This window comes from Ruegeria sp. HKCCD4315 (assembly GCF_013112245.1).
Classification (GTDB): domain Bacteria; phylum Pseudomonadota; class Alphaproteobacteria; order Rhodobacterales; family Rhodobacteraceae; genus Ruegeria.
In genome coordinates this window covers 165,001-280,343 of the sequence record NZ_WVRN01000001.1, presented here as the reverse complement: position 1 = coordinate 280,343, position 115,343 = coordinate 165,001, and the positions used below count along the sequence as shown (strand labels likewise).

General features: G+C 55.5%; 95 protein-coding genes, 2 tRNA genes, 2 rRNA genes and 2 pseudogenes (1 of these 101 running past the window's edge). 36 read left to right on the top strand and 65 right to left on the bottom strand.

Going from position 1 to position 115,343, the window contains the following annotated elements; translation table 11 throughout:
• The 4 genes in view from GS646_RS01290 to GS646_RS01275 are tightly spaced (each overlapping or abutting the next) and all read right to left on the bottom strand, a layout consistent with a single transcriptional unit that may run on beyond the window.
• Window positions 1–235, bottom strand: partial view of a mandelate racemase/muconate lactonizing enzyme family protein gene (locus tag GS646_RS01290; RefSeq protein ID WP_171183791.1) — the 5' end (the start) only. It extends 872 nt beyond the left edge of the window; 235 of the gene's 1,107 nt are visible here — the first part of the coding sequence; it begins with the start codon at window positions 233–235; the stop codon falls past the left edge of the window.
• Window positions 232–1,338: a mandelate racemase/muconate lactonizing enzyme family protein gene (locus tag GS646_RS01285; protein ID WP_171647433.1), complete on the bottom strand. Its 1,107-nt coding sequence runs from the start codon at window positions 1,336–1,338 to the stop codon at window positions 232–234. The genes GS646_RS01290 and GS646_RS01285 overlap by 4 nt, the downstream gene beginning before the upstream one ends.
• Entirely contained in the window at window positions 1,335–1,913 is a 579-nt protein-coding gene (locus GS646_RS01280) for a dimethylsulfonioproprionate lyase family protein (protein WP_171183788.1), read from the bottom strand. The genes GS646_RS01285 and GS646_RS01280 overlap by 4 nt, the downstream gene beginning before the upstream one ends.
• Window positions 1,910–2,992, bottom strand: coding sequence for an alcohol dehydrogenase family protein (locus tag GS646_RS01275; RefSeq protein ID WP_253746501.1), 1,083 nt, complete (start codon window positions 2,990–2,992; stop codon window positions 1,910–1,912). The genes GS646_RS01280 and GS646_RS01275 overlap by 4 nt, the downstream gene beginning before the upstream one ends.
• 292 nt (window positions 2,993–3,284) lie before the next feature.
• On the opposite strand from GS646_RS01275, the gene GS646_RS01270 reads away from it, so the two are divergent.
• The 3 genes from GS646_RS01270 (at window position 3,285) to GS646_RS01260 (ending at window position 5,804) form a co-directional block, all read left to right on the top strand.
• On the top strand, window positions 3,285–4,181 hold the full coding sequence (locus GS646_RS01270; protein ID WP_171183787.1) for a MurR/RpiR family transcriptional regulator: 897 nt from the start codon (window positions 3,285–3,287) through the stop codon (window positions 4,179–4,181).
• 254 nt (window positions 4,182–4,435) lie between these two features.
• Window positions 4,436–4,525: transfer RNA gene (locus GS646_RS01265), tRNA-Ser, on the top strand.
• A 577-nt stretch (window positions 4,526–5,102) separates the two neighbouring features.
• Window positions 5,103–5,804, top strand: coding sequence for a hypothetical protein (locus GS646_RS01260; protein WP_171183781.1), 702 nt, complete (start codon window positions 5,103–5,105; stop codon window positions 5,802–5,804).
• Window positions 5,805–5,883: 79 nt separating this feature from the next.
• Here GS646_RS01260 and GS646_RS01255 read toward each other — a convergent pair whose 3' ends face one another.
• Both GS646_RS01255 and GS646_RS01250 read right to left on the bottom strand, forming a co-directional pair.
• Window positions 5,884–7,164: a serine hydrolase gene (locus GS646_RS01255; protein WP_171183780.1), complete on the bottom strand. Its 1,281-nt coding sequence runs from the start codon at window positions 7,162–7,164 to the stop codon at window positions 5,884–5,886.
• Between the two features lie 486 nt (window positions 7,165–7,650).
• On the bottom strand, window positions 7,651–8,589 hold the full coding sequence (locus GS646_RS01250; protein ID WP_253758642.1) for a LysR family transcriptional regulator: 939 nt from the start codon (window positions 8,587–8,589) through the stop codon (window positions 7,651–7,653).
• A 137-nt stretch (window positions 8,590–8,726) separates the two neighbouring features.
• Here GS646_RS01250 and GS646_RS01245 point away from each other — a divergent pair, with 137 nt between their 5' ends.
• The 7 genes from GS646_RS01245 to GS646_RS01215 all read left to right on the top strand — a co-directional run bounded on the left by GS646_RS01245 (window position 8,727) and on the right by GS646_RS01215 (window position 16,232).
• Window positions 8,727–9,734, top strand: a complete 1,008-nt coding sequence (locus GS646_RS01245) for a TAXI family TRAP transporter solute-binding subunit (RefSeq protein WP_170377124.1) — start codon at window positions 8,727–8,729, stop codon at window positions 9,732–9,734.
• 80 nt (window positions 9,735–9,814) lie between these two features.
• Window positions 9,815–12,028, top strand: a complete 2,214-nt coding sequence (locus tag GS646_RS01240; RefSeq protein ID WP_171183779.1) for a TRAP transporter fused permease subunit — start codon at window positions 9,815–9,817, stop codon at window positions 12,026–12,028.
• A gap of 4 nt (window positions 12,029–12,032) precedes the next feature.
• Complete coding sequence (locus GS646_RS01235; protein WP_171183777.1) at window positions 12,033–13,271, top strand: FAD-binding oxidoreductase; 1,239 nt, start codon at window positions 12,033–12,035, stop codon at window positions 13,269–13,271.
• Between the two features lie 28 nt (window positions 13,272–13,299).
• Window positions 13,300–14,040 carry an aspartate/glutamate racemase family protein gene (locus GS646_RS01230; protein WP_171183775.1) on the top strand — a complete coding sequence of 247 codons (741 nt, stop codon included), beginning with the start codon at window positions 13,300–13,302 and terminating at the stop codon, window positions 14,038–14,040.
• A gap of 37 nt (window positions 14,041–14,077) precedes the next feature.
• On the top strand, window positions 14,078–14,806 hold the full coding sequence (locus GS646_RS01225) for a TSUP family transporter (RefSeq protein ID WP_171183773.1): 729 nt from the start codon (window positions 14,078–14,080) through the stop codon (window positions 14,804–14,806).
• 16 nt (window positions 14,807–14,822) lie between these two features.
• Window positions 14,823–15,839, top strand: a complete 1,017-nt coding sequence (locus tag GS646_RS01220; protein WP_171183771.1) for a D-cysteine desulfhydrase family protein — start codon at window positions 14,823–14,825, stop codon at window positions 15,837–15,839.
• A 48-nt stretch (window positions 15,840–15,887) separates the two neighbouring features.
• Window positions 15,888–16,232, top strand: coding sequence for a RidA family protein (locus tag GS646_RS01215; protein ID WP_171183770.1), 345 nt, complete (start codon window positions 15,888–15,890; stop codon window positions 16,230–16,232).
• 650 nt (window positions 16,233–16,882) lie between these two features.
• On the opposite strand, the gene GS646_RS01210 is transcribed toward GS646_RS01215, so the two are convergent.
• A complete protein-coding gene (locus GS646_RS01210) occupies window positions 16,883–17,338 on the bottom strand; it encodes a hypothetical protein (protein WP_216600426.1) in 456 nt (151 codons plus the stop codon).
• Window positions 17,339–18,162: 824 nt separating this feature from the next.
• Between GS646_RS01210 and GS646_RS23175 the strand changes: the two are divergent.
• The 4 genes and pseudogenes from GS646_RS23175 to GS646_RS01190 form a co-directional block, all read left to right on the top strand.
• Window positions 18,163–19,560: pseudogene (locus GS646_RS23175) on the top strand (adenylate/guanylate cyclase domain-containing protein); the annotation flags it as partial.
• A 153-nt stretch (window positions 19,561–19,713) separates the two neighbouring features.
• A complete protein-coding gene (locus GS646_RS22860; protein ID WP_253746509.1) occupies window positions 19,714–21,762 on the top strand; it encodes a hypothetical protein in 2,049 nt (682 codons plus the stop codon).
• 27 nt (window positions 21,763–21,789) lie between these two features.
• Window positions 21,790–22,047, top strand: coding sequence for a DUF4242 domain-containing protein (locus GS646_RS01195; protein ID WP_171092613.1), 258 nt, complete (start codon window positions 21,790–21,792; stop codon window positions 22,045–22,047).
• 115 nt (window positions 22,048–22,162) lie between these two features.
• Entirely contained in the window at window positions 22,163–23,578 is a 1,416-nt protein-coding gene (locus GS646_RS01190) for an FAD-binding oxidoreductase (protein ID WP_171647437.1), read from the top strand.
• Between the two features lie 303 nt (window positions 23,579–23,881).
• On the opposite strand, the gene GS646_RS01185 is transcribed toward GS646_RS01190, so the two are convergent.
• Window positions 23,882–24,775 (bottom strand): AraC family transcriptional regulator, encoded by an 894-nt coding sequence (locus GS646_RS01185; RefSeq protein ID WP_171183764.1) that lies wholly within the window; start codon window positions 24,773–24,775, stop codon window positions 23,882–23,884.
• A 168-nt stretch (window positions 24,776–24,943) separates the two neighbouring features.
• Here GS646_RS01185 and GS646_RS01180 point away from each other — a divergent pair, with 168 nt between their 5' ends.
• Window positions 24,944–25,897, top strand: a complete 954-nt coding sequence (locus GS646_RS01180; RefSeq protein ID WP_171183762.1) for an SDR family oxidoreductase — start codon at window positions 24,944–24,946, stop codon at window positions 25,895–25,897.
• Between the two features lie 107 nt (window positions 25,898–26,004).
• Here the strand turns inward: GS646_RS01180 and GS646_RS01175 are convergent, their stop codons facing one another.
• The 11 genes from GS646_RS01175 to GS646_RS01125 all read right to left on the bottom strand — a co-directional run bounded on the left by GS646_RS01175 (window position 26,005) and on the right by GS646_RS01125 (window position 36,280).
• The gene (locus GS646_RS01175; protein ID WP_171647439.1) at window positions 26,005–27,549 is read right to left on the bottom strand and encodes an amidohydrolase family protein; all 1,545 of its coding nucleotides are present in this window, start codon (window positions 27,547–27,549) and stop codon (window positions 26,005–26,007) included.
• 344 nt (window positions 27,550–27,893) lie between these two features.
• Window positions 27,894–28,307 carry a methylglyoxal synthase gene (locus GS646_RS01170; RefSeq protein WP_171183759.1) on the bottom strand — a complete coding sequence of 138 codons (414 nt, stop codon included), beginning with the start codon at window positions 28,305–28,307 and terminating at the stop codon, window positions 27,894–27,896.
• Window positions 28,285–28,812, bottom strand: a complete 528-nt coding sequence (locus GS646_RS01165) for a 2,4'-dihydroxyacetophenone dioxygenase family protein (RefSeq protein WP_171183758.1) — start codon at window positions 28,810–28,812, stop codon at window positions 28,285–28,287. The genes GS646_RS01170 and GS646_RS01165 overlap by 23 nt, the downstream gene beginning before the upstream one ends.
• Window positions 28,813–28,826: 14 nt before the next feature.
• Window positions 28,827–29,531: an SDR family NAD(P)-dependent oxidoreductase gene (locus GS646_RS01160; RefSeq protein ID WP_171183755.1), complete on the bottom strand. Its 705-nt coding sequence runs from the start codon at window positions 29,529–29,531 to the stop codon at window positions 28,827–28,829.
• A gap of 3 nt (window positions 29,532–29,534) precedes the next feature.
• Window positions 29,535–30,452: a sugar kinase gene (locus tag GS646_RS01155; RefSeq protein ID WP_171183753.1), complete on the bottom strand. Its 918-nt coding sequence runs from the start codon at window positions 30,450–30,452 to the stop codon at window positions 29,535–29,537.
• 61 nt (window positions 30,453–30,513) lie between these two features.
• Window positions 30,514–31,704, bottom strand: a complete 1,191-nt coding sequence (locus tag GS646_RS01150; RefSeq protein ID WP_171647441.1) for an L-dopachrome tautomerase-related protein — start codon at window positions 31,702–31,704, stop codon at window positions 30,514–30,516.
• Window positions 31,705–31,769: 65 nt separating this feature from the next.
• Window positions 31,770–32,420: an RraA family protein gene (locus GS646_RS01145; RefSeq protein ID WP_171183750.1), complete on the bottom strand. Its 651-nt coding sequence runs from the start codon at window positions 32,418–32,420 to the stop codon at window positions 31,770–31,772.
• A 43-nt stretch (window positions 32,421–32,463) separates the two neighbouring features.
• On the bottom strand, window positions 32,464–33,432 hold the full coding sequence (locus tag GS646_RS01140) for a C-terminal binding protein (RefSeq protein WP_171183748.1): 969 nt from the start codon (window positions 33,430–33,432) through the stop codon (window positions 32,464–32,466).
• A gap of 21 nt (window positions 33,433–33,453) precedes the next feature.
• Window positions 33,454–34,464 carry a DctP family TRAP transporter solute-binding subunit gene (locus tag GS646_RS01135; protein WP_216600427.1) on the bottom strand — a complete coding sequence of 337 codons (1,011 nt, stop codon included), beginning with the start codon at window positions 34,462–34,464 and terminating at the stop codon, window positions 33,454–33,456.
• A 19-nt stretch (window positions 34,465–34,483) separates the two neighbouring features.
• Window positions 34,484–35,770: a TRAP transporter large permease gene (locus GS646_RS01130; RefSeq protein WP_171183745.1), complete on the bottom strand. Its 1,287-nt coding sequence runs from the start codon at window positions 35,768–35,770 to the stop codon at window positions 34,484–34,486.
• A gap of 9 nt (window positions 35,771–35,779) precedes the next feature.
• The gene (locus GS646_RS01125; RefSeq protein WP_171647443.1) at window positions 35,780–36,280 is read right to left on the bottom strand and encodes a TRAP transporter small permease; all 501 of its coding nucleotides are present in this window, start codon (window positions 36,278–36,280) and stop codon (window positions 35,780–35,782) included.
• A gap of 124 nt (window positions 36,281–36,404) precedes the next feature.
• On the opposite strand from GS646_RS01125, the gene GS646_RS01120 reads away from it, so the two are divergent.
• From GS646_RS01120 to GS646_RS01090, 7 genes are all read left to right on the top strand, one after another.
• Window positions 36,405–37,085: a GntR family transcriptional regulator gene (locus tag GS646_RS01120; protein ID WP_171183741.1), complete on the top strand. Its 681-nt coding sequence runs from the start codon at window positions 36,405–36,407 to the stop codon at window positions 37,083–37,085.
• A gap of 729 nt (window positions 37,086–37,814) precedes the next feature.
• Window positions 37,815–38,615, top strand: a complete 801-nt coding sequence (locus GS646_RS01115; RefSeq protein WP_171183738.1) for a hypothetical protein — start codon at window positions 37,815–37,817, stop codon at window positions 38,613–38,615.
• Window positions 38,616–39,277: 662 nt separating this feature from the next.
• Window positions 39,278–40,852 (top strand): ABC transporter substrate-binding protein, encoded by a 1,575-nt coding sequence (locus GS646_RS01110; RefSeq protein ID WP_171183736.1) that lies wholly within the window; start codon window positions 39,278–39,280, stop codon window positions 40,850–40,852.
• Between the two features lie 55 nt (window positions 40,853–40,907).
• Window positions 40,908–42,461 (top strand): ABC transporter substrate-binding protein, encoded by a 1,554-nt coding sequence (locus GS646_RS01105; RefSeq protein ID WP_171183735.1) that lies wholly within the window; start codon window positions 40,908–40,910, stop codon window positions 42,459–42,461.
• Window positions 42,462–43,430, top strand: coding sequence for an ABC transporter permease (locus GS646_RS01100; RefSeq protein WP_171096722.1), 969 nt, complete (start codon window positions 42,462–42,464; stop codon window positions 43,428–43,430).
• Window positions 43,427–44,341 (top strand): ABC transporter permease, encoded by a 915-nt coding sequence (locus GS646_RS01095; protein WP_171096721.1) that lies wholly within the window; start codon window positions 43,427–43,429, stop codon window positions 44,339–44,341. The genes GS646_RS01100 and GS646_RS01095 overlap by 4 nt, the downstream gene beginning before the upstream one ends.
• Window positions 44,338–46,026 carry an ABC transporter ATP-binding protein gene (locus GS646_RS01090; RefSeq protein ID WP_171183733.1) on the top strand — a complete coding sequence of 563 codons (1,689 nt, stop codon included), beginning with the start codon at window positions 44,338–44,340 and terminating at the stop codon, window positions 46,024–46,026. The genes GS646_RS01095 and GS646_RS01090 overlap by 4 nt, the downstream gene beginning before the upstream one ends.
• Window positions 46,027–46,462: 436 nt before the next feature.
• On the opposite strand, the gene GS646_RS01085 is transcribed toward GS646_RS01090, so the two are convergent.
• Window positions 46,463–47,341: a LysR substrate-binding domain-containing protein gene (locus GS646_RS01085; protein WP_171183731.1), complete on the bottom strand. Its 879-nt coding sequence runs from the start codon at window positions 47,339–47,341 to the stop codon at window positions 46,463–46,465.
• Window positions 47,342–47,453: 112 nt separating this feature from the next.
• Here GS646_RS01085 and GS646_RS01080 point away from each other — a divergent pair, with 112 nt between their 5' ends.
• The gene (locus tag GS646_RS01080) at window positions 47,454–48,203 is read left to right on the top strand and encodes an SDR family oxidoreductase (protein ID WP_171647445.1); all 750 of its coding nucleotides are present in this window, start codon (window positions 47,454–47,456) and stop codon (window positions 48,201–48,203) included.
• A 15-nt stretch (window positions 48,204–48,218) separates the two neighbouring features.
• Window positions 48,219–48,614: an ectoine synthase gene (locus GS646_RS01075; protein WP_171183728.1), complete on the top strand. Its 396-nt coding sequence runs from the start codon at window positions 48,219–48,221 to the stop codon at window positions 48,612–48,614.
• 357 nt (window positions 48,615–48,971) lie between these two features.
• Here GS646_RS01075 and GS646_RS01070 read toward each other — a convergent pair whose 3' ends face one another.
• The 4 genes from GS646_RS01070 to GS646_RS01055 all read right to left on the bottom strand — a co-directional run bounded on the left by GS646_RS01070 (window position 48,972) and on the right by GS646_RS01055 (window position 53,092).
• A complete protein-coding gene (locus GS646_RS01070; RefSeq protein ID WP_171183727.1) occupies window positions 48,972–49,751 on the bottom strand; it encodes an IclR family transcriptional regulator in 780 nt (259 codons plus the stop codon).
• 11 nt (window positions 49,752–49,762) lie between these two features.
• A complete protein-coding gene (locus GS646_RS01065) occupies window positions 49,763–51,121 on the bottom strand; it encodes a TRAP transporter large permease (protein ID WP_171096759.1) in 1,359 nt (452 codons plus the stop codon).
• Complete coding sequence (locus GS646_RS01060) at window positions 51,121–51,786, bottom strand: TRAP transporter small permease (RefSeq protein WP_171183725.1); 666 nt, start codon at window positions 51,784–51,786, stop codon at window positions 51,121–51,123. Before GS646_RS01060 ends, GS646_RS01065 begins: the two co-directional genes overlap by 1 nt.
• Window positions 51,787–51,853: 67 nt before the next feature.
• On the bottom strand, window positions 51,854–53,092 hold the full coding sequence (locus tag GS646_RS01055; RefSeq protein WP_171647447.1) for a TRAP transporter substrate-binding protein: 1,239 nt from the start codon (window positions 53,090–53,092) through the stop codon (window positions 51,854–51,856).
• 109 nt (window positions 53,093–53,201) lie between these two features.
• On the opposite strand from GS646_RS01055, the gene GS646_RS01050 reads away from it, so the two are divergent.
• Window positions 53,202–54,797, top strand: a complete 1,596-nt coding sequence (locus GS646_RS01050; protein WP_171183721.1) for a GMC family oxidoreductase — start codon at window positions 53,202–53,204, stop codon at window positions 54,795–54,797.
• Between the two features lie 485 nt (window positions 54,798–55,282).
• On the opposite strand, the gene GS646_RS01045 is transcribed toward GS646_RS01050, so the two are convergent.
• Window positions 55,283–55,690, bottom strand: a complete 408-nt coding sequence (locus tag GS646_RS01045) for a universal stress protein (protein WP_171183719.1) — start codon at window positions 55,688–55,690, stop codon at window positions 55,283–55,285.
• A 57-nt stretch (window positions 55,691–55,747) separates the two neighbouring features.
• On the bottom strand, window positions 55,748–56,197 hold the full coding sequence (locus GS646_RS01040) for a phasin family protein (protein ID WP_171183717.1): 450 nt from the start codon (window positions 56,195–56,197) through the stop codon (window positions 55,748–55,750).
• Window positions 56,198–56,397: 200 nt separating this feature from the next.
• Between GS646_RS01040 and GS646_RS01035 the strand changes: the two genes are divergently transcribed.
• Window positions 56,398–57,570: a cation:proton antiporter gene (locus tag GS646_RS01035; protein WP_171183715.1), complete on the top strand. Its 1,173-nt coding sequence runs from the start codon at window positions 56,398–56,400 to the stop codon at window positions 57,568–57,570.
• On the opposite strand, the gene GS646_RS01030 is transcribed toward GS646_RS01035, so the two are convergent.
• Together GS646_RS01030 and GS646_RS01025 are read right to left on the bottom strand one after the other, a co-directional pair.
• The gene (locus GS646_RS01030) at window positions 57,571–57,978 is read right to left on the bottom strand and encodes a c-type cytochrome (protein WP_171183713.1); all 408 of its coding nucleotides are present in this window, start codon (window positions 57,976–57,978) and stop codon (window positions 57,571–57,573) included. It lies immediately after the preceding gene.
• Between the two features lie 160 nt (window positions 57,979–58,138).
• Complete coding sequence (locus GS646_RS01025) at window positions 58,139–59,743, bottom strand: Na/Pi cotransporter family protein (RefSeq protein ID WP_171183710.1); 1,605 nt, start codon at window positions 59,741–59,743, stop codon at window positions 58,139–58,141.
• Window positions 59,744–60,182: 439 nt separating this feature from the next.
• On the opposite strand from GS646_RS01025, the gene GS646_RS01020 reads away from it, so the two are divergent.
• Both GS646_RS01020 and GS646_RS01015 read left to right on the top strand, forming a co-directional pair.
• Window positions 60,183–61,403 carry an APC family permease gene (locus GS646_RS01020; protein WP_171183708.1) on the top strand — a complete coding sequence of 407 codons (1,221 nt, stop codon included), beginning with the start codon at window positions 60,183–60,185 and terminating at the stop codon, window positions 61,401–61,403.
• 283 nt (window positions 61,404–61,686) lie between these two features.
• The gene (locus tag GS646_RS01015) at window positions 61,687–63,063 is read left to right on the top strand and encodes a hypothetical protein (protein WP_371732005.1); all 1,377 of its coding nucleotides are present in this window, start codon (window positions 61,687–61,689) and stop codon (window positions 63,061–63,063) included.
• Here GS646_RS01015 and GS646_RS01010 read toward each other — a convergent pair whose 3' ends face one another.
• Together GS646_RS01010 and GS646_RS01005 are read right to left on the bottom strand one after the other, a co-directional pair.
• Window positions 63,064–64,632 carry a trypsin-like peptidase domain-containing protein gene (locus tag GS646_RS01010; protein WP_171183704.1) on the bottom strand — a complete coding sequence of 523 codons (1,569 nt, stop codon included), beginning with the start codon at window positions 64,630–64,632 and terminating at the stop codon, window positions 63,064–63,066. It abuts the gene before it with no gap.
• 243 nt (window positions 64,633–64,875) lie between these two features.
• Window positions 64,876–65,295, bottom strand: a complete 420-nt coding sequence (locus tag GS646_RS01005; protein ID WP_170697089.1) for an Hsp20/alpha crystallin family protein — start codon at window positions 65,293–65,295, stop codon at window positions 64,876–64,878.
• 364 nt (window positions 65,296–65,659) lie between these two features.
• Here GS646_RS01005 and GS646_RS01000 point away from each other — a divergent pair, with 364 nt between their 5' ends.
• Together GS646_RS01000 and GS646_RS00995 are read left to right on the top strand one after the other, a co-directional pair.
• Window positions 65,660–66,964 carry a ferric reductase-like transmembrane domain-containing protein gene (locus GS646_RS01000; RefSeq protein WP_171679253.1) on the top strand — a complete coding sequence of 435 codons (1,305 nt, stop codon included), beginning with the start codon at window positions 65,660–65,662 and terminating at the stop codon, window positions 66,962–66,964.
• A 327-nt stretch (window positions 66,965–67,291) separates the two neighbouring features.
• Window positions 67,292–67,855: a flavodoxin domain-containing protein gene (locus GS646_RS00995; RefSeq protein WP_171183699.1), complete on the top strand. Its 564-nt coding sequence runs from the start codon at window positions 67,292–67,294 to the stop codon at window positions 67,853–67,855.
• A 78-nt stretch (window positions 67,856–67,933) separates the two neighbouring features.
• On the opposite strand, the gene GS646_RS00990 is transcribed toward GS646_RS00995, so the two are convergent.
• The 5 genes from GS646_RS00990 to GS646_RS00970 form a co-directional block, all read right to left on the bottom strand.
• Window positions 67,934–68,779 carry a universal stress protein gene (locus GS646_RS00990; RefSeq protein ID WP_171647451.1) on the bottom strand — a complete coding sequence of 282 codons (846 nt, stop codon included), beginning with the start codon at window positions 68,777–68,779 and terminating at the stop codon, window positions 67,934–67,936.
• An 88-nt stretch (window positions 68,780–68,867) separates the two neighbouring features.
• A complete protein-coding gene (locus GS646_RS00985; RefSeq protein ID WP_171183693.1) occupies window positions 68,868–69,245 on the bottom strand; it encodes a nuclear transport factor 2 family protein in 378 nt (125 codons plus the stop codon).
• A gap of 789 nt (window positions 69,246–70,034) precedes the next feature.
• Window positions 70,035–70,916: a hypothetical protein gene (locus tag GS646_RS00980; RefSeq protein WP_171183692.1), complete on the bottom strand. Its 882-nt coding sequence runs from the start codon at window positions 70,914–70,916 to the stop codon at window positions 70,035–70,037.
• A gap of 7 nt (window positions 70,917–70,923) precedes the next feature.
• Window positions 70,924–71,406 carry an adenylate/guanylate cyclase domain-containing protein gene (locus GS646_RS00975; protein ID WP_256368429.1) on the bottom strand — a complete coding sequence of 161 codons (483 nt, stop codon included), beginning with the start codon at window positions 71,404–71,406 and terminating at the stop codon, window positions 70,924–70,926.
• 325 nt (window positions 71,407–71,731) lie between these two features.
• The gene (locus GS646_RS00970; RefSeq protein WP_171647453.1) at window positions 71,732–72,607 is read right to left on the bottom strand and encodes a LysR family transcriptional regulator; all 876 of its coding nucleotides are present in this window, start codon (window positions 72,605–72,607) and stop codon (window positions 71,732–71,734) included.
• A 94-nt stretch (window positions 72,608–72,701) separates the two neighbouring features.
• On the opposite strand from GS646_RS00970, the gene GS646_RS00965 reads away from it, so the two are divergent.
• Complete coding sequence (locus GS646_RS00965; RefSeq protein ID WP_171183687.1) at window positions 72,702–73,550, top strand: alpha/beta fold hydrolase; 849 nt, start codon at window positions 72,702–72,704, stop codon at window positions 73,548–73,550.
• A gap of 225 nt (window positions 73,551–73,775) precedes the next feature.
• Here the strand turns inward: GS646_RS00965 and GS646_RS00960 are convergent, their stop codons facing one another.
• From GS646_RS00960 to GS646_RS00910, 11 genes are all read right to left on the bottom strand, one after another.
• Complete coding sequence (locus GS646_RS00960; protein WP_171183685.1) at window positions 73,776–75,242, bottom strand: M81 family metallopeptidase; 1,467 nt, start codon at window positions 75,240–75,242, stop codon at window positions 73,776–73,778.
• A gap of 16 nt (window positions 75,243–75,258) precedes the next feature.
• Window positions 75,259–76,113: an alpha/beta fold hydrolase gene (locus GS646_RS00955; protein WP_171183683.1), complete on the bottom strand. Its 855-nt coding sequence runs from the start codon at window positions 76,111–76,113 to the stop codon at window positions 75,259–75,261.
• A gap of 29 nt (window positions 76,114–76,142) precedes the next feature.
• Window positions 76,143–78,161 (bottom strand): CocE/NonD family hydrolase, encoded by a 2,019-nt coding sequence (locus GS646_RS00950; RefSeq protein ID WP_171647455.1) that lies wholly within the window; start codon window positions 78,159–78,161, stop codon window positions 76,143–76,145.
• Window positions 78,158–79,159 (bottom strand): ABC transporter ATP-binding protein, encoded by a 1,002-nt coding sequence (locus tag GS646_RS00945; protein WP_171183680.1) that lies wholly within the window; start codon window positions 79,157–79,159, stop codon window positions 78,158–78,160. The genes GS646_RS00950 and GS646_RS00945 overlap by 4 nt, the downstream gene beginning before the upstream one ends.
• Window positions 79,156–80,142: an ABC transporter ATP-binding protein gene (locus GS646_RS00940; RefSeq protein WP_171647457.1), complete on the bottom strand. Its 987-nt coding sequence runs from the start codon at window positions 80,140–80,142 to the stop codon at window positions 79,156–79,158. The genes GS646_RS00945 and GS646_RS00940 overlap by 4 nt, the downstream gene beginning before the upstream one ends.
• A complete protein-coding gene (locus tag GS646_RS00935; protein ID WP_371732004.1) occupies window positions 80,142–81,020 on the bottom strand; it encodes an ABC transporter permease in 879 nt (292 codons plus the stop codon). Before GS646_RS00935 ends, GS646_RS00940 begins: the two co-directional genes overlap by 1 nt.
• Window positions 81,001–81,945, bottom strand: coding sequence for an ABC transporter permease (locus GS646_RS00930; RefSeq protein ID WP_171183674.1), 945 nt, complete (start codon window positions 81,943–81,945; stop codon window positions 81,001–81,003). Before GS646_RS00930 ends, GS646_RS00935 begins: the two co-directional genes overlap by 20 nt.
• A gap of 54 nt (window positions 81,946–81,999) precedes the next feature.
• Complete coding sequence (locus tag GS646_RS00925) at window positions 82,000–83,559, bottom strand: ABC transporter substrate-binding protein (protein ID WP_171183672.1); 1,560 nt, start codon at window positions 83,557–83,559, stop codon at window positions 82,000–82,002.
• Between the two features lie 93 nt (window positions 83,560–83,652).
• Window positions 83,653–84,345 (bottom strand): XRE family transcriptional regulator, encoded by a 693-nt coding sequence (locus GS646_RS23170; RefSeq protein ID WP_171183670.1) that lies wholly within the window; start codon window positions 84,343–84,345, stop codon window positions 83,653–83,655.
• A 108-nt stretch (window positions 84,346–84,453) separates the two neighbouring features.
• Window positions 84,454–86,493, bottom strand: coding sequence for an NADH:flavin oxidoreductase (locus GS646_RS00915; RefSeq protein WP_171647462.1), 2,040 nt, complete (start codon window positions 86,491–86,493; stop codon window positions 84,454–84,456).
• Window positions 86,490–87,152 carry a helix-turn-helix domain-containing protein gene (locus GS646_RS00910; RefSeq protein ID WP_171183666.1) on the bottom strand — a complete coding sequence of 221 codons (663 nt, stop codon included), beginning with the start codon at window positions 87,150–87,152 and terminating at the stop codon, window positions 86,490–86,492. Before GS646_RS00910 ends, GS646_RS00915 begins: the two co-directional genes overlap by 4 nt.
• 164 nt (window positions 87,153–87,316) lie before the next feature.
• On the opposite strand from GS646_RS00910, the gene GS646_RS00905 reads away from it, so the two are divergent.
• The 5 genes from GS646_RS00905 to GS646_RS00885 all read left to right on the top strand — a co-directional run bounded on the left by GS646_RS00905 (window position 87,317) and on the right by GS646_RS00885 (window position 93,810).
• The gene (locus tag GS646_RS00905; RefSeq protein ID WP_171647464.1) at window positions 87,317–89,278 is read left to right on the top strand and encodes a CocE/NonD family hydrolase; all 1,962 of its coding nucleotides are present in this window, start codon (window positions 87,317–87,319) and stop codon (window positions 89,276–89,278) included.
• An 809-nt stretch (window positions 89,279–90,087) separates the two neighbouring features.
• Complete coding sequence (locus GS646_RS00900) at window positions 90,088–91,362, top strand: adenylate/guanylate cyclase domain-containing protein (RefSeq protein WP_171183662.1); 1,275 nt, start codon at window positions 90,088–90,090, stop codon at window positions 91,360–91,362.
• Between the two features lie 251 nt (window positions 91,363–91,613).
• Window positions 91,614–92,285 (top strand): cupin domain-containing protein, encoded by a 672-nt coding sequence (locus GS646_RS00895; RefSeq protein WP_171189206.1) that lies wholly within the window; start codon window positions 91,614–91,616, stop codon window positions 92,283–92,285.
• Complete coding sequence (locus tag GS646_RS00890) at window positions 92,282–93,277, top strand: FAD-dependent oxidoreductase (protein ID WP_171647466.1); 996 nt, start codon at window positions 92,282–92,284, stop codon at window positions 93,275–93,277. The genes GS646_RS00895 and GS646_RS00890 overlap by 4 nt, the downstream gene beginning before the upstream one ends.
• Window positions 93,274–93,810, top strand: a complete 537-nt coding sequence (locus GS646_RS00885) for a TetR/AcrR family transcriptional regulator (protein ID WP_171647468.1) — start codon at window positions 93,274–93,276, stop codon at window positions 93,808–93,810. Before GS646_RS00890 ends, GS646_RS00885 begins: the two co-directional genes overlap by 4 nt.
• A gap of 329 nt (window positions 93,811–94,139) precedes the next feature.
• Here the strand turns inward: GS646_RS00885 and GS646_RS00880 are convergent.
• From GS646_RS00880 to GS646_RS00790, 19 genes and pseudogenes are all read right to left on the bottom strand, one after another.
• Window positions 94,140–94,847 (bottom strand): annotated as a pseudogene (locus GS646_RS00880) (IS6 family transposase).
• An 85-nt stretch (window positions 94,848–94,932) separates the two neighbouring features.
• Window positions 94,933–95,940 (bottom strand): LacI family DNA-binding transcriptional regulator, encoded by a 1,008-nt coding sequence (locus GS646_RS00875; protein WP_171647470.1) that lies wholly within the window; start codon window positions 95,938–95,940, stop codon window positions 94,933–94,935.
• Window positions 95,941–95,945: 5 nt separating this feature from the next.
• Complete coding sequence (locus GS646_RS00870; protein WP_171189139.1) at window positions 95,946–97,115, bottom strand: dihydrodipicolinate synthase family protein; 1,170 nt, start codon at window positions 97,113–97,115, stop codon at window positions 95,946–95,948.
• Between the two features lie 4 nt (window positions 97,116–97,119).
• The gene (locus GS646_RS00865; protein WP_171189140.1) at window positions 97,120–97,428 is read right to left on the bottom strand and encodes a Dabb family protein; all 309 of its coding nucleotides are present in this window, start codon (window positions 97,426–97,428) and stop codon (window positions 97,120–97,122) included.
• Between the two features lie 2 nt (window positions 97,429–97,430).
• On the bottom strand, window positions 97,431–99,017 hold the full coding sequence (locus GS646_RS00860) for a GMC family oxidoreductase (RefSeq protein ID WP_171647472.1): 1,587 nt from the start codon (window positions 99,015–99,017) through the stop codon (window positions 97,431–97,433).
• Window positions 99,018–99,033: 16 nt separating this feature from the next.
• Complete coding sequence (locus tag GS646_RS00855) at window positions 99,034–99,792, bottom strand: 3-ketoacyl-ACP reductase (RefSeq protein WP_171647474.1); 759 nt, start codon at window positions 99,790–99,792, stop codon at window positions 99,034–99,036.
• The gene (locus GS646_RS00850) at window positions 99,789–101,279 is read right to left on the bottom strand and encodes a GMC oxidoreductase (RefSeq protein WP_171189146.1); all 1,491 of its coding nucleotides are present in this window, start codon (window positions 101,277–101,279) and stop codon (window positions 99,789–99,791) included. The genes GS646_RS00855 and GS646_RS00850 overlap by 4 nt, the downstream gene beginning before the upstream one ends.
• Entirely contained in the window at window positions 101,276–102,388 is a 1,113-nt protein-coding gene (locus GS646_RS00845) for an ABC transporter ATP-binding protein (protein ID WP_171189148.1), read from the bottom strand. Before GS646_RS00845 ends, GS646_RS00850 begins: the two co-directional genes overlap by 4 nt.
• Window positions 102,389–102,394: 6 nt before the next feature.
• On the bottom strand, window positions 102,395–103,276 hold the full coding sequence (locus tag GS646_RS00840; protein WP_171189151.1) for a carbohydrate ABC transporter permease: 882 nt from the start codon (window positions 103,274–103,276) through the stop codon (window positions 102,395–102,397).
• Window positions 103,276–104,169: a carbohydrate ABC transporter permease gene (locus GS646_RS00835; RefSeq protein ID WP_170376146.1), complete on the bottom strand. Its 894-nt coding sequence runs from the start codon at window positions 104,167–104,169 to the stop codon at window positions 103,276–103,278. Before GS646_RS00835 ends, GS646_RS00840 begins: the two co-directional genes overlap by 1 nt.
• Window positions 104,170–104,270: 101 nt before the next feature.
• The gene (locus GS646_RS00830; protein WP_171189153.1) at window positions 104,271–105,521 is read right to left on the bottom strand and encodes an ABC transporter substrate-binding protein; all 1,251 of its coding nucleotides are present in this window, start codon (window positions 105,519–105,521) and stop codon (window positions 104,271–104,273) included.
• Window positions 105,522–105,577: 56 nt separating this feature from the next.
• The gene (locus GS646_RS00825) at window positions 105,578–107,101 is read right to left on the bottom strand and encodes an aldehyde dehydrogenase family protein (protein ID WP_171189155.1); all 1,524 of its coding nucleotides are present in this window, start codon (window positions 107,099–107,101) and stop codon (window positions 105,578–105,580) included.
• Window positions 107,102–107,105: 4 nt separating this feature from the next.
• On the bottom strand, window positions 107,106–107,873 hold the full coding sequence (locus tag GS646_RS00820; protein ID WP_171647476.1) for an enoyl-CoA hydratase/isomerase family protein: 768 nt from the start codon (window positions 107,871–107,873) through the stop codon (window positions 107,106–107,108).
• Window positions 107,870–109,441, bottom strand: coding sequence for an acyl CoA:acetate/3-ketoacid CoA transferase (locus tag GS646_RS00815; RefSeq protein WP_171189159.1), 1,572 nt, complete (start codon window positions 109,439–109,441; stop codon window positions 107,870–107,872). The genes GS646_RS00820 and GS646_RS00815 overlap by 4 nt, the downstream gene beginning before the upstream one ends.
• The gene (locus GS646_RS00810) at window positions 109,441–110,442 is read right to left on the bottom strand and encodes a Gfo/Idh/MocA family protein (RefSeq protein ID WP_171189161.1); all 1,002 of its coding nucleotides are present in this window, start codon (window positions 110,440–110,442) and stop codon (window positions 109,441–109,443) included. The genes GS646_RS00815 and GS646_RS00810 overlap by 1 nt, the downstream gene beginning before the upstream one ends.
• A gap of 212 nt (window positions 110,443–110,654) precedes the next feature.
• Window positions 110,655–111,125, bottom strand: a complete 471-nt coding sequence (locus GS646_RS00805; RefSeq protein WP_171189163.1) for a TauD/TfdA family dioxygenase — start codon at window positions 111,123–111,125, stop codon at window positions 110,655–110,657.
• Between the two features lie 527 nt (window positions 111,126–111,652).
• Window positions 111,653–111,729 (bottom strand) — tRNA-Met (locus GS646_RS00800).
• Between the two features lie 53 nt (window positions 111,730–111,782).
• A 5S ribosomal RNA gene (gene rrf, locus GS646_RS00795) occupies window positions 111,783–111,897 on the bottom strand.
• Between the two features lie 190 nt (window positions 111,898–112,087).
• A 23S ribosomal RNA gene (locus tag GS646_RS00790) occupies window positions 112,088–114,953 on the bottom strand.
• Window positions 114,954–115,343 lie beyond the last annotated feature (390 nt).

The following is a 115,343-nucleotide window of genomic DNA, read 5'->3' as shown; positions in this document are numbered from 1 at the left end:
GACCCAGAATGAACGGGGCCATCGTCTGGATACCGGCGCGAATGCCTGGTCCGTGGGCAGGAACATAGGTGTGCCCCCATGGGGTACCCTCACCCCAGCCTACCAGTCCGGCGTCGGTTTCGATTTTCACAATCGTCGCGTCGAGGGTTTCGAACTTCAACCGACCGCCAGACAGCCAATAGGGATGCTCTAACGGCAGGTCCACCTGATAAACGGTAATGGACTTGATCTTCATAGTGTGTACTCCGCTACAGGCGTGCCGAGGCTTTCAAAATCAGGGGCAACGCCCAGTCCGGGCGTGTCCGATGCAAAGAGCTTGCCATCCTTAGCCGTTGGTCCGCCGATGCCGGTTGATCTGGTGTTGTAGTTCATCAGATCCGTTGTGTTCTGCAGGTATTCAGGTGGTGTCGAGGCCGCAAAATGCGCTACCACTGACGTCGTGATCTCGCCGCCCCAGGTATCTTCGCTGACCACCGGGATACGGTTGTCGACCAGATAGTCCCGCACGCGCCGCGCTTTGCTGATGCCACCGAGGTTCGAAATCTTCAGACAGCAGATCTCGGCCCCACGATCCGCAACGATCCGCTGCGCCATGTGGATGCCTGTTACACATTCATCCAGTTTCATCGGTTGCTCGGCCACGCGGCGCACCTGTTGGCATTCCTCGTAGGTGCGGCAGGGTTGTTCGAGGATGAAATCCAGATCGCGTGTCGCCCGCGCCACTCGGATCGCATTGTCAACGCGCCATCCTTGATTGGCATCGGCCATCGCCTTCTCACCCGATTGCAACAGAGGGACCGTAGTGCGGATCCGATCAATATCGGTAGCCCAGTCGCCTCCGACCTTGACCTGAAACTGGCGGTATCCCTGATCGCGATAGACATTCATTTCTGCCACAGTCTCATCCACCGCCTTTTGCGGCGCGACCCGGTACATCGGCGCACCGTCCGTCAGCTTGCCGCCCAGCAGCATCCAGACCGGCTGATCAGACGCCTTACCCAGAATATCCCAGCACGCCGCATCGAATGGGGCTTTGGCATAGCCGTGGCCTTGCACAAGATGATCCATCAACTGTTCGATCCGCGCCACCTGTCGGGGGTCCTCACCCAGCAGCTTCGGCCCAATAAGCCGCGCCAATGCCGGGACGCCTTCGGAATGGGCGATCATGTAGTTTTCCCCGCAAGGAGAGAACTCGCCACACCCTTGCAAGCCCGCGTCAGTATCGATGACCACAACCGATGCAATGGCCGTTTCGATAGCGTTCCCTGCCCCCCAAACATAGGCACCACCGACGTACGGCAACCCGGTTTGAAAAACCCGAATTCGTGTGATTTTCATTTGGCGTCCATTCTTGGTAAGTCGCCCATCCCGTCACCACGCCACAGCACAAAGGTCAGGATCGGTTGATCGGTTGTGATCATGGCATGGCTTTGCCGACTGGAATGCAGCCGTGTCTGGTTGGGGCCAACAAAAGTCTCATCCCCTTCGACCTTGAACAGGGCACCACCCGCCAGCGTCAAATAGATTTCTTCTGCCTGATGGCTGTGCCAGTCATAGTTCAGGCCAGCCCCCCAATACCCGATGTAGCCGCGCAATTGCGCCGAGTGGAAATGTCCGGTCGGACCAAACAGCTCATAATAGCCGTAACGGTTGAGAAAATCCGCCCCGACCTCTTCCTCGGTGTAGGTCTGTTTCCAATGGGCCAGATGGGTGGTTGCCTTGACGGCGTCGATGAGCGGTTGCGTCAGTTCACTCCCCCGCAGACCGAAACCCTGCACCAGATCTGCGGCTGGGACGTGAACTGGTTCTGTCACTGCGGCCGACAGATCAGATGGCCAAGCGCCAAAGGCGGACAGCTCAGGGTGTGCCTGATGTAGCTGCCGCGCCGCCTCCAAAACGTCGTCAAGCGTCATGGTATCACCACGATATTTCCGGTGTGCTGTTTGGCAATGAACGCGGCTTGCGCCTCACGCAATTCCTCCAAAGGATATGTGGCGGCCAAGGCGGGCTTGATTTCCCCTGCTTCAATGTAGTCGACAAGGTTTCGCATCACCTGTGGGTCAATCACGGTCGAGCCCGTAAAAGTTAGATCCCGCAGATAGAAAGTGCGCAGATCAAACTCGACCATTGGTCCGGCGATCGCGCCAGAACAGGTATAGCGACCGCCGCGTTCCAGAATGTCGATCAGGTTCGGCCAGTACGACCCACCAACCACATCCGCGACCACTGTAATCTTTTCGTCACCCAATGCATCACGCAGATCCTTTGGCCCGCGCGGTAAAATGACATCTGGGCCAAGCCTGGCAACATCTGCGTGTTTAGCCTCGGATGCCATCGCGATGACACGCGCGCCACGCCGTTTTGCCAACTGGACAAGGGCACCGCCAACGCCGCCCGATGCTCCGGGCACAAGAACCGTGTCCCGGCCCGTTACGTTGGCGCGGGTCAGCATGCCTTCGGCCGTGGAATAGGAACATGAAAAAGTGGCCAGTTCAGCGTCCGACAGGTCTGACGTGATCGGCACGGCATTGACCGCAAGCGTCGTCGCGTATTCCGCGAACCCGCCATCTCGTTCTGACCCATAATAGCCGGTCTTATCCATATTTTCGGGATCGTTTGGATCGCGTAGCCAGCCATCGGTTATGACACGCTCACCTATGCGCCGGGGGTCGACACCTTCACCCACAGCCACGATGTGTCCACAAATGTCAGCCCCCTGAATCCGTGGGAAGGTGATCGGATTCCCGCCCCAGGTAGGGTCGTCTTCTCCAACCTCTTCAAACGCACCACCGGTCGTTGCGTCGGTCACGGTCTTTGAATACCAGCCTGAGCGCGTGTTGACGTCGGTATTGTTCAGCCCACAGGCCGCGACCTTAATCAACACTTCCCCAATCTGTGGTTCGGGGCGCGGCCAGTTGCCATGTAGAACCATCTGTTCCAGGCCACCGTGGCCCATTGTCACCATAGCTTTCATTGTTTCAGGCAAGCTCATTGAGCGGTCTCCACTGTTGCGTCAGTGCGGGGCGTATTTGTCGGTGCAATGCCCCCAATCAGAAACGTCCTGCCAGCGCGCGCAATGCGCTGTTCGTCGGCTGGCGCGGTGGTCTTTTCGCAAGCACAGTTGCACCTGTGCGCAATACGCTTCACGTTCATGGCAAATTAGTCATAGTCAGCGATCACCGCATGCAAGAGTGATGGCAATTCATTCGCGGACATGATCGTTCCTTATCGCGAGTCGCGTTTCTGCTCGACACGCTAATTTCACATTTGTACCATCGTCAACCATGAATGACACAAACGTATCCCAAGCTGTCCTGAACCGCCTGACTGACGAGTGGGACGCCCTCACACCCGAAGCGCAAAAAGCCGCACGGTATGTTTTGGAAAACCCAACGGATGTTGGGGTTTCGACCGTGCGCGAAATTGCCGAGGCTGCAAAGGTTAAGCCCAACACCTTTGTACGCATGGCACGGCAAGTTGGCTTTGACGGGTATGACGATTTCCGCGAACCGTTTCGCGACGCGATCCGCAAGGGTCAAATCTCGTTCCCGGACCGCGCCCGTTGGCTGCAAGACATCGGTAAGTCCGGAGAGCTGGGTACACTTTACGCCGACATGATCGGTGCAGCGATACGGAACATCGAAGAAACCTTTGCCGGTATTGACGCTGAGCGCTTGAAATCGGCTGCAGAAGACATCTGGAATTGTCGGCAGATTTTCACTTTGGGCGTGGGCGTCAACAACTCAAACGCGCGCAATTTCACCTACCTGGCCTCCACAGGAATGAAGCAGTTCCATGCCATTCCACGCCCCGGATCCACGCCGGTCGATGATCTGGCATGGGCTGACGAACAAGATGTGTTGATCGCAATCACATGTCACCCTTACCGCACTGAAGTGATCGAGGCGATCAAACTGGCACGCCAACAGGGCCTGACAGTTGTGGGGATATCGGACAGCCCGGCCAGCCCTGTCATCCTGAACGCCCATCACGGATTCGTTGTATCTGCAGATACGCCCCAATTTTTCCCATCGTCCGTTTCAACCATAGCATTGCTTGAAACCCTGCTGTCCTTTGTGATCGCCGTTTCCAGCGACGAGATCGTCGAACGGGTCGAGCGGTTCCACCGCCGCCGCCATCAACTTGGCATCTACGCGGCTGAACCCGAATGGCCCCGTTGAACCGGTTCAGTTGACACCGGTTGTGATCGGCAGATTTCACGAGACTCAGGTTACGCGCCCTTTGCTTTCGGCTCGAGTTTTGAAACGCCTCGGCGATGCGCAGATTGAAAAACAGTGTGCGAATTGCGTCGCAATTCACCATTCGCCACGTGAATCCAAGCAATTTCAAGGATTTCCGGAAAATTCAATAAAACTGTCAAACCGTCGACAAATGGCCTTGTATTTCCAGTGTTTGCAAGGATATACCCGTCGGCGGAGACGTGGCCGAGTGGTCGAAGGCGCTCCCCTGCTAAGGGAGTAGGCGGGAAACCGTCTCGAGGGTTCGAATCCCTTCGTCTCCGCCATATATCATTGAATTTAAATGGTATTTTTGGGCACTAATTGCGGTACCCGCTAAAAAACCCGCCATCCCAAATGCGCTTGGTTGCCACCTCATGCAACGGGTGAATCAGCTATGCCCAACTGCAACCCACTGGCTGCTTCGTACTTCGTATCTAAATTGCGTATTCTAATGCGATTGCCGCACCTTTCATAAAACCATTGCCGCCCAATCCCAAAAGGAGTGTGTAGCCATCACTGCTTGAGTAAAGCGAACCTTATCGGAATCTACCTCAGGAAACGCGCTGTGGGATCAAGCGGACATAGGCCGATAGCAGCGTCTTCATTTTGTCCCACGGTACGACAGAGTTTTTCGGTGGGACTGTGGGAGGAAACTGGTGTTCTAACACGCAATAATGGAGCAAATCATGAACGCCAAAACGAAAAACCCCGCTGGTCTGACCTCGAAGAAACATGGCATGAAGTCCGGAAAGCTGTCGTTGAGTGTTCTGTTCAAACCGCACCTTCTTCACTTTTTGGGTTGTGCAAACGCTCCCAAGGGGTGTCTCATACAAATTGTAATGTGATCATTGGATCTTAGCCGTGTTCGACGCTTCGACATACCTCGCGATAACATCGATTGCAGTCATTGGCACTGTTCACGTCTTCTGCGTGTCTTTCTACCAGAGATTCCCCGGCCTAGCAGGCTGGCTTTCTGATTTTTCATCTGGGATCGGACTTGGCTATGCTTTCCTTTTCTTACTGCCAAAAATCGGTGAATTGTCGGCCGATTTGGCTGCAAATGGGAAATGGGAAAACTCGCTGTTCGGTTATTCGCTCCTAGGATTTCTCATTTACTACTTGCTGGAAGCCAGTCGCGACACGGGGGCCGATAACAGGTTGTCGCTTGGCTTGGACACAGTGGCACTTGGAACCTATAACTGCTTGCTCGCCATTACCGTCATGCAAACGACCGGAACATCACCTGAGCTGTACGCAGTTGGAACGTTGGCCTATTCATTGCATTTGTTTGGGGTGAATATATACCTCTACAAAACCCACCCCAGGCATATGTCTGGATGGCTACGCGCATACTTTGTAGCGTCGCTTGCAGTCGGCATATTGATCGGCCTCAACGCGGACAAAAGCAGCATGATCTTTTCAGTTGCGACTGGGTTAACAGGGGGCGTGATCATAGCCCTGTCTCTTCGGGTCAAACTGCCCAGCCTTTCGGCAGTGAATACAAAAGCTCTGTTGATTGGTGTGGTGTTTGCTGCGGTCGCAGTCGAGGTCACCCGTTACTAACCCGACGACACTGTTAAGTCTTTCCGTAGTATAAGCCGAGCCGTTTAGCTGTGCTTTAGAGACTAAGACGCCTTGAATTTCATTTGCTCAAAGTCTCTGAAATGCTTTTCATCGCAACCATAGAATCCAGGTACATAGGTGTATTTTGAACGTCCGGCTGGCTTGATAGCTTCACCATAACCACATTGGCTTTTTGGTTCACATACAACAGCTGCCCATAGACACCAATGCCATAAAACGCACCTTTTTCTCTGTCTTTCACCCAAACTTGATTACGGTAGTGGAAGCCTTCAAACACCTCTGAATATGCGCTTTTCTCATAAGCTGCGATAACGTCATCATTTGCTTGAATCGTGTCAGCTATCCAATCAGGAGGAATAACTTGAGTGTCGTTAACCTTTCCGTTGTCCAGCATCATTATGCCAAACCGCAATAGGTCACGAGAGCTGGTGAACATCCCACCACTGGTTTGCACAATCTTTTTGGGCCCCAGTTCGCTATATGCAGGGTCCTGTGCACCGATGTCCTGCCACAACTCGGCCAGTACATCCAGATAGCTCTCGCCAGTTGCCGACTCGATAACCATACCCAGCAACGCAGATAGCACTGAACGGTAACTATAGACTTCACCGTCTTCTACCAAGGTCTCGCGATCACTCAGAGAGATCATGTACTCTTTGACGCCAGACTCAGTATCACAAATTTCAACTTTTTCAGAGAGGTCCTGACCAAAGGCACAGAACAGATCACCAGCATCGTCTAAGTAGCCACTGGACGCATCTTTCCAATCAACAGCAGCGGTCATGTCAAGTAGGTGTCTAACCGTTGTATTTTTGAATGCTGGGCCTTCCAACTCTGGCAGGTATTCGGTGATCAGTTTTTTGGGATCTAATTCTCCCGCCTCAACCGCCAGCCCTGCTACCATACCCAACACAGTCTTGGTGATCGAGTGAATGCGGTGAGGCGTATCAGCTCTCATGCCATTGAAGTACTTTTCAGCGACCAATTTGCCATCGTGATAAATCAAAAAGCTATCGGTATGCGTTTGATGCAACCAATCGTTGATGTTCTGTTCTTCATTATTGCTAGCTGTGAAAACAAAAGTCTCAAGCTCAGTTGGGTATGCCGCTTTTTCCAAAGTACGCACCCAATCTGACGGTGGAACTCGTGCTAATTCGCCAAAAACATTTGTACCTTCAAATATCCAAGGGCTTCTATCTACAGACCCAACGGTTTCATCCCAGAAATAACCAGCCTCTGCGCTTGCTGGTTGTGTAGAAGCAGTAAATACCGCACCGGAGGCCAACAGAGCGATAGCAATAGCGGAAGTCACTAACAGCTTGTTTGCATTTCTTTTCAATTTTGAGGATCTCCGTCCGACTAGACAATCTCTAAGCAATCCAGCCACGCTTCAGCTCTGGTGTCTAGCCCCTTGTGTTTGGGCCAGAGGCTGTCAGACGACTGCGAATTAATCTCTGGTAGGACAGTTTATTAGTCGCAAGCGACGGATGGCAGATACTGTGCGTTAGTCGCCTTGAGCAGTACCCGCTTCGTACGCATCTCGGAGGATGTAAAGCTCGAAAGGAAGGTCCGCTTCGGTGTGAGACCAGTTACCAGAAAGCGATGAGCATAAGGCGGCTTTGTCCGCACTGGAGACCTTTCCCAGTGACGGCGGCGATGACCGCTAAGCGGGACTAAGCGAACCTTCGGTCCGGTCCAAGAAACTTGAGGTTCCGGTCACCTAGCCGATATACACCTACTCGTCGCAAGTCGATCCAAATGAACCCTCCTTCCCATCAGTTTTCTGTTTGTAAAACAGTGTTATTCAGCTTTGTTCGCTTCCGGCTTAATCCATCCCAATTGCACGAGGGTTGGCTTTCACCTCTGCCAACATCTTTAACACTTCGGCTTTCCAGCCCGCTTTGATCTTTAAAGCCAGTTGAGACGGTGGTCGGTGATCGGGCTCAAGGAGCGCATATTCATATCTGAGCGGCTTTTCGAAGGGCACGAACGCAACTTTTCCGTTGGACAGGTTTAGTTCTTGTTCAGTCGCTACGGTCAACGGATCCACGATTGAATAACACTGACCTGAGCTCACAAAGGGTATCAGCGGCAGAAAGTATTGACAGGTCACTGTTGGATTGTAGTCAGCTGAAACATCTTGAAACTCTTGTCGAATTTTACGCTGGAACGGGTGCGTGGCATGTAATCCCCCCATAGGCGCTCCGTCGAGATCGGAAATGGATACGGTCCTGCGTGAAGCAAGCGGGCTGTCACGATCAACGGCACAAAAACAATCTGCCCGGATCAGTTCTGTTGAATACTGAGGCTCTTTCCCAGTTGAATGATCGAAGTCTGCAAAGCCGAAATCAATATTCTGCGTGCCCGCAAGCTCTATAATCTGAGGCGAACTGCGTGTAGACAATGTGATACGTATCTCGGGGTTTTCGCCGACAGATTGGCTGATGAAACGCGGGAACAGGAAAGCGGATGGGCCCGGCATTGTAGCGATATTCAGACTACCGGAATGCCCTTTAATCAACCCTTCCATTGTACTGGAAATCGTCGCTAGGCGGTCCAGAATACCAGTTGTTTCGGCCAAAAGGTAATGCGCTTCGGGAACCGGGACCAATCGCCGTCCCTTACGCTCGAACAGTGTCAGGCCAAGGGTCTTTTCAAGGTTCTTCAAGGCCAAACTGATCGCAGGCTGGGTGCGGTTCAGTTTCTTGGCTGTTTGAGAGATAGAGCCGGTCTCCATCACCTCGCGAAAAACGGTCAACTGCATAAGGTTCATGGTCGATGTATAAGCCAAACCTTAGTTTTATGAAATATAACAAATTTGTATTTATGAAAATTGCTACTACGCTTGCAGGATCGAAATTCGGCCAAACCGAATCCGACGATCCAACAAGGGAGATGATGATGAAATTTGTGAAATGTTTGACGGGACTGGCTCTGGCAGGCGCGCTTGCCGCCCCTGCATTGGCGCAAGACCCAACTTTTTTCCGCATCGGTACGGGCGGCGCAGGCGGAACTTACTTCCCCATCGGCGGCACCATCGCAAATGGAATCTCCGCCCCGCCGGGTTCGCGCCCCTGCGAAGAAGGCGGCCAGTGCGGCGTACCGGGCCTGATTGCTATCGCTCAATCCACCACCGCGTCGGTGTTCAACAACGCCGCCGTTCAGAACGGAGAGCTTGAGGCCGGCCTGGCCGCAGCTGACGTCACCCGCTCGATGTATCTGGGTGAGGGCAAGTTCGAGGGCAAACCTCACCCCAATCTTCGCATCGTGGCCAACCTGTTCCCCGAAGACCTCCACTTGGTTCTGCCTGCCGGTGAGACAATCAACGATCTGAGCGATCTTGAAGGCAAGCGCGTCGGCATCGCGCAAGCCGGTTCCGGTACACAGGTTGCCGTGCTGCAGATGCTGGATGCTTGGGGCGTCAACCGTGACAACATGGATGAGGCCGAGCTGAACAACAGCCAAAGCGCCGAGCGTCTGGCTGACGGTCAATTGGATGCCTATTTCTACGCTGCAGGCTGGCCTGTTGCGGCAATGGTGCAGCTATCGTCAACTAAGGGCATGAATCTGCATTCCTTCAGCGACGAAGACATGGCGAAGATCAACGAGATCATCCCGGCATACATCCCCTCGGCCATCCCAGGTGGCGTTTATGAAGGTATCGACGGTGAAACCAAGACCCCGGCGGTCAGTGCAATGCTGGTTGTGTCTTCGGAATTGTCTGACGAACTGGTCTACGGCCTGACCAAGGCGCTGTGGAACGACAATACCCGCAAGCTGCTGGACAATGGTCACGCCAAAGGCAAGCAGATCACTCCCGACACGGCGCTGGATGGTGTCGAGGCGCTGGGTGTACCTCTGCATCCTGGGGCCGAGAAATTCTATAAAGAAGCCGGTCTGCTTCAGTAAATTTAGCTTACTGACACTTGTCGTCGGTGCCCCTGCTCGGGGCACCGCACTCTGGAATTATGCGAAATCGGGGGGCCATCATGTCCGAGACCCAGAAACTTGATGACCACGAACTGACGGCCGAGGAACTGGCCGCCATCGAAGAACAGTTCGACGAAGGCGCCGCCGTACGGCAAGTCACGCCCACCGCAGGCAAGGTACTGCGCGTTGTTGCCCTGATCCTTGCGTTCTACGAATTCTTCACAGCCGGTTTCGGCCTGCCAGCCGACCATTGGCACATGGGTATCTATCTGGCGCTACTGTTCATTCTGGTCTACGCGACAATTCCGATAATTGGCTCCAAAAACCTCTATGCGCTCAAGGTCAGCCGGTTCCGTATCGGCAACATCCCTCTTTACGACTTGGTCTTCATGGCGCTGGGGATCATTGCAGCGCTGTATGTTGGGGTCGCCTGGCGCGGCATTCCGTTTCTGGGGATCGAGGAACAGACATTCCGAATGGGCAACCCGAACACCTTTGACGTGGTTTTGGGCGTAGTCATCATCCTATTGGTTCTGGACATCGCTCGCCGCACGCTGGGTTGGGTGCTGCCACTGATTATTTGTGTGTTTATCTCATACGCTCTGTTGGGTCCGTACTTTCCCGGCTTGCTGCAGCATCCAGGTGTGAACTTCAAAACCTTCGTGTCGTCGATGTATTTCCCGCAGGAAGGCATCTATGGCGTCACCCTCTGGGTCGTCTCGACCATCGTGTTCCATTTCGTCCTGTTCGGCGTGATCGCGCAGCGCACCGGATTGGGACAACTCTTCATCGACAACGCAACCATTTTGGCGGGCCGCTATACCGGCGGGCCGGCAAAAGTGTCGGTGGTATCCTCGGCGTTCTTCGGCACGATCTCGGGCTCTTCGGTGGCCAACACCGTTTCGACCGGCGCGCTGACCATTCCCAACATGAAGCGCCTTGGGTACCCCGGCCATTTTGCGGGCGGCGTCGAAGCCGCATCGTCAGCCGGAGGGCAAATCACGCCGCCGATCATGGGGGCAGCGGCCTTCATCATGGCCGAGTTCCTTGAGGTGCCCTACACCACCATCGTCATCGCCGCGATCTTCCCCGCGATCCTTCACTATGTCGGCGTCTTTGCCGTGGTGCACCTGATGGCACGCAAGCTGAACCTGCAAGGCTTGGCGAAAGAACAACTGCCGCAGCTCAAGGCCGTCTGGGCTGAAGGTTGGGCCAACATTGTACCTCTGATCGGTCTGCTGGTCGTGCTGTTCACGGGATATACGCCGTTCATGTCCGCCTTTTGCGGCATTTCTCTGGCGGTGATCGCTGGCATGTCGCGCATCAAACAACCGCCCACGCTGATCTATGCCGCGGCGTTCCTGGCCTTCGTACTGTGGAAATTTTCAGATGGAGGGTTTGATCTGACGATGACGGCGATCCTGTGTGCCTTGTCGGTGATCGCAACGCTGAACCCACAAAAACGCATCGAAGTACCCGAAATGCTGCAAGCGGTTGAGTTGGGAGTGAAATACTCTCTGGCCGTGGGCGCCGCTGCTGCGGCCGTCGGTATCGTCGTCGGTGTTATCAATACAACCGGCATTGGATTTCGCATCGGGTTCATGGTCACTCAAGGCGCAGGCAATCTGGCTGCAGACCTGTACAATATGATCTCGTTCGGCAGCTGGCAGCTGTTTTCGATGGAAGACCTGCAACTGTTCATCTCGCTGGTCTTCATTGCCATCGTCTGCATCCTGATGGGTGCAGGCATCCCGACCACCGCACTATACATCATGCTGGTCTCGGTCGCACAGCCCGCGCTGGCGCAGCTGGGTGTCCCGCCGATCGCGAGCCACTTGTTCGTGCTCTACTACGGAGTGGTGTCCGAGATCACGCCTCCGGTCTGTACCTCGGCCTATGCGGCGGCAGCCATTGCGAACTCCAACCCGTTCCGAACAGGGTTGTCCGCCTTTACGCTAGGATTGGGCAAGGTGATCGCGCCAATGGCCTTCGTCTATGCGCCGGTCCTATTGTTCGTGTCCTCAACAGGTTTCAACCTGTGGGAATTCACCTATACCGCCACCAGTTGCATCGCCGGGGTCATCGCCCTGTCCGCAGCCGTGGTCGGATACTGGTTGAAACCGCTGAACTTCGCATCGCGTATCCTGATGGCCATCGCGGGGGTTATCTTTGTCGCACCCAGCCTGACGGCTGACTTGATCGCGCTGGCTGTGGCCTCGCCGGTCATTGTCACCCAACTGATCGGCCGCAACCGCAGTCATTCTCCGGCCTGATACGATGGCAGAACAAGTCACTATCATCGGCGCCGGGATCGTCGGTATCTGTTGCGCCCTGTCGCTGCAAGACCGAGGCATCCCGGTTCGGCTAATCGACCGGGGTGAGCCGGGGCAAGAAACCTCGTTCGGCAATGCAGGTGTGGTGTCGCCCTGGTCGATCATTCCGCAGGCAGTTCCGGGCATTTGGAAAAAGCTGCCGCAAATGCTGTTGGACCCGAAAAGCGCGCTTTCAGTCCGGGCGTCGTTCTGGCCGAAGATGATCCCGTGGGGGCTGCAGTTTTTGGGTAAGTCCGGCGAAAAGTCGGTTCGCGAAGCCTCGGATGCGATGGAGCTTTTATGCCGCCCGTCCATTGATCTGTATCGTCGGCACCTGCAGGGCACCGGGCATGATGCGTTGATCGCGGACAGTTACTATATCCACGCGTTCCGCAATCCTGAACAGGCCAACCTGAATGATCTTGGCTATCTGATCCGCCGGGAAAAAGGCGGTGAATTGGAGCGTGTCGATGACGTCGAATTGCGGCGCCTGGAACCGGCGCTGTCAAAAGACCTCAAGGCTGCGATTGTGATCAAAGGTCAGGCTCGCGCAACGTCTCCCGGGCGTTTGGGCGCTGTATTGGCCGAAAAAGCACGTGCGCAAGGGGCTGAGTTTGTGCGGTCCGAAGTCATCAAGCTGAGCCACAGCGAAGACGGCATTTGGCAGCTTGCCACGTCACATGACACGCTGCACGCGCGCAATATTGTCCTCGCGGCCGGAGTGTGGTCTGCCGACTTGCTCAAACCCCTTGGCATACCAGTACCGTTGGTGGCCGAGCGGGGTTACCACGTTGAATTTCCGGCTCCTTCTGCTGTGCTGAACAACTCTGTCATGGATGTGGACGCAAAGGTCGTCGCAAGTTCAATGCAGGGCGGTCTGAGGGTTGCTGGCACAGCCGAGTTTGGCAGTGTCGATGCGCCAGCCGATCCGCGAAAGGAAATGATACTCACCGATCAGGCAAAGTCTTTGGTGCCGGACCTCAATACTGGCGAGGCAAAGTTCTGGATGGGTCGGCGCCCCTCTTTTCCCGATAGTCTGCCAGCGATTGGGCCGCTGAACGGAAAGCACGGGCTTTTTACGGCGTTCGGCCATTCTCATTACGGGCTGATGATGGCGCCAAAAACCGGAGAGCTTGTGGCGGATCTGGTTTCGGGATGCAGCCCGAATGTTAACCTGGACCCATTCTCGCTGGCCCGTTTCTAAATCCCCTATTCGAAAGGACCTGAGCACCATGCCAATTTATGAAGGCGGCCAAAACATCTGCGGGGCTTCGATCGGGGTTCTGTGCCTTGAAAGCTATTTCCCCAAACCGCCTGGGCACATCAAGAATCCGTCTAGCCTTCCGTTTCCTGTTCTTTACGAAATGATCAACGGCATCACCGTCCCGACCCTGCTAAACAACCCGACGCCCGAGCTGCTGGCGCCTTTTATTAAGGGCGCGCAACGGCTTGAGGCCGAGGGCGTTCGGGCAATTACTGGAAGCTGCGGATTTCTGGCTTTGTTTCAAAAGGAATTGGCTGCGGCTGTTTCCGTACCTGTCTTTGCATCCAGCTTGATACAGGTTCCTCTGGCCTTTCACATGACCGGGGCGAATGCCCCGGTGGGCGTGTTGACCGCAGATGCAACTGCTCTGACGCCGAAGCATTTCGAAGGAGTCGGTGCGGCAGGCATTCCCGTCTCGGTGCAAGGTTTGCAGGACACCAGCGAATTTTCCGAGGTGATCCTGCAAAACACGCGCACCCGCATGGACACCGATCTAGTTGAAGCTGAAGTCCTTGAGGCGGCGCGGCGACTTAAACTTCAGGCGCCGGACATACGGTCGCTGGTGTTGGAATGCACCGATTTGCCGCCTTATGCGGCGCGCCTTCAGGACGAGTTGCAACTTCCGGTCTTCGATTTGACGACACTGGCGCAGATGGCGCATACCGTGGCTACACGCAAATCCTATGTTGGCATCATGCCTTGGGCCTAGAGGAACAGCAGTTTAGCGCGGGGCTTGGAGGGTTTAAGTGTCCGTTGACCTAACCATCCTGATGGTTGCCATAGGCCTGGGAGCAATGCTGCAAGTCGGCGTTGGCATCGGTTTCAGCATCCTTGCTGGACCGCCAATGATGATCCTGCTTGGTACGTCGACAGCCGTTCCAGTACTACTGCTACTGAACACCGTCGTTTCCGCGGTTGCGACAGACCGCCAGGTGCTGAAGACCGACCGTCAGACCATTCGCACGGCCATCATCGGATGCCTCGTCGGAGTGGTCGCGGGCCTTCTCGTACACCCTTGGCTGAGCGAGGCGTTTGTCCTTGCTCTCACGGCCAGCCTGTTGCTGATCGGGCTTTTGACGACCTTGCTACCCTTACGTCGCTCAATTGGAACAGTAGGGTTTTCGACCGTTTCCGGCTTGTCCGGGCTGGCGACTGTTTGGGCAGCGACGCCCGGCCCTTTACTGGTTTTCGGATTGATTGCGAAAGGCAACCCAGCCAAAGAGGTTGCCAGGTTGGTTCAACCCATTGCGCTGCTGGCGTACGGAGTCGCCTTCCTGTTGCACTGCCTGTCCGAGACGCAAGCCTTTGCCTATGGCCCGCAGCTATGGGGCTTTGTCGTACTCACACTGATCGGTAGCCTTTTGGGTCGTGCAGTTGGGGCCCATTTGCCGCAGAGCTTGGTCACAACTGCTATCCGCGTGGTTTCTCTGATAGCTTGCGGCGTTCTCTTTCATCGCGCATTTACGATTGTGTGAACTCAAAGGGCAGACGATGACACAATTCAACAGACTGGACAGATTTCCTCGTGCCCACTTCATGTCAGGTCCAACTCCTTTGGAACGGTTGGACAGATTGTCTTCGGAATTGGGCATCGACCTTTGGCTGAAACGCGATGACCTGACCGGGCTTGGGTTTGGTGGAAACAAAACGCGGCAGCTCGAGTTCTATTTTGGTGATGCTCTTCAGGAAGGTGCGGATACCATTTTGATCACCGGCGCAGTTCAGTCCAACTTTGTTCGTTCTTCTGCAGCCGCCGCAGCAAAACTGGGCATGCAATCCGTCCTGCAACTGGAAGAGCGTGTCCCAGATATGGGCAAAGAGTACTACACCTCCGGAAATGTGCTGCTAGCAAAAATTCTGGGCGCCGAACATATGAGCTATCCCGAGGGTGAGGACGAATCCGGTGCCGACGCCGCATTGCACGCGCGTGCCGACGAACTGAAGGCTGAGGGTCGCAAACCTTATGTCATTCACCTGGGATTGGACCATCCGCCGTTGGGTGCCTTGGGCTATGTCGTCGCCGGAAATGAACTGTGCCAGCAGATGTCGGATTTCGATGCGGTCGTCGTTCCCTCGGGCAGCGGCGCAACACATGGAGGCTTGTTGACAGGACTGACGTTGGCGGGGAATACCTCTTCTGTGTTTGGCGTCTGCGTGCGCCGGGATCGCGACAAACAAAAGGCTCGAATGGATACTGTGCTGCATAAGCTGGCGGATTTACTGGACATAGACGCAGCACCTTTGCTGGATAGGATCAACGTTTCAGATTGCGCGCTTTCCCCAGGTTACGGCAAGCTAAGTGGAATGACACGATCGGCCTTGGAAAAGATGGCGCGCAGCGAAGGAATTTTCCTTGACCCCGTCTATACTGCGAAAACCTTCGCAGGGTTGTTGCACTTGGTGCGTGAAGGAGTAATTCAACCCGGCCAAAAAGTTGTCATGCTGCATACGGGCGGGTTGCCTGCACTCTTCGGATACGAAAACGAATTGGTAAGCGGCCTATCCTGAACCCACCTATCACGACACCAAAATTCCCCTACTGGAAAGACACAAAACATGACTATCACCCGGATCGAAACCGGCCAGCGCATGAGCCGTATCGTCAAGCACAACGGCGTCGCATACCTATGCGGTCAAACCTCAGACGCACCTACAGTTGCCGAACAAACACGCGACATCCTAACGAAGGTTGAAGACCTGTTGACCAAAGCTGGCAGCGACAAAACCCGTATTCTGAAATGCGAAATCTGGCTAGCTGACATGAAGGACTTTTCCGAAATGAATGACGTCTGGGACGCCTGGGTGCCTGAAGGCCACGCTCCAGCCCGTGCCTGCGGAGAGTCCAAGCTTGCCCGAAGTGTTTTGAAAGTTGAAATGATTGTAACGGCAGCCTGTGACTGAATCCCTACCGGGAGTTTTTGCAAGATCGACGGAGTGGTGTTCGAAGTATAGCAGGCATAAGTTCTCAGTTAATGCGCCAATTCTTGCGAAAAAGAGCTACCGGTTCTTAAGCTGCAGTCCCATTTGCACTTCCAACGGGCGACAACTCTCGTTGCGCGTTGAAAAAAGAACGGCCGATAATCCTACGTACCTGATCTGCAATCGTGGTCATCAGCCGCAGCCCAAGCGCTATGCCGCTTCCGCAGGCAGCTAAGCCTTGAGCAGCCAATTTCGAAGCACAAACGCTTAGCAGTGAATGCCCACTCTGAAAATCAGGAGTGGATTTTACCACAGATGCAACTAATATCCACTATACGCCCTAAACGAAAATTGCTGCACTCATCACCTAAGTCTCCTTTGGGCTCGAAGCAGACGTACGGCAGGATTCAATGAATGCCTGCAACGTGGACGAAGCTGACATTCCGGGCCACCGCATGCATTCGCCAGTCCCTTGCAAAAGACTGCCTGAGCGAACCAATTAATCGTTCGCCGTGCAGCAGAAAGCCGTGACAGAACTCGCTTTATGGCGCGCGGTCTGTACGTGAGTAGTAGAAACGGCTCCCAACGTTTATCGGGAGCCGTGTTTATTGAATAGGGGAGTCTTTGGGAAATCAGGCGTGTCCACCACCGATCAAGCCGATACCCGAAGTCAGGCCGAACCAAGCTTTAACCCGCAGACCGACGGCCTTGATGATTCCCATAGCCTGGATCCCGTGGGCGACAAGAGTTCCTTCCATTTCACCTTCAAAATTGGTGGTGTAGGATTGGACGATGCAACCGCTACCCGGCACCAATAGTTCGCGGTGTTCAGGGTGCACCAGATCGAGATGCACAACGATCTGACCCCTTTTTGCCTTTTCACTGGGTTCAATCAGGCGGCCGCTAGGCGCAAGCTGACCGGAAGAAATCAGCTCCTGAATTCGGACGATCCTTGCCGGAAGAACAGTATTCCGCATCGAAATGTTGAAGTTGCTTTCGCACGCCACCTCTGCGGCCATTCCCTCGTACAGTTCGGTGCGAGAAACCTGTGAGAAGAAGAGTTTGGTAGAGGCTGTTGATCGTTCCACCGAAGATCCGTTTCTGCCATACTGGCTTTATCCCCTTTCGATTGCACACATGATGGCAGGTGATCAGTAACTCGCGCTTGGAGCAATTTCGGACGCGACTGAAATGCGTCCCTACTGTCGACACTTCTGGTTGGTGAAGGCGTGGATACTCAGAAAGTCGCGAATGCAATCCAAAGCGGAAACTGCTGCAGAACGCGCGGAAACGCTGTCAGAAAAAGCGGATATCCTGGCACAAAACCTTCATCTGCCTGACCCCATCAGAGAGGATATAGGGTTGCCAGGTGATCCGATCCAAGCATAGAGGCCTAGATGGGTTACGAGAGCGTGGGCTGATAGCCGAACGGCAGACATCTGCCTCGTTCTGTCCTTTCGATATTCTACCCCAATCCAACCTAAAGCGTGTTACCTACATTCACCGCGGGAGATGAGTTGCGTCATTTCTCAGGGCCGCTTTGGGCTCGTTCCTGACCTCGGATGCGAAACGGTATTTGCCAAATTTGGAAGGCTTGGACTGGTATCGACCCATAACGGACCTTCACTCTATAGTCTCCATGCTGCGGCGCGGCCCGTCGAATCTGCCGTTCGCTGCGAGCGCAAAATCTTAGGTTGCCTGAACTTGCGAATTGCGTACAAAGTCGCCTTCAAAGGCAATCATCAAACGTGTGCAGCCAATCAGCCAGTCGTGTAAATCTAGAACGCGGTGGCAAAAGCCGGAATTGTAGAGTGACCTGAAGAAAAATGAAACAGACGCCATTCATTGAATAGTCAGTTCGTTTTGAAAGCGTTTTCTTGATTAGTGTCGCGTATCTCAGCATGATCCAAAGCTGTCGGCTGAAATAGACAAATGGTTAAACGATCTCGAACTGAGTCAGTACGCAGATGTTTTTGCGGAAAACGATATCGATGCGCGTGTTCTGCCACTACTATCTGGCGACGACTTAAAAGAGCTCGGAGTAAGCCTTGGTCATCGCAAAATCATTCTTGCCGCAATTCACGAGCTAGTCGACCAACAGAACGCAACCTCCCCGTCACAAGCAGCTCGTGAAAAAACGCCCGAAGGCGAACAAGCGCCCACCTCAGACAATTCACAAAGTGACGATCTGCGCAAACAAAAGCATGTTGAACCACCTACTGCAGAGAGACGTCACGTAACTGTTTTGTTTGCCGATCTTGTAGGTTCGACTGAACTCACCAATCGCTTTGATCCCGAAGACATGCGGGACTTGCTACAGAACTATCAAGATGCTGTTGCAGGAGCCGTAAGCCGATATGGTGGCTACGTTGCAAAGTACTTGGGCGATGGTCTTCTAGTGTTTTTCGGATGGCCGCGGGCTTACGAAGATCACGCGATTCGGGCGGTAAAAGCCAGTCTTGAGTCTGTTCAACGTGTCAAAGAACTCAAAACGCCTGACGGAGAGCCTTTGTCAGTTAGACTGGGAGTTGCGAGCGGTGATGTTGTGGTCGGCGATACCGTTGGTGAAAACACATATGAGGAAGGAGCCATGACTGGTCCGGTCGTCAACCTTGCGGCTCGGATTCAAGAGCATGCAGAGCCAAACTCAGTCGTTTTGTCAGTTGAGGAAACCGAGACAGCTTTACATCGGATATTCGAGTTTAAATCTCTTGGACAGGCACAGCTCAAGGGGTTTGCTGAACCACGTAATCTGCAGAAAGTGATGTCAGAACGCAGTGCGGAAAGCCGGTTTCGGGCCTCACATCGAGACGATGTCGACAGCGTCATGGTTGGGCGGGACTACGAAAAGGGAATTTTACTGCAATCATGGCAACGTGCTCAGAATGGTCACGGAGAGGTTGTTCTGCTGTCCGGTGAAGCCGGGATTGGAAAATCGCGACTTACAGAGGAATTTCTTGCTGACATCGCCGTAAACGACCAAGCCGATGTCATAAGACTGAACTGTTCCCCTTACCTCAGCAGTAGCCCATTTCATCCGGTTGCCCAACGAATTTCCCAAGACGCCGGGGTCGAACCGGACTTCGACGACAATCTGATCCTCGAACATGTCAGGAAGATGCTTGAAGCGCGGCCCGGGCTGGACTGGAAACAAGCTCTGCCTGTCTTTGCAGCGTTGGTCGCACCCCGAAGCGCGCTCGCCCGAACGGTGCTCGAGATGTCACCGCAGGAGCAACGCGACATAACAATCCAAACTTTGATCCATACCGTGCAAGTGCGATCAAACGTACGCCCGGTTATTCTGTGCGTCGAAGATGCTCATTGGATCGATCCTTCCACCCAAGCCTTGTTGGAGCGGTTTAAGTCGATATGCACCGATCTTCCTCTGATGATCCTGATAACCCACAGGCCCGGGTGGGAATTGGCCCGAGACGATGGGGACACGCACGTTCAGTCTCTGGTATTGCGTCGGTTCGATTCTGCGCATGTTTCACACCTTGTCGAAAACATAACCGGGAAAAAACCAGACGATGCTCTGATTGCTACAATCATTGAAAAGACCGACGGCGTACCTTTGTTCGTGGAAGAATTAACCCGAGCGATTGTCGAGGCGGGAGAGCACGGGCAAATCCACATACCCTCGTCTTTGAAAGGCGCGTTGATGGCGCGTCTCGATGCGGTTTCGCCCAAGGCAAAACAGGTCGCGCTCACGGGTTCTGTTATTGGCCGAGAGTTTGAGCCGAGCATATTGGATGCAGCGATGCGTCTTGCTGATTCTGATATCAACAAATGCCTCGAAGAGCTTTCTCGAACCGGCATAATCTTCGAAAGCGGACACAATCGTGGGCATTTTGTATTCCGGCACGCCCTGATCCGCGATACCGCCTATCAGTCCATGCTGAGCTCGACTAGGAAAAGGCAACACGCAGACGTGGCGCGTGCGTTGATACGGACACGGTCCGCTGAGATCGAGCGTCGTCCCGAACTGATCGCTCGCCACCTTTCAGAAGCTGAGGATTGGAGGGCAGCGTTTGAAAAGTGGCAGATTGCGACAGAAATGGCCTTGGCGCGATCTGCCAGCCAGGAGGCGATGACCAACGCCAAGGAAACTCTACGAGCTGCTGAAAACCTGGGCTCAGACTCCGATTCAGAATTGATCAAAAGCAAGATCCTGGTTGGCCGCAGCCATGACAGCCTAGGCCAATTGCCTGAAGGGATAGCGGTTCTGAAGGGCGCTTCAAACGCGGCCCGGGCAGTGCACAATGTGGAGTTAGCCGCCGATGCAGCCAACCACTTCGCTGACTCATGTATGATGTCTAGCGAGAGGCACGGTGAAGCAATCGATCTCTGTAATAATGCGCTGAAGGATTTGCCTGATGATGATGAAGTCCGCCGGTGTAGATTGATGAGCCAACTTGCGCGCGCCCACATGTTCGTCGGTCAGTTCTCCGAAGGTGCGCGTTTCGGCCAGCAGTCCATGGAACTGGCCGCAAAACTGGGTGATTATAAATCCCAGTTCTCGGTAATGATGATGCATTTCGGGGCCCCATTCGTTGCGCGGAAGGGAAGAGAAGCCCACCATTGGCGCGAAAATCTGGAGGCTATGCACGGTGTGGCCGAGCATCTTGGTAGCATCGATCAAGGGCGGGATCGCACTCTGAGCTTGTTTGTAGGCGCCGAGATGGCCGACCGAGAGTTGATGGACCATTCTTTGGGTTTGCTTACAGAGATTTCGGAAAAGGACAATCATCTGCAGCTCTATTGGGTTCAGAAACACGCACGCGCGATGGTTGCAATTATGGACGGCGATTTTGAGCAAGCTGAAAAACACGCCACCGAAGCGGTAAAAATTGGCCGAAAGACCCATGGGGAACATGTTGAGGGCGTCTTTGGAGTTCAGATGTTCACCATTCGCCGCGAGCAAAACCGACTGCACGAGGTTGCGCCTGTGATTAAGCAACTGATGACAGACAGCCCCGAAGACATTTCATGGAAGCCCGGTTTTGGTCTTATCGCTGCTGAGCTTGGATACAAAGAACCCGCCGAACGAATACTGAATGAAATGGCTGCCAATGGCTTCGATCTTCCACCAGACGCCATGTATTCAACGACTTTGTCCTATCTGGCCGACATATGTGTCGCCATTCAGCATCAAGAACACGCCAAGACGCTCTATAGAATGCTTGCTCCTTACGAAGAACTGACGATCACCGCTGGGGCCACGACAGTATGCACTGGCGCAGCTGCGCGACGCCTCGGAAGTCTGGGTACCGTCCTGAAGGACTGGGATGCCGCTGAGAAGATGCTCCAGAAGGCAATAGAAATTGACACGCGCATGAAATGCCCACCTTGGGTCGCGCACAGCAAGGCGGCATATGCTACTGCACTAAGACAACGCGGCCGCCCGGCTGACGTGGAACAGGCGTTTCAACTGGAAGGGGAAGCGTTGGCAATTTCACAGAAATTGAGTATGGTTTCCCTAAGGTCAAAGCTCGAAGGAGTAGCGAGTTAAGGTAAAAAATCTGGTCTGGGGGACTTCATGCCAAGGTACATAATTGAAAGAAATTTTGCCGAGCAACTAAACGTTACAGACGATGACAAAATTCACATCAAAGAGATCAATGACGAAGTCGGCGTCGAGTGGATTTTCTCGTTTCTCAGTGCAGACAAGCGCAAAACGTACTGCTTGTACGAAGCCCCGGATGAGGAAAGCCTGAGAAAGGCGGCCGAACGCCTGAATATTCCCGCCGACGTGATAACACCTGTGGATCGCATCGACCCGGGAATTTTTGCCTGACCTGCAACATTATTTTCCCAATTCAGTGAAACGCCTTCGCGGGACCACGCGACGGAAAAAAATCGACTGAGGCAGCGCTGCAAGAAGCCCGACCTGACAATAGGGAGGCTTACGCATGTTTGATCTGAAAACACTCGACGGTGGTACGGCAACAGTGGAGCAAGACGCGTTGGGCGCTCTTGATGCAGCGCTTCGTGGCGGGGTTTATCAGAAGGGCTCCCCTGAATATGAGGATGCAAGAACGACGTGGAACAGCATGTTCGAACGTTACCCAGGCTTCGTAATCCGCGCGCTGGGGGCCAGTGACGTGCAGAAGGCCGTGAACTTTGTTCGGGACGCCGGCCTCGTTATGTCTGTTCGCTCTGGTGGACATCAGATTGCTGGTCACGCTGTTGCAGATGAAACTGTGATGCTCGATCTGTCCCAGATGCGATCTGTTCACGTCGATCCTATCAACAAGACCGCTCGGGTTGCGCCGGGAGCACTGCTCGGAGACGTAGATCGCGAAACTCAAGCACATGGACTTGTTGTTCCCGTTGGCATCAATTCGACTACGGGCATCGCAGGCCTTACCCTTGGCGGCGGCTTTGGATGGACCACCCGGAAATTTGGCATGACGATCGACAACCTGCTCTCAGCGGAAGTCGTGACTGCGGACGGAGCCATTGTAACCGCATCCCCTACAAGCCACCCGGAACTTTTCTGGGCTATCCGCGGTGGGGGTGGGAACTTCGGTGTCGTAACCTCATTTGAATTCCAACTGCATGGGCTAGGACCCGATGTCCTGTCTGGCCTCATTGTTCATCCGATAGAAAATGCGTCAGAGCTCCTCGCAGAATTTGCTAAGATTGCTGACACTTCCCCGGATGAGCTGACCGTCTGGAGCGTGATGCGAAAAGCGCCCCCTCTACCGTTCTTGCCAGCTGAGTGGCATGGGCGAGAGGTGCTGATCTTTGCAGCCTGCTATAGCGGGCCGATGGAAGAAGGTGAGAAAGCTATAGCGGCACTACGCGCGCTAGGTGAACCAATCGCCGATGTGATATCTCCCCACAATTTCGTTGACTGGCAGGCCGCGTTTGATCCTTTGTTGACGCCAGGCGCTAGGAATTACTGGAAGAGCCATGATTTCGATGCGCTTTCTTCCGATGCAATCTCAGGAGTCTTGGAAGCGATTTCCAGCCTTCCTGACCCGGCGTGTGAAGTTTTTATTGCCCATGTGGGTGGAGCAATGGCGCGCGTCGAGGCAGGTTCAACCGCTTATCCCGAAAGATCTGCTCACTTCATCATGAATGTTCACACGCGTTGGGAAGATCCCAGCAAGGATGCCGATTGTATTTCTTGGGCGCGAGATCTCTACGACCAGATGCAACCGCACGCGACCGGAAGTGCGTATGTCAACTTTATGCCCGAAGACGAAGCGGACCACATGGCAGGTGCATATGGTAACAACGGTGAGAAGCTTTCTAGGATCAAGGGCACATACGACCCCACCAACTTGTTCAGGGTAAACCACAATATCTTGCCTGCGTGATGAAATCCTGAACTGCATAAATTGATCCAGATTGATGTTGATTGTTCTGCTTTGGCGTCACGCCGCATTTCTCGATGGCTAGTTTTTAGGCCAAGTGGAGCATCCAAGCGACGATCGCGCTGGTGATCATGCACCCAATGGGTTGTGGTTTCCGTAGATACGGCCAAGAAATTCAATATGCGTATGTTTCCGCCTTGGGCTCGGTGTAGACGCTCGCCTGAGTATCGCGAGTGACCGCTTTGCGGACAAAGCTTCCGTTCACTGCGGTGGCTCCAAGGTCCGCTCTGCTCACGCAAGTCAGCCTCAAGCAACTTTGACCAGTAGTTTCTGTGCCTCTCCCCATTGCCTCGGCGATTGCCCATACATGCGCCTGAACTCGCGACTGAACTGGGACGGGCTGACGTAACCAACGTCCATTGCGGCTTCGTTCACCGGCATCCCGCCCGCGATCTTCATGGCAGCGTTGTTGAGGCGCATCGTCTTGACGAACTGGATTGGAGCCATCGTCGTGACCTGCTTGAATTTGCGATGGAAGACCGCCCGGCTCATCCCCGCTCGGCTTGCCATATCCTCTATGGAGATCGGCGCATCCAAGTGTGACGACACATGCGCAATGGAACGTGCAATAGCGTTGCCAGCGCCGAACGCCTGCCGCGCGAAGTCGCCAGCTTCTCCCTTCAGAATCACATAGAGCACCTCACGCAATCGCGCCTCGCCGAGAACCGCTGCATCCGTCTCGCTGTCTCCGAGCCGCAGCAGCCGCAGCAGCGCTTCCGTGAACCCATCGTCCCATCGTGCGAGCCTAATTCCCGGCTCCCGCAGTTCCCCTTTGACCGAAGGAAGCGCGCGCCCGGCATTATCCATCTCCATCGCCAGCTCGGCCATAACACGTTGTTCCAGTGAGATCATAACCCCGTAGAGCGGCTTGTCATGCGAAGCCAAAGGCGTCCCCGCCTTGACTGGCATCGACATTGGGCAGCAGAGGTATTGACTGTTGTCGTATTCGTATCTTCGGCCATCCAGAACGGCTTCCTTCACCCCGCTCACGATGGCCACGATGCAGGGCTCGTAAACGGCTGGAACACAGGGGATTGATTGCGTGGCGCGAAACAGGCGTACACCCTTGATACCCGTCTCGGTCAGGCCGTCCGTTTCGGTTCGGTCTGCGATGATTTGCTTGATCTGATCCTTGCTCATAAGAGAGGTGTAAAGGCTCCAGATCGAAACTGGCAACTACCTTGATACAATTGGGCAAGTATTTGCGATGATCTCGCCTATTTCAGAGTTCAAGCGAGAGTTATCTGCATTTCCAAGTTAAAACACTATTCACTCGGTCCCCGCGCCCACGCAGATAGGAGACAAAAGATGCCAGATACCACATTCGGACCGAACGGCTGGACACCCGAACGTCTCAGCGACCTCTCCGGCAAGACCTACCTCATCACGGGTGCCAACGCCGGTGCCGGACTCCAGGCTGCGCGGACGCTCCTTAAAAAGAACGCTAAAGTCGTGATGTTGAACCGCTCAGCTGAGAAGTCTCAGGCAGCTGTTGCGGACCTGAAAAGTGAGTTCGGTAGCGAGGCGGAAGTGAGCTTCATTCGTATGGATCTGGCCTCGCTCGCTAGTGTACGCGAAGCTGCGGACGAGGTTCTGAATTCCGTTCCCCGGATTGATGCGCTCATCTGCAATGCGGCCATAGCGCAGGTGCCAACCCGCAAGCTGACTGAGGATGGGTTCGAGAGCCAGCTCGGCACCAATCATTATGGTCACTTCCTGCTTTGCGGGATGCTATTCGAACGCATCGAAGCCACGAAAGGTCGGATCGTCGTTGTCGCCAGTCTCGGCTATAATATGGGGCTGAAGACGATAAAGTTCGATGACATGAACTGGGAAGAGGGTTACGGCCCAAACACCGCCTACTCGCAAAGCAAGTTGGCGCAAATGATGTTCGCTTTCGAATTGCAGGACAGGCTTGCCGGCGCAGGGCGCACCGAAGCCGAGGTCTATGTCTGCCATCCCGGCTCGTCGGCAACGTCACTGATCAGCACCAGTGGCAGCCGGACGATGCGGTTCATCTGGTGGCTCATGACCATGACGCCGATGGTTCAAACGGCTGAACAAGGGTCCTATCCCGAAGTCATGTGCGCCACTGAAGAGACTTTGACCGAACAACGCGCGCTTTATGGACCAACAGGTCGCTTTGAAGCCGTTGGCCCGGTCGGCAGGGGCACATTAAACCCGCATGCGTATGACAAAACCGTCATGGCAAGGCTTTGGGAGGTCACTGAACAAGAAACAGGCTTGAAGTGGGAGATTTAATTCAACGGTTCCCCTGCGGCTGGTGATGCTTCACCCACAATCGGACATTTGTGCACTGTGCAGCATTTAGTAGAATGGGGCTCGGAGCTGCCGCTTGAAGTTGTAGGTTATTTGTTCTTTATTGCTTTTCCTGGGAGTAACTCTGTGTCGATCTCTCCATCACTGATGAGCACTGTTCCGTTGACGAGGAGGTACTCTACGCCCACCGAAGCTTCTGCTGGTTTGTCGATGGTGGCTCGATCACTGATCGTGTCTGGGTCGAATACGGTGATGTCTGCGTCCATACCTACTTGCAGACGCCCTTTGCGTTCCATTGAAGGTACGAGACCGTCAAAGAGTTGCGCAGGGATTAGCGAAACTTTTGCGATAGCTTGAGGCCAATCCAGAAGTTGATCTTCTCGCACCCAGACTCTCAAAAACTTGGCGAACGTGCCAGCGCTCCGGGGATTTGATTGCGCATTCTCGGGTACGGGCCAAGTGCTCCCCATAACCGGAGTCCCATCTGGGAGAGTGTACGGTATGGAGTCGGATGCGATGGCGATCCATGGTTTTGCTGTTACCTGCTTCAGGATTTCAGCGTCACTGGCTTTCTTTTCATCCAAATACTGCATAATTATGAATTGCCCTGGATCTTCCTCTTGCTCCTTGCGGATATCAGCTTCGTCTTCGATCCAACGCTGTTTGGCCACTAGGCGAACTGAGTCAAAATCGATGCCCATCCGGTTTCGAAACTCGTCGCCCTCCTGCAAGAGCACCGCGGAGGCAATAGGCATTGTTGCGATCCCGTAGGGATAAACCTCGGTCGTCACATCGACACCCAATTCCCTCGCCGACGCCACCATTTCGGCGGCCGTAAGTGTGTCGTGGAGATTTGTTGAATGCAGGTGGCAAATGTTAGTTCGCGCACCAGTAGTTGCAGCCAGACCGAGGACCATGTTGAGACCTTCCAGAGAGCTCAATGGATCAACCTGCGACCAGTTCCTCATATGTGTACTGATCGGAACGTTGTTTTCAGCTGCGGTCTCCCAAACACGTTGAAGTTCCTTGCCACCGACACCGGGAACGTACCCAGAGTTGACACCAATCCCGAGTGCCCCTTCATCAAGGCCCTGTTGCAGCAAGGAGAGTACATCTTCTAGTTCTTCGTCGGTGGAGACGTCCGTAGTCCAGCGTGGATACGCGAACGCACTCTGATACCAAGTTGCCGTAGGTTCAACGGGCGGCATCTCGTCTATCATCGTAGCAATGCGAGCAAACGTCCAAGACGCTGTTGCCCCGAAGTTGGTGGCACGCCCCTCCGCTTCAGTGGCATCATACCACTGGCCGATAGGTAGCACTCCAGATTCTAGTTCGAGTGCCGTTGTTACTCCGTCCAACGCCTGAAGACGGTTGGCTGGAAGATCAATCACTGAGTGCGAGTGAAGATCAATGAAGCCTGGTGCAACTATCAAACCCGTCGCGTCAATCACCGTCGCTGCGTCGAGCGGTTCCTCTGAAATCTCTGTGATTTCGTTACCGACAATTCCGACACTTCGAACTGCGTCCAAACCGGTTTCTGGGTCAATGACACGTCCGTTGTTAACCGCCACATCCAATTGCTGCGCGCTTAACAGTGTTGGGAATAATACAAGCAGTGCGGATAGAAATTTCATCGAAGGAACCTCACTAGAAAACCCAACTCCGTGGGAAAGTAGCATGAACAGTCACCATTGCGACTTTTGAAACATAAATGTCCCCTTTGGGCTCGGGGCAGACGTTGGCCGTGGTCGGCTCGAACAACCGCTTTGCGGACTTTACTGCCCTTCGTTGCGGGCGCACAATCGGACGCCCTGCAGACTCGGAAATCCGCAGAAAAGGACGGGAAGCAGTCATTCGCTGCAGAAAAACCGCATAAGCGTGATCGTAGTAGCAGACCCTAGGATTTTACTTGTTTGAAATTGGTAGAGTTCTTCTCGCAAATGCATCGAATTCCCCAAAGAAGTCGGAAAACTGCCAGTCACTCTTTACCTAAATCTCTACCGAAAACTCCGTTCAAAACGAAATCCGCTGTGCTTGGACTGCTTGCGAAAGGTAAGTCATAGACAATCGCAAGGCGGCTCAGAGCTTTGACATCCACATCATGAGGCATCGGTGACATTGGATCTATGAAGAAGAATAGGCCGTCGAGCTTACCCTCACAGATCATTGCGCCAAGTTGTTGATCGCCTCCCAACGGACCGCTTTTGAGTGCGGTTAGTTGAAGCTCGGGCAGAGCTGCTTTTATACACCCACCAGTAGTGCCTGTCGCAAAGATGCTGGCTTGACGCAGAGTTTCGATATGCCTTGTGGCCCATTCCACCATCAGGTCTTTCTTGGCGTCATGCGCAACCAATGCCAGTTGCAGCCGACTATCTGATGAATTGCTCGACATAATCCGCACCCAGACCTACTTCCTCATAGTGCTTACGGCACATGTCGATCTTGGTAAAGACGTCCTCGTAACCCATGGTTTTGCCCCATGGGTCGACATAGAGCATTACTCCGTTCACCTGAAAGTATGTGATCATCTCATCCACATCATCGGGCACGACTAGCGTATGAGTTTCACCCGGCGGCTCATATACATAGCCGCCTTCTTGTGCGACCCAGTCATGTTCCAGATAGTGCCAGCGCCCCTTCAGAACAAACCCATGCACGGGTTGAGGGTGCCGATGCCGGGACAGGACACCTGATTTCCGGACGCGCAGAAGGTTCATCCAATAGCCTTGCGACCTGTTCAGGCATAAAGGCTGGAACGACACGTTCTCGGTTTGGGGAACCCAGAAACGCTCATCCCGTGCAACGGCGTCGGGTATGACGATCTCCTCTTGCGCATCCTTCGGGAATGGCAACTGATACGGCATTCTTGGATCGTCGTCTTGTCCTTGAACTGGCATGGGGTTGTCCTTTTTTACATTGCGGAATAGCCACCATCCACAGGATAGATGGCTCCGGTCACAAAAGCGGCCTCGTCAGATAGCAACCACGCGGCCAATGCCCCAACCTCGGATGGCTTGCCCCAACGGTCCAGTGGGGTGCGGCCCAGAATCGGCTGGTTACGGCTCGGATCGGCGCGCAAAGCTTCGGTCATTTCGGTTTCAATCCATCCGGGAGCCACCGCATTCACACGGATGCCATCTAAGGCCCATCTCCCGGCCAAAGCCTTGGTTAACTGGGCGACCCCACCTTTGCTGGCGGAATAGGCCGGAACCAAAGGGCCGCCAAAGTACGTGAGCATCGAAGCCGTATTGACGATAGCACCGCCTGTCGAAGCCAACAGAGGCTGGGCCGCCAAACAGCAGCGCATTGTACCAGTCAGGTTGATGTCGATCACTTTCTCAAACGTCTCGATCCCGTATTCGGCGCCGCGTACCAGAATGCCTGCACAATTGATCAATCCGTCCAGCTTTTCGATCCCGGTAAAGAACTCGGAAACGGCCTGGATATCGCGCACGTCCAACTGCGTGCAGGTGTCATCGGAATGTCGCGCCGCGTATTCCGACACTTCTTCCGCACCAACCCCTGTGGCCGTCACACGCCATCCTTTGGCGCGCAAAGTGTCCGCGATGCCAGCACCAATCCCGCGGGTTCCACCAATAATCACGGCGTGTTTCATCGGTCAGTCACCTTCCGACAGAAACGCTTCGACAGCGTCCTTACTCGGCATCGGAGCAACGGCACCGTATCCTCGAGTCGACAGGGCTGCGGCGGCGTTGGCGTAGCGGGCGGCAGTGAAAGGATCATCACCTTCGACGATACGCGCAAGGAATGCACCGTCAAAAGTATCACCTGCTGCTGTAGCGTCGACAGCTTCTACCCTGCGGCCTTTGACCCGCTCTCGTTTGTCAGGCGTAGCGACCAAAGTGCCTTCAGCTCCAAGCGTCAGGGCCACGATTTTGGCACCGAGGTCCAGATAGAAATCCGTGATCGCGTTTGGATCGGACAGCCCTGTCAGCTGTTCGGCGTCATCCAGACCCGGCAAGGCGATGTCGCACTGCGCAATTGCCGCATGAGTCACCGCGCGTGCGCGCTCAATCGGCCAAAGTTTCAAGCGCAGATTGGTGTCGTAAGAGATCAGACCACCCGCCTGTTTTACGATCTTGATAGCCGCGAATACGGAGTCTGCGGCAATGTCCGAAATCGCCTGGCTTATACCAGACACATGCAAAAGTTTCGCCGCCTCCAGAGCCGCAACCGGTAGATCGTCAGGTCCCATTCGGCTACTGGCAGATCCCGCGCGAAAATAGCTGAACTCGTGCCCATTCGCGCCATGCGTTACGAAATAGACCCCGGTATGAGCGTCCGCAACCTGGCGGACGGTCGACACATCCACACCTTCGGCCTGCCAAAGGTCCATAAACGAATTGCCGAAGGTATCGGCCCCGATATGAGTCACGTAACCTACGGATGCACCCTGACGCGCAGCGGCGATGGCACAGTTCGACGTGTCGCCGCCATGTCCGGGCAGGTAGTTCCCATCGGGCTGCTGATTAAACTCCAGCATCGGTTCGCCAAGGCACAGAATATCGGGGGTCATTGCTGTCTCATTTCACGTAAAAGGGTCAGCCCGTTGGGGCTGACCAAGTTGTATGGGAGGATTATTCGGCCGTATAGCTTTGGCCGACACCCGGGATCTTCCAGATTCGGAAGTTCGGGATTTCGGGGTCTTCAAAATTCATGTCGCCATCGACCCAGATGTGCAGGTGGTTCGACACCACATACATCTCACCATCCGGTCCCCAGGCCAGCGTGTCGGGCCAGTTCATTTCCGGGTGGTGGACGAAACGGCTGACCTCGCGCGTGGATTCATCGAACTTCATGATCCCGTCCAGTGACAGTGCGGTCATGTAGATGTTGCCTGCGTTGTCCGCCGTCATCCCATCGGTGTTCGAGGGCAGCACTGCGGCAACCTCAACCGCGTTTTCGATAACCGTTTCATTGGTCTCGAAATCGCGCAGGATTTCGGTCGGCAAACTATACAGGTGATTGCCGGTCAAATTGGTCCAGTAGAGCGTTTCCTTGTCGCCCGACAACGCGATGCCATCAGCACCGGTGCGCATGCCGCCATTCTTCAGGACCAGGCGGTCGTCGATGTTGAAGAAGAAATTAGGTTCATCATTGGTGAACCGGTGCTGATCCAGAATGCGGCGTACCGAGTTGGTGTTGCTGTCAAATACGATCAGGCCGCCATGCAGTGGGTCACAGAAGATGCCGCTGTCCGCGATATAGGCAAAGCCGGTGTCGTTATCGACGGCCAGATCGTTCAGAAAAGAACACTGACGATCCGCTTCTTCCGCTGTGAAGACATAGCGCTGGATTTCCTTGTTCTCTTTCAGATCCCAAAGCACCAGCTTGGCGTCACCGTCTTCAAACGGAGGGCCGGCCACGTGGCCCTGATCCAGGATCCACATCACATCGTTGCGGTCGATCTCAAAACCCAGAACGGCTTTCAGGCCATCAGGGTTCGACATGCTGTTCATTTCCTCAGACGGAAACGCCTCCAGTTCCCACGTGTCGCCGTTCTTGACCAGTTTCGAGACGGTCGAGGGGATCTCGGCCCCGCCCCAGCGCGCGGTGGACACATAAATGTTACCCTGGCTGTCGACCTTGGCGCCCTGAACCAGCGCCTTGCCGAAAATCTCGCTGCCTTCCCAGGCAGATTTTGTCGCCTCGTCCTTGACGGCATAGGGCAGACTGTTCCATTCCGCTACTACCTCGGGCTCGTTTGCAAGCGCCGGGGTGGCCAGAACGGCGGTAAGGGTCACCGTGTTGAGCAGTCGTTTCAGCATGTATTCCTCCCTTGCTGAGTTTTGGTGTTCCGCAGGCCGTTGCCGCGGCCTGCGGGACGTTTGGTTTAGATGCGACCGAATTTCGCCAGACCTTCGCGCAGCGAGCCGGTTTCGATGATCAGGCGGGCCTGTTCGGCTTCGCGCTCGTCGATCTCGCGCGCCATTTCCAGAATTGCCTCGGCATGGTCGCGCGGCACAGCTACCGCACCGTCAATATCGGCTACTATGATATCGCCTGGGTGCACGATGACTTCACCCATCGCCACTTCGACATTCGAGGCCAGCGTCCGGATACGGCCCAGCGTAGTGCCTGGGCTGACGCAGCGGGAATAGACCGGGAAGTCATAGTCACGTTTGATTTCGACCAGATCGCGGACACCGCCATCCAGAACCGCGCCTTCGTGCTTATTGGCGACAGCGCCCGCAGTCATCAGACCACCCCACAGGGCAACGTCAGTGGTGCCGTTGGTCGAGATCACAATGACCGAACCGGCCTCGGATTCATCAATGGCGTCCAGCGCGTGCTGGGGTGGCAGAAATTCATCTGTCGGACCTTCCAGAATGGTCACGGCAGGGCCAACGATTTTCTTTTCGTTGATGCGCGGCTTGATCGAGGCAGGCAGAAAGCCGGTTTTACCTGCGATCTTGTCAACCGCATCTGCGACGGATGCGGTGGCCACTTCGCGAAACCCGGCAACGAGTTCTTGAGTGTTCATGAGTATTATCCTCTTGGGTCAGATAGTTAGAAAGCGGGGCGTCTCACCACGGATTTTTCCAGCTTTTGGGCTGATACCCGTTGAGAACGCGGGTGATTTCTTCGGCTGCATTGCGCTGCAGGACTGCAACCGAGCGTTCCGAATACCAGGCGGCATGATCGGACACGATTGTGTTGGCGCTGTGCAGCAGCGGGTTGTCGGGGGCGACCGGTTCCTGTTCGAACACGTCGATGCCCGCGCCAAATATGCGCCCCTGGTTCAGAGCATCGGCCAGCGCAGCCTCATCGACCAGGCCCCCGCGCGATACATTGATCACGATCGAACTTGGCTTCATCAGTGCGATGTGTTCGGCATCCAGGATATGCCGCGTTTCAGGGGTGAGCGGTGCGTGCAGGCTGATGACGTCTGCGGCCTTACAAAGATCAGCCAAATCCACCTTTTGTACGTCTGCCGCTTGGGCAGCGTCGTCGCTCATATACGGGTCAAATACCAACACGGATGCAAACCCCAGCGCACGGAATTTCTGGGCTGCCTGTAAACCGATCTTGCCACACCCAATCAGGCCAAGGGTGGCGTTTTCGCGGCTGGGGATCAGGGCTGCTTGGCCTATACCCCATTGGCCTTGTCGCACTTCAGCATCACGTGACGGGATGCGCCGCTGCACCGCCAAATACAGCGCCAGCGCGTGTTCGCTGACCTCGGTTTCGGCGCCATAATCGGGGACGTTTACGACATAGATGCCGCGCGACCGGGCGTAGTCCAGGTCGATGTTGTCGACGCCCACCCCATAGCGGACGACGACTTTCAGGTTCGGACAGGCGTCGATCACGGCCGCATCCACGGTACGTTCCCGCACGAGGATGGCGACCGGGTCCAGCGCCTGCAAAGCCGGGACCGCCTCAGTCTCTGGCCCGACCGGCGCGATCTGAACGTCCTGCTTGGCCAGCACCGAGGCCTCGGTGTCATAGGCGGCATAGCCGGGTTCAAGGATTGCTATGGTTTGGCGGGTCATGTGACGGTCCCTCGGCATGGGTTACTGGGCCTTGTAGGCTTCGACGGCAGCGTCGAGGCGATCCGGCCATTCCTCGCCAATCTCACCGACGATGTATTCACGCACGGCGGGCTGCGCGGCTTCGCGGAACATGGCTTTTTGCTCGGGGCTGACCGGCACGACCTCCATGCCTTTTTCCGACAGGATCGCGGTGGCGTTGGCGTCCTGCGCGGCGGTCATGCCACGGTGGATCGTTTTCGAGATTTCAACGCACTGCTCGACGGCTTTCTTCTCGTCATCGGTCAGGCTCTCATAGAACATGTCCGACATCAGATAGGCGTGCCAGCTGAATACATGCCCATCCAGAGAGACGTATTTCTGGTGCTGATACAGCGAGGCGTTGACAATGTTTGTCACACCGTTTTCCTGACCGTCCACAACGCCCTGCTGCAGCGCACCAGGCAGTTCCGGCCACGGAACGGGCGTTGCCGATGCACCCAGGCTTTCAACCAGAGTCACCCATACAGGCGCGGTCATTACGCGCATTTTCAGGCCTTCCATATCGGCAGGCTCGGCCACGGGCTTGACGTTGTTGGTGAAGTTACGCACGCCATTATCGGCCACACCAAAGCTGCGGATGCCGGTCTTTGCCAGCATATCCTCGGCCAGCGCGTCACCGAATTCACCGTCCATCACCGCCCAGGCCATCGCCTGATCGTCGAACAGGTAGGGCATCGCCAGAACTGAGAAGGGTTTGTAGACTGCCGAGATCGGGCCGTCGTGGATCGCTGCCATCTGAACGGTGCCCAGCTGCAAACCTTCCATGATCTCGGACCCTCCGCCCAGCTGCGAGGCCGGGAATATCTGAACGTCGATCAAGCCCGAGGTCTTACCCTCGACGCAGGCTTCAAACGCCAGCGCCGCGGCGTGTTTGGGCGAGCTCAGGTCAGCGGCCTGAAAATGCGCATATTTCAGCTCTTTAGCTGAAGCCGCACTGGCGGCGGTCATTGCAACAACGGCTGTTGCCGTCATCAGTTTCGACATGGTTTTCATGAGGTTCCTCCCTTTCATGTCAGTTCGCAAATCCAAAGAAGTTGGGGATGAAGGTGCTGACACCCGGCACGAGAATGACCAGAAGCAGCACCACGAGCTCAGCCAGCAGCAGCGGCAAAACCGCTTTTGACAGGCGTTCGATTTTCAGTTGTCCGACGGTGGCGATCACGAACAGCACTGGACCAACCGGAGGGGTGATCATTCCGATGGTGAGGTTCAGCACCAGCATCATCCCGAATTGCAGCGGGTCGATCCCCGCAGAATAAGCGATGGGGCCGAGGATCGGCGTCAGGATGATTAACGCGGGCAGCGTGTCGATGAAGAAGCCGCAGATCAGGGCGAACGCCGCAAGAATGAACAGGATGCCCAGACGGTTCTCGGTGATCTGGGTGATCAGTTTGGCCAGTTCCTGCGGAATTTGCAGATAAGTCAGCAGCCAGGCAAAGATCGACGCCATCGCCACGATCAGGAAGACCGACGACGTCACCACCGCGGCCCGCACAAACGCGGCGTACAGAGCGTGGACCGTGAAAGCGCGCAGGATGAAGCCAAGGAACAGAGCATAGGCAGAGGCCACCGCGCCCGCCTCGGTCGGAGTGAACACACCGAACAGGATACCGCCCAGAATGATTGCTGGCATGATCAGCGCTGGAATGGCCGACAGGGTTGCACTGCGCAATTCAACCATGGTGGCGCGATGTTCGCGCCCGCGGTAGCCGTTGCGGGTGGACACGATATGGTTCGCGATGGCCAGCGCAACGCCCAGCAGAACCCCAGGCACGATTCCAGCCAAAAATAGTCCCGCGACCGTCACTCCATTAGTCGAGATCGCAAAAATCACAGCCAGGATGGACGGTGGGATGATCGGACCGATGGTGGCTGTCGCGGCGGACAAAGCACCGGCATAGTTCTTCTCATACCCAGCTTCACGCATCATCCGCATGACGATGGCAGAAGGCCCTGCTGCATCCGCGAGGGCAGAACCGCTGATCCCCGCAAACAGCATCGACACAAGGATGTTCACATGCCCCAGCCCACCACGTACATGCCCAACCAGAGCGTTGGCAAAGCGCAACAAAGCGTTTGTTAGCCCGCATGCCGTCATCAGTTCAGACGCGAGAATGAAGAACGGTACCGCCATCAGCGGAAAGCTGTCGATCCCGGCGAACATGCGTTGGGTTGCGACCAGTGGGTTCAATGAACCGTCGATAAAAATCGCCGACAGGCCGGCGATCCCCATCGTGAAGGCTACGGGAACACCCAGAAACAGCGTCGCAAAGAACAGGATGATCAGGGTTTTTGCCATGGCTCAGACCTACGCCTCTTCGCTCTTGGCGCTGGGGCCGTGTTCAAACTCTTGGCTTACGAAACGTTTTGCGAAAAAGGCCAACTGAATCAGGAACAAAGCGCACCCGACTGGGATAGCGAGATAGGGGATGCCGCGTGAAATGCCGGTGGACATGGTTTCCTTGTTCCAGCCGAATTCAACGAACTTGACACCCAGCCACAGCATCGTCGCCATGAAGGCAAACATGACGAAGACGATGGCCCAGCGCAGCAGTCGGGCCAGAGCTTCGGGTAGCAAATCCGGAATTGTGGTGATCGCGACCAACCGGCCCTCTCGCAAGGCAAGACCAGCACCGCAAAAAGCGCCGAGGATCATTAGGTGTCTTGCGACCTCTTCAACCCAGGCCAGGGACGTACCAAAACCGTACCGCCCCACCACATTGGCAAAGACGATTGCAAAGACCGTAGCGAGCGCCAAAGCCACCAGCGCCCGATTCAATGCAACAATCCATGTTTCTAGAGTTTGCAAAGACGCCCCTCCCGATGCCGTCTCTTTGTGAGAATCAAAACTGGCATACAGTATGCTAATGTGTCAACACTAACACATTGTATGCCAGATACATCGCTGCTACTGTCGAACTGAGGAGAGCGACATGAGCCCATTCAACAGACCGAAATCATTGACGGAATTGGTGACCGAAAACCTGCGCGAGCGGATTATCAAAGGCGAGTTCGAACTGGGTGAGCAGCTGTCTGAGGCTCGAATCGCCAAGAACCTTGAGGTCAGCCGCACACCTGTTCGTGAGGCAATCAATCGACTTGAAATGGAAGGGCTGCTCGTAGTCGAACCGCAACGTGGGTCCTTCGTGTTCAACTTGGAGCCCGAAGAATTGGCAAAGCTCTGCGACGCGCGTGTCTGCCTTGAGACAACCGCTTTAACCTCGGCCATGCAGGCAAACCCGCAAGAGCTGTATACCGCGCTTAACGATTGCATCAATCGGATGAAAGCGGCGCGAGGGGCGGCGGATGATGCAGAATACCTGTATCAGGATACTCTTTTCCACCAATGCCTGTTTGATTGTGCGGATAATCGGTTTCTGAATGACGCGTACCAGACGATTGCTCTTAAAATGGCAGCATTGCGCAGCCGGTTGGGGCACCACCCGGATCACATGGCTAAGTCCTATCGGGAGCACATTGAGTTGCTTCAGTGCGTCGAGAATGGCGATGTTTCAAAAGCGCTAGACGTGCTGAAACTCCACATAGACAGGAAAGAAGGGTCCTATTGGAGTGACGCAACTAAAGCGGACAGCCAGACCCAGCACGTGAATTAAGCGCTTCTGTGTCCTGCCTGCAGCACGCACGACGTCTCAACTCGCACCCGCAGCGAAGGTCGGGTTACCCTCGCGATTGACTAGACCACGCGAAAAAGTCGAGGTCGGCGTTGGGCTCAAAGCGGTCTTTAGCTGCAATCTGTGTGAGTGTCTGCTATATTGTTTTACCAACATCTTGTCATAAGACACCTTGCGCTGTGCCTCGTTTGAAATCGATCGTTGTGTGGTATCTACCGTGGTATACATTCAACATAGATCAATTTACTATATATTTAACAAATACCTGCAGGATTAGTTATACTGACTTCTTTTCCGCCATCAACCTATTGACATCATGCGGTAAAAGCCAAGCTGGGCAAAGCCTTTCGCCGTTGACTGATAAATTCGCACGAAGATGAAGAGGCACAACCAACTAGGCAGGAGTTCACTTTGTTTGCAAATACAGGAACTCGCGCGGCAGGATCTACAGGAAAAGCACTGATGGGAGATGCGACAACGGTAGACAGATCTAGGGTGAATCCAACTTAACTTGAATAAGTCTGCAGAACCCGCCCAAGGTTCTTTTCGATTATACACTTCCACTTGGATTCACGCAGAAACATCGACACAGAACCAATCGGCATGTGGACAATAAAACACAACGATCGAGAAGCATCATCCGGTCGTTGACGACCTCCAAATCCCTTAGGTAGAGACACTGTATCAAACCGTTGCAAAGGGAACGATGTTTTGGATTTTGAGGTGGCGAGTTTTTGGTACGGACAATCGCTCTCTTGCGTGGAGCGAGTCTGTATTCAGTCCTTTCTCGACCATGGCTACACGTATCATCTCTATGTTCTGGATTTGGACATTGATGTCCCGGACGGTGTCATCGTCCATGACGCCCGCGAAATATATGGCGTGGGCAAAACCGACCAGCTTGATGCGTCACGCAAACGCGCCGCGGTGTATTCGGATGTGTTCCGAATCTATCTGATGCAAAAAACCGATTACGTCTGGGTCGATCTGGACATATATTGCGTAAATCCCCTGCACGTGAATTCCGATTATCTGTTCGGCCTGATTAGGCGGAACAACTCGATGAACAACTGCGTTCTGCGTCTCCCAAAGGGTTCACTGGCCCTAAAACTTATCATCAACTTCTTGGAATCTGATGTGCCATTTCCGTTTTGGCTCGGACCGGAACGCACACAGAAGTTAGTTGACCGATACCAGGCAGGCGATCGATTTACGCTGTATGACCTGCCCTGGACGACAACCGGCCCCAGTGTCACCCGCTGGGCCCTAAACGCGACCGGCGAGATCAGTCGCGGCCAGCACTGGCATTTGTATTTTCCGCGTCGCGGTTTTTTGGATCCTGAACGTGGTCTAGATGACTACGAACCCGATTGGGTTCGTTTCCATCATTTCCAAGGCGAAACCAGAAGCAACATAAGGGCGCATTACGGTGGGTTGCCGCCCGAAGGAAGCTACATTGATGTCGTCTGCAAACGTCACGGTATAGACCCTGCTCGATATCCGGTCATTTAAGCTCCGCAATCACGCCGCTCAGCAGACTTCTCCGCGTTCATCATGCAGTTTACCTGTTTGTCTGTTGAGCGGACAGTCCGGTGGACTGTTTTTAGATCGAACGTTCTGATTGAAATTTGATTGCGGAAGGGCACAACCACCGGTGTCGACCGCAATTGAAAAGTCAGGAATAGGCGCGAACCCGACATACGCAACTCGTCACTAAACTTCTGTTATCCGAGGTTAATCTGCCGTTGGTGTGTTTTGCTTGAACAACCAACTTGTGTACTTGGCAAACGAGCGAAAAAACCTCGGGAGGATTACAAATCTGGCAGCAAGTCTAAGGCAGTGGGGCAATCGCTTCAAAAAGCGGACATTTATCCAGACTCTGAAAAACGCCGTTCCCGTCAGCGCCACCTGGATTTACTTACCATTACGGGAAGCTTGATTTTTGCGGTTTGTTTTCGTCTCGCCTGAGCAATAGACACTTGATGCGACGTTTTTGGAGGGAAGCTGCCATCTAAAAGTCCCGCGTTTCAAACGTTTGGCAACTCTGCACCGCGTTGAACGATTGACATGCATTCGCAGTTGGTATGCTATCCACAACCATAACGTTCACAGAAATTTGCGACAGAGCATCGCGAATTCAAAGCAGATAAGCATCTGCAAAATGGGAGAAAAACATGAACAAACCAATACTCGCGCTTGCGCTGTTGATGACGACGACGTCGCTGGCCAATGCAGAAACCCTGCGTTGGGCGCGCTCGGGGGATGCGCTGACGCTTGACCCGCATTCGCAAAACGAAGGGCCCACGCATACCGTGCGCCACCAGATGTATGAACCTCTGATTATCCGCGACACGTCCGGCGCTTTTGAGCCTGCGCTGGCCACCGATTGGGCCCCCAGCGAGAGTGATCCGAATGTCTGGGTGTTCAACCTGCGTCAGGGCGTGAAGTTCCATGACGGTGCTGATTTCACCGCAGAAGATGTAGTGTTCAGTATCAACCGCGCGAAACAACCAAACTCGGACATGAAAGAGCTAATCAACTCGATTGTCGAGGTGCGTGCTGTTGATGACCACACGGTCGAGATCGTGACCGACGGCCCGAACCCGATCCTGCCGGCGAACCTGACCGACCTGTTTATCATGGACAAAGGCTGGACCGCGGCGAACAACGCGGTCAACGTTCAGGACTTTGAAGGTGGTGAGATCACCTTTGCGACTGTGAATGTAAATGGCACCGGCCCCTACAAGCTGGTTAGCCGCGAGCCCGATGTGAAAACCGTGATGGAGCGGAACGAAGACTATTGGGGTCGTGATCAGTTCCCGATGGCGATCAGCGAAATCATCTATACACCGATCCAGAACGACGCCACCCGCGTTGCGGCGATGCTGTCGGGCGAGGTGAACTTCCTTCAGGATATGCCGGTGCAGGATCTGGACCGGGTGAATGCTGTGGACGGCTTGGTCGTCAAGCAAGCACCGCAAAACCGGGTGATCTTCTTTGGTATGAACCAGGGCGGGGATGATATCGAAGCGGACAACGTCGATGGCAAGAACCCCCTTGCCGACGTCCGGGTACGTCAGGCCATGTCCAAGGCGATCAACCGGGACGCCATCCAACAGGTGGTTATGCGCGGTCAGTCGCAACCTGCCGGGATGATCGCACCGCCCTTCGTCAACGGCTGGACCGCCGAGATGGACGGTGAAAGCAGCACGGATGTTGAAGGCGCGAAGGCTCTTTTGGCCGAGGCGGGCTATCCCGACGGCTTCTCGATCCGGCTGGATTGCCCCAATGACCGCTACATCAACGACGAAGGTATCTGTCAGGCCGCTGTCGGGATGCTGGGTCAGATCGGCATTACGGTGAATCTGGATGCCAAACCCAAGGCACAGCACTTCCCGCTGATCACGGATGGCAAGACCGATTTCTACATGCTGGGATGGGGCGTTCCGACCTATGACTCGGAGTACATTTTCAACTTCCTCGTCCATGGCCGCGAAAGCGACATCGGGACGTGGAACGGCACCGGGTATGACAATGATGAGTTGGATGCCAAGATCAAGTCGCTGGCCTCGAACACGGATCTTGTTGCGCGAGATCAGGCTATCGCCGAGATCTGGCGCGTGGTGCAGGATGAACAGCTTTATATTCCAATCCACCATCAGGTGCTGAACTGGGGTATGGCTGAAAACCTGGACATCAACGTTGATCCTGAAGATCAGCCTATGGTCAAGCACTTCGGCCTGAACTAAGAAACGTGGCCGGGCCTCGAAATACGGGGCCCGCCACCAAAAAGTGGGAGCTATCATGAAACGTCTGACCACTGCCGCGCTTTTGGGCGCGCTTGCCTTACCCGTAGCAGCCGAAGAGTTCACGTTTGCCGTTACAACGGACCCGCAAACAATGGATCCTCATGCGGTCAACTCCGCCCCCGTTCTGGGTTTTTTGAACAATGTCTACGAAGGGCTTGTTCGGCGAGGCAAGGATATGACCATCGAACCGGCGCTTGCGACCAGTTGGGAAACCATCGGCGACGGAGCTGGATGGAGGTTCAAGCTGCGCGAGGGCGTAACGTTTCATGATGGGTCTGAATTCAATGCGGATGACGTGATCTTCTCGTACCAGCGGGCGTCTGACGAAAACTCGGACACCCGCAGCTGGTTCGCGCCCGTCAGCGAGGTGGTCAAGGTTGACGATTACACCGTCGACGTGATGACCACCGCACCAAACCCAATCTTTCCCGACAGCATCGCCAACTGGATGATCATGGATAGCGGCTGGGCCGAGGCGAATGACACAGCCCTTCCCGACAAAGAAGCAGGTAACTACGCAACGCTCAACGCCAACGGTACCGGTGCCTTCCGCGTCACCGCGAGAGAGCCGGGCCTGCGCACGGTTCTAGAGCCCTTCGAAGGCTGGTGGGGCGAGACCGAGCACAACCTGACTCGTGCCGAACTGGTGCCTATCCAGAATCCAGCGACCGCTCTGGCAGCTCTGCTTTCAGGCGATGTGGATTTCATCAACCCGGTTCCCATTCAGGACGTCGCCCGGTTGCAGGGCAACCCGGACGTGAAAGTCATTCAGGGCATCGAAGCACGTGTCATCATGCTGGGCTTCGACCAGCAGGAAGGCGCAAGTGAAACGGGCCAAGGCGGGACCGACGTTTTTGGCGACGTGCGCGTACGCGAGGCCGTTGCCAAAGCAGTTAACGTACCAGCCATCCTGCAAACCATCATGCGCGGCAACGCCGAAGTGGCAAGCCAGTTGGTCAGCCCGGCGATGCGTGGCTATTCGGCTGCAAACGCAGACCCATATGCCTACGACCCAGAAGGTGCGAAGGCGTTGCTGGCCGAAGCGGGAGCCGAAGGGGCCGAAGTCAGCTTCAAATGCTCCAACAACCGCTACCTAAACGACGAATCCGTTTGTCAGGCCATTACCGCCATGCTGACGCAAGTTGGATTGAATGTGACGCTCGATGCGATGCCCGTGCAAAATTATTGGCCTGAGCTGCGCGCCGACAACTTCGATATGTATCTGCTGGGCTGGTCACCGGGCACATTTGACGCCGAACATCCTGTGCGTTTCCTCGCATCGACACCAAATGAGGAAAAGAAGCTGGGTTCGTGGAACTTTGGCGGCTATTCCAACGCCCGCGTGGATGAATTGCTGCCACTAATCCAGTCCGAGATCGATGAGCCTACCCGTCAGGCTATGCTGGATGAGGTTGCAGGCATACTTCAGGATGAGGTCGCCTATGTGCCCCTTTACGTCCAGCCGTTGGTCTGGGGCGCGCGCAGCAATATCGAGCTGACACAACGGCCCGACAATTTCTTCCTTCTGCGCTGGGTCACGGTCAACTAAATGCTGTCATACATTATCAGGCGCGTTGCCCAGTCGGCGCTGGTTCTGTTCGTCGTGGGCCTTGTCGCCTTTTCCATGTTCCGCTTTGTCGGTGATCCGATCGACAACATGCTGGGGCAAGAGCGGACCATGGAAGATGTGGAACGTCTGCGCGCTCAGTTGGGACTCGATCAGCCGTTTCCGGTGCAATATGTGAAGTTTCTGCAAGAAGCGGTACAGGGCAATTTCGGCGTCAGCTTCCGTCAGGGGCGTCCGGTCGCTGAAATCCTGGCCGAACGCGCTCCGGCGACGCTGGAACTGGCGCTGGTCTCGGCCGTATTTGCCATAGTCTTAGGCATCGCACTGGGTGTTTTCACCGCAATCCGGCGAGACGGGTTTGCCGCGAATTTCATCATGTCAGCCTCTCTGATCGGGGTATCCCTGCCCACCTTCCTGATCGGCATCCTGTTGATTTACGTCTTCTCGGTCGAGCTTGGATGGCTACCAAGCTTTGGGCGCGGAGAGGTTGTGGATCTGGGCTGGTGGAACACCGGCTTGCTGACCAGCAGCGGGCTTAAGGCGCTGATCTTGCCAGCGATTACATTGGGTCTGTATCAGATGACCCTAATCATGCGGTTGGTGCGGTCCGAGATGCTGGAAGTCCTCCGGCAAGACTATATCCGCTTTGCCCGCGCCCGCGGCCTCAGCGACCGGACCATCAATTTCCGCCATGCGCTGAAAAACACCATGGTCCCGGTTATCACCATCATCGGTCTGCAACTGGGGGCCATCATCGCCTTCGCCATCATCACCGAGACGGTGTTCCAGTGGCCGGGTCTCGGCCTTCTGTTCATCAACGCAATCCAGTTCGTGGATATTCCTGTCATGGCAGCTTACCTGATGATGATTTCGGTCATCTTTGTCACCATCAACCTTGCGGTCGACATCCTTTATGCCTTCATCGACCCGCGCCTGAGGGTCAGCGCATGAGCCGAGTGAGACGCATTCTGGACAGCGACCAGTTCTACGCCTTTCGCCGGTCGCCCGTGGCCATGGTCTCGGCCACGGTGGCTTTGATCCTCATCCTCGCCACCATCCTTGCACCGTTGATTGCGCCGACAAACCCGTTTGACCCGGCCAGCCTGAACCTGATGAACGGCTTCACCCCGCCGATGGAACCCAATGCCTTTACAGGCGAAAGCTTCCTGATGGGCACCGACGATCAGGGGCGGGATGTGTTTTCGACCATCCTGTACGGAATGCGGATCTCGTTATTTGTTGGGGTGGCGGCCGTTCTGTTCGCCATGGTTCTGGGCATTATTCTGGGTTTGTTGTCGGGCTATTTCGGCGGCTGGACCGAAACGATCATTATGCGTACAGCGGATGTGCAACTGACCTTCCCTTCTATCCTGCTTGCTATGCTGATCTTTGGCATCGCCAAAGGCATTACTCCGGTGGAATATCGCGACCAAATGGCGATCTGGGTGCTGATCCTGGCCATTGGCCTGTCCGATTGGGTGCAGTTCGCTCGTGTCGTCCGGGGCGCAACGCTGGTCGAGAAAAACAAGGACTATGTCGCCGCCGCGCGCATCATCGGGCAAAGCCCGCTGACGATCATGCTGCGCCATATCCTTCCCAATGTGCTGTCACCGGTTCTGGTGATCGCGACCATCTCGCTGGCGCTGGCGATCATTGCCGAGGCGACGCTCAGCTTCCTTGGTGTTGGAGCGCCACCAACGCAACCGTCACTCGGCACGCTGATTCGTATCGGGCAGGGCTTCCTGTTCTCGGGCGAGTGGTGGATCCTGTTCTTCCCCGCCTGCACTCTGCTGGCACTGGCGCTGAGTGTGAACCTGCTGGGCGACTGGCTGCGTGATGTTCTGAACCCGAGGCTGAAATGACCGATCCCGTTCTTTCGATCCGCAACCTGACGGTGGAAATCCCCACCCGCCACGGCATCTTCAAGCCGGTCGAGCATGTGACCTATGATCTCCACCCCGGTGAAATCCGGGGCGTTGTCGGCGAGAGCGGTGCAGGCAAATCCATGACCGGCAACGCCGTGATCGGCCTGCTGGACCCTCCGGCCCATGTGTCAGAGGGTGAGGTCTGGCTGAATGGGCGCCGCATCGACGAGTTGGACGCCGAGGATAAACGCCGGATCCGGGGCAAAGAGATCGGGATGATCTTTCAGGACCCGCTGACCTCGCTGAACCCGCTGTTCACAGTTGGTGAGCAATTGGTCGAGACGATCCAACTGCATCTTGGCCTGTCCGCGTCCGAGGCGAAAAAGCGCGCCATTGCCCTGCTGGATCGCGTGTCCATCCCCGACCCGGCGGATCGTTTCAACCAGTATCCGCACCAGTTTTCCGGCGGGATGCGTCAGCGGGTGGTAATCGCGCTCGCGCTCTGTACCGAACCCAGTGTTCTGATCGCGGACGAACCTACAACGGCCCTGGATGTGTCTGTCCAAGCGCAGGTGCTGGATCTGATCAAGGAACTGGCGAAAGAGCGTCAGGTCGGCGTGATCCTCGTCACCCATGATATGGGTGTTATCGCCGACACCACCGATACGGTCACTGTGATGTATTCCGGTCATGTGGTTGAAAGCGGCACGACCGATCAGATCCTCGGCGCGCCGACACATGAGTATACCAAATCCCTGATTGCCGCCGTGCCGCGCCCGCACACCAAGGTCGAGCGTTTCCCAGTGGTCAATTATGGCGAGCGGGAAAGAACCTTCAAGATTGACGATCTGGCGGCCCATTGGGACAAGACTGATCTGTCCAAAACCGGCAAGCTGCTGGAAGTCGAAAACATTACTAAAACGTTCCTGCAAAAAGGTGGGCTGCTACCATCGCAACGCAAGTACTTCACTGCCGTCGATCAGGTGAGTTTCGACATTCGCGACGGTGAGGTTTTCGGCCTTGTGGGCGAAAGTGGCTCTGGCAAGTCCACGGTCGCGCGGATGATTGGAACGCTCTATCCCGTAGATGGCGGACGGGTTATCTTTGATGGCGAAGACGTCACAGTCATGGAGGCAGAGGCTCTGCAAGCCTACCGCCGCCAGATCCAGATGATCTTTCAAGACCCGTTCTCCAGTTTGAATCCCCGCATGAGGGTTGGGGATCTCGTGGCCGAGCCCATCCATCACCATAAAATCCTGCCCAAGCCCGCTATCGAACCACGTGTGCGCGAATTGCTCGACTGGGTTGGGCTGGCTAAGGACGCATGGCGTAAGTATCCACATGAATTTTCCGGAGGGCAGCGTCAGCGTATTTGTATTGCTCGCGCCCTCGCAACTCAGCCCCGTTTTCTGATCTGCGATGAACCGACAAGCGCCTTGGATGTCTCTATTCAAGCGCAAATCCTGAACATTCTCAAAGACCTGCAGGAACATCTCGGCTTGACCATGCTCTTTATCAGCCACGATCTCCCGGTCGTACGTCAGATGTGTGACAGGGTGGGCGTGATGCGTAATGGGAAGTTGCTTGAGGTCCAGGAGACGGATTCGTTGTTCGAAGATCCGCAGCATTCGTATACTAGGGAACTCTTGGATTTGATGCCCCGGTTAAAGCAGTTGGCATAATCTTACGACATAGTCTTACATCGGTTTTTTTCAGAAGACGTTGCTGGAGATGTGGAAGCGCAAGCAATCAACGGAAGTTTAAACTCAAACACCGACTGGATATGCTTCCATCTCGGCGCATCAGATCGGTCCAGTCGGCCTAAGATTGTCTCGGGTTCAGCTTACAAGCTTGGAGTGTGGGCTAAACCGACGGATTCCGCGCGTGACTTGTCCTTCGGGAATAATGTTCGCTATGTCAATTCCGCCCGGCTTCACGGGCGGCCCATTCCCGACCTTCGACCGACCTTGAGGATGCTGCGTCGTGGCCCGTCAGACCAGCCATTCGCTGCGCTTGGAAATTGGAGTCCGAGTGAACTGAAAGTTCGCGGACATAGTCGACTTCTGAAGTGAGCGGACCCTTGATGGCCTAGCGGGGCATCGTTTACGGGACATCGCCTCAAATCGACATCAGCCAACGCTTGAAGGTTCTCACAGTGACACGATCTTGATCTCCGTTTCGGCAGACGAAATAGAGGCCACGGTTCAATGACACGCGGCTTTCATCCAGGCGGACCAGCCGACCAAGCTTTAAATCTCTCTCCGCCAAGAGGTGTCTCGCCAAGGCCACGCCTTGGCCGTCAATCGCAGCTTCCAAAAGAACAGCACTGTCCACGAAATTGATGTTCCGCGCTTTGATGCGATCCGCGTCCAGGCCAACTTGTAAGGCCCAATGGTCCCAACCCGCATTGAAGGTATCATGCAACAAAGGGTATTTTGCCACCTCTCCGGCACGCATTGGTAGCTGCTTGTTTTCTACAAGCGAAGGCGCGGCAACGACGATCAATTCCTCTTCTCGGATTTGCTCATGATAAAGCCCGTCCCAATTGGGTTCCCCAAACCGCAATGCGACGTCGACATCGGATCTGTCAAAATCTGCAAAGGCATCATTCGTGTCTAGCAACAGGGCGATTTCCGGGTGCTCTTGCTGAAACGAACTCAGCAATGGCACAAGCCATTTGAGAGCCAGCGACGTCGACAAAGACACCGTGATCGACTGACGATGATGAAAACGCTTCACCTCTGTCACACCCAACTGCAAAGCAGAAAACGCCCCACGTGTTGATTGATGCAGGCGTTCCCCGGCGTCGGTTAGCTCAACGCCATTGGGGTGACGATGAAAAAGCGTTACGCCAAGATGTTGCTCTAGCAATTTGATCTGTCGACTGATCGCCCCATGAGTGACATTCAGCACGTCCGCTGCTCTGGTCAGGCTGGAATGGGTCGCAGTTTCGTCAAAAGCCTGAAGGGCGCGAAGGTGTCTGAGATTTTCAGCCATGTGAGAAAAACTAACAACCTTATCAGATAAACTCGATAGGCATCATTGGTTACAAAGAGTTATAGCGGGGTCAATCTAAGAAATCTCATGGGTCTGATTGATCGAGGGTCGCATGTCCGAACTCAAAGTTGCGCTGATGACAGGTACGGGCCAAGGCATTGGCCGGGGGTGCGCCATTGAAGTGGCAAAGGCGGGCTACAAGGTCTCGCTGATGTCGCCGTCCGATCGCTCGATTGAACTGGCGGAAGAACTTGGTGGCATCGGCCGCCGTGGCTCGGTTTTGGATGTGGACGATCTGCAGGCGATGGTTGATGACACCATGCGCGCGTATGGTCGGATTGACGCTATTGTCAGCAATATGGGGCACGGTGGTTCGGTACCCGAGGCCATCAAAACTGTTGGCTTCGATCCTGATTTTGACGGGCCGCTTTTGGAACTGAGCGACGAGCTGTGGCACGAAAGCCTGGATATGTATGTGCTGAACGTTGTGAAGATTGCTCGCATCGTCACGCCCATCTTGATCGAACAGGGCGGTGGAGCGTTCGTAAACATTTCCTCCATGAACACAATCGAACCTCGCGCGCCCTATCCCATGAGCATGTTGCGCGGTGCTTTGCACAGTTTCTCAAAGCTCTACGGGGATCGCTATGCGCGGTACAACATTCGCATGAACAACCTACTTCCCGGGTTCTGCGAGAATGTGAACCTGTCCGAGCGGGCCCGTATGGAAATTCCCGCGCAGCGGGCGGCAACATTCGAAGAAATTGGCCAGACATGCGTGTTCCTCGCAAGTAAGGGGGCCCGATACATCAATGGTCAGAGTATACTGTCCGACGGCGGCATGAACCGCGCAGTCAGGTAGAACAGAGAGAGTGAAATGATTGTCAAAGCACTCAAAGACATTCTTGGAACAGAGCGGGACGTCTCTGGACCAGGCTGGAACAGCAGAAGGTTGCTTTTGGCCTCGGATGGCATGGGGTTCACGCTCACTGACACGCTCATCGAAAAGGGTGCCTCGCTTGAGCTTGAATACACCCACCATCTGGAGGCTTGCTATTGTATCGAGGGCAATGGTCGGATCAGAGCCGCCGACGATGAACCCTGGCATATCCTAGAGCCATTCACCCTTTACGCATTGGATCACCATGACCGGCACGTGGTGCAAGCCACAGAGACCGACCTGAGACTTGTTTGCGTCTTCACCCCACCTCTCAGCGGGCGCGAAGTTCACCGCGAAGATGGAAGCTACAGCGTCGAAGCTGAACCTGAGTAGATCGGAGCAGAACGACAAAATCCGACCGCAAAGCAGCATGAAGCACCTCGTCCTTCACTCGGCCATTGCAGCAATCGCCTCGGGTTGCCGTCGCGCCGTGCACATTCGAAGCGGCTTCTTTGGTCCCAGTGGCTTCACCTGATCAGAATTTGGCCGCGTGCATTTAAGTGTCAGACCTGTTGAGTAAAAACGCTTGTATTCACTTGTCGGATCGGTTGGTGACTTCGGCCCGGAAAAGGTCCGACTTTGCGACAACCAAATACGGCGTTTTCCGGATAGCTGAATTCTTCAGTCGGCTTGATAAAATCATTTTTAGTCTGATGTGACGACGGTCCTGACGATCGCCACGAGCAGACATCAGTCAATTAGCATTTCGGAAAGTTCACCTGCTCCTTTTTGCAGGATGTTCAGAAAGGACAGCAGACTGTTGACATCGTGACGTTGGGTTGGAGCATGCACCGAAAGTGTGCCCACCAATCTGCCTTGTCCATCACGAATGGGCACAGCGATGGCCGTCATTCCGGCCATGAATTCCTCATCATCTGTCGCGTAACCCTTTTCAGAGATTCCGCGGATTTCGTCGCGTAGTGCTTTAGGGTCCGTTAGGGATCGTTCGCTCTGGGGTTGCAAATTGCCTGCAGAGAGAAATCCATCCAACGTCTTCTGACGCAGAGTAGACAGGTACATCTTGCCGCTGGCTGTACAATGGAAAGGTACCTGAGTACCGATAGGCAATTGGATGCGTAGCGGCCATTTCGTTTCGACCCGGTCGAGGTAGATCATTCCTTCCCGGTCCGGGATGGCTAAGTTGCAAGTCTCACCAACGTTTTCGGCGACACTGCGCAAGATTGCCAATCGCGCCGTGCGCAGGTGTTCGGAGGACATGGTATTGACCGAAAGCAACCGCAGCCGGTGCCCAGGGCCGTATGAGCGGCCATCCAGATCTCGCTGCAGGAAACCTTCGGCCTCAGCTGTTTGGAGCAGACGGTGAACTGTGGGCTTCGCCAGCCCCAAAGTCTCGATCAGGTCTGCTGGTTTGATGGCGACCCCACGCCGCGCCACCTCCTCAAGGATAAGAAGAAGGCGCAGGTTGGTCGGGATCTGAGTTTCTTTGTCTTGGGTTTCCGTCTCGGCCATCCCGCAACATTCTAGTTATTTGGCAGCAGGATCAAGGCCAGATCGGGCACAAGCGACACCAAGATCCATACCGACAGCAAAGCCGCCAGATAGGGCACAGTGTATCGCAAGAGGCGGAAATAGGGCACACCCGTCACGCCTGATGCCACATAGAGGTTCAAACCGTAAGGTGGCGTGATGAAGCCGATAGATGCGCCCACAAGGAAGATCACCGAGAAATGGATCGGGTCTATTCCAACCGAGGCCGCGATTGGCGCGAGTATCGGCGCAAGGATGATCGTCACTGGCAGGCTTTCCAGCACCATGCCTGAAAAGAAGACAATCACCATCGAGGTAAACAGAACCGCGTGGTAGCCGCCCATTGAGGTTACAAAGTTCCCAATGGTTTCTTGTGCCCCCAGCAGCGACAGGATTTGCTGCATCACCACTGAAATTGCGATCAGCGGTGCAAGGATGCCTGTGATCTGGGCTGACCGGATCACAATTGACGGGATCTCGGGGATCGTAAAACCTTCGACCACGAACATCTCGGCATAGGTTTTTTCGGTAGGTGAAATGTTGTTGCGAGCGCCCATCAAGCGATTGATCGGATAGCTGACCAAGCCTGCAATCACGCAAAATCCAACAGTCACGCCAGCCGCTTCGGTGGGTGAGAATTTACCGGTATAGATGCCCCACAAAACCAAACCGATGGCAAAGAAGCCAAGCCAAGCGCCGAACGCGGTTTTCAACACCCGATTCAGTTGCAGCGGGATAAGATACCCCCAGCCATTCATGCGGCAGATGATCCAGCAGGCGAATTGCATCCCCATGACCATCAGCGCGCCGGGCAGGATACCCGCGACGAACAGCTCCGAAATCGGCAGGTTCATCAGGAACCCATAGACAATGAAAATAATCGACGGCGGAATGATAATCCCCACCGTGCCCCCCGCCGCCGCAGTGGCCGCGCTGAACCGCTCATCATAACCGCCCTTGACCATCTCCGGGTGCAACATGGAACCAATGGTGGCAGTCGTGGCCGAGTTTGAGCCCGAGATAGCGGCGAACAACCCGCACGCCCCCAGCGATGCCATCGCCAACCCGCCACGTATCCAACCCAGACACGCATATGCGAAATCGCTGAGCCGCCGCGCGATGCCGGATTTGTTGATCAGGTCTCCGGTCAGGATGAACAGCGGCATCGCCAGCAGGGCGAAACCCTTGTTGAAGACGTTCAGCAACTCGGCACCCATATTGTCGAGCGTCAAGCCAAGGACAAACGAACAACCGATGACCCAGTAGCCGATGACCAGCAGAACCGGCACGCCCAGCATGAATAGAAATGTGACCCCAACCGAGATCAGTGTGACCATGGTTCCATCTGTCATTAGTCTGCTCCGATCACGGCCTGTTTGATGAGCGGTTCGCCAGTTTTCCAGTTGTGCAGATCATCCGCGAGGTTTTGAAACACGCGCCCTACCATCAAGAAGAACGACAGCGGCGCAGCCAGAAGAAACCACCACTGCATGACATTGTCGGTACCCAGTACGATTTGGAAATTTGACGCGGACAGGGCGACCAGGCGGGACGTGGTGACAATGACGATCACTGCAAAAATAAACCACAAAACCGCATCAAGGATCAGGCAAGCGAGTTGCCCTGCCCTCGGCATTGCGGTGCGGAATTCGCTAAAGCTCAAGTGCGTACGAAGGCGTACGTTGTAAGATGCGCCAAACCAAGCCATGACCATAAACAGCAATGGCGGAATGGTCGTCGACCATGGTTCTTGATCATTGAACACGAAGCGGTCGATCACACCCCAGAAGATGATCAGTGCAATGGCAAGATAGGAATAAACCATCACTGATCGTTCCAAATGACGTTCTATGAAGGGCACCTTTCTATAGAGCAACATGACCAGAAAACCGCCAAGTGCCGAGACGACTGCACCAAAAACCCAAGCAGCGTCAGATTCCAGAGCGGATTGAATCTCGAACGAATCCTGGCTGAGAAAGGCGCTGAAGATCGCGCCTATGTCTGCCCATAACGACATGTACCCCGTCCTCCCAGTCGGTGTGTTTTTGGAACCGGCCCGTTTGGGGCCGGTTCACATCAGCTTATCAGGCTTGGCCCATCCACCAACGGCGCGGCTCTACGTTTTCTGGCAGGGTGTCAGCCGGAATTTCACGCGCGATGTCGTAGATTTCCTGATACGTATCGATGCCGCCCGCCCATTTGTTCAGGCGTTCACGCCACTGCGCCCAAGGTTCAGGGTTATAGTTCGGTGCGCACATCTCTTCGGCCAGTTTGATCTGATCGTCCGGCAGGAAGGCCGGGCGGACACCGTTTTCGGCAAAGATCGTGTTGGGAAGCTGCGGCTCCGAGAAGCCAACAGTGTTCAACAACGCGGCCTCATTCGCACCTTGGATCAACGCCTGAGTGAAGTAGGAAGACTCCATCACTGCGTCCTGCAACTCGCCCCCGAGGCCGTCGAAGACCTTGGCCGACATCGACGTATGCTCGGTGCCACAGAAGAACTTCAGGTTCACCGACTGCGAAACCACCGGTGCCATATTGGCGTAAGCCACGGCGGAGGCCCAAGTTTCAGCCCCGTCAATCAGACCGGTTTTCAGCGCATCCAGCGTCTCTTCCCAGGCCACCGGAACCGGGTTCAGGTTCAGCAACTGCATTGCGATCCGGCCCAACTGCGTGCCGGTCACGCGGTTCTTGGTGCCGAACAACTCTTCCAGCTTGGTCACCGTAGGCTTATCGGCAAAGGTTGAGCCCATTTGCAGGCCACGCAGTTCGCAATGGGTAAAGAGGAACTTCAGCCCATGCCGTTTCTCCAGGGGTTCGCGGAGAATGCGTTGGCTCGCAGGGCTGTAGAAGAAATGGTACTGCGCCGCACGGCTTGGGAACATATAGGCGTAGTCCAGCACGTTCAGGTAAGGCGCGCCACCAGCCGAGTTTTGGGTCGAAGCAGCGTATATATCGACGATTCCCTGCTGGGTTTTCTCAACACAGCTGAGCTGTCCACAGATCTGATTGTCGCCGATAAACTCGATCCGAATCTCACCATCTGTTCGTTCTTCCAGATCGCGCGCAAACTCGATAGCTCCGGCGCGTTCGATCAGAAGGTTGCGAGTATTAAAGCCTGAAGCGCCAAACTTAAGCGTGTGTTTGGGCTCTTTCGAAAACCGTTTTTCGTACGTGGATTCAGCTGCTTGCGCCAGGTTTGCCAAGCTCATCACCCCACCGAACCCGCCTGCTGCCAGCAGAGTCGAACTCATGCCGTAACGACCTGCCACGCGGAAGAAATCCCGCCGCGAAATCCCACTCAGTTTCTTACCGATCTCCATTGCTTACCTCCCTGATCGCAATTATTGAGACTTTTTGTATCAAAAAATGCTAGTATAATTCGATCAACTTGCATAGAGTTTTTTTCAGCGACATTGGGAGGAGGCAGTCATGGAGGTGGATTATGCGGTTGTTGGCGCGGGGTCGTCGGGCTGTGTTATCGCCAATCGGCTAAGCGCTGATCCCAACACGACTGTCGCACTGCTAGAAGCAGGTGGCCGCGATACCAACCCGTGGATTCACATTCCTGTTGGTTACTTCAAAACCATGCACAACCCCTCGGTCGACTGGTGTTACCGCACCGAGCCTGACCCAGGTCTGAACGGTCGATCCATCGATTGGCCGCGCGGCAAGGTGCTGGGTGGGTCGTCCTCTCTAAACGGGTTGCTCTACGTGCGCGGGCAGAAAGAGGACTATGACCGCTGGCGGCAGATGGGAAACGAGGGCTGGGGCTGGGACGATGTGCTACCGCTGTTCAAACGCTGCGAAGATCAGGAACGCGGCGAGGATGAGTTTCACGGTGTGGGCGGGCCGCTTTCGGTGTCCAACATGCGCATTCAGCGCCCGATTTGCGACGCCTGGGTCGCGGCGGCGCAAGCGGCAGGTTATCCTTTCAACCCCGATTACAATGGGGCCGAGCAAGAAGGCGTCGGCTATTTCCAACTGACAACCCGCAATGGCCGCCGGTGCAGTGCTGCCGTTGCCTATCTGAAACCCATTCGGGATCGACAAAACCTGAACATCATTACGAACGCTCTGGTAACGCGCGTGGTTCTGGAAGGGAAAAAGGCAACCGGTCTGGTTTACCGGGATCGTTCCGGCGTTGAGAAGACCCTGACAGTCCGACGTGAAATCATCCTGTCCGGCGGAGCGATTAACTCGCCACAGATCCTGATGCTTTCAGGGATCGGAGACCCAGACCACCTAAAGGAAAATGGCGTCGAGCCGCTGCACGCCCTGACGGGTGTCGGAAAAGGGCTACAGGACCACTTGCAGGCCCGGCTAGTATTCAAATGCAATGAGCCGACGCTGAATGATGAAGTCCGCAGCCTTTTTAATCAGGCGCGCATCGCCCTGAAATACGCATTGTTCCGTGCAGGTCCTATGACCATGGCGGCCAGCCTTGCCACCGGTTTCATGAAAACCCGGCCAGATGTAGAAACGCCCGATATCCAGTTTCACGTCCAGCCTTGGTCCGCTGACAGCCCCGGCGAGGGTGTTCATCCGTTTTCAGCCTTCACCATGTCGGTCTGCCAACTGCGCCCGGAAAGCCGGGGAGAGCTTTGTTTGAACGGTCCGGATCCGACTAAACATCTCAAAATAAAACCGAACTATCTGTCCACTGAAACGGATTGCCGAACCATTGTTGACGGGGTGAACATCGCGCGCAGAATAGCCAAACAGAATCCTTTAGCCTCGAAAATATCAGAGGAGTTTCGGCCAACGGCTCAGCTGAGTTCCGACGACTACGAAGGCACGCTGGACTGGGTAAGGTCAAACACCGCATCAATCTATCATCCTACCGGCACTTGCGCGATGGGAAGCACCGAAGCATCAGTCGTAGATGCAAAACTAAAAGTACACGGCATAGCCAACTTACGTGTGGCCGACTGCTCGATCATGCCGGAAATCGTCAGTGGTAACACCAATGCGCCAGCCATCATGATCGGCGAAAAGGCCAGTGATTTGATAAGAGCGGATGCCTGAAACAACAACGGGTAAGGTGTTTGACCCGTCGGTTTGATTGTGTGTTCGAGCCAAGCGTTTACGGGAGTAGGAGGAGTAGGATATGAACCTCTGACCTTTTGGTTTTGATCCTGCGGATGTTAAGGCTTCGAGCAATTGATTTTGTGGATCAATTGTAGTTTGACCGGTCTGTGTTGGGATTTTCCGACACTGGTTGCGGGAGCAGGATTTGGCCTTCATCGCACAACCGTCCTTCGAAGAAAAGGAAAGTAGACTACATCTCGAAACACAATCTGAGGCTCCGAAGCAACCCAAGTGTCGAAAGCCTCCAAGCGACCGACCAGCAACCGCTCTTCACACTAAAGAAATCCAGCGTTCTAATAAATTCGAAACCGCAGGCAAGCTGCAGTCCAAGGGTTCTTTGGCTCAGCGGTCAATCCTCTCGATTGGATTTGGCTCACTAAGTAGGGGCCACTCAAAAAGGAAGCCACCCCGCTAACATTGGATCACCGAATTACGTGAACCGAACACTTGGCGTGGTGCACGACTCTGTTCGCAGTGGAACCTAAAAATATGTCCTCAAAACCAGGCTTGTGCGAAGCCAAGACGATGCAATCCGCGTCGCTCTCATTTGCGAAATCGACAATAGCCCTACCCGCGTGCCCAGAGATGAGCCGAGCCTTCGCGCCTGGAATTTCAGAAGCAGTTTGATGCAGGTTTTCCAAGATTTCATGCCGCGTATTGGCAAGTAATTCGCTGGGAATTTGAGACCCTACATACGCCGGAATTGGTTCTTGGACGTGTATCACGGTGAATACAGCGTCCGCATCAGCCAATTGGCGCGCGGCTTCAAACGACGCTTGTGTGTCGTGTTCTTGGTCCAGAGCAACCGGGATCAGGATATTCTTGTACATTTGACCTCCTATCTACTGCTCCGATGATTCCAGTTTGGTTCCTCGGCAGCAGGAAATCTATACAGGCTCGGACTTTGAAGATTTCCCCGCGCTCTTTGTAGCGGCTACAACATCATCAACTGTTTTCTCAACAGCTTCAGCTTCGGTTTCAGCGACATAAGATGCACAGCGGGACACGGTTTCGAACCATTCCTGAGCGTCAGCAACCAACCGCTCCGCCGAATGGCGCTGCCACTCCGCCATGCTCTGAAAGGCTTTAGAGGGATCGGACGGGTTCGTGGAAGACACATTGCGTGCAGCTTTTAGAGCCGTCCGGACCGCCTCATGACGCCGTTCGAACCAATGCTGCGCAAAGACCTCTGTTTCTTCGAGCAATTTTTCTTGCGCGTCCCAAAATTGTTCGATCTGGGCACCGAAGGCCGGATTGCCAGACATGGGTGGCTGCATTTGCTTGAAAACATCCAAAAGTGAGGTCGGGCTATTTGTGTTAGATTTCTTTGTCGGCATCGAAAAATCCTCCTCATTCCCTGAATAGGCTATTGTGCCACCTGCGGCGCGCTTTCGCCTTAATACAGATCAAAATCCCTTATTTTTATTACCCTCGGCATAGGCCGCAACGGGACACTCGCATTCTCTCCGACATCGGTTCCTAGAGGGCAGCGTTGGAGTTAGAGTAGTCTAGACAAGAACTTAACGTTTGGATTTCTATGCACATTGCCGGCTTTCTGATTACTCTTGGTGTTCTCTTTCTTGCCGGATTGGCGGCCGACCAACTAGGCCGGGCCACGCATCTTCCTCGTGTTACAACCTTACTGTTCCTCGGTCTGATCGCCGGGAACGCCGGAATGGGGCTAATCCCACTCGACGTTGCCATGTGGTTCGACGAGATTTCCATTGTGGCTTTGACGATGGTCGCGTTCCTTCTTGGCGGATCTTTGACCCGCGAGAACCTGGTTCGACATGGCCGGGCCATTCTGACGATTTCGATTTCAATCGTGGTTGCAACCCTTGTTATCGTGTCTGCTGGATTGACCGCAATTGGTATGCCGTTTGGATTGGCATTGGTGTTGGCGGCAATTGCCACAGCTACGGCTCCGGCCGCCATAACTGATGTGATCAAACAATCTGGGGTGTCTAACAGCTTTACCGAGACATTAAAGGGCGTCGTCGCAATTGATGACGCTTGGGGTCTGATCGTTTTCAGCATCGCCCTGGTTCTGGCCGGTCATTCGGATGGTTGGGCCAGCATCACCGCCGCAGCGATGTGGGATTTCGGAGGCGCCATTGTTTTGGGTGTCACCTTGGGCGTTCCGTCCGCTTACCTAACCGGCCGTTTGAAACCGGGAGAGCCAATGCAGGCAGAAGCAGTGGGCATCGTCTTTCTTACAGCGGGTCTCGCGCTTTGGCTGCAGGTTTCATTTCTAGTAGCAGGCATGGTTGTCGGCGCAGTGATTGGGAATCTTGCCCGCCATCACGACCGTGCTTTTCATGAGATCGAGCACATTCAGTGGCCATTCATGATCCTGTTCTTCCTTTTGGCTGGCGCCACGTTGGAAGTTGAAGCCTTCGGTTTGATGGGCTGGGCTGGTGCTCTTTTCCTATTCTTACGTGCCGTGGCCCGCCTTGTCGGAGGTTACTGCGGAGCAAAACTGGGCGGCCTGCCTCGCCGTCAGACCCGCTGGTACGGTCCCGCTTTGTTGCCACAGGCTGGTGTCGCGGTAGGTATGGCCCTTGTAGCCGGAGAGCAGTTTCCGCATTGGGCCGCGTCGATCATGGCCTTTACTCTAGCCAGTACTGTGGCCTTCGAGGTGTTGGGGCCGCCACTGACTCTCATGTCAATCAAACGCACGGCTGACACGGACCAGCAGATTGGTCAGTGACTATTCAGACTGGATCGATTCAAGGAAGGCGAGCAAATTCGCCAACGGCAGGCCTACCATCATAGGTTGCCCATTAGGTAGAGCCACTGCGATTTGCTGGTCTGTTTCAAACACCGCGCCAAAGATTGGCATTTCGCCCCCATGGGCGAGCAATTGTGAACGACCATCAATCTGTTCAGCTATGCGATCTATCGGAAACACTCCGTCGTTCTCGCCTGCCAATTTGGTAAGGTCAGGTGTTCGAATAGCCAGCATTTCGGCCATTGGCCCGTCTCCGGTCGCTTCGAAACCGTGACATTGCCAGCAATACGTCCGGTACAAATCACTTCCCTCACTGACGCTGACCTCCTGCGCTAGTGCAGGCTCCGTGCCTAACAGTGCCAGTAGAATCCCTCGATAAACCTGCATATTCTCCTCCAAATCTCTGCCACAAATGAAGATCCCATTAAACAGTATAGCTAAGGAACGTCTTTGACCTTGCTCATGTTGTTCGCACCAGTACGAACATTGCCGTTTCAGTCGAATAACGTTTGAGCACGCGCCGAATCCAATCCAGCCCGGCCTCCAACTACGCAACCTCGTCATCGACCTCACCACCCTTGCGCCCAGACGGCACTCCTTCCAATGCGTTCAAATGCAGACGAATTCGCCAGAGGTGATAAGACACTCGATGCAACCATCTGAGGGCATCCAAGCGCGCCCAGACCACGTCGTCCGGCAGACTGTCAGTCGCAGCGTCAGAGATGAGCAAGTCTCTGCGAAGTTTCCTCTGTCGTCGCAGAAAACGGCGAACGCGGTTCAGCGTAATTTCACACTCCACTGGGTCGTCGATTTCCAAATAGCCATCAGTTGCTGCAATCATCACCGAAGCAAGCCGCTTCAACCGCCAGTCTTTTGGTAACTCGCTTATCCGATCATCTTGGCCACACCGGTAAAGCAACCGGTCAAGATGATCCAGGATATGGTACATATCCTTGATGTTGGATATCTCTGCGTCGGGCATGCTGGGCAGTTCTATTTTGTCCAGATACGAGCGGGCTTCGGACACGGCGGTCTGAATGTTATCCCGACCAAAATCGATTCCGTTTGTCTGAGATGCCCCCAGACACGACCGAAGGTGCGCCAATTCGGCCCTTACAATGCGTTCGACTGCAGCCTTTGCCGCATCCACGGCTAATTCCGGCATCCCAAGGACAAGCGGATCCAGAGATCTCGTTAACTCAGCACCTCGGTCAGGTATAAGCGCCTCGACAAATCTGGCGAAGGGTTTCGCGAACGGCAAGATCAGCGCCACGCCTATGGCGTTGAAGAAACTATGGAACGCGACCAGCGCAGTCAGAGAATTTCCGGCCCCCGCCCCGCTTGCAAACACCGAAGTAAATGGACCTAGCAAGAAAAAAGCCATTGCTCCTGTCATCACGTTGTAGATCACATGAGCAAACCCGGTTCGACGCGCCATCGTGCCCCCGCCCAAAGTCGCCAGAACTGCCGTAAAAGTCGTGCCCACATCCATTCCAATGACGAGAGCTGCTGCTTGAGGGAAGTTCACAGCACCCGCGCTCAACGCAGCCAATGCGGTCGCAACGCCAGCGCTCGAAGACTGCGTCACCATCGTGATAAGCACGCCTATCAATACAAGCTTCAGCCTGCCTAGCAGTGTATCTGGCGGGAAATCGGCAGGAGTCACTATGCCGCGAAATACGTCAAGCCCGGACTTGAGTTGCTCGATCCCAATGAAAATCAAGCTGAACCCGGCCAACGCCAGCCCAAGGCCGGAAACCGCTTTTCTTCCCGAAAGCGCCAGCAAAGCCCCAACAAAAACAACGGGCAACATCACTTGCCCCAGGTCTAGCTTGAACCCCAAGAGCGCGACGAGCCAACCTGTCATAGTCGTTCCGATATTGGCCCCAAAGATGATCCCAAGCGCCTGTGGAAACGTGAGAAGGCCAGACGCGACAAATCCTACTGCCGCGACAGTCGTTGCACTAGAAGACTGGATTGCAGCTGTCGTGACCGCGCCTGTTATCGCCCCGGTAAACGGTGTCGACGTGAACCGGCCCAAAATATCTCGTAATTGCGCCCCTGCCAAAGCCTTCAAACCGTCCGTCATCAACAGCATGCCGATAAGAAAAAGGCCGATGCCACCCAAAGCTGGTAACAGGTTCCAGAACATCGCGAATAGCTTTTCACCTTTGATCTGACATTGCCGAACATTTTAGCTTTGCCTTTAAGTTCGACGGTGTTCGACAATTGGTTTGCATCCAGCATCGCAACCCCGACACTGCAAGTTGATTGACATAGATCAAAGCACCAACATAAATCACATACTGAAATGCGAATGTTTCAACTTGTTCTACGTTCACCGACCTGTCCCCAAGCGAACACTATGGTGAACGGAATTCTGTAGGAGTGGAAGTTCCACCCACGGGGGCTCGGCAGAAGTGGTGGCGAGCCCCCAGTTGGTTGATTGGCGCCCAATGCGCCCACACGTTGAGACACAAAGCATTCGGTGCAGCTTTGACCATAGGATTGAGCTGCTCCGCCAATCGCGGAAAGTAACGAGAAGGACGCCACTGACGACGTTCTGAATGGGCAGTTGGTGGAAATCGCTTATGAGCTCTGTTGATCCAAACGAACAGAAACTCAGACGGGCCCTTACTACCCCGTTGCTCACGCTTTATGGCCTTGGGGTAACGGTCGGAGCGGGCATTTACGTTTTAGTCGGTGCAACAGCTGACATTGCCGGACCGTTTGCGGCGTTGTCGTTCGTTGTAGCCGCGCTCGTCGTATCACTGACCGCGCTTTCGTATGCAGAACTCGCAACACGATTTCCTGTCAGTGCAGGTGAAGCAGCCTATGTTGAGGCGGGATTTCAGAAAGGATGGTTGGCGGTTTTCGTAGGGCTCGCGGTCGCGGCTTCGGGGGTTATCTCTGCCTCTGCCGTTGCAATTGGCGCAGCATCATATCTTCATGCTTTGACCGGTTTTGCGATTCCTGTTTTGACCATCAGCGTCGTTTTGATAATGGGCCTAATCGCGCTTTGGGGGATCACTGAATCGGTCTTTGTTGCGGCCGTCATTACGATCATCGAGATCGCAGGCCTTCTCTTTGTGATTGGCTGGGGCATGTCGGTTCAGGATCCGCAGGGATACGGGATCAGTTCGATGCTTCCGCCACTTGAATTCGACACGTGGAGAGGCATTTTCGCAGCATCACTTCTCGCCTTCTTTGCATTTGTTGGCTTCGAGGACATGGCCAATGTCGCGGAAGAGGTCAAAGACCCCGTGCGCACCATCCCAAAAGCGATTTTACTAACCCTCGTTCTGGCGACCATGTTGTATCTGGGAACCTCAATGACGGTTCTACTTGTTGTTCCGATCGACGTTCTCTCGACATCCGCAGCACCCCTCGCGCTTGTGTTTTCAAACGCCCCCGAGGTGATCAAACAGGGCTTTTCCGCGGTCGCGATTGTGGCGACAGTCAATGGAGTACTGATCCAGATGATCATGGCCTCGCGGGTGATCTACGGCCTAGCTGACCGTAACCATTTACCGAAGGTTCTGGCGATTGTCCCAAAAGCAACTCAGACACCAGTTATTGCTACTTTGCTGGTCGTGGCGATCATCGTTTTGCTGACCCAAACTATACCGATTGGTACTCTGGCAGAGCGCACGTCTCAGATCGTTCTAGGCGTCTTTGTACTGGTCAATATTTCGCTTATCCTGCTGAAGATGCAGCCGGACGAGGCCGCCAAGCATTTCCGCGTTCCTATTGTGGTACCGATCCTTGGGGTGATCACCAGTGCATTGCTATTCGGATCTGGATTTCTCTAACTAGACACAACGACCCAAAGGCTTCGACGGGCTGCCATGGCAAATGACGACTGACCAAACTTCAATAGGATCAAAACTTTCGGCCTGGTGGCATAGAACGTTTGTAGATCTGGTTCAGCAACTGCAATGGTCGTATTTACCGCCATTGATGGTCTACTTCGCTGCCGGCGTGTCCGGCCTGACCTCGGTCGTCGGAGCTTTTTTCCTCAAAGACTATCTAGATTTATCCGCCTCTTTCGTTGCTGGACTTGCATTTTGGGCTGGTATCCCGTGGATACTCAAAATGCCGCTTGGCCATGTCGTGGACCTGTTCTGGCGCTGGAAGTCCCTGCTGATCCTGTTTGGCGCATCCCTGATCACGTTGTCATTGCTAACAATGTATGGGCTTGTGACCGCGCCTGCACAGATGTCCAGTTTCATGCCACTGGAAGACTGGTATGTTGTTGCCTTGCTGTTGGCGCCTTCGGGCTATGCCATTCAGGACGTTGTTGCCGACGCCATGACGGTCGAGGCGGTTCCCAAGGTCAACCAGCACGGCCTCCCGTTTACACCTGAAGAAACCCGTGCACAGCACACGACAATGCAGACCTTGGGCAGAGTCTCGATCATTTCCGGGTTTGCGGCGGTTGCGGCTGTGAACATCTGGATTTTCTCTGGAACCGAAGATCTGCAAAAATCCGAGCGCCTCGCGCTCTATGGCCTAGTGTACCTAGTAGCACTGGCCATACCCGTGTTGTCGGTCAGCGGAGTCGTTCTTCACAGCTTGATCCAGCGTCAACGTGTCCAGCGGGGACACCCGCCCCACACACCGGACGCAGTCACAGAAGTCAAATGGTCCATATTGCTCGGCGGTCTCGCATTCGTGGTGCTCAGCATCGTTCTGGGAACCGCTGATTTCGAATATGCGCAGGAAACAGTTTTCGCGGTTTCCCTGACGGTAATTCTGTACCTCATGTCGCGCCTGCTCAAAGAGCTGGAACCGGCCCAAGCCAAAGCCTTAATTGGGACAGCGACAATCATTTTTGTTTTCCGTGCCGTTCCTCTGCCGGGACCAGGCCTGACCTGGTTTGAAATCGATGAACTAGAGTTCGATGAGCAATTCTTAGCAATCTTGGCTTTGTTGACTTCGCTGCTGGCGCTGCTGGGGTTAATTGTTCTGCGACCATTCATGGCCAACCGCTCAATTGCGCATGTGGTGATATTGCTGACAATCGCCGCAGGCATACTCGCCCTGCCTAACCTTGCTCTCTACTACGGCATTCATGAATGGACAGCTGAACGTACTGGCGGAATTGTAGACGCAAGATTTATTGCCATTCTCGATACAGCGGTTGAGTCGCCGCTTGGGCAGATCGCCATGGTCCCGATGTTGGCTTGGATTGCACGCAATGCCCCAACTCATTTGAAAGCGACCTTCTTTGCCGTGATGGCATCGTTTACCAACATGGCATTGTCGGCCAGCAGCCTCAGCACCAAATACCTCAACCAGACATACGTCGTCACGCGCGCTGTCACCAAGCCCGAAACCGGTGAGGTCACGTCGACTGCGGACTACAGTCAACTTGGGTACTTGCTGATCTCCGTGGCCCTGATCTCAGTGATCGTTCCACTGGTCACTGTGTTCTTTGTTCAAAACTCGCGCTTCCGAACGAGCGAATGATCACTGGCTTTCCACCTCTCCTAGCAGAGTTCTGAGATGTGAGACCGGGACGCCGATGTTTGAACCACCAAACTCGGGCAGGATCGCAGCATTGATGGCAACGACCTCGCCCCTCCGATTCAATGCTGGCCCTCCACTCCCACCGGTCGTAGTCTCAGCGTCATAAACGATGGCGCTCCCACTTATCCGCGCGACGATCCCCCGGCTTGCTAGCGGGTGAATCTTGCTTTGAGTAGAAAGCCGGGACGCAATCGACCAAAAGTTCAACGTTCCTTCTGCCTCCAGTTCCTCTAGAAAGCCCGGACCAGCCTGCGCGATCAAAGCTTTCAAACCCGTTGGATATCCCAACAGATAAAGCTCTTCACCAACGCGCGACGTGGCATCCGCCAACGGAATTCCGAGGTCCTGAACGCGGCTGGGCTCAACTGCCAAAATCGCCAAGTCTGCGGCTTCACTGAACCGGACCAAACGCGCCTCTATTGGATCCGTCTGATCAGGCAAATAGGCCAGCAGCCTCAACATCTCTGGCTCAAGACCAGCTTCTCTCAGCGCCTTCTCTTGGTCCCCTGATGTCCACGGCAACGCAACATGGCGGTTGGTGGCCATCAACGGCACTCCAGCGATCAAAAAGCCCGTTCCGGTGAATTGAAATTCTGCAGGTTCGCCGGTCCCGTCCGGTTCGATCCAAGGCTGGCCAAACGGGGTTTTCAGGTTTTCTCCGTTAGGTCCCAACACATGCCGTAAAATCTTTCCGCTTTCCACGTGGCGCAGTCCGTAAGCCCCCTGAAGGAAAGCGACCGATCGAGTGGAGGCGGCGATTACCCGCGTTGGCGCTCCCGCCCGCTGCTCCAAGGTTCCAAGACGCTGTTCGGTCGAAAGAACTTGGTTTTCAAAAGCGTCACGCAACGAAGCCAGGTCATCAGGCGTAAGTGCATCTTCTCGCGTCTGGGCGAGCATAACCGCTACCGCTTCGATCTTACGGGACTCCTGTTCGATACTATCCGCCAAGCGCCGGTCGTTCTGGAAAAGCAGGTACCCAAACCCCGCAATCACAAGAAGCGTTGCAAGAACTGTGATCCTGAACAGTATCGTGGTCTGAGACGCAAGCCGCCGCCCACTATCGCGCAGGGCGCCAGACATCTTTTTAGCGAAAGGTCGGCGGCTCGCTCGGGCGTAGGCATATGCGTCACTAAAGATATCTTCGACCGTATGGTGCGCGGGAAATGAGTGATCGCACAATCTGTATCGAGACATAGGGCCCTTTTCGCCAAACTCGATCATGTCGCCATGCCTCAGAGACACCGATGAGGCTTTTTGTCCGTTTACCCATATATTACGCCCTGCTGACGCGGTTATTGTGTAACCGTCGTCAACCCACTGTAGGGTCGCAATATCGTTATCATGCGGAGGCAGGTTGTCTTTAGGTCGAAGGCTTAACACCCTGCTATCGTCAACAGAAACGGTCAGGGCTTTATCGACCAGCCAGTTCACGTTTCCGCGCGATGGTCCGGTCAGGCTCTCCAGAAAGGCCCGCACCTCACCTTCACCAGCATGTCCTGAGGGTGTCATGCCACTCTCTTCTGGTTTTCGCATTGTGGCCCCCTACCCAAACGCGTGAGGGCATTCTACCACGCTTCAACGCCAAACCCATGGCCTGGTACGAATGTGCAAAAAACACATTTGTACAGATACTTGCGGTGCCCGCGCGGATTCAACCAAAGACACTTATCAGGACGCAACTCTAAGAAGGTCGATCCACGATCGACCCTCTACTTTGCTCTTTTCAAGCACTGTATCGATCCACCAAACCGTCTATTTCGACGATACCTTGATCTTGCGGCTTGGATCCTGAGGCTCAGTCTTCGGCATTTCGATATGCAAAACGCCTTTGTCGAATGTTGCTGAAATCTTGTCGATTTCAACAGTGTCTGGCAGCGACATGGCTCTGGAAAAGCTGCCATAGCTTCTTTCGCTGACACGCAGATCGCCCGTTTCGTCATGCGCAATCTTCTTCTGACCACGCAGGATTAGCCTGCGATCCTTGATTTCAATTTCCACATCATCCTCTTCGAGCCCTGGCAATTCAGCCGTCAGGACAATCGCAGAATCCGTTTCTTGGACATCGATTGCAGGTGAAATCGCACCTGTCATGTCAAGAGACGGAAAACCCGTGCGTTGCGCAGCCGTTTCCATTGGTAGGAAAGGTGATCCTCCCCCGAAAAAACGCGACATCAGGGTTTCCATTTCACGCCGAAAGTTGTCGGAGAGCGGATGCGTTCCAGTGAAAAGTTGCGGGGATTTTTTGTCTTCTAGCATTTTTTGAGCCTCCTCCTTTGGTCTGATTTCGCGCGCTCAACATTATGACAGAAAAAGCCGTCAAGGACCTTGATCTTGCGCAAGCATGCAACCTCATCCGTCGCCAGATCGCACGCACCGGTTGAACGAACAGAAACGGCAAACATCGCCCACCAAGCTTGCCATGTCGTGGTGGATTTAACACCAATCTCAGTAGTCTTGATCGGAACCCCAGGTCAGCCTAGCGTTTATTTTGAATGAGCCCGAGCTGCCTAGCTTTAGCACAGTGGAGCGAAACCGTATGAAATGGCCTTATCTGGCGCTGATTTACGTTTTGCTGATCTTGGCTCCCTTGGGTTTTTCTTGGTCTCTGGGATGGCCACCACGATCCTTTCATCAAGAGCTCGCGTCCGGGCTTGGAATGCTTGCGTTTTCAATAATCTTAGTCGAGTTCCTGCTGTCTGGGCGGTTCAGGTTCAGCTCTTCCGGCTTGGGTATGGATGTGACCATGCGAGTGCATCAGTTGATGGCGCGTACAGCACTCGGCTTTGCGCTGATACACCCGCTTCTGTATCAGGGTACGCCTTCTGGCGGACGCCGACCGTGGGATGAAACAAATCAAATTACGATTTCAACCGACTTTTCAGCGCTGGTATCGGGCATCGGCGCATATTTTTTACTGTTCATTCTAGTCGCCTCGGCAATTGCCCGTAAATCCCTTGATTACAAGTACGAAACATGGCGCCTCTTTCACGGGCTGGGAGCCTTGGTGATTGCTTGCCTGCTGTTGCACCACACGGTCTATGCTGGGCGCTACGGTGGGCATCCGCTATTGGCGTATCTCTGGCTTACCCTGACCAGTATTGCAGTTGGAACTGTGCTGTATGTCTATCTCGTTCGGCCTTTACGTCAGAGGAAAAGGCCATGGCGCGTCACTTCTGTGTCTCGACTAACACCGAGGCAATGGGAGTTGCGCATCAAGCCAGATGGTCACAACGGACTAACCTTCGAAGCAGGGCAGTTTGCCTGGCTAAATGTCGGCCACAGTGCTTTCTCGCTGCACGAGAACCCATTCTCGATTAGTTCAGCACCAGCCGAAGGCCCCGAAGTTTCATTTCTAATAAAGGAACTTGGGGATTTTACATGCAGTCTCGGACAGATCGCTCCGCAAACCCCAGTCTATCTGGATGCCCCACACGGGAATCTGTCGATCAGCCACCGCCCTGAGAAAGGCATTGTTCTTATCGCAGGTGGTGTCGGGATCGCGCCCATGTTGAGCATTATGCGTCAAGTTCGACTGAGTAGAACACAGCGCGGTCTCAAGCTTATCTATGGCAACCGGGTGGAGGAGCAGATTGTTTTTCGACAGGAGTTGTCCAAAGAAGAAACAGTATATGTTCTATCCGAACCGCCAAGGGATTGGTCCGGAGAGACAGGCTTGATCGACGGTCCCCTGTTGGATCACAATTTGTCTTCTGAACAATTTGAAAGCTGGCTTTTTGTTCTCTGCGGCCCCCCTGCCATGATGGACGCCGTCGAAGATCATCTGATCGCACGGGGCACCGCGTCCCACCGGATTTTGTCTGAAAGGTTTGACTATGATTAGACTGCTCAGAAACCTGCCCACACGCAAACAGGTGAAGTTCGCAGTTTGGTGCATCAGTTTCATAGTCTTCATCGCTGTCTTGGCCTTTTCCTTACGGTAGCCAGGCAGACTATTAAGCCTTGGCTAACTTCAAAACTATCAGTCGAAAAAGGCTGATTTGCTTGGAGATGTATGTCGTCGCGAACTTCCTCAAAAGACATAATCTGCGAGGACAGAAAAGGAGTTTCACAACTCTCCCAAGTAACGCCTTTGATGGAGATCAAGGGCAAACCAAGCCACTTATTCATAATCAGCAATCTATTCAGACCGATTTATGGGAGGATCGGAATGACCGTACTCATCGCCTTCGCTACAGTCGAAGGCCAGACAGAAAAGATTGCGTGTTTCATCAACGATGTCGCGAAGAATGCTGGTTTCAACGCAAAGCTGATCAATACCGATGAAATGTCCAGCCACGTATCACTTGACGATGTGGTCAAGGTTGTTCTTCTGGCCCCTGTCCACGAGCGTAGGCATCCCGAGTCATTCGAGGCTTTTGTCGCTTCAAATAGAGACGCCCTAATGGAACGAAAGTCTCTCGTGCTTTCCGTCGGTCTAAAAGCTGCTTTTGCGTCAGGTCGAGAAGAAGCACGCGACTATCTTGACGAAATGCTTCTTCGAACAGGTTTTGAACCAAATGCGACGGCTTTGATCGCAGGCGCGGTGAGGCCCGAAAACTACGGGTATTTTGAGAGGGAGATCCTTAAGCACGTCGTCTTGCTCGGTCGAAAAATCGATCCACGAGAAGGAGCAAGGGAGTTTACTGACTGGGATGAGCTAACGTCAATTGTGATAGATTTCCTTGGCGAAAACGGTCGGGCGAACACGCTTCAACCTCCAGCAAAATCTTAAAAAATGGTTTCTCAAGTATTTACCGATGAATTTTAATAGTTTTGACTCCCAGAAAGTCACAGTCGTCGGCTCACTTCATCAGTGTCCTAAAAGCACTGGTAAACTTGTCTGCTCCAACATTGCTTGCGTCGTGCCCCCAAAAACTGACTCTCGCAAATGGGAATGCCCATAAGCTCCCATAACAACGAGATCGGCCCCCGCTTCGCTTGCTCGTTCTTGAATGCAGTCTGCAATTGAATTTCCCCCGCACTGGAACTGCGACACGGTCACGTCGCAACCGTGATGGCCGAGCCATTCAGCTAGGTCATTTCCGGGCACGCTACCTTCTAAGTCCTCAGGCGACGGGAAATCAAAACACCCAATCACAACTTCATTGGCCGCCAGAAGAATGGGTAAGGCTAAATGCGTCGCCCTAGACGCAGGCAAGCTGTCATTCCATGCCAAAAAAATGCAGTCGCGTTGGGCAAACGGATCTCCATTGATCATCAGAGCGACAGGCGAATGAAACAATACTCCGCACGCGATCATGTGAAATAAATCGGGATCTCTTCGCAATCCAGCGTCTAGAAAGGCGATATCGGAGCATTTGGCTTGTTCTGCTACAAGTTGCTGTAACTCTGCTCCAGGCCCCATAAAGGCAACTACATTTGCCGATACGTCCCGCCCAACCAGAAGCGCTTCAACTCTAGTGGCGCGAGACTTCAAGGCGGCATTTTTCGCGTGAAGAACGTCCAACCAATCTGAGGGCAGACCCGCCTCAACGAACTTGTTTGATCCATACTTCAGGTAAGGCAGGCTAGGTAACGCCGCGATCAATACGCAATTCAAGTGGTCGTTCTGGATACGGGCAGTATCAGCGCATTCCAAAATCGACGCGTCGTCAGCATCAACTCCTACATAATATGCCACTGTTCTGTGTCGCATTCCCGACCTCCGTCCGGAATTTCACTTCGCCCGAAAGCCGTGCGCATTGATTGAACCAACAAATAGCCGATGTTGTTAGTCGCTTATCTTACTTCGGCAGCATGAAGAACTCTTCCAATACAATCTTGCCTTCCGCCACCGAATACACTGCGATCTCACGCAGGGCCATACGCTCACCCGTAGCCTTCTGAATCACTTCAGCTCTGAAGCGCACTCCAAAGCGGTTGGGTGGGTGGACGTAGGGGCCGTCCACTTCTAGTTCATTGATTTCATGCGATGCCAACCAATCCTCTCTTTTTCCCTTGATGGCTTCGCGACCCTTTGAAACGCGGAATTGTCGAACCGGAGGCACAACGGCCTCTATCGACTGTGCGTTTTCCGCATACATTTCATCAACACTTCCAAGGCCCCTGCGCTCACGCATGGCCTCGACGAAGGATCTACCGATTTCAATTAACTCTTCCATGAATCCCCCCTGAGTTACCATGGAGTGTACCACTTCTTGCCCGCTCAAATCTTGACAAGGATCAATGAGCACCTGAGGAAATGAAATGAGGCCAATTCGTACTCAACTCTGCTCAGCCAGAAGTAACACACTTAATACCGCGCCACATTCGCATCAATCTACAGGAAAGGCGGACAGCGTCATCACGCTAGTGTCGCAGTTGCTATTTGGTTTTTAGTCAGTTCGACCGTGCATTGGCGGCGGGTTGCAACCTAAAGCTGCCATGGAGATGTAATAATGCTATACAAGAGGAAGTACTGAGGCGATTGCCACGGCCGTTTTTTCCAAAAACACATCTTCGCCCTTACTTGCCAGACAATATCCGGCCCCCGCTCCTTCCCCCCGTCATGCGAGAGAAGGCCCTTCGCTTTCAGGTTCGTATCCGCGCGATGCCTTTTGTCGGAGGCCAGCCGCTTCCCCGCAGGTTTCTCACCTACCCCGCTTTGACCGCGCACGGTCTCGGCGGCCCCCGGTCCGACGAGTGTCTGAAGACGCCCGTCGACCGGTGGGTTCCGTAGTCGCGTTTCTGCACCGGGCCAGAAGGAGCCGCGTCGGCGCGGGATGCCGCCGCAACGACATTGGCGCGCTCCTCTCCGGAACACGCAAAGCTGATCCGACCAATATTGGCTCATGCGAGCTTCGGAACAGCAGAGCATCACTACATTCACGCCCAAACCATTGAAGCAGGCCGCGACTACGCGGATCTGATCAACCAAAAGAAAAAGGTCTGGCGATGACCCGAGTTGCAATCTATGCCCGTTTCTCCAGCCAGATGCAGCGAGACGCATAGGCGCGACCGAACTGGATGTTGAAGCGAAATGGGTCGAGTGGGCTAAGAGCTTCAGCTTTGTCGAACGCTGCAAGACCATCATGAATGTCGCGCATATGATAGATTTGGTTCCACCCCATTCGCAACCAACCCCAGGCTGAATTTGGGTCGAGAACCAGCGCCCGTTCCAGCAGCACTCCGGAGCGTTCGTGCTCAAGTCCTGTCATGCTCAATGCAGCGGCAATCGCGACCAGTGAGGGTGCATGATCACCTGATGACAATATGGCGGCTTCCGCGTCCGACTGAGCGTATTCCCGAGACCTTAGTGGCGTCTCACTCCACAAATAAGTCGCCTGCTGAGCATAAGCCCAAGCACGCAACGCCTTTGCGCGAAAATCGTTCGGGTCTTTGTTTACCGCGGATGTCAAAAGCTCAATCGCGCGCTCGTTCTCCTCCCGTCGATGAGCCCAAAAATGTGGAAACGCGCTCATATAAAGCTCGTATGCCTTTCTATTCATCGGCGCGACGGCTCGAGCAGCAGCTATTTCAGATGCGCGGATGGACGGCGAAATTGCTCCGGCGACATGTGAAGCGATCTTGTCTTGAAGATCGAACAGGTCTTTGAGTTCTTCATCATAGCGTTGCGACCAAAGGTTGGCGCCCGTTATGGCAGAGTTCAGTTGAACGGAAATCCGCACCCTCGAACCAGATTGACGGATGGCCCCCGTCACGACGAACCGCGCGCCAAGCTCGCGCCCGACTTTCCTGACTTCTACTATGCGACTCTTGAAGCTGAAAGCTGACTGTCGGGTTATTACCGATATGTCGCCTACGCTTGAAAGAACCGAAGTGATTTCGTCCACGACGCCGTCAGCAAAAAAACTCGTCTTCGCTCCCAATCTCTTCAAATGGCATTACCACAACGGCAGGCAGCTTTGCCGAAACTACAAGTAAACCGGCTGGATCTTCTCCAATAACCCATGCTTCAATCGGTTCTGGAATGTTCTTTACCGAAACAGCTCCTAGGGGGATTATCTCAACGTCTATGCGTCCCTTGATCTGATCCCGTGCCGATAGTGACAGGCAAATCCCGCCAACAGGTGCTAAAGCCTCCAGCCGCGCCGCCACATTCACCGCATCGCCTAAGATATCGTTATCAACGACGACCACGTCGCCGACATGCATCCCAATTCGAAAATGCAGCCTTTCTTGCACTGGCCGATCTGTATCACGGCTCTCCATCGCTTCCTGAACGGCGAGGGCAGTCCGAGCAGCTTCGACCGGCGACGGAAACTCAGCCAGACAGCCATCACCCATTGTTTTGACAACCCGCCCGCTTGATTGACGTACCATTGGTTTGACAACCTCGCACTAGATCGCACGAAGGCGCGAAACCACACCCTCTTCGTCTGCGGCCATAAGGCGCGAATAGGCCGCTAGATCGGCGGCTAAAATTGTCGTCAGTTTTCTAATGCGGTTTCTCCAGATGCTTAGCGCACCTTGAGCGATAATTCTTCGTTCAGCAATGATCAGGTGTTTTCCAATTCGTCTGCTTTGTACGCAGAGCCGACATTTGGAACGCTGTGAAACCTGAGATAGCTGACCGAAGATGTTAGATGACCGCTTTGAGCCCATACTTCCCGGATGCTGCGTTTCGCGTGAATTTCCGCTTTCCCAATTACGCTACGCGCAAGGTCGACGGGCGTCCCACCTCGGCGGTGATTTCGCTGAGCAGTGCGCGGGCGGCGTCACTACGCCTTTTGGGGTTAGAGCGCGCAACGTATGCAATCGCAGGAGGCTCCGGGAACACATCTTCGATAACTTCCAAGTCTTGGGGCACGTGCAAGCCATTCATTAGGGCTATACCGAGCCCCGCGCGCGTTGCCGAAAGGATACCTGATACGCTCGGGCATTCTAAAACTGCTTCAAATTGATGACCCGTTCTTGAGTTCTGCGATTGTGCCCAGTGCTTGTAGAAGCAGTTTTGATCGAACGCGAGGAATGGAACGGATGCGTTAAGATTCAGTGATAGATCATAAGACTTGATCCAGTGCAGCCGGTCCTCATACAGCACAAGGTCATCGCTACGGACTTCGTCTCTCATGACCTGTATAACCGCGATGTCGATTTCACCCGCGATAAGCCAATCAGACAGTGTTAGGCTTTGCGCGACCCGCGTGCTGACCGTGGTCTCTGGGTGCAGACGTGTAAAGCGGCCAAGGATGCGCGCAACGTCACCGCCCGTTGTATCTTCGGTCATGCCCAATTTAATGGTGCCAGCCAAAGGCTTCTTTCCAAGAGCGGCGAGCGCTTCGTCATGCAAATCCATCATCCGGTGCGCATACTCTAACAGGCGTGTACCGGCCTCGGTGAACAATGGCCCACCGGCGCGGCGTGCTAGGAGTTCACAATCTAGAACAGTCTCAAGCCGCTTGATTTTGTGGCTCACTGCAGGTTGAGACAGCGCTAAATGCTCGGCGGCGCGCGTTACACCGCCATGGGTCGAGATCGCGACCAAGGCGCGCAAACCTTCGATGTCCAAACGCTCAGCCATTCGGAATTTCTATCGCTACATGACAATCATTCATTTGCTTGATCAAGTATCAAAGCGCTAGGACTTGCGAAAGAAAAAAATTGGAGTTCCCCTCATGACCCACCTCGTCGACCAACATGTTCTCATCAACGGCACCCGTATTACACATGGTGTACACGGAGAGGGTGAGCCCGTGGTTCTCCTGCATGGCACACCGTCTTCCTCGTATATTTGGCGGAACGTACTGCCAACGCTTGTCGAAGCTGGCTACAAAGTACATTTGTATGACCTGCTCGGTTATGGCCTGTCAGAGCGCCCGCAAGACCCGAGCATTGATACGTCCGTCACGGGCCAAGTGCCGATCCTTGAGGGGTTGCTGGATGTTTGGGGCCTTAAAGACTTCCACTTCATCGCACACGATATCGGCGGCGGCGTTGCCCAGAGGTTCGGCATTCAGTCGCCGGAACGGCTGCGCAGTTTGACCATGATTGACGTAGTAAGCTATGACAGTTGGCCATCCAAACGCACGCGCGAGCAGATGCAGGCCGGTTTGGAAAAGCTGATCAAAGCGCCCGATACAGACCACAGAGAACACTTTCGCAACTGGCTCAACTCGACGGTTCAAAACAAGGAGCGCTTGGCGGAGACGTCGATGGAAACCTACCTCGATTTCATTTGCGGCCCAGTCGGACAGGGCAGCTTCTTTCAGCATCAAGTGATGCACTATGATCCGAAGCACACAGACGAGATAGCCCCGCGCTACGGCGAGCTTGGTCAAAAGCCAGTACAACTGATTTGGGGTGCAGATGACGCATGGCAGGTAGTGGATTGGGCGCACAAATTACACTCGGCAATTCCAGGATCAGAACTGCATGTGCTAGAAAACTGCGGTCACTTCTCAATGGAAGATCAGCCGGAAAAGATCTCTGGATTGCTCGTCGACTTCCTCGGCAGAAACCGATGACGCAACTACGGAAAGCTGCCGTTAATGAAAACAATCGGGACGGCAGATTCGTCCGCAAAGGAGCCATTCTCTCTGCAGTACATTAATGACTGCGATGCGGACAAACCCGCCGTACATATTTCTTACACGAATGGCTGCTGTTAGCGCACTACTACCGCAGCAGTCCGAACCTTTTATGACAGGTTCTTAGCCGGTTTGTTCTCACTTTAGGTGCAGAAGTTGTCATCATTCAATTGTACCAACCTCAGCGCGTAGCTTTGAATAGCTGACGTCCGCCAGTTCACATGGAAACTGTCCCGGCGAGGCGCATACTAAAACCTTGTGCGCGATGGGCTCAAAATCGGCTCGGAAGTGCACTGTGCTTTTGACACATAGTATCTTTGCGTCTTCCGGCTCCAGATTGAACAAACGTATCTGCGCCAGATCCAGACATTGATTTCGAATGCTGGTGACAAGGACATGGATCTGCGTTCCGGTTATTTGCAATGCGACCGACGGGCCGAGCGTTGCAACGCCGCCGCCATACATTTCGCCGGTATAGCTGCATTGGCCGTCACTCAGGTGGTGCACCTTCACTTGTGCAGAAAAGGGGGTGTCGCCGGGACCTTTACCGCCAATCTCGGCCTCGAATTCCGCACGTTCGCCCAGTTTGTGGGCCTTGGCAGCCAGCTGCGGGTCATGCAGCAGCCCGAGAATGGCCGAGGGCGCGTTCTGATGCACGAGCTCACGTAGCAATCCTGTCGTGTCGGCGGACGCTCCGGCCCCGGGGTTATCCTGCACATCCGCAATGACAACAGGTCCTTTGACGTTTGCGCGGCGTGCAGTGGCAACAGCATCTTTGGGGCTTAGTAGGGCGGTATCGAACCGTGCTTCAGCCGTCTGCAACTGTTCGAACATCTGCGCTGACAATGCGTCGGCATCGGACTGAGACGCGCTGTAGGCCAAGACGGATGGTCCGCAATCGGCTGTATCGGCTGCGGTGAATCCCATGGCGAGTTCCAAAAGGCGCCCACCCGACCCGTCCAAGGCATCCAGCGCGGCGTACAGCGTTTTGGCCGGGTCAATTTCCGTGTATTGGCTGTGCAGGGGGATCAGGTACTCACCCTGCCGCCACGCTTTAGCAGGTGGACCCTTTGAACAGATGTCGAGCATCATTCGAAAGGCCCGCGCGCCTGTGTCTGCCATGTCGAGATGTGGATAGGTGCGGAAAATGGTCATCGCGTCCGATAAATCCACCATTTGCCCCGAGATATTGGCGTGCATATCAAGGCTTGCAACAAGCGGTAAGTCCTTCCCGATCACCTGCCTGATCCTCGACAACAGTTCTCCTTCACCATCATCGCAGGACTCGGTGACCATGGCGCCGTGCAGGTCCAGATAGACCCCATCCAGCGGCGTCATGTCCGCCAACGCGTCAGCGATGCGTCCGGCAATAGTGTCAAAGGCGTGATCCGTGACCTTGCCGCCCGGTTCGGCGGCGCACCACAGGACAGGCAACACATCGACCCCATCCAACAACGCAGCTTTTGCGAAACCAGCGATGGGCAGGTTCATACCGCGGGTCACATCCAGTACGTCTTGACCACTCAGCAATTCCGGCCAGCTGTCGGCTTGTTCAAAATCGCTCAGCCGCGTCGGAGCGTCGACGAAAGTGTTGGTTTCGTGCTGAAATCCTGCGATTGCAATTCTCATATGATCATTCAGCCGCTTATAGCTGCACCAATTCGGCGGTCAAAATCTCGCGCAGTTTTGCCGCTACGATTTCCGGTTTGTGGCGGGTCATCGAAACATGGCCCAGGCCGGGAATTTCGTGGAACACGCCGTTGGGCGCAAGATCAGAAACAACTTTGCACATGACCGGAGCGGTTTGAACATCCTCGGAAAAGGCGATGACGTGCATCGGGACCGGGCAGGTTTTTAGCCCTTCGCGGCAATCGAATTCCAGACAGGCCTCCCACTGATCAATCGTTGCCTGTGGGTCGCGATCCCGAAAACGTTCGGTGTAGGATGCCTTGAGCTGTTCCCAAAGCTCGGTTTCGTGCAGTGCTTTGGCCGGAAAGGCGTAAACCGCATAATGCGGCGCCAGAAAATAGTCTGGCAGGGTGATGCCATCCTTGCGCAGGTCGATCTCGGCTTGCATCCAGTCACGGGTGAACCCGTCGATATAGGCTGAGGTGCCCATGGGAATGGCCAGCCGCACCTTGCCCGGGAAGTCTATCGCGGTTTGCTGCGTAACCAGACCGCCCAGTGACAGACCGCAGACGGTCGCTTGCCCACCGGTAAAGGCGTCAATCACGGCAGCGCAATCTGCGGCATAGTCATGCATCGTCCACGGTGGAGGGGGTGACAGCGTATCACCAGCCCCCCGTGGATCATAGGTGATGCACTTAAAACTGTCAGACAGGCGCGAGAATTGCTCGGAATAGGCCTCAGCCGTCTGATCGCCTCCGGGAACAAACACGACTGGCGGCCCGTCCCCTTCGACGACGACCCGCATGGTGACGCCGCCGATGGTCAATTGGTGTGTTTCGGCTTTTGGCCCAAATTCAGGGAAAGCTGACATTGGAAGGCTCCTGTGGCCGCAAGGACGCGCTACATTCCGTTGCGGGGAATGATGTGCGTCTCTTCTTCTTCGAAAATGAGTTCATCACCTGACCAGGCCTTGAGGCGTGAGGTCAGGTGAAACTCGGTCGCCGTTGCTCGTTGTTCGGAATAGGTCCAGATTTTCGCGGACCAGTCGTCGCGGTCAAAACCGGCCGTTTGCTCCATGGTGGCGACGGCTGATAGTGGATCGCTAGGGTGGATCGTGTAGCGGCGGTCTGAAACGTCGCTAAGCACTGTTCCGATGTCATCGAGGCGGAAATCGCCGACCGGACCAAACACTCCGCCGTCCAGGAAGAACCGGTGTGTCATCTCGCCGGTCGTCAGATCAGTATGGACCGAACGTTCCATCGAGCCACTGCGAACATGGGTTTTTCGCGGGGCTGCGGTGGGGGGCGCTGGTTCGGGCAGCGGACGTGGTTCGGTGCTGCCGTCAGGCTGGGTTCTGACCGGCAGGATCAGCCGGGACGCGCCGGGTCGGATCGTAAGCGTTACGGGCTGCGGCGCGGACCACAGAACCGGCCAGTAGGCCGAGGCGATTTGCAACGTGACCCGATGGCCCATCGGCACCCGGTAGCCTGTTCCGTACATGGGAACCGTAACGGTCATGTCTTCGCCGGGCGTGATCGGCGTAGGCTGGGTGTCACTTTCCCGGTGGTTGAGGTTGCAAAACCCTCGCGCGATCAAGGTTTGTGCGCCGTCCGGGGCCTCATCCACCAGCAAGGCGGCGACAAATCCCTGTGGCTTATCAGCGGACACCGTCAGGTCAATGCTGGGCTGGCCCAACAAGTCCAGCGGTTCGATCAGGGGCGCCCCCTTGAACTGCAAAGCACCCCCGGCATCGATCCTGCAATCCGCAGCCATATCGCCGGGGATCGCGAACGAGCACATGTCGCCAGCGGCTGCCCCGAACGTCTGCGGCGAGCAGATCGACATCGCCGTCCCGGCCTGAGCCGTATCGTCCAGCGTCTGATCATTTAGCCAGAGCGTCTGCGCGGACACATTCGGCGACGGCCAAGAGGGTTCTTCGACCCAACGCCCCGCGCGATGCAGATGCGTGCCTGAAGGGGCCGCGCTGTCTTGCAGGAAAAACCGCAGCGGGGGCTCATCCATCAGACCGGTATCTTTGCCTTTTAGCCAATGGTCCCAAAAGCGGATTACTTCGCCGACAAAATCGGCCTTTGGCCCGGGGACACCTTCATGCGGGTAAAGATGAGCCCAAGGTCCCATCAGGATTTTCACGGGGCCTTTGAGATGCTCGGCGATGCGGAAGGGCGTGTCCCGGAACAGGTCCATCCAGCCGCCGAAGAAATACACGGGAACCTCTACTTCCGCATAGTTTTCGCAGATCGAGCCGCGCCGCCACATCTCATCATGGGTTTGGTGCTCCAGCCACATGGCAGGCCAGAATTTCGCGCCGGTCATCCGGTCACGCCACATGTCGATCCAGCGATCCGCACCGACAATCTCGGGGTCGGGAGGCATCGCATTGTAAAGCTGCATGATCGAACCCCACCAGAAATTATCGTTGGCCAGACAGCCGCCGTAAAAATGAATATCCTCGCGCCACCGATCATCCGTTCCCATCACCGGAGCGATGGCTTTCAGTGCCGGGGGCCGGGTCGCTGCGACCTGAAACGCGTTATACGCCCCCCAGCTTTTGCCGAACATGCCGACATTTCCGTCGCACCAATCCTGAGCGGCAATCCATTGAACGGCGTCATGACCGTCTTGGATTTCCTGATGCGAGTATTCGTCCTCGGCCACGCCTTCGCTGTCGCCATACCCCCGGATATCCACCCGGATTGAGGCGTATCCGGCGGCCGCGAAGTGTGGATGCATGCTCTCGTCGCGCATGCGCGTGCCATCCCGACGTCGGTAGGGGATGTATTCCAGAATACAGGGCAGCGGTGAGGTTCTGGCAGACGCAGGCAGCCAGAGCCGCGCGGCAAGGTTTGTGCCGTCGGACATCGGAATCCAGACAGTTTCGATGACCTCGATGTCACTCATGATGCAGCCTGTTTTTCCATTTCCGGCGGGCGGGCACCGGGTTCAAGGGGGAAATGACAGGCAACTGCGCGTCCGTCTGTAACCTGCCGCTCTGGTGCATCCACACTGCATCGTGATTGCGCCCATGGGCAGCGGGTGTGGAACTCGCATCCAGCCGGTCGCGCCAGCAGCGAGGGAACTTCGGCAGGTAGGGTGATCCGGTCATGGGTTTTGTCCGGGTCTGGCTCGGGGTTGGCCGACAAAAGTGCCGCCGTATAGGGGTGCTGCGGTGCGCTGAACACCTCTTCAGTGTCACCTGCCTCAACAAAGCGCCCCAGATACATCACCGCTGTTCGATCAGCCACATGGTGCACCACATGCAGGTTGTGCGTGATGATGACCATTGCCAGTCCGAGCCGCTCGCGCAGATCGTTCAGCAGGTTGAGAACCTCGCCCTGCACCGACACGTCCAGACCAGCGGTGGGTTCGTCCGCGATAATCAGCGCCGGGTCCAGTGCAATGGCCCGTGCCACGCCAACGCGCCGGGCTTGCCCGCCCGACAACTGATGTGGAAAGCGAGAGGCGAAACTTGTTGGCAACCCCACCAAGGTCAGCAGCCGCGCGGCCTCGTCCCTCAGGTTGCGGCCCTCGATCCCGTGGATGCGGAACGGCTCGGTCACCAGATCGCCGACGGTCATGCGCGGGGACAGGGACCCCACCGGGTCCTGAAACATCATCGACATACGTTTGCGCACGGGCTTCATCGCCTTGCGATCCAACGTGTCGATGCGCTGGTTCTCGAACGTAATGGATCCTGCGCTGATTTCTTGCAAACCGTTCACGGCCCGCGCGAGCGTCGTTTTGCCCGAACCGCTTTCTCCGACAAGCGCAAAGGTTTCACCTCGGTTGACTTCAAAGTTCACGCCAGCCACGCCAAGGATCGAACTTCTACGCCCAATGCCACCAACCGGGAACGAGACTTGAACGTCTTCAACCTTGAGAATGGGATCGCTGCTCATGCCGTTACTCCGGTTGCTTCGGGGCTGTCTGCAACAACACAGCGGGCGATATGGCCGTCTCCGATGTCCTTGTCAGGCGGCGGGGCCGAGCACGCGTCGCTTACAAGGTCGCACCGATTGGCAAAGATACAGCCTGCAGGCCGTGCGCGCAGATCGGGGATTTCTCCGGGGATTGTCGGCAGGTGCCGGGTGCGTTCGCTTTGCCGCGCCGGATCGCATTCCAGCAGCCGCGCTGTGTAGGGGTGGCGCGGGTCCTGGAATATCTGCCGGACGGTTCCGCGCTCCACCACTTCACCCGCATACATGACCACAACGTCATCACACAGCTCGGCGATGACGCCCAGATGGTGCGAAATGAACATGACCGAACAGCCAATTTTCTGCTGCAGATCTTTGAGCAGCTCGATCGTTGTCACCTCAAGCGTCGCATCCAAAGCCGTTGTGGGTTCGTCCGCGATCAACAGGGCAGGCTCCATCATCAGGGCCATGGCGATGGCGATCCGTTGCTTCATCCCGCCCGAGAACTGATGCGGATAACGCTCCAAGGCGGCACGCGCATCTGGAATACGGACCAGTTCCAGCATCTCGACCGCGCGATTCAGCTTTTCCTCTTTCGACAGGGACGAGCGATACTGGATATTCAACATCTGCTTGCCGACAGAAATCACCGGGTTCAGAGCGCCCATCGGGTCCTGAAAAACGGTGGCTATGCGTGGGCCGCGCAGGTCGCGCATCCGCGACGGGGGCAGGGTGGTCAGCTCATCCTGTCCTTCAAATAAGATCGATCCGCCGTCTACGCTGCCGTTGTCGGCCAGAAGGCCCAGAATGGCGTTGATCAGCGTGGACTTGCCGCAGCCGGATTCTCCCACAATGCCGACGATCCGGTTTTCGGGCACATCGAAGCTTACGTTTTTCAAGGCGTGCAGCGGCCCGGCCTCGGTCGAGAAGCTGACGTTCAGGTTATCTATGCGCAACGTGGTCATCAGCGTCCTTTCAGCCGGGGATCGAACACGTCCCGCAGCGTCTCACCCAGGAAAGTAAAGCCCAGCGTGGTGATGATGATTGGCACACCACCCGCTATCGCGATCCAGGCGGTGTCGCGGATATTGGTGAACCCATCATTCAGGATCGACCCCCAGCTTGGGGTCGGCGGGCGCACGCCGAGACCCAGGAAACTCATCCCCGCCTCAATCCCGATAACAACCGGGATGTCCATCGAGGCAAGGATCACCAACGGACCAATCACATTTGGAAGGATGTGAACCCGTAAGATGCGAGCCGAAGACGCGCCCATGCTTTGCGCCGCGGTGACGTATTCCGAAGTTTTCAACGCAATGGTCTGGGTTCGGATGATCCGCGCGTATCCGGGCACGGTGACCAGAACGACAACAACCATCACAGCGGTCAGGGATGGTCCCATCAGCGTCACCAGCGCAAGGGCCAGCATGACGGTGGGAAAGCTTTTCATCGCGTCGAAGAGCAGGATCATCAGGTTGTCCAGCCAACGCGGCCCGTAGCCTGCGATCAGGCCCAGAACGATGCCGATCACCAGCGACACAGCGGTCGAGACCAGAGCGACAAACAACGCGATCCGCCCGCCATGCAGCACCCGGGCAAACAGGTCTCGGCCCAGTTGATCGGTGCCCATAAGATGCTGTGCGCTTGGGCCTTGGAACCGGTCACGCGGGTTGATTTTCGTCGGGTCCCAGCTGGTGAGCAGATCGGCAAACACAGCGCCGAAGATAACAAACAGCACAAGGAACAATCCCAACGCGCCTAAAGGTTCGCGCAGGATTTTGCGGATCGGGCGCCACAGCTCGGCCATGCGCCCGGGGGCGGGATTAGAAACTGCTTCTGACACGGGGATCCAAAGCTCCGATAATTAGGTCTGCCAACAGGTTGAGCAGAACGAACAGGACGGTGGTGATCAAAACGGTGCCTGTCACGATGGGGAAGTTGCGGGTCAGGATGGCGTCATAAACCAGCTTGCCGACGCCGGGGCGGGCAAAGACGATCTCGGCAAAAACAGCCGATGAGAGCATCTGACCGATGCCTACGCCCAGCAAGGTGACCGTGGGCAGGATCGCAATCGACAGGGCATAACGGTAGGTGATCGTTCGATCCGGAAGGCCAAACGCACGTGCGGTGCGGATATGGCTGGCCTCAAGCACTTCGAGCATTGAGGCGCGCACCATGCGGGCGATGTAACCGACCCAACCCAGACCAACGGCCAGAGACGGCAGGATCAGATGGGTAAGTTGATCGCCGAGATTGCCGGGTTCACCAGCGCCAATGGCAGGTAGCCAACGCAGTTCGACGGCAAAGATCAGTAGCGCATAAATCGCGATAACAAAGGACGGCACCGCAATCACGGCAACGGACAGGATGCCAACAATCCGGTCGGCCCAGCTGCCGCGGCTGACCGCCGCCCAGCAGCCCAGCGGAATGCCAAGAGCAACCGACCACGTGATGCCGCCGACGATCAGGGCCAACGTATAGGGCAGTTGTTCGAACACAACCGTGGTGACGGGACGGCCCGACAGAACCTCTTCGCCTAAATCACCTGTCCATGCCCCGATGTAGAAATTCCAGAACTGAACCAGAACCGGCTGGTTCAACCCCATTTTCTCGCGCAGGGCGGCGCGCATTTCCTCGGTCGCCCGAGGCCCCAGTGCGACCGAAGCCGGGTCGCCGGGGATCAGATAAATCATGCAAAACAGCAGGAACATGGCGACCGACACGATCGCAGCAGCCAGCCCAAGCCGTTTGATAAAATAGCTCAGCATACGCGCCCCCTATAGGCGTTCAGGCGGCGACAACGCGCCGCCCGTTTGCGTGGATCAGGCGGGTTTGAACAGCGGCAGCAATGGCTCACCATTCGGTTTGAGGCCCGGGTTGACCGTATCCTTGTGGATCAGACCAACAACCTCGTGCGTCAGGAAGACATAGCAGCCGCTTTCATCCATGAGACCCTGCATCTTCTTGTAGATCTCATCGCGCTTGGCCGGATCGCTTTCAACCAGGCCCTCTTCGTGCAGCGCCTTGTATTCCTCGTTGTTGAAACGTTCCCAGTTCCAGACGCCGACCTGTTCGGGCGTGAACCAAACGGTCGCCCAGCTTGGGTCGGGGTTCATCGAGAACCGGCTGAGCACCAACTGCAGGTTCATGAAGTAGTCGCCATCCTTCGAACCCAGCGTCCAGAATGTCCCACTGTCATTCTGCTTGATTTCGCAGGTGATCCCCACATCGGCCAGATTGGCCTGAATGACCTGAGCCGCCGTCAGACGTTCGGATTGGTTCAGGATGTCGAGCGTCACGGTCATGCCTTCGGCACCGGCTTCGGCCAGCAATTCACGGGCCTTGTCGGGGTCGTAGTCATAAGTCACACTGTCCCGGCTGCCGGGCAAACCGGGCGCGATGATGCCGTTGCCCACGGCCGCTGCGCCGAAATAGGCCGCGTCAACCACAGTCTGCCGGTCAATCGCGTGCTGAATGGCACGGCGGATGCGCACGTCTTTCAGCGCTTCGTTGTCCTGGTTCATGCCCAGCCAGACATAAGCCAGCGAGGGTTTTTCCTCGACAACCGATCCCGCAGGCGGGTTTTCCTTGAGACGCGGCAGCGAGGATACCGACGTCCAAGTATAGTCCAGATCGCCCGCTTCAAATCCCAGTTCAGCGGTCGAAGGGTCTTCGATTGGTAGGATGTGGATTTCTTCGTACCCGCCCGGCTCATACGCCCAATCCGGATTGCGTTTCAGAACAGTTTTCTGTTTGGGCACCCACTCGGTCAGGATGTACTGACCGGATTGCGCAACCGGCTCGGATCCGATCTTGCCGCCGATTTCCTCGACCGCTTTGCGCGATACGATGCAGGAGGCAGGCGTCGGCAGTGTGGTTGTCCAAAGCGGCACGAACTTGTTTTTCAGGTGGATCAGGCCCGAGAGGTTGTCCTTGATCTCAACCTCTTTCAAAGCGCTCCAATCGCCGGCATAGGGGCTTTCATTGGCCGGATCGGCGATACGCTCAATCGAGAACTTAACGTCATCGGCGGTCATCTGTCCGAAGCCGTCCGTGAAACCGATATTGTCACGCAGTTTGAAGGCTATGGTCAGGTCGTCCAGCTGTTCGATGCTTTCAACAGCAACGGGCCGCCAGTTCCATTCATCGCCTTGTTGGTTTGACACCAGAGGCGCATAGATCGACCGCATGATGTCGGCCTCAGGCAGCGCGAGCCAGAAGGCTGGGTCCAGCACCTGTAGATCGCTATAGGACCGGATGGTCAGGACCGAGCCATCGGCACTAACAGCAATATGCGGAAACGCGATGCTGGCCGCGCCCAATGCACCAGCACCGGCCAGAACGGAGCGTCTGGAAACGTCCCCTTTGAAAATCGAACTCATTTGCTTACTCCCTGTTTGTCTTCGTGTCCGGGCATCTGTCCGGTTTGGTTGCTTGCGGGCAGGCGCGCCCGCGACTTCAGGTGCCAGCAGGCGTTATCCGTTCTTTTTCTTGTTTGACTGTGGCAGTTGCTCATCAGCGCCAAGCGCTGAGAATCTTGGGATGATGACGGGTGAGTTCACCCAGATCATGCGCGCGGGTTGATCGGTTACGTTGCGCAGAACGTGCAGAATTTCTCCGGGAAAGCTGAAACTGTCCCCAGTGCGCAAGGTGACGGTTTCGTCCTCCAGCACCAGTTCCAGTTCACCATCCAGAATGACCCCATGCATCTCGCCATCGCGCGAGAAATACTGGTCTACGACCTGTTCGGAATAGGGGCGGTAATCTGAGACGCCCAAACAGAACCCACCGCCAATTGAACTGGAGAGCAACTGATCCGCATAGCCAGATTGCTCGATAGGTTCGTCATACAGCAAATTCAAATTTCGACGGTTGGATTGACGCACGACATATGCACGCTCCAGCGGGCCCGAGCCGGGGCGGTGGTTGAAAAACCATTCCTCGGGGACACCCAAAGCGTCGGCAATGCGAGAGATTTTATTGAGCGAGGCACTGACAGTTCCGCGCTCGATTGCGCTGAGATGGCTGATCGAAACACCGCTGCTGGACGCAAGCTCGGCCAGGGTCATCTGGCGGGCCTTGCGCAGCTGACGCACCTCAGCCCCGAAGGCTGCAAGCCCCTCTTCGCTGGCAGTGCGGGTGTATTTTTTCGATCTGGCCTGGCTCACGATTCCTCCCTTCGTGCGCTCGTTATTTCGGAATTGTTACGAGAAAGTTTCTTTTTCGCAAGAAAAATAGTTAATTTTTCTCGTATTTACGATATCTCCCTGCGCTTGCTACCACCGGATGCCAATGCGCAGAGCGTCGTAGATTGCAGCGTGAATGTTGCGTGCCGACACGGCATCGCCAATACGATACAGATCAAATCCGGCGCTGGGATTGGGTTGCGAAAACAGGTCGCCCTTGCCAGAGACAAGCGCACTCTGATCCACCGCCCCGCGATTGCGCGACAGAGGCTTAAGGTCAAAGTAAAGATCGTCCAGTGGCAGTGTGCCTTGATTGACAACCACCTGATCATATTCTCTTTTCTCAATCAGATCCGAATAGTCGGTTCCAATATGGGCTTGTAGCTGATTGCCTGAATTTTCGATCGCTTGCAGGGTTCGGGTGACCGTGAACACGGCCCCGGTTTTCTGCAAGGAGCGCATATAGGGCACCAGATTCATCGCCATGACTTCGGGCGCAAAACTGCGGTCACGGGTCATGACCTCGACCCGTGCACCGGAGGCTGCGATGACCTCGGCGGCCATCAGGGCCGGATGATCCCCCGCATCGTCATAAATCAGCACGTTTTCGCCCGGCTCTACGTCGCCGGACAAGATATCCCAAGCGGACACGGCCAGTTCATTTCCCGAATCGAGGATCGTTGTCTCGGGCAGACCTCCGGTCGCGATCACCACCACATCCGGCGACAGCGCGGTCACGTCACTGGCCTCGGCATACGTGTTGAACTGAAACTGCACGTCCCGCGCAGCGCATTGCGCCATACGCCAGTCGATGATCCCGATCATCTCTGCCCGGCGCTTGGATTGCGCGGTCAGGCGCACTTGCCCGCCGGGTTCGGGGGCCGCCTCCAGAACGGTGACATCATGGCCACGCTCAGCGGCGACGCGCGCGGCTTCCAACCCGGCGGGACCTGCGCCAACAATCACCGCACGGCGGCGTGTTTCGGCAGCAGGGATGACATGTGGCATCGACAATTCACGCCCCGTTGCGGCGTTGTGAATGCACAGTGCTTCGCCTGCTTGATAGATGCGGTCGAGGCAGTAGGTGGCCCCGACACAAGGCCGGATGTCATCTTCCTGTCCGGCTTGGATCTTGGACACGATCATCGGGTCGGCCATATGCGCGCGGGTCATCCCGACCATATCCAAAAGACCCGAGGACACCGCATGTCTCGCCGTCGCCACGTCAGGGATGCGCGAAGCATGGAAGGTCGGCATGCCCGTTTCAGCCCGCACCCGCCCGGCGAAATCCAGATGCGGCGCGCTTTTCATGCCCTGCACGGGGATCACATCCGTCATGGCGGGGTCGGTATGAATGCGCCCGCGAATGACATTCAGGAAATCCACCTGACCGCTGTCTCGCAGCCTGCGCGCGATTTCCAGCCCTTCATTTTCGGTGATCCCGCCTTTTTCGACTTCATCGGCGGTATAGCGGACGCCGACGATGAAGTCGGGGCCGACGCGGTCACGGATCGCATCCAAAACCATAAAGCCAAAGCGAAGTCGGTTGTCGAGATCACCTCCAAACGGTGCGTCCATCGTGTTGGTCAGCGGCGACCAGAATTGGTCCAGCAAGTGCCCGTAGGCCTGCAACTCGATCCCGTCCAATCCGGCGGCCTGCATGCGTTCAGCCGCATCGGCATAGTCGGTCACGATCCGCTCGACATCAAAATCTTCCAACTTTTTCGGAAAGGCCCGATGCGCCGGTTCGCGGAAATGCGAGGGGGAAACTGACGGCAACCAATCGCCCTTGTTCCATCCCGTGCGCCGCCCCAGATGGGTCAGCTGGATCATCACAGCGCAGCTATGGGCGTGGCAGGCATCGGTCAGTTCGCCCATCCAGCGCACGACCTCATCCTTGTAGGCGAGGATGTTGTTGAACACCGGTGGGCTGTCGCGGCTGACGGTGGCAGACCCTGCGGTCATTGTCATTGCAACACCCGCTTTTGCCCGCATTTCGTGATAGGCGCGATAGCGTTCTTTGGGCATTCCGTCTTCTGGATAGGCGGGTTCATGACTGGTAGTCATGATCCTGTTTTTCAGGGTCAGGTGCTTTAGTTGATAGGGTTGCAGCAGGACGTCACGGCTCATGACGAGGTTTCCCGGTCAGACGCCTGCGGTGCGACGACATCCTTTGGAATGACGACCGGTGAGACCGCCCAGATCAACCGGCATACCTGATCAGTGCGGTTGCGGGCATGGTGCGGGATACGTGCGTCAAAGCTGTAGCTGTCCCCGGCGCGCAGTGTGATGAACTCATCGCCGATCTGCATCTCCAACTCACCTTCCAGCACCAAGCCGTGCTCTTCACCCTCGTGCTTTTGCAAAGGGTCTTCGGGGCGTTCCGAGTGAGGTGCATACGCCGCCAAACCCATATAAAACTGCCCGCCGATCGAACTGGACAGCAGGTGATCAGTATAGCCCAACTCAGCCGCGTCCTGACCGTAGAGCGTATTCAGCGCGCGACGGTTCTGGGCGCGAACAACATAGGCCTGTTCCATCGGCCCGGCACCAGCGCGGCGGGCAAAAAACCAATCTGGCGTGACGCTGAGCGCGCTGGCGATAGCCTGCAACACGTCAACCGAAGGTTTGGAAACCCCGCGCTCAATCGCCGACACATGGCTAAGCGAAATGCCCGCCTCTTCGCTCAATTGTTTGAGCGTCAGCTGGCGGGCTTTGCGCAATTGCCGAACCTCACTGCCCAGTGAGGAAATTGCGGATGGCAAAGCGACGACGTTGTCAGATGGCATGCGGCTCTCCGAAAGTGGTTTGCGCGATAAACCCTACTAAAATTGAAATCAGACTAGAATTTTAAAGTCAAATTCTATTTTACATTGAATAGCACGGTGCTATTGCAAGTTCGCCCCAGATTTGCAGAAGTGGGATAAACACTAAACGCACGCGGCGGATCACTATGACGGACCAGCCAGAAAATCCTTTCGACGTGTCGGAAACGGATCATCTGTGGATCACAATGCCTGATGGCGTGCGGCTGGCCGCACGGTTGTGGCGCCCTTTGACTCAAGCGCCTGTGCCCGCCATTCTGGAGTACATTCCCTATCGCAAGACCGACATGGTTCGCGCGCGGGATGAGAGGAACCATCCCTATTTTGCCGCCCATGGCTATGCCTGCATCCGTGTGGATATGCGGGGATCAGGGGATAGCGAAGGGCACATGCCGGATATGTACGCACCGGCAGAATTGGACGATGCGCGGCAAGTGATCGAATGGCTGGCTGCGCAACCCTGGTGCAATGGCCGCGTGGGCATGTTTGGCACGTCCTGGGGTGGGACCGCATCTCTTCAGGCAAGCGTCGATGCGCCCGCACCGTTGAAGGCGGCAATAGCTGTCTGTGCCACACATGACCGGTTCGAGGACGACATCCACTATATGGGCGGTTGCGTTCTGTCGGACACGTTCGAATGGGGTGCAACGCTTCCTTCTATCCTGGCATCTCCACCGTCGCTGAATGTCGGGCCGGAATGGAAATCGCGTTGGAAAGAACGGATTGATAGTCTGACATTCCCCCTGCAGAACTGGCTGCGTGAGGATGGGCGCGGTGACTTTTGGCGCCACGGCTCAGTTATTCATACCGCTGAAGCCCTTTCGGTTCCGATCCTGTCAGTCGGCGGGTGGAGTGATCGCTATTCCAATTCTGTTATGTCTTTGGTTGATGCCCGCCCCGATCTGGTCTGGGGGGTCGTCGGTCCCTGGGGGCATCATTATCCCGACCACGGTAGTCCGGGTCCCTCCATCGGTTTTCAAAAGCTGGCGCTGGAGTGGTGGGATCATTGGTTGAAATCGGATCAGCCCGACGCGCTGGATTGGCCGCGGTTGCGGGTCTGGATGCGCGAATTCGATACACCGGGCGACCGTTTGGTCCAAAGATCCGGGAGATGGACGCAAAGCGGGCCAGCCTCAAAGGAAAGCGAGATACAGGACTGGGACTTGTCCACGCATAAATCCAGCGATGGCCCTGCACCATGGATGGTTCCCGCAGACCCGACCGTCGGGCAAACCGCCGGGGACACGGGGTATTTTGGCCGTCTCGGCGGGCTGCCACTTGATCAAACCGCAGACGATGCCCGGTCATTGGTTTTCGAAACGGCTCCTTTGGCCGATGACGTCATTATCTATGGTTCGATGACACTGACTCTGCGTGGCGAGACTGGCGACAAACCGGGGCAGATCATCGCCAGGCTGAGTGATGTCAGCCCGGAAGGCGTGGCTGCACGAATAAGCTACGGCGTTCGAAACCTGTCGCTTGACGAAAATTTGGATTGCAAACCATCAGCGACGAGGTCAGGCAAATTTAGTGCGGACCTTCGGCTTCATTCAACGGCGTATCGCGTCCGTAAGGGGCATAGTCTCCGGCTTGCTTTGTCCTCATCTTACTGGCCCCTCATTCACGCAAAATCACCGGCTTTAGATATACAGATAGATCACGCAACGCTGCGTTTGCCTGTTTTACCCGATGCGCCCGCTGACCTGTCCCGGCCACTGCCCGAAGCCCAAGACCTGCCCGTGCAGAAACGGCATTCCACCCATGCGCCTAACCCTTTGTCACGCTGGACACAGACTACCGGGGACAGGGTTGAGATGGGATGGCATCAGCCGCTTTTGAAAACAACCTTCGCCCAAACAGAAACCGCTTTCAGCTATGAAACCAACATGACGCACAGTCTGGATGCTTCAGATGGCGTTGAGAAACAGACAAACGTACTTCACAGGATGGTTTTCGAACGGCCTGATGGAACTGCCGAGGTTTCGGTCGCATTGACTGCCAGAACCACAAGCGACCGCACCACGGTGGATGCCGAGTTGAATGCGAAATGGAACAATCAGCCCTTCGCAACGCGGCAATGGCGTATTTAGTAACAATTCTCTGTTCAATTCATTCTCGGGTTGAGCACTTTCGTTTTGTTGGATCTGAATTCACGCTCAATGACGCGGACATGCTAAACACAATAACCACGGTTTTCGGTGGCGGCCCGGCCTATGTTTTCGTGATGACAGAGGATTGACGAACACCGGGAGAGAAATGGGCTGGTCGAAAGAAGCTGCGGCAAAACTGGCTCGAGAATTGATCTCTGTGACCGGCGATCTTCTGCGATACAGCCCCTGTCACCTGCTAACCTCCGAAATGAATTTACATCCCCAAATGGGACAACGGAGGCGGGGTTGCAGGAGTTGATGTCACTCGAGCAACGGATGTTCACTCTAAGGACTGAGATGCCCTGTACATCTAACAGATCTACCGGTCTGTTGAGCTTGCGGACCTCTGCTAGCATCCGCGCTATGTACTCGCAACGACGATCCGGTATAAAGGGCCGCGCAGAAACCTTTTGATTTTAGTTTGACCGCAGGTTCGGGCCGTACTTACCAAAACCAATGGCGGCAATGACGTGGTTCGCACCCGTTCGTGCGTCGCGCAACATCGGGCACTTTGGGCTCAAGGCAGTCATCTGAGTCTTTCAGTCAGATGACGGCTTAGGAACGGAAAGCGGTCATTGTTGGTGGTCATTCCGAGAAATTTCGCCCCAAGGCCTCCATTGAACGGCAGCGGACGTTCGCTGAAATCTGCTGAACGTCTGCCTAGCGGACAAAGCGGCCACATGGGCCGCTCAACAATTCAAATGACATGCGCGGTCGTCTATTACAAAGTGCGGGTTGAGGAGTGCGTCATGTCCGATGTTTTCGACCGTATTGCAGACTGGTTGCAAAAGCTGGCCTTTTTCGACGGCGATGTTGGTGGCCTGGTTGAGCATCTCAGTCACAGGCTGATCGACGGCGGTGTGCCAGTCGCGCGGGTTTCGCTGGGCCGTCTCATGATGCATCCCGTCATCGGACTGGTCGATGCAACTTGGGATGCATCAACGGACCGCATAGACTGGACCGTCATGCCACGGAGTTCAGTGACCGATGACCTTTTTGACAAGGCGCCGTTTGGCGAAAACACCAAGCTGACCGCCAAAATAGCCTCCAAGTTCTTTCAAAGTGATATCTGGGATCTGGCCGACGGGCTGGTCGGCGAGATGGAAATGATGCCGGTGCTGCGTGCCAATCTGACCGATCCGTCAACCCGCGACAAATATCCGATTTACCAGAAGCTGGCTACATCGGGCATCACCGATTACCTGGTCTTTTCCGTTCCGTTTGGCAAACGGAGCATTACCTTCGAAAGCGGCACGCAGTGGGTACTGGGCGCTTCAGTGTCCTTCGCGACAAAAAGGCGCTCCGGCTTTACACAGCGGGAAATCGACGGCCTCACGCGACTGTCGATACCACTGTTTGGCACCGTCCACGTCTTCACGGAGCAGTTCCTGGCGGCTGAACTGATGGAGGCCTACCTGGGCAGGATTTCAGGCCGATCCGTCTTGAACGGCCAAATATCGCGTGGCGATGTCCGCGAGATCGATTGTGCACTTCTGTCCAGCGACATGCACGGCTCTACGGCCCTGAGCCAACGCCTGTCACCGGGTGACTACGTGGCCGCGGTCAACCGGTACTTTGACTGTGTCGCGGGTGCGGTACACGACCATGGTGGCGAAGTGCTGAAGTTCGTCGGTGATGGATTGCTCGCGATTTTCCCGTTTGATGGTCATCGGCGGCTGCCGGAGGGCATGTGCGAGGCAGCCCTGTCGGCGGCACGGGAAGCGTTTCAAAGGCGCGAGGAAATCGAGCCAGAGAATCGAACGGATTTTGGAATCGGCCTGCACATGGGCGCGGCGATCTACGGCAACGTGGGAACTGAAAGCAGGCTGGACTTCACGGTGACCGGGACTTCCGTCGCAATGGTCAGCAGGTTGGAGGGGCTGACCCGGTCCCTTGATGCACCCCTTCTTGCAACGAGCGAGTTTGCCGAACTTGTCACCGAAACGCCCAGCACGTTGGGATCACACACCTTGCGCGGTTTCGACGACGGCGTGGAAGTCTTCTCATTCGAACCCTTGGTTTGACAGCCCACCGCTCCGGTAATTGATGCAGAGTTACCAGGCGGCTGATGTCCTCTTAGGGCTCGGTGCGGTCATTCGCCGAAATGTCGCGAGCGACCGCTCTGCGGACAAATTCGCCATTCGCTGCGGTTTAACCAATGGTTCACGAACGCGTGATCACTGTTGCGATAGTGACGTCGAGAAACGACCTACCTATCAGTAGGTAAGTATAGTCAATTTGCACATACACAGTGACAATGGAGGGAGACCAAACCATGCGCGTGAACGCCAACTTCAATAAACGTACCCTTATACACTTTGAAGAGAACGATTGGGTCGCATCCCCGATGCCCGGAGTTGAGCGCAAAATGCTTGACCGAATTGGAGAGGAAGTAGCTCGCGCCACCACTATCGTCCGTTTTGCGCCTGGCAGCGCTTTCTCTGCCCACACGCATGACGGTGGCGAAGAATACTTGGTTCTCGACGGTACTTTTCAAGACGAAGACGGTGATTTTCCAACTGGTTCCTACGTGCGGAACCCGCCGACCTCGTCTCATACACCTGCAGCACAGGACGGCGCGACAATTCTTGTAAAGCTCCACCAATTCGATGCTAGCGACCGCGATCAAGTCCAGATCGACAGCGGCAAGGCAAGCTGGATTGAAGCAGCAGATGGTGTCTCTAGGTTGCCCCTCCACACAGATGTACGTGAAACTGTAGCGATGGAACACTGGGATGCGGGTACAGTGCGCTCTTTAGATGCCTCAGGCGGGCTTGAGGTCTTTGTGATTGATGGGAGCCTGAACGAGGGTGGCGACACCCTGTCCCGCTGGGATTGGTTACGCCTGCCCGTCGGGGCGAGTTTCGAGGCGACCGCTGGCGCTAACGGGGTGCGAATCTGGATCAAGACCGGCCACCTTAGTAACGTCGCAGAGAGCGCGGCATGAAGCCAAACGCAAAGATTATCATCGTCGGCGCAGGGTTGTCCGGCCTAGCTTTGGCGCATGCGCAGAAGCTTGAAGGGCGCGACGTGCTTTTGCTAGAGGCGCGCGACCGCGTAGGCGGTCGCATTCTCTCACAGGGCGGCTATGACCTCGGCCCTGCTTGGATTTGGCCGCACAACCACCGCATGCTATCCCTCCTAGACAAGCTTGGGCTGCGAACATTTCCACAATACAGCGATGGACGATTGGCGTTCGAGGATGCTCAGGGAAATGTGCGTCGTGACTTCGATTTCGCCCCCATGGGTGACGCGCTTCGCGTTTCAGGCGGACTCGCTCAGATAACCAACGCCCTCGCCCAAAAGGTTGTTGATACGCTGTGCCTTGGCCACGAAGTTCGGCGTGTGATCGAAGAAGACGAATTCGTGACCTTGAGCGGAAACGGGTTTTCATTGCGCGCCGACTTCGTTGTTTTGGCGCTACCCCCGCGCCTCGCTGCACAGATGGGCGTGGTCGTTCCGGATGTTCCAACTTGGATGGCTGGACATGCCAAACTCGTTGCTGTTTACGACACCCCATTCTGGCGCGACGCGGGCCTGAATGGCGACGCAATCTCTCATCAAGGTCCGCTGGCTGAAATCCATGACGCGTCGCCTATGGACGGCACCCAGGGTGCTCTGTTCGGCTTTGCCATGCCCGGCACGGCCCGACAATCCGGGTTCGAAGCGCAAGCGATGGCGCAACTGGTCCGCCTGTTTGGCCCCAAAGCAGCCGAGCCACGCGGCGTAATCGTCAAGGATTGGAGCGCCGACATGGCAACCGCCACGTCTGCCGACCTCAAGCCGCTTAGCTCCCATCCTATGTATAGCAAACTAACTCCTACTCGGCGGGTGATCTTTGCAGGAACTGAAACCGCACCGTCGCACGGTGGTTTCCTCGAAGGCGCTCTTGAAGCCATGGATGCAGCGCGGCAAGAATTGTCGAGGGTGATGGTATGACATCAGAAGAGAAAATCCTGGTCGCCGCCGAGGCGCGGGTCCGCACTGGCGGCTACAACGGCTTTTCGTTCCGAGACCTTGCGCGCGACACAGCGCTGACCAGCGCAGGCGTACATCATTACTTCCCGACCAAGGCCGATCTGGTCGCTCGACTGGCCAGAAATTACACGTCCCGTTTCCTGGACGCTTTGGATGAATGCCCGTCTCATGCGCGTGTCGCACGCCTACGCGAGCTTTTCGCGGAAAGCTTGCGCCAGGACGGAAAGATGTGCCTTTGTGGGCTACTCGCAGCTGAAAGCGGAGTTCTACCTGAACCGGTAACGGAGGCGGCAAGAATGTTCTTCGCAGCATTGGTCGATCGGCTTGTCAGCGCATTTCCGGACAGCGACGATCCGCTTTCTGACGCACTAGCAGTGCTCGCGACGCTGGAAGGCGCTGCACTACTTGCGACTGTGCAGGGTGACCCGGACGTCTTCGAAAAAGCAACGTCCGATTTGGGCTCAAAGCCGTCATCCGACGGCATTAGCGATTAGACCAGTTTGTGGTTGCGAGCGATCATAGGGGCCGCTCTCAGGATTGGTCCGACATCGGCCCTCCCAGTACTATTCAACGAGTTTTCAAGCTTGACTCTGAGGTTCTACCGTCGCCTGACCCTCTCGCGATTGCGCTCCCGACGTACGATGTTGATCTGATGATCGCGACCAAGCGCGCGGTAGAATCCCAGTCCCTTGGACCAGTTCAGAAGATGGGAAAAGCTGTCGAGTTGATCGTCGTTGCGTCCGCGTGGAATGGACTGAAGCTCCCGTTTGGGTGCTGTCAGACGAATTCGAACCAGTCTCAGTTTGCCACGAAAACCACGAACCTATCCGGAACAAAGTTGACACCACTCGGCAAGAACGACGCTGCGTATCAGCTTGAAGGTATCTCTGCTGGCGAGCGATCTTTCCTGGTTGAAGTGGTTGTAGACAGAGGAATGGACGGACGCGAATTTCTGCAAACTTCGCATTAGCCTGAACCGCTGCATCGCGCGTTCGCGTCGTCGAAACGGCAGGTGCGAGTTCTCGACGCGGTTATTAAGCCACCTGCCCGTCCTTTGTTTTTCGGTAGCGCCAAGTTCTCTGAGAGCAGCCCGATACGATGCGAAGCGATCCGTGACGAGTTTTTCCGCTTTACCGTGTCGCTTCTCTAACTTCTTGAGGAATTTCAGTGCTGCAGCTTTGTTTCGACGTTTGGTAACAACGGCTTCCAGCACCTAGCCTTCGTGATCAACAGCCCGCCAAAGATAATGCCGCTTACCATTCACCTTCACGAAAACCTCGTCGACGTGCCACTTTCATTTGGAGAAGGCGCGCAGCTGCTGCACACGATTCCGTCTGATCTCAGCGGCAAACATCGGGCCGAACCTGTTCCACCAATACCGGACAGTTTCGTGGCTCACATCGACGCCTCGCTCGTGCAGCAGATCTTCGACATTCCGAAGCGCGAGCGGGAAACGGATGTACAGCATCACTGCTAGGCGGATGATCTCGGGGCTGGTTTTAAGGTACTTTAATGGCGGCTGTTTAATCATGCGCGAAGGCTACGAGAGTACCCTGCCCCGCTCAACCAAGGCTCTTCTGACAAGACCTCTCGACAAAGGCTGGTATAGTCTTTTGCTACACCGTGTCTTTCGTAGTTTGCCTCAATACCAAACGCGTTGAAGTCCGCGTGCATTGCGCTGGCGTGGCACCATCCTGCAACCACAGCAAAACAGTGTCCGCAACTTGTTCTCCAAACTCAGAGACGCCGCAGTGTACGGTAGACAAAGCTGGCCAGCATTCTGATGCTTCCTTGATGTCGTCGAAACCGACAATCTGAAACTCCGTGCCAATCTTTATCTGAGTTTCATGGCAGGCATTAATCATCCCAAAAGCAACAAGATCATTGAAACAGACTGCGGCATCGCACGCAGGATGCTCTTTGAAGAGGTTGACCGTTGCTTCATGTCCAAATGATCGGCTGGATTCCCCTGTTTTTACAATAGGCTGCAAGTGGTTGTCTTTCATCGCACTGATATAGCCGGACAGTCTTTCCTGAGTGACTTCGGCACCATCCAGACCACCGACAAAGGCGATGTTCCGCGCGCCCGTTTCGATCAGGTACTGCGTTGCCGCGCGTCCACCCTCTGCGTAATCAGGAGCGATAAAGGGAAATCTGCAAGTTTCGCTTTCAACCTGTCGCAAGACTTGCATCAACGGAATGCCAGCTCGCTCTACCGCGGAGAGGGTGTTTGTGACATCGCCATAAGCAGGCGATAGGATCAAAGCAGAAACACCGTGCTCAAGCATCGCGCCCACCACCTGATCCTGAAGTTCGGGGTCTTCGTTTGTGTTCGCCAATACGACCGCATAGCCTCGGGACGCCAGCGCCATCTGTAACGAAGTCGCAAACTCAGTGAAAAACGGGTTGGTCAGGTCGTTTATCACCAAACCTATTAGCGCCGTTCCCGCGGATCGCAGATTTGCCGCCGATCGGTTATAGACATACCCGATCTCTTTCATCGCGGTATGGACGAGCTTGCGTGTCTCCGGCTTCACCTGCGGACTGCCCTGCAAAACAAGGCTTACCGTCGACTTGGAAACGCCCGCCGAGTTGGCGACATCTATGATCGTGGGTCTTCGCATTCAGGCTATTGTTCAACTCCATGCAAGCTGAGAAGCGTGGTCATCCGTGCTTTAGCCAGTTCAGGGTCTGAGAGTAAACCGGCCTGATCCGCCAATCTGAACACTTGCGCGTAGTGGCAGATGTCACGGCTGGATTGGAACCCACCCGGCATGATGAAATGGGACTGGGCTCCGTTCAGCCATGCCAGACAGGCAATCCCGGCTTTGTAGAACCGCGTCGGAGCCTTAAAAATCTCTCGACTGAGGGGAATAGTCGGTGCGAACAGCGCGTTGTAGCGATCCATGTCGCCCATAGCCAACGCCTCAAGCGCCTGGCTGGCGGCGGGGGCGATAGCAGCGAAAATGCCGAGTAGAGCGTGGGAAAAATGCGTTCCATCCCCGGCAATAAGATCGGCGTAGTTGAAATCGTCACCAGTGTAGAGGCGCACGCCGTCCGGCAACCGCGCGCGGAAGTTTTCTTCATGTGCCTGATCCAGCAAGGATATTTTTATCCCATCAACCTTGGCGGGATTTTCGTTTATCAGGGACAGCACAAAGTCGCTGGCCGCGTTGATGTCCGTGCTACCCCAATAGCCCGTCAATGCAGGATCGAACATATCGCCCAGCCAGTGCAGGATTACAGGCTCCGCAGCCCCATCGATCAGCGCGCGGTATACATCATGGTAGGTGTCTGGACCTGCCTTGATCGATGGGAAGGAGCGTGACGCCATGAGGATCAATTGCCCTCCGCCGGCTTCGATCGCCTCGGCCTGATGCTCGTAGGCTGACAGGATTTCACCCGCTGTGTTCAACGCGCTTAGAGGCAAGTGATCAGTCCCTGCCCCACAAGCCACCCGAGGCGACAACGGATGCGCCTGCGCAGCCTTCATTGTGCGCTGGATCAGCTCCAGCGCGGTCTCCCAATCGACGCCCATACCCCGTTGTGCGGTATCCATGGCTTCGGCCAGACCCAGCCCCTGATCCCAGAGTCCCTGACGAAATCGCAGGGTCGCTTCCCAATCAACTGCGGGACGCCCATCCCAGGGATTACGTTCCACCAGCGGGTCTGAAACCACATGAGCCGCCGCAAAGGCCGTGCGCGTCAGAGGCACCTGCGGCTTGCGCGGTACTATCGGCGTTCCGGTCAGCGCATAGGGTTCCAGCTGCCCCTCAGGATTTGGCAAAATCAATTTCATTGTCTCAAACCTCCAAATCCAGAACCAGAATGCCGTCGATGCCACCCACCGCGTTCTCGACCAGTTGCGCGCCCAGCGCCTTGTGCGTTTCGTTGTTCTGATAGGCCTCTAACGCGGCCCAATCGTCGAAGTCGATCACGAAACCATGCATGTATCCGCGTTCGATCTGCTCGGGGCTCTCACTGCGGCCCCCGGTAAACCCGCTGGCCCCGGGAAGGGCCTTTGACACGTCCTCGAGACCTTTGTAGATGGCTCCGATTGTCTCCTCGGTCACGTCGGCGCGGAACTTGGTCAGTACGATATGGCGGATCATTTTTAGAAACCCTGATCTTGTTTGATCATGTCGGAAGCTTTTTCCCCGATCATGATTGTAGGTGCATTGGTGTTCGATGAATTGACCGTCGGCATAATCGACGCATCCGCGACGCGAAGCCCTTCGATCCCATTGAACCGCAGGCGCGGGTCCAGAACGGCTTCGGCATCGCTGCCCATACGACAGGTACCAGCGCAGTGGTGCGATGTTTTGGAGTGTACACAGATAAAATCGAAATACTCCTGCTCGGTCCGCACATCCGGACCCGGCAAACGTTCTGCCAAGATGTACGGCTTCAGCGCATCCTGAGCGAGGATGTTCTGCACCAGCTTCAGCCCCCGAATGGACATCTCGCGATCGTAGGGATCCGCCAGATAGTTGGGATCTATAAGCGGCATCATCGCGGGGTCTGAACTTTGCAACCGGACGGTTCCGTGTGATCTGGGTCGCAAAAAACAGGCGTTCAGTGTAACCCCACCGTTGGGCATCGCCTCGACCCCTGCCTCAATGCCGGTACCAAGCCCCAGATGCAACTGAAGATCCGGTGAACGCGCATCCGGGTCTGCGTACCAGAATCCACCCGTTTCGAACAGGCTGGACGCGACCGGTCCCTTGCGGGTGAAAAGGTATTGCAGGCCTGCAAAAGCTGAAAGGTGCAGCTTAGCGAAACGGTCGTAGGTGTGCGGGCCGGTCACTTCGCAGATGGAATACAAATCCAGATGGTCCTGCAAATTCGCGCCCACCTGCGGCTGATGAAAAACCGCGTCGATGCCAAGGCTGTCCAAATGATCCGCGGGGCCAATTCCCGACAGTTGCAACAAGCGCGGCGAACCGATGGCACCTGAGGACAGAATGACCTCTTTCGCGGCGGAGATCTTGTCCCCATTCATCATCTCGACACCAGTCGCCCTGCCTTTGTCCACCATAATGCGGCGGACCTGTGCGCCGGTGCGCACGGTCAGGTTCGGGCGGCTGAGGTTCGGCGCGATAAACGCCATCGCAGCAGAGGATCGCCGCGCATTGCGCTGGGTCAGCTGATAGTACCCCGCGCCATCCTGTTTCGCCCCATTCACATCGCGCGTTTCGGGAATCCCCACTTCCCCTGCGGCCTTGATGTAGGCGTCGCAGATTGGCAAAGGTGCTGCGGGCATGGACACGCCCAGCGGTCCGCCCTTGCCGTGAAATTCGTCGTCGTAGGTGTCGTTGTCTTCGGACTTTTTGAAATAGGGCAGCACGTCGGCATAACTCCACCCCTCGCACCCCTTCTGTCTCCAGGCATCGTAATCCTGAGCTGCACCCCGCGTGTAGATTTGCGCGTTAATTGCAGACCCTCCGCCGATCACCTTGGCCTGGGTGTAGTTGAAGACCTTGTTCTGCATGTGCCTTTGCGGAACCGTGGACCAGCCCCAGCTGCCGATACCCTTGGTCATCTTCGCGAACCCGGCTGGTAGGTGGAAGAACGGGTGACGGTCGGTGGAGCCGGCCTCTAGCAACAGCACACGCGCCGACGGTTCTTCGGAAAGACGCGCAGCGATAACCGAGCCTGCCGAGCCGCCCCCAATGACAATGAAATCATATCCTTCAGACATTCTTATATGCCCTGACTTACAGACGTGAAATCGACAAGCCGCCATCCACCGGGATGACGGCACCGTTCGCAAAGTGCATATGCCCCTGAACCAGTGGGACGACAACGGACCCAATATCCTCGGGCTCACCCCAGCGTGCCGCGGGAACAAGACCGCCTTCGATACGGTCGGTGTACTTGTCGCGCACGCCCGCCGTCATCTCGGTCGCGATGATGCCCGGTCGCAGCTCAAAGACGCCGATGCCTTCGGGGGCCAAGCGTACTGCGAACAACTGAGCCATCATCGCTGCGGCTGCCTTGGACACGCAGTACTCGGCGCGTTCGATCGATACCATTGTCGCGCTGACAGAGGTGACAAAGGTGATCGAACGATAGGTATCTTGAGGCTGCTCCAACATGCGCCGGGCCACCTCTTGCGCCAGAAAAAACGCGCCACGCAGGTTGATATTCTGCACGAAGTCCCAGTTCTCGGGCTTCAGATCCAGCATGTCGCCCCGCACTGGCGCCCCAACCCCTGCGTTGTTTATCAACGCGGTGATCGGGCCCAAATCGGCTTCGATCAGATCCAGTAGCGCCGGAACGTGATCAATGTCGGACACGTCGTGCTGCACATAAATTGCGCTTGGGCCAAGCTCTGCCAAAGCTGCCTTAACGACTGGTTTGTCGGGCTCCGAGCGAGAGGCAATTGCGACCTTGTACCCCACCGCGATCAAGGCGCGCGCCACCCCTAGTCCAATGCCCTTTTGTCCTCCGGTCACCAATGCTGTTCCGGTCATGCGGCGAACTCCGTTTCAATGATATGACGCCCCGAGCGGAGTGCGAGTGCGGCTATAGTGAGGGCCGGATTCACCGCCGCAGATGTCGGAAGAACTGACGCGTCGACGATGAACAGGTTCTTGTGGTCGTGGCTGCGACAGAACGTGTCGACGACACTGCTTGCCGGGTCATTGCCCATCCGTGCAGTTCCGCATTGATGCGACGGAGTTCGCCGATCAAATGGTCGCGACAGTACCACGGGAAACCCGGCCTGCTTCAGATGCGCCTTTAGCCGCGCAACCAAGGCCTCGTGCGCAGCCCAATTCGAGCGTTTCCAATCCAGCTTGATCTGGTCACCTTCGACCGTCACCCGGCTTTCTGGGTTCGGCAGATCCTCGGACATAGCATAGAAATCAAAACTGCGATTTGCGATCAGTGCTGCAATTGGCCCCGGTAGATGGGTTTGCGACGCAAGGATCGGCCCAGTGATCTTTCCCAACATCTGAATGTTGCCCAAAGGCAAGCCACCCTGTCCGTCGCTGTTGTAATAGTCGTTGAACATCAATGTCTTTTGATAGATCGCCCTGTTTCGGCGCAGCGGATGAAGGGCCAGCACCGCCGAACAATTGTGGTTCATGAAGTTCCGTCCGACCTGATCGGACCGATTGGCAAGACCGATTGGACAATTGTCGTTCGCGGATTGCAGCAACAGTACCGAGGACTGTACCGCACCTGCTGCAAGCACGATGACCGGCGCACGCAGGGTACCGTGGCCATCAACTTCGACACTTGTGACACGACCAATGGCATCAGCCTTCAATTTTCGGACACGCGCGTCAGTTAGCAGCTCGACATTCCCATGCTTCAATGCCTCGGCGAGGGCACAGGTTTCGGCGTCCATTTTGCCGCCGCATGTATTGGGAAACGCATCCCAAGTTGTTTGCCCAGCCCGCAACCAGGTTTCGATATCCACGCCCAAAGGCACTGAGGATGGCGTCAGGCCTGCGTGGCTTAGCCGGTTCCTCAGGTCTGCAATATCAACCTCATCCGGCACAGGTGGGTGCGGATAACCCCTACTGTGCGGCGGTTCGGTGGGGTCCTCTTTGGTGGTCCCACGTGCGTCGTAAAGCTGTTCCGCGGTGGTGTAATCCGCCTCCAGCTCTTCATAGGGCATGGGCCAACCGTGCGAATAGCCACCCATATGCTGACGCGGCTCAAAATCCTCTTTCCGATAGCGTATCAAAGCTGCGCCGTAGAACTTGGAATTTCCACCAACGCAGTAGTAGTTTCCCGGGTTGAAAGGTTTGCCTGCTCCGTCCAGCCATGTTTCATCGGGGCGAAAGTGCCCATTGGCAAAGATCGCCCTTGGGTCTCGATCTAGCGGCGAGGGGTGCAATCGCTTGCCTCGTTCAAGGATCAGAATGCGACGACCGGACGGAGCCAACGCCGCAGCCAGTGTTGCCCCCCCGATACCCGACCCAATGATTATGACGTCAGCTCGATTCATGGAAGGATCCGCATCTCGCTTTCGGGATCAAAAGCCACGGCCTTTTCCATGTTCACTGCAAAGTTGAAATCCTGACCCGGTGCCACTTCGGCATCCGAACGCATACGCGCGATCACATCTCGTCCGCCCAATTGCATCGAGACGAAGGTGTCCGATCCAGCGGGCTCCGTCACCACGATACGGTTGGCCATCTGCGCGATGTTCGACGACTTTCGATCCGCGCCATCCATATCGGTGATTGTCTCAGGGCGGATTCCCAACAAGATCTCGCGCCCATCCCATGCGGCCAAGTTGTCCTGGCTGAACGGAAGTTGCGCCATAGATCCGTCGTGAACAGCGACCCCTGCATGAGGGCGGCCATTCAAAACCGCAACCTTGGCCGGTACCACGTTCATCGCAGGCGAGCCCATGAATGTTGCGACGAAGATATTCGCAGGTGTGTCATAGATTTCCTGCGGCGTACCCAGCTGTTGGACATAACCGCCGTTCATCACGGCGATCCGGCTTGAAAGCGTCATCGCCTCGATCTGGTCATGCGTCACATAGACGATGGTGGTCCCGAGATTTTGATGCAGCTTTTTGATCTCGGTTCGCATGTCGACGCGAAGCTTGGCATCCAGGTTCGAGAGCGGTTCATCGAACAGAAATACATCAGGGTTCCGTACCAACGCGCGACCCATCGCAACCCGCTGGCGCTGACCGCCCGACAACTGACCGGGCTTACGATCCAGCAACTGCTCGATCTGCAAGAGCTTGGCAACTTCTTGCATCGCTTTGTCGCGTTCAGGCTTGGGCACACCATGCATCTCAAGTCCGAAAGTGATGTTCTGCCCGACCGTCATATTGGGATACAAAGCATAGCTTTGGAAAACCATGGCAATGTTGCGGTTGGACGGGTGCACCCCGTTCATCACCTGATCCTTGATGCGGATTTCGCCGCTGGTGATCTCTTCCAGCCCCGCGATCATGTTCAGCAGAGTGGATTTGCCACAGCCCGAGGGACCGACCAGAACCAGGAACTCTCCTTCCTGCACCGAGATGTCGACCTTGTGCAGAACCTCAACCGCCCCGTAGGATTTGGTCGCGTTGTCTATGTCTAGAAAACCCATGAGGTCTTATCCTTTCACCGAACCCGCCATCAGGCCGCGGACGAAGTATCGACCGGCCACGATGTAGACGAGCAGAGTTGGCATGGCCGCCAGAATGGCGCCTGCAAAATGAACGTTGTATTCCTTCACACCGGTTGATGACTGCACCAGATTGTTCAACGCCACCGTCATCGGTTGGCTGTTGGCATCCGCAAAGGACGCACCGAACAGGAAGTCATTCCAGATGTTGGTGAACTGCCAGATGATTGAAACCACGGCGATCGGTCCAGAACTGGGCAGAAGGATGCGCCAGAAGATCTGGAAGAACCCTGCCCCGTCGATCTGCGCCGCCCGGATCAGCTCGGTCGGGAATACGGCATAGTAGTTGCGGAAGTACAGCGTGGTGAAGCCGATCCCATAGACCACATGAACCAGCGCTAGACCCCAAGTGGTGCCAGCCAGCCCGATGATGCCCAGCATCCGCGCCATCGGGATAAGGACGATCTGAAACGGGATGAAGCAGGCAAACAGCATCAGACCGAATAGGATAGTGTCGTACTTGAAGCGCCATTTCGTCAGCACGTAACCGTTCAACGCACCAAGTATGGTCGAGACGATCACCGCTGGAACCACCATCTTGATCGAGTTCCAAAAATACGGCTTCAATCCGGTTGGATCGACCCCGATCTGAGCCGAGGACCACGCCTTGAGCCACGGCTCAATCGTGAACACATGCGGCAGGTTCATCATGCCGCCGCCGGTGATCTCTTCCAATGGCTTCACCGAGTTCACCAGCATGACATAGAGCGGCAGCAGGTAGAACAGACCGAACAGAAGCAGCACCAGATAGATCAACGTGCGCGTAACGCGGCCCGTTCGGATTGCGGTATCCTGAGTAGCTTGAGACATCAGCGTTTCTCCCGCAATTCGGCGTAAAGATAGGGGATCATGATCGCCGCAATGGTCATCAGCATGATCGTGGCCGAGGCCGCACCGATCCCCATCTGGTTTCGCGTGAACGTGTAAGAATACATGAAGGTCGCGGGTAGTTCTGTGGCGCGACCGGGGCCACCCCCGGTCAGGGCGATGACAAGGTCAAAGGTCTTGATCGCCAGGTGGCTGAGGATCACGAAGGCCGACAAGAAGGCTGGTCGTAGTTGCGGGATAATGATCCGGCGATAGAGGTTCCAGTTCGAGGCCCCGTCCATTTGCGCAGCCCGCAGAATTTCGTTGTCGATCCCACGCAGGCCAGCCAGAAACATTGCCATCACGAAGCCGCTCGTCTGCCAGACGGCTGCTAGAACCACTGTGTAGATGGCGTAATCACGGTTTTTTATCCAGTCGAACTCGAAGCTGGTCCAACCCCATGTGTGCATCACGTTTTCCAACCCGATGCCAGGGTCAAGGAACCACTTCCAGGCTGTACCGGTGACGATGAAGCTCAGAGCCATCGGATAGAGGTAGATGGGACGCAGCAGCCCTTCCCCCCGGATTTTCTGATCAAGGAAGATCGCCAGGCCCAGGCCGATACAGGTGCAGATCACGATATATAGGCTCGCGAAAATCCCCATATTGATCAACGAGGTTTCCCAATGGCTCAGCCGCCACAGTTTGTCGTAGTTTTCCCATCCGACCCATCCAAAGGACGGCAGGATGCGACTGTCGGTGAATGACAGGTAGACCGAAAACAGAATGAACCCGTAGACAAAGACCAGCATCATCGCCAGCGACGGTGACAGGACCAGCTTGGGTATCCAGTTCTGAAGGCGTGTCTTAAAATCCGCGTCGGCTGAAGCAGCCATGGCGCGCCCTCCTCGTTCGAGTCGTGTTAGATCGGAGCTTTTGCGCCCGTTTGGTGAAAGGGCGGCCAGACCGCCGCCCCATCGGGAGGATCAATTGTGGATCACTTGGCGATCGAAACGGCGTCAACCAGTTCGGTCACGGCATCTTCGCTGCCGTACTCGCCGTTAAAGTGGGCGGTCACCACGTCATAGACGGCGTTCTTGACTGACGCCGGCGCGGCATGTCCGTGTGCCATCGAGCCGAACAGGTTGCCTGACGAAGCCGCGGCGGCCAAATCTTTCATGCCCTGCTGACCACACGCATCCAGATCGCTTCCATCCACGTCAGTACGAGCCGGGACAGAGCCCTTCACCTTGTTAAAGGCAATCTGGAAGGATGGCGACAGGATCGCGCTGGCCAGCGCGGCTTGCTCGGCCGATACCGTACCGCCCTGATCAAACATCATGAACTGGTCAGCGTTGAAGGTGACCTGATCCTGAGTACCCGGGAAGCGGAAGCACAAAAAGTCTTCGCCCGGCACTTTGCCCGCGTTTAGGAATTCGCCTTTGGCCCAATCACCCATCATTTGGAAGCCGGCTTCGCCGTTGATGACCATCGCTGTCGCCAGGTTCCAGTCACGACCCGAGAAGTTCTCATCCACGTTGTCGCGGATAAAGGCCATACGGTCAAACGCTTCTTTCATCGCGTCGCCACCCAGCGTTTCCTCGTCCAAGTCGATGAAAGCCGCTTTGTAGCCGTCAGGCCCCAGCGTCGACATCGCGATAGCATCGAACACGGTCGCGTCCTGCCATGCCTGACCACCATGCGCGATCGGGGTGACACCAGCGGCTTTCAACGCCTCAACTGCGGCGACGAATTCTTCCCAGTTGGTGGGCTGTGCAATACCGTTGGCGTCCAGCACCGCCTTGTTAGCCCAGACCCAGTTGGTCGAATGCACGTTCACAGGAGCCGAGACCCATTTGCCGTCATGCTTGGCGAAGGCTTTCAGCGCATCTGGGACGACGTCATCCCAACCTTCCTGGGCTGCCACTTCGTTCAGATCGGCCAGCGCGCCCTGATCGGCCCAGTCCAGAATGTCAAAGCCCAGAGCCTGAACGGCTGTTGGAGCGTTGCCTGCGGTGACGCGTGCGCGCAGAACGGTCATCGCCTGCTCACCACCGCCACCTGCAACAGGCATGTCGGTCCAGCCGATGCCCTGTCCGGAAAGGTCGTCCTTGAGAACGTTCAATGCTGCAGCCTCGCCGCCAGAAGTCCACCAGTGCAGAACTTCCACGTCTTCAGCGTGCGCAAGGCTGGTCGTGCACAGTAGACCTGCCACAAACAGCGATTTTGTATTCAAAAATTTACGCATTCTTGTTTCCTCCCTTAATGCGTTATTCTCACTCGGGACCAATCTGGTGCCCGGTCTTAGTCGTGTGGAACCCATGGCGCCCGGCTGTTGCCGACGCGCATGACCACTGATTTCACTTCGAAGAATTCCTCGAACCCATATCGTCCGATTTCCCGCCCCTGCCCGGATTGTTTGACCCCACCGAAAGCGACCTCGGGGAACCCGTCCATCCAGGTATTGGTCCAGACCGTTCCCGCTTCTGCTCGGCGGGCAAACTCTAGGCAGGTGTGAACGTTTTCGCTCCAGACCCCTGCCGACAGACCGTAAGCGCTATCATTGGTGAGCGCGATGGCTTCGTCCAGTGTTTTGAAAGTCAAAACGGACAGAACCGGCCCGAATACCTCATCACGGGCAATGGGCATGTCGGACGAGACGTTGGAAATCACAGTCGGCTGATAAAACTGAGCACCGAGGCCTTCGACCTCCAGCGGCTCACCACCCAGATCGATAGTCGCACCGGACGCCCGCGCCTGTTTGACATAAGCGTCGATTTTTGAGTTGTGCTCCGGTGTTACAATAGCTCCGACTTGCGTTGTCGGGTCCAGTGGATCGCCGAATTTGACTTTGCGCGACAAGGCAACGACTCGCTCACGGAAATCGTCGGCGATATCTTCGTGCACAATGATACGACTGCTTGAATTGCAGCACTGGCCGACATTGAAATAAACACCGAACACAACGGCATCCGCCGCTGCATCCAGATCGGCATCAGGAAAGATGACCTGCGGGTTTTTGCCCCCAAGCTCCAGCGCAACTTTCTTAAGCGTGTCCGATGCAACCACGCTGATCGTCTTGCCCACGGCTGTCGAGCCGGTAAAGCTGACCATATCCACGCTGTCGTGGCCGGACATAGTGCGTCCGACGGGAACGCCGTAACCAAGCACGACATTACAGACACCTGCGGGTAAACCGGCTTCGACCAACAGCTCGGCAAGCATCAAGGTTGTCGACGGTGTCATCTCAGACGGCTTCACAACAACAGTGCAACCAGCGGCCAATGCAAAGGGGAGCTTCTGACTGAGGATCCAGAACGGGAAATTCCATGGCGTGATGATGGACACGACCCCAATGGGTTCCTTCAACACGACACCCATCATGTCTGCGCCGAGAGTGTTATGACTGTCACCGTGCGTACTGCGCGCCAACGAGGCAGCATAACGCCAAAGGTCTGCGGCACCTCCTACCTCGCCCTTGGATTGGCTGATCGGCTTGCCACTCTCCAGCGTTTCGATCAGGGCGATGCGGTCGACGTTCTGCTCGATCAGTTCTGCAACTCTCAGAAGAACCGCTGCCCGTTCTTTGCCGGATGCGCGGCTCCAATAACCGCTGTCGAACACCTTGCGCGCCGCCTGGATCGCGGCCTCGGCTTCAGCCTCGCCACCCAACGCCGAACGGCTGACGATGTGCCCGTGCGAGGGTGAGCGTCGTTCGAACGTCTCACCCGACGCGCTATTCTGCCACCTGCCATCGATGAGATGCCGACCTTCGAACAACGGCGGCAACTCGAACGGGATAGCAGGGTTGATGGTGATATCTTTCATATTGTCAAAGGCCCGAAAATGTGGGGTTACGTTTTTCAATGAACGCGGCAACGCCTTCTTCGCGGTCCGCTGAGGCGGCAATCGCTGCGCTACCAAGGGCTTCGACCACGGCATGAGTGTCTTCACCGACCGCTGCATGGATCATGTTTTTTGAGATTTCGGTGGCGCGAGGCGAAAGGTCGCTTAGTTCGGCGGTGATCTCAAGCGCGCGCGCCAGAGCGTCGTCAGTCACCTCGGTCGCATAGCCCAAGGCCACGGCGCGGTCAGCACCAATACGGCGCCCAAAGAGGGCCATCTCTTTCACCGTAGCTTCGGGGATCAGCCGGGTCAACCGCTGTGTCCCGGACCAGCCGGGTACAATCCCGACCCGAGCTTCAGGTAAAGCCAACGTGGACCGCGGGGTCATCAGGCGCAGATCGCAGCAACTGGCCAGCTCTAGCCCACCGCCGAACGCATGACCGTTGATCGCAGCAATTGTTGGCTTGCCGATCCGCGCCAGGCGGTCAAAGATGCGATGTCCATCACGGACCCAATGGCGCGCGAATTCGGCGGGGCTCAGACCACCCCAAGCGCCAATATCGGCCCCACAACAGAACGCTTTTTCACCCGCGCCGGTCAGAACAAGCGCACGAATAGATACGTCACGCTCGACCTCTGTCAGGCCAGCTTCCAGCGCGTGCAGCATATCTAAAGTTAACGCATTGAGCTTGGCCTCGTTTTCCAAAGTCAGGACGGCGGTTGCACCCTCGATATGAATGCGCAGTTTGCTCAAAGTGTCATCCCCATCGGGCCAACTGCAAATAGCGACTTGGGCATCTGAACCGCGTTTTCCGCGACTTTGACGCGACCGCCTGAAGCTTCGGCAATATCGCGCTGCGCCTCAATGCCGGGCATGATTTCCGTCGCGACCAGCCCCTGATCCGTCAGGCGAATAACGCAACGCTCGGTTACATAGAGCACATCCTGTCCGGTTTCCTGGGCACGGCGGCCCGAGAATGTGACATGTTCGACCTGATCCACCATCTTGGTGAATTTTCCGGGGGCATTCACACGGATACCATCATCCGCCAGATCAATCTTGGCGCCAGCTTCGAACCAGCCCGAGAACACGATCTTTTTGGCCCGCGTGGTTATATCGACGAAACCGCCGCACCCTGCTGTCAAATAGGGTTTTTTACCAAGTTTGGAGACGTTCACGTTGCCTTCGACATCGACCTCGAGGAACGAGAGGAACGACATATCGAACCCGCCGCCCTGGAAATAGATGAATTGCTGTGGTGACGGCACATAGGCATGCGCGTTGGATGCGCACCCAAAGGCAAAGCCGGTTAGTGGGACACCACCGACGGCCCCCTGTTCAATCGCCCAAGTTACCGCCTGAGGATGGCCCTCCTCCAACAAGACACGCGGAACCATTGCGCTGATCCCAAAGCCCAAATTGGCGCTCATGCCGCTGCGCAGTTCTTGGGCAGCCCGTCGTGCGATGACCTTCTCGACACCGTGCTCGGCCAGCGAAAAACTGTCCCAAGAGCGCATAATTTGGCCAGAGATCGCCGGGTCATAGGGCGTCTCTGTCGTTTGCATCTGCTCTGGGTCTTCAACGATCAGATCGACCAGATGCCCCGGCACGCGCACGTCATGGGGGCGCAAGCTACCTGCAGCAGTCACACGTTGAACCTGTGCGATCACGAGCCCACCGTGGTTGCGCACGCAAATCGCTTGCTCCAGTCCGCCCAGATAGGCACCTTCATGTTCATAGGTCAGGTTGCCAAACTCATCCGCCGTAGTTGCGCGCAAAACGCAAACGTTCGGGTTGATATTTGGGAAGTGCAACCAAGTCTGACCGTCGAATTCCTTGCGATTAACGATGGGAACCGTCGCACCACGCTCGTTCATCGCGCATCCTTCGCGAACAGGATCCACGAAAGTGTCAAGCCCGACCTGCGTCAGAACACCAGGTCGATGCGCTGCGGCTTCGCGATGCATATCGAACAGAATTCCCGATGGTACGTTGTATGCAGCCACTCGATCTTCGACGATCATTTTCCAGATTTTCGGCATCTCAAGGCTGGAAGGGCCCGACGGGTATGATCCGGCGAGAACGCGACTTAGCAGTCCATCCTGCGCCAGATAGTCCATGCCCTTTACGCCATACATATCCCCTGCAGCAATAGGGTGCAGCGTTGTAATGTTGCGCGGATGCCCTTCAGTGCGAAACCGCTCTCCAATCGCCTTTAGAACAAGATCAGGGCAACCCAGAGCCGAAGACGATGACACAGAGACGACCGCATTGTCCGGGATGCGAGAAACGGCCTCGGAAACAGAAACCAGCTTGGTCATCAGAAACCACCATAATCTACATTGATACGCCGACCCGAGGCTGCGGCTTCTCGCACACAAAGCGCCACGGACAACGATTTCACGCCATCGGGCCCGTCAGCCGCCGGGCGACCTTCGTCTATGGTCGCGGCGACAAATTCTGATACGCCCTGAACGTAAAGCGAATGATCCGAAAACGGGATCTCTTCGCTTCCGGCTTCAGTCACCAGATTGATCGACCCAACCGGTCGCTGCGTCATGACGCCATCCGCAAAAATCGAACCCTTGGTTCCGTGAACTTGAAGGTCCGACCCGGCAAACGGGTGCGTGAAACTTTCATGTGTCATGACCATTGCGCCCGAGGGCATCGTCCAGACAGACATGCAGGAGTCTTCGACGCCCTGCCCCATCCCGGAACTGGCCATTTGCGCGACGACAGACACCGGGTCTTCATTGAGCAGGAAGCGGGTGACATCTGCATCATGAACAACGATGTCGGGGATCACGCCGCCACCAGCATCCGCAGAGTTTATACGCCACCCCTGCAAGTTACCCGGCAGATGCACTGCGTGATGGATTCGTAGCGAGAGAACGTCTCCGACGCGCCCGGCTGCAATTAGGTCACGAATTGCGCGATGGCTGCCAGAGCAACGCAGGTGATGATTGGTTCCAAATGTCACGCCAGCCGTGTCGGCCGCACGCACCATCTCGATAGCTTCCGCTTGCGTCATCCCAAGCGGCTTTTCACACAGTACATGCTTACCAGCCGAAATGGCTGCCATTGCCTGGCCGTGGTGTTTCTCATTGGTTGAGGAAATATAAACAGCCTGAACATTCTCGTCAGCAAATGCAGCGTCCAAGTCTGTGGTCGCATTGGGAATACCGTGTTCATTGGCCCAGGTTTGCACCCGGTCAGGCGAATTGCTGACGACCCAGGTCACTTCGTTGCTTGTCTGATGACGCACCGCACCCAGCATGTGTTGTGAAGCTATCGTACTCGCTCCGACAAAAGCCCAGTTCATCTGATTTCCCCGAATTTGGAACGTTCCAATTTTCTAGTGGAACGTTCCAAGTATGACAAGAAAAAACTCTTAACGCGCTTTAAAGGTAAGAAAACATGGCTAAAACCACGAAGCTGGACACCTCATCAAAAAGCAATCACAGGGAATCGAAGAGATTCATAGCGTGTCGGCTCTCCAACTGAGTCGCAGAAATTCGCCGTGTGCCACTTGCATCATTGCGTCAGAGCGTCTCCTTCCACCGTCACCCTGTGCATAAGGCGTCGAAACCCATGGTAATCGTTGATCGCTTTGTGGCAGGTCGCTCTGTTGTCCCAAATGGCGATATCCCCTTCCTGCCAACGCAGGCGGCATTGGAATTCGGGCTGCTTGCAATGATCATAAATCATAGCCAGCACCGCGGCAGACTCATCCGCGCTCAAGCCTTTTATTTCGGTCGTGAACACAAGATTGACGAACAAACCTCGCCGACCGCTGAGAGGATGCGTGATGACAACGGGGTGCAAAGCGTCTTGCATGGCAGCTTCGGCGTTACCCAACCGACCTCTTTTTGCGGCTTCTGTGTCCATGATGCTGGCTCCAAAGGCATGACGGGAGGAATGCACCGCCCACAAACCATCGAGGAAACCACGCATCGTGGGCGACAAGTCCATCGCGAGGACCAAAGTTGAAGACTGGGTTCTCATCGCACTCTCCGACCAATTGATGGACCCAGACCTGTTCAGTGTCTTCTGCGAAGAGTTCGTCGCAGAGACCAACCGGTTGAGAGCCACTTCCCAATCGTCTCGCGCGTCCAAGGAAGCCGAACTCGCAAAGACCAATCACGCGCTGGCTCGTCTGGTTCAAGCACTGATCGACGGAGCGCCGGCGTCGACCGTCAAAGACAAAATGGCTGAGTTGGAAGCGAGGAAAGCCCAATTGGAAAATGACTTGAACGCGGCGCCAGCGCCCCAACCTGTGCTGCACCCCAACCTGTCGAGGCTCTATCACTCCAAAGTCAGCGATCTTGCCAACGCCCTCAATGAGCCCGACGTACGCAGCGAAGCTGCTGAGGCGCTGCGCGCTCTGATCGACAAGGTGGTGCTGACACCGTCTGAAGATGGATATGACATTGATCTGCATGGAGATCTTGCCGGCATTCTCGCCTTAGCGTCTGGTAAAAAAGCAAAAACCGCCCATACCGACATAGCCGAGGCGGTTTCGCAAGTATCGCTGGTTGCGGGAGTAGGATTTGAACCTACGACCTTCAGGTTATGAGCCTGACGAGCTACCGGGCTGCTCCATCCCGCGTCAGGGTCGGAAAGTGTTTGATCGTATTAGAGAGATTGTTGGGCTTTTTCTAGGTTTGGCGGTGACCTACTCTCCCGGGGCTTAAGCCCAAGTACCATTGGCGCGGCAGTGCTTAACTTCCGGGTTCGGTATGGGACCGGGTGTTTCACTTGCGCTATGACCACCAAACCGAGGAAAAGCCCATGTCGACTTTCTTGCGGAGCAAGAAAGCGACGGGTGGCAGGCAGCGTATTCGCTTGCGAATGCGCGGTGCCACTCGGTTGTGTTTATCAACCAACAGTGCCGCTTGGTGCGACACGGTTATCCAAACCAAGGTCGGTGTATGCTTTTGGTTTGATTTGTCTTTCTGTTACTGGATCAAATCAAGCCTATCGGGCGATTAGTACCGGTCAACTGAACGCATTACTGCGCTTACATCTCCGGCCTATTGACGTGGTGGTCTTCCACGGCCCTCAGGGAGACCTTGTTTTGAGGGGGGCTTCCCGCTTAGATGCCTTCAGCGGTTATCCTGTCCGATCATAGCTACCCAGCACTGCCGTTGGCACGACAACTGGTCCACCAGTGGATCGTTCACCCCGGTCCTCTCGTACTAGGGGCAACTCCTCTCAAGTCTCCTACACCCACGGCAGATAGGGACCGAACTGTCTCACGACGTTCTAAACCCAGCTCACGTACCTCTTTAAACGGCGAACAGCCGTACCCTTGGGACCTGCTCCAGCCCCAGGATGAGATGAGCCGACATCGAGGTGCCAAACACTGCCGTCGATATGGACTCTTGGGCAGTATCAGCCTGTTATCCCCGGCGTACCTTTTATCCGTTGAGCGATGGCCCTTCCACTCGGGACCACCGGATCACTATGGCCGTCTTTCGACTCTGCTCGACTTGTCAGTCTTGCAGTCAGGCTGGCTTCTGCCATTGCACTCAACGAGCGATTTCCGACCGCTCTGAGCCAACCTTCGCGCGCCTCCGTTACGCTTTAGGAGGCGACCGCCCCAGTCAAACTACCCGCCACGCAGGGTCCCGGATCCGGATAACGGACCGCGGTTAGACATCAAGAGTGCGAAGGGTGGTATCTCAAGGGAGGCTCCACGGATACTTGCGTTTCCGCTTCAAAGCCTACCACCTATCCTGCACATCACAATCCTGATGCCAGTGCGAAGCTGTAGTAAAGGTGCACGGGGTCTTTCCGTCTAACCGCGGGAAGCCTGCATCTTGACAGGCAATTCAATTTCGCTGAGTCGATGTTGGAGACAGCGGGGAAGTCGTTACGCCATTCGTGCAGGTCGGAACTTACCCGACAAGGAATTTCGCTACCTTAGGACCGTTATAGTTACGGCCGCCGTTTACCTGGGCTTCAATTCAAGGCTCTCACCTCTCCTTTTAACCTTCAGGCACCGGGCAGGCGTCAGACCCTATACGTCGTCTTGCGACTTCGCAGAGCCCTGTGTTTTTAATAAACAGTCGCCACCCCCTGGTTTGTGCCCCCAGCCCCTAGTTGCCTAGGAACCGGGCCTCCTTCTCGCGAACTTACGGAGGTATTTTGCCGAGTTCCTTCAACATCGTTCTCTCAAGCGCCTTGGTATGCTCTACCAGTCCACCTGTGTCGGTTTAGGGTACGGTCTGATGGAGGGCTATTTCCAGGAACCACTCAGCAGCCCAATCAATCCGATAAGATTGAACTACACCTGTGATCCGTCACATCCTCCTGGCCTAGGAATATTAACCTAGTTCCCATCGCCTACGCCTTTCGGCCTCGGCTTAGGGGCCGGCTTACCCTGCTCAGATTAGCTTTAAGCAGGAACCCTTGGACTTTCGGCGAGAGTGTCTCTCACACTCTTTGTCGCTACTCATGTCATCATTCTCACTAGTGATCTCTCCACCGGATCGCTCACGCGCCGGCTTCATCGAAAGAACTCTATCCTGCGCTACCGCCTATTCGGCTACTTGAGCGCGCTTACGCGCACCACATAACCGGCGGCAATACAGGATGAGTTCTATGTCACACTACGCTCTGCTACCATGCCTTACGGCATCCTAAGCTTCGGCTCATGGCTTGAGCCCCGTTACATCTTCGCCGCAGGACAACTTATTTAGACCAGTGAGCTGTTACGCTATCTTTAAAGGATGGCTGCTTCTAAGCCAACCTCCTGGTTGTTTTGGTCGTCCCACCTGCTTTCCCACTTAGCCATGAATTGGGGGCCTTAGCTGTAGGTCAGGGTTGTTTCCCTCTCCACTACGGACGTTAGCATCCGCAGTGTGTCTGCCATCTAGTACTCCCGGGTATTCGGAGTTTGGTTAGGATCAGTAAGCCTGTGGGGCCCCATTACCCATCCAGTGCTCTACCCCCCGGGGTATTCGGATGACGCTCTACCTAAATAGATTTCGCAGAGAACCAGCTATCTCCGAGTTTGATTGGCCTTTCACCCCTAGGCACAGCTCATCCCGATCCTTTTCAACGGATGTGGGTTCGGTCCTCCAGTAAGTGTTACCTTACCTTCAACCTGGCCATGCCTAGATCACTCGGTTTCGGGTCTGATCCCACGAACTCATGCGCCCTATTAAGACTCGCTTTCGCTACGCCTACACCTAACGGCTTAAGCTTGCTCGTGAGACCAAGTCGATGACCCATTATACAAAAGGTACGCCGTCAGATCTCGAGGATCCTCCGACTGATTGTAGGCGTTCGGTTTCAGGTACTGTTTCACTCCCCTCGTCGGGGTGCTTTTCACCTTTCCCTCACGGTACTGGTTCGCTATCGGTCAGCAAGGAGTACTTAGCCTTCGAAGGTGGTCCTCCGATCTTCAGACAGAATTTCACGTGTTCCGCCCTACTTAATACGTCCATCAAAGCTTCCTATACGGGGCTGTCACCCGCTATGGCCATGCTTCCCAACATGTTCTAGTCACTTATCTGGCTCGGCTGGTCCCCGTTCGCTCGCCGCTACTAGGGGAGTATCAATTGATTTCCTTTCCTCCGGGTACTTAGATGTTTCAGTTCCCCGGGTTTGCTCTTAAAACCCTATGTATTCAGGTCTTAAGTACTTGGTTAAACAACATATTGATTAGCAAAACTAACAATATGAAGCTTTCAAGTGGGTTGCCCCATTCAGAAATCCATGGATCAAAGCTTATTCTCAGCTCCCCATGGCTTATCGCAGAGTATCACGTCTTTCATCGCCTCTTGCTGCCAAGGCATTCACCAAACGCCCTTCTCGCGCTTGATTTGATCCAGAAAAAGAAAGACTGGATTTGCAAAGCAAATCCATGGGTCGGAAGCTGGAACAACCAACCCCTTTTCCTGAACCAAAAGCATACTTTCCCGCCTTCCATCCTGGAACCCATGCTGCCGATGTCGGTCGGCCCCACATGGAGAATGGAAGACAATGCATAACCGTTAAGTTATGCGGGTTAGTGTACTTGACTTGGACAACTCTGTTCGTTTCAGCCGGGATATCCAAAGAGGGACGAGGAAACATCCCAAATCGAACCTCCTCCGAAGAGGACCAACTGAGATCAACGCCTCACTCGGCGCGATCAAACAGTGTTGATTGATTTCTCTCTATACGATGTCAATTGACGTCCGATTGGACGGCTAAACACTCAAATCAGTGCTT

Coding starts and splice junctions, on each gene's coding strand:
- GS646_RS00990 (WP_171647451.1), bottom strand. CDS start 68,779: ATGCGACACAGAACAGTGGCATATTATGTAGGAGTTGATGCTGACGAC.
- GS646_RS01240 (WP_171183779.1), top strand. CDS start 9,815: ATGTCCGAGACCCAGAAACTTGATGACCACGAACTGACGGCCGAGGAA.
- GS646_RS01085 (WP_171183731.1), bottom strand. CDS start 47,341: ATGGCTGAAAATCTCAGACACCTTCGCGCCCTTCAGGCTTTTGACGAA.
- GS646_RS00985 (WP_171183693.1), bottom strand. CDS start 69,245: ATGGAAGAGTTAATTGAAATCGGTAGATCCTTCGTCGAGGCCATGCGT.
- GS646_RS01060 (WP_171183725.1), bottom strand. CDS start 51,786: ATGTCGTTATGGGCAGACATAGGCGCGATCTTCAGCGCCTTTCTCAGC.
- GS646_RS00835 (WP_170376146.1), bottom strand. CDS start 104,169: ATGGCTGCTTCAGCCGACGCGGATTTTAAGACACGCCTTCAGAACTGG.
- GS646_RS01195 (WP_171092613.1), top strand. CDS start 21,790: ATGCCAAGGTACATAATTGAAAGAAATTTTGCCGAGCAACTAAACGTT.
- GS646_RS00860 (WP_171647472.1), bottom strand. CDS start 99,017: ATGTCTGAAGGATATGATTTCATTGTCATTGGGGGCGGCTCGGCAGGC.
- GS646_RS01230 (WP_171183775.1), top strand. CDS start 13,300: ATGCCAATTTATGAAGGCGGCCAAAACATCTGCGGGGCTTCGATCGGG.
- GS646_RS01170 (WP_171183759.1), bottom strand. CDS start 28,307: ATGTCGAGCAATTCATCAGATAGTCGGCTGCAACTGGCATTGGTTGCG.
- GS646_RS01145 (WP_171183750.1), bottom strand. CDS start 32,420: ATGAACACTCAAGAACTCGTTGCCGGGTTTCGCGAAGTGGCCACCGCA.
- GS646_RS01095 (WP_171096721.1), top strand. CDS start 43,427: ATGAGCCGAGTGAGACGCATTCTGGACAGCGACCAGTTCTACGCCTTT.
- GS646_RS01105 (WP_171183735.1), top strand. CDS start 40,908: ATGAAACGTCTGACCACTGCCGCGCTTTTGGGCGCGCTTGCCTTACCC.
- GS646_RS00815 (WP_171189159.1), bottom strand. CDS start 109,441: ATGACCAAGCTGGTTTCTGTTTCCGAGGCCGTTTCTCGCATCCCGGAC.
- GS646_RS01065 (WP_171096759.1), bottom strand. CDS start 51,121: ATGACAGATGGAACCATGGTCACACTGATCTCGGTTGGGGTCACATTT.
- GS646_RS01025 (WP_171183710.1), bottom strand. CDS start 59,743: ATGTTCTGGAACCTGTTACCAGCTTTGGGTGGCATCGGCCTTTTTCTT.
- GS646_RS00930 (WP_171183674.1), bottom strand. CDS start 81,945: ATGCTGAGCTATTTTATCAAACGGCTTGGGCTGGCTGCTGCGATCGTG.
- GS646_RS01005 (WP_170697089.1), bottom strand. CDS start 65,295: ATGTCGCGTTTTTTCGGGGGAGGATCACCTTTCCTACCAATGGAAACG.
- GS646_RS00865 (WP_171189140.1), bottom strand. CDS start 97,428: ATGATCCGCCATATCGTACTGACCAAGTTCCGCGCCGACGTGACCGAG.
- GS646_RS01250 (WP_253758642.1), bottom strand. CDS start 8,589: ATGCAGTTGACCGTTTTTCGCGAGGTGATGGAGACCGGCTCTATCTCT.
- GS646_RS01175 (WP_171647439.1), bottom strand. CDS start 27,549: ATGAAATTTCTATCCGCACTGCTTGTATTATTCCCAACACTGTTAAGC.
- GS646_RS00825 (WP_171189155.1), bottom strand. CDS start 107,101: ATGAAAGATATCACCATCAACCCTGCTATCCCGTTCGAGTTGCCGCCG.
- GS646_RS00965 (WP_171183687.1), top strand. CDS start 72,702: ATGACCCACCTCGTCGACCAACATGTTCTCATCAACGGCACCCGTATT.
- GS646_RS00805 (WP_171189163.1), bottom strand. CDS start 111,125: ATGAGAACCCAGTCTTCAACTTTGGTCCTCGCGATGGACTTGTCGCCC.
- GS646_RS01045 (WP_171183719.1), bottom strand. CDS start 55,690: ATGTACAAGAATATCCTGATCCCGGTTGCTCTGGACCAAGAACACGAC.
- GS646_RS01020 (WP_171183708.1), top strand. CDS start 60,183: ATGAGCTCTGTTGATCCAAACGAACAGAAACTCAGACGGGCCCTTACT.
- GS646_RS00870 (WP_171189139.1), bottom strand. CDS start 97,115: ATGAAATTGATTTTGCCAAATCCTGAGGGGCAGCTGGAACCCTATGCG.
- GS646_RS01220 (WP_171183771.1), top strand. CDS start 14,823: ATGACACAATTCAACAGACTGGACAGATTTCCTCGTGCCCACTTCATG.
- GS646_RS00850 (WP_171189146.1), bottom strand. CDS start 101,279: ATGAATCGAGCTGACGTCATAATCATTGGGTCGGGTATCGGGGGGGCA.
- GS646_RS00855 (WP_171647474.1), bottom strand. CDS start 99,792: ATGACCGGAACAGCATTGGTGACCGGAGGACAAAAGGGCATTGGACTA.
- GS646_RS00955 (WP_171183683.1), bottom strand. CDS start 76,113: ATGTCAGCTTTCCCTGAATTTGGGCCAAAAGCCGAAACACACCAATTG.
- GS646_RS00895 (WP_171189206.1), top strand. CDS start 91,614: ATGCGCGTGAACGCCAACTTCAATAAACGTACCCTTATACACTTTGAA.
- GS646_RS01120 (WP_171183741.1), top strand. CDS start 36,405: ATGAGCCCATTCAACAGACCGAAATCATTGACGGAATTGGTGACCGAA.
- GS646_RS01140 (WP_171183748.1), bottom strand. CDS start 33,432: ATGACCCGCCAAACCATAGCAATCCTTGAACCCGGCTATGCCGCCTAT.
- GS646_RS00915 (WP_171647462.1), bottom strand. CDS start 86,493: ATGAGCCGTGACGTCCTGCTGCAACCCTATCAACTAAAGCACCTGACC.
- GS646_RS00845 (WP_171189148.1), bottom strand. CDS start 102,388: ATGGGTTTTCTAGACATAGACAACGCGACCAAATCCTACGGGGCGGTT.
- GS646_RS01280 (WP_171183788.1), bottom strand. CDS start 1,913: ATGACGCTTGACGACGTTTTGGAGGCGGCGCGGCAGCTACATCAGGCA.
- GS646_RS00840 (WP_171189151.1), bottom strand. CDS start 103,276: ATGTCTCAAGCTACTCAGGATACCGCAATCCGAACGGGCCGCGTTACG.
- GS646_RS00890 (WP_171647466.1), top strand. CDS start 92,282: ATGAAGCCAAACGCAAAGATTATCATCGTCGGCGCAGGGTTGTCCGGC.
- GS646_RS01000 (WP_171679253.1), top strand. CDS start 65,660: ATGAAATGGCCTTATCTGGCGCTGATTTACGTTTTGCTGATCTTGGCT.
- GS646_RS01180 (WP_171183762.1), top strand. CDS start 24,944: ATGCCAGATACCACATTCGGACCGAACGGCTGGACACCCGAACGTCTC.
- GS646_RS00885 (WP_171647468.1), top strand. CDS start 93,274: ATGACATCAGAAGAGAAAATCCTGGTCGCCGCCGAGGCGCGGGTCCGC.
- GS646_RS00830 (WP_171189153.1), bottom strand. CDS start 105,521: ATGCGTAAATTTTTGAATACAAAATCGCTGTTTGTGGCAGGTCTACTG.
- GS646_RS01080 (WP_171647445.1), top strand. CDS start 47,454: ATGTCCGAACTCAAAGTTGCGCTGATGACAGGTACGGGCCAAGGCATT.
- GS646_RS01050 (WP_171183721.1), top strand. CDS start 53,202: ATGGAGGTGGATTATGCGGTTGTTGGCGCGGGGTCGTCGGGCTGTGTT.
- GS646_RS01285 (WP_171647433.1), bottom strand. CDS start 1,338: ATGAAAATCACACGAATTCGGGTTTTTCAAACCGGGTTGCCGTACGTC.
- GS646_RS00875 (WP_171647470.1), bottom strand. CDS start 95,940: ATGCGAAGACCCACGATCATAGATGTCGCCAACTCGGCGGGCGTTTCC.
- GS646_RS00940 (WP_171647457.1), bottom strand. CDS start 80,142: ATGACCACGTTGCGCATAGATAACCTGAACGTCAGCTTCTCGACCGAG.
- GS646_RS01075 (WP_171183728.1), top strand. CDS start 48,219: ATGATTGTCAAAGCACTCAAAGACATTCTTGGAACAGAGCGGGACGTC.
- GS646_RS01015 (WP_371732005.1), top strand. CDS start 61,687: ATGCCGCTTGGCCATGTCGTGGACCTGTTCTGGCGCTGGAAGTCCCTG.
- GS646_RS01160 (WP_171183755.1), bottom strand. CDS start 29,531: ATGAAACACGCCGTGATTATTGGTGGAACCCGCGGGATTGGTGCTGGC.
- GS646_RS01275 (WP_253746501.1), bottom strand. CDS start 2,992: ATGAGCTTGCCTGAAACAATGAAAGCTATGGTGACAATGGGCCACGGT.
- GS646_RS01190 (WP_171647437.1), top strand. CDS start 22,163: ATGTTTGATCTGAAAACACTCGACGGTGGTACGGCAACAGTGGAGCAA.
- GS646_RS01090 (WP_171183733.1), top strand. CDS start 44,338: ATGACCGATCCCGTTCTTTCGATCCGCAACCTGACGGTGGAAATCCCC.
- GS646_RS01040 (WP_171183717.1), bottom strand. CDS start 56,197: ATGCCGACAAAGAAATCTAACACAAATAGCCCGACCTCACTTTTGGAT.
- GS646_RS01165 (WP_171183758.1), bottom strand. CDS start 28,812: ATGCCAGTTCAAGGACAAGACGACGATCCAAGAATGCCGTATCAGTTG.
- GS646_RS01010 (WP_171183704.1), bottom strand. CDS start 64,632: ATGACACCCTCAGGACATGCTGGTGAAGGTGAGGTGCGGGCCTTTCTG.
- GS646_RS01215 (WP_171183770.1), top strand. CDS start 15,888: ATGACTATCACCCGGATCGAAACCGGCCAGCGCATGAGCCGTATCGTC.
- GS646_RS01130 (WP_171183745.1), bottom strand. CDS start 35,770: ATGGCAAAAACCCTGATCATCCTGTTCTTTGCGACGCTGTTTCTGGGT.
- GS646_RS01030 (WP_171183713.1), bottom strand. CDS start 57,978: ATGCAGGTTTATCGAGGGATTCTACTGGCACTGTTAGGCACGGAGCCT.
- GS646_RS00925 (WP_171183672.1), bottom strand. CDS start 83,559: ATGAGTTCGATTTTCAAAGGGGACGTTTCCAGACGCTCCGTTCTGGCC.
- GS646_RS01245 (WP_170377124.1), top strand. CDS start 8,727: ATGAAATTTGTGAAATGTTTGACGGGACTGGCTCTGGCAGGCGCGCTT.
- GS646_RS00975 (WP_256368429.1), bottom strand. CDS start 71,406: ATGGTACGTCAATCAAGCGGGCGGGTTGTCAAAACAATGGGTGATGGC.
- GS646_RS01150 (WP_171647441.1), bottom strand. CDS start 31,704: ATGCTGAAACGACTGCTCAACACGGTGACCCTTACCGCCGTTCTGGCC.
- GS646_RS01110 (WP_171183736.1), top strand. CDS start 39,278: ATGAACAAACCAATACTCGCGCTTGCGCTGTTGATGACGACGACGTCG.
- GS646_RS01070 (WP_171183727.1), bottom strand. CDS start 49,751: ATGGCCGAGACGGAAACCCAAGACAAAGAAACTCAGATCCCGACCAAC.
- GS646_RS00960 (WP_171183685.1), bottom strand. CDS start 75,242: ATGAGAATTGCAATCGCAGGATTTCAGCACGAAACCAACACTTTCGTC.
- GS646_RS00910 (WP_171183666.1), bottom strand. CDS start 87,152: ATGCCATCTGACAACGTCGTCGCTTTGCCATCCGCAATTTCCTCACTG.
- GS646_RS00905 (WP_171647464.1), top strand. CDS start 87,317: ATGACGGACCAGCCAGAAAATCCTTTCGACGTGTCGGAAACGGATCAT.
- GS646_RS00950 (WP_171647455.1), bottom strand. CDS start 78,161: ATGAGTGACATCGAGGTCATCGAAACTGTCTGGATTCCGATGTCCGAC.
- GS646_RS00810 (WP_171189161.1), bottom strand. CDS start 110,442: ATGAACTGGGCTTTTGTCGGAGCGAGTACGATAGCTTCACAACACATG.
- GS646_RS01270 (WP_171183787.1), top strand. CDS start 3,285: ATGAATGACACAAACGTATCCCAAGCTGTCCTGAACCGCCTGACTGAC.
- GS646_RS00995 (WP_171183699.1), top strand. CDS start 67,292: ATGACCGTACTCATCGCCTTCGCTACAGTCGAAGGCCAGACAGAAAAG.
- GS646_RS00945 (WP_171183680.1), bottom strand. CDS start 79,159: ATGAGCAGCGATCCCATTCTCAAGGTTGAAGACGTTCAAGTCTCGTTC.
- GS646_RS00900 (WP_171183662.1), top strand. CDS start 90,088: ATGTCCGATGTTTTCGACCGTATTGCAGACTGGTTGCAAAAGCTGGCC.
- GS646_RS01100 (WP_171096722.1), top strand. CDS start 42,462: ATGCTGTCATACATTATCAGGCGCGTTGCCCAGTCGGCGCTGGTTCTG.
- GS646_RS01185 (WP_171183764.1), bottom strand. CDS start 24,775: ATGAGCAAGGATCAGATCAAGCAAATCATCGCAGACCGAACCGAAACG.
- GS646_RS00970 (WP_171647453.1), bottom strand. CDS start 72,607: ATGGCTGAGCGTTTGGACATCGAAGGTTTGCGCGCCTTGGTCGCGATC.
- GS646_RS01135 (WP_216600427.1), bottom strand. CDS start 34,464: ATGAAAACCATGTCGAAACTGATGACGGCAACAGCCGTTGTTGCAATG.
- GS646_RS01035 (WP_171183715.1), top strand. CDS start 56,398: ATGCACATTGCCGGCTTTCTGATTACTCTTGGTGTTCTCTTTCTTGCC.
- GS646_RS01155 (WP_171183753.1), bottom strand. CDS start 30,452: ATGACCCCCGATATTCTGTGCCTTGGCGAACCGATGCTGGAGTTTAAT.
- GS646_RS01055 (WP_171647447.1), bottom strand. CDS start 53,092: ATGGAGATCGGTAAGAAACTGAGTGGGATTTCGCGGCGGGATTTCTTC.
- GS646_RS01235 (WP_171183777.1), top strand. CDS start 12,033: ATGGCAGAACAAGTCACTATCATCGGCGCCGGGATCGTCGGTATCTGT.